The organism is Nocardioides sp. NPDC054178 (genome assembly GCF_055585005.1).
In genome coordinates, this window is sequence record NZ_JBVJKY010000001.1 from 1039365 (window position 1) to 1154707 (window position 115343).

Below are 115343 nucleotides of genomic sequence, written 5' to 3' on the forward strand. Positions count from 1 at the left end.
CCGGGGAACCTGCTGAGGTAGTTGCGGAGATCGAGGGTTGCAAGACTGATCTGCTCGACCGGGTGAGGTCCCGACCGGCCTTTGATGCGACAGAACTTGAGGCCGTACTCCTCGATCATGTCGAGCCCGACGCCCTTCACTTCTATCGTGAACAGCCCAACCGATGGCCAGTGAAGGATGGTGTCGATGTCCGCGACACCTTGCAGGTAGTCGACATTGCCCCAGACCGCGCTCCCTGACGTCCCCAGATCGACCAGGCGCTCGATGAACAGTCGTTCGGCGACATGGCCTTTCTCGTCCGGAAGGGTGGTGTGGAGTTCAGCAGGCATGGCAAAGGCTCCAATGCGAGGGCCGAGACGCCATCGCACACTAATTGACCCAGGCGTGCGCCTGCTGGCCATCCGCGCCCCAGGTTGCGCCCATACCTCAGATTGAGGATGGCTGGCCGTCGACGGTGTCGATTTCGTCCTGACTTGTCGGTGCAGACCGTTACAGTCGACGACTGTGACTGGGGTCGATATCGCGCTAACAATGACGGAGGGTGACAGCATCGTCACCGACGTCCCAGAGCTCGGGCAGATTGTGACGGTACGCGGCAGCAATTGGGCCGTGACGGACGTGAACCAGCAGGGGCTGGGCCGCAGCAGCGCCGACGACGCAGTGCAGCATCTACAACACGCCGTGACCCTCCAATCGGTCGACGAGGATCGCCTCGGCCACGAGTTGCGGGTGGTCTGGGAGCTGGAGCAGGGCCGCAGCGCGCGAGCCCACCGTGGTCTGCCGACTGACATCGACCCGACCCGGTTCGACGATCTGAACAAGCTCGCAGCGTTCATCGACGCGCTGCGATGGGGTGCGATCACCAGCGCCGATGACGGCACCGTGCAGGCGCCGTTCCGCAGCGGAGCAAACGTCGAGCCCTATCAGCTGGAGCCACTCAAACGAGCCCTCGCCAACCCGCGGGCCAACCTCCTGCTCGCGGATGATGTCGGCCTGGGCAAGACCATCGAGGCCGGCCTGGTGATCCAGGAGCTGTTCCTTCGCCACCGCGCGAGGACAGCGATCGTAGTCTGCCCAGCCGGCCTCGCCTTCAAGTGGCAGGACGAGATGGCGGAGAAGTTCGGCCTGGATTTCAAGGTCGTCAACTCCGAGACCATGCGCGAAGTCCGCCGCACTCACGGCATCCACGCCAACCCGTTCACTCTCTTCCCCCGCATCATCGTCAGCATGGCCTGGCTCCCCGGCCAACGAGCCCAGCGTCAGCTCCGAGACGCGTTCACGACGATCAAGGGCAGGTACGCCTTCGACATCCTCGTCGTCGACGAGGCCCATCATGTGGCACCGAGCAGCCCGGTCCGCACCGACAAGGTGGGCCGTGAACGGCGTGGTTACGCCATCGACTCCCAGCGAACCAGGGCGGTCCGCGAACTCGCCGAGAAAGCCGAGCACAGGCTCTTCCTCAGCGCGACTCCCCACAACGGCTACACCGAGTCGTTCACGGCGCTGCTGGAGATGATCGACCCCCAGCGCTTCGTACGCAGCAACAGAGTCGACGAGAAGGCCCTGAAAGAAGTCGCCGTACGCCGCCTCAAAGCCGACCTCACCGAGGCCAAGGGCTTCAAGCAGCGCAAGGTCGAACCACTCGAGTTCATCCCGTCCGACAGCGAGTCCGAGGCGTACGACCGGCTCCTGGAGTTCACCCGTCGACGCGATCGCGCTGTCGCGACCAGCGGCGACTCGAACTCGGCCAAAGACATGGCGACCTTGCTGCTCAAGAAGCGGTTCTTCTCATCGCCGGCGGCGTTCGCGCGCACGGTCGACGTCTACATGGACACCCGGTCCAGGGGTCTCGACGTCGACTTCGAGGCCGATTACGACCAGGTGCTCGGCCAAGATGCCGACGAGCTCGAAGAGGGAAGGGTCGATCAGCCCGAGTTGCAGACCCTTCAGCAGACGAAGAAGGCGTTGCCGAAGCTCTCCGAGGCCGACCTCGCCGATCTGAGCTGGCTCAGCAGTTGGGGTCACCGCTACGACTCGAGGGCAGATACCCGACTCGAGCGGCTCATCGATTACATCGAAGCCCAGCTCCGCATCAACGGCACGTGGAACAACGAGCGACTGGTCGTCTTCACGGAGTACGTCGACACCCTCACCTGGATTCGCGAACTGCTGCGCCAACGAGGCTACGAGGACGAGCGGATAGCGGTCATCGACGGCAGCACCGACGCCGAGACGCGCGAGATCACCCGTGCGAAGTTCAACGAGCCTCCGACGAAGACCGACGTCAGGATCCTCCTGGCCACTGATGCCGCCGGAGAGGGCATCGACCTCCAGCACCGCTGTCATCGGCTGGTGAACTTCGACATTCCGTTCAACCCCAACCGCCTCGAGCAGCGTATCGGTCGCATCGATCGCTACGGCCAGACCGAGACGCCTGAGGTCTTCCATTTCACACCCGTCGCCACTGGCGGCAGCGCGCTCGGCAAAGACGTCGAAGAGTTGGCCCGGATCGCCCGCAAGGTCGACCAGATCATGCGCGACCTCGGCTCGGCGAACGAGATCATCGCCCCCGACATCCAGCGCCAGTTCGGCGGCAGCAATGTCGAATCGAAGAAGACGAGAGCCGAGAAGGACCCGATCGCCGACACTTTGAGAGGCGAGCGAATCAAGGACACAGACCTCACCAGACTCGAGCAGGATCTCGCCAGCAGCCGCGAGCGCCTCCACCTCAGACCCGCGAACCTGCATCGAGTCGTCGGCACCGCCTTCGAGCTCGGGCACCTCCCGCCCCTCCAGGCAGTGGGGTCGGACCGAACCGACGTACCCCTCTTCAAGCTCCCCAACCTCGATGCCTCCTGGGAGCCGGTGACACGAGGCCTGGTCACCCGACTCGACCCGACGACACAGCGCGCGATTGCCTTCGACCCGCAGGTGCTCGTCGACGACCCGGACGTCGTCTACATGCACCTCGGCAGTCCGCTCCTGCAGCGCACGACCCGCACCTTGCGCTCCGCCCTCTGGGGTAGCGATCGCTCCCTGGAACGAGTGAGCGCCGTGGTCGTGCCCGACCTCGAGGAGTCGTACGCGGTCGCCGTCACCCGCCTCGTCCTGGTAGGCCGCGCCGGGTTGAGGCTCCACGAGGAGGTCTTCCTCGCCGGCACCCGCTTGGCCAGGCGACAGGTCGTCGGCGAGCACAAGGCAGAGGAGCTCCTCGAGAAGGCGCTCGATCGGATCGACCTGAAACCGGCCCCAAGCCAGGTCAGGCACGATCTGGCGGCCGCCTGGAACGACGAAGGCGAGTCCGGTCTCAGAGCCAGGGTCGAGCAGGCGGTCAAGGATCGATCCGAGCGCCGCCGCAAGGATGTGGAAGGGCAGCTCGAGCATCGCGAGCGAGCTGACCGCACGAGAGTCGACGAGATCTTCGACCGATTCCAGGACACCCTCGTGGAGGCGTTGAAGGAAGCCGAGGCGATCGACGGCGGCCAGCTCGCCCTTTTCGAGGACGAGAAGCGCCAGTCCGAGCGCGACCTCCGGGAAATCCGCAGGCGCATCGACCTGCTCGACGACGAGCGAGCCAGAGAACTGCAAGCGGTGCAGGAACGATATGACGACGTCCGCGCTTGGGAGTTCCCCGCCGCAGTCGTCTTCGCGCTCGCTCCCGCCGACATCGAGAAGGGACTCGACATCCGATGAGGCGATCCGCCAAGCAGACCGTCACCGCCCGTCACCAGGACTGGCTCACCCAGGTCGAGACCGACGGACCCTTCCTCGCGCTCCCGGTGATCAAGGACATCTGGCCCGAGGGCGTGGACCGCCTCAGCGACACCGACGACCGGGCCGTACGTTTCAAGCAGGCGTTCGCCGAATGGCAGCGCGAGCTCGACACCTACGAGCTCGCCGTGAAGACCGAAGAGGCCAAGCAGAGGTACGCCGAGGTCAACCGGGCCTGGATCGACACCGTCCTCGAGCTGGCCGGGTGGGACGCCGATCTGCGCATGGACGTCGAAGACGTCGAGATCCACTCACCCGGCGAGCAGGTGCGCATCCGCCCGACCGGTGCGCTGGAAGGTAGGGGATCAGAGCAGTACGCCGCCCTCCTGCTCGTCTCCGAGCCCACCACCAGTCTTCGCGCCCCCGGCCTGGACGGCTGGAGCGCCCACGAGATCGACCGCATGGCGATGCTCCTGCGCAAGGCCGGCGTCGAGTGCGGCATCGTCACCGACGGCCAGTGGTGGGCACTGGTCTGGGCCAAGGACGGCAAACCCACCGGCTCCGGGATGGTCAACGCCCTGACCTGGGCCGAGGAGCCGCTGCTGCGCGACGCCTTCCTGACCCTGATCGAACAGCGCCGCTTCCGCGCCAAGAACGAGCAGCTACGCCTCCCGCACCTGTTTGCCCGCAGCGAGCTCGAGGCCGAGGAGATCACCGAGGCCCTTGGCACCCAGGTGCGCCGCAGCGTCGAGCTCCTGGTGCAGGCCTTCTCCGAAGCCCGCCTCGAGGCCAAGCGCAACCACGACCCCGACCCGCTGACCGAGAACCCTGACCAGATCTACCAGGCCGCGGTCACGATCATGATGCGGGTGGTCTTCCTGCTCTTCGCCGAGGAGCGCGACATGCTCCCCACCGAGCAGCTCTACTGGGACTCCTACGCCCTACGCGATCTACTCTCCAGTCTTGAGGCTCAGGCGGCCGGCGGCGAAGAACACCTCGATGAGTCGTACGACGCCTGGCACCGCCTCCTCGCCGTCTCCCAGGCCCTCCACGGCGGCGTGAACTATGACGAGATGCGGATGCCCGCCTACGGCGGGTCCCTGCTGGACCCCTCACGCTTCCCCTGGCTCCACGCCACCGACGACCGGGGCCTGCGGCTGAAGGTTTCCGATCGAGTCATGCTGCACGTGCTGAAGTCGGTGCAGACGGTCGTGGTCAAGGGCGAGCGTCGCCACATCTCTTTCCGCGACATCGACGTGGAGCAGATCGGCTACATCTACGAGGGCCTGCTTGGCTACTCGTGTGCCGATGTCCGTGGCGATGTCGTGCTCGGCCTGATCGGGAAAGACGGCCAGGAGCCAGAGATCCCACTCGGCGTGCTGAACAACCTCTACGAGGACAGCGCCGACTCCAAGAAGTTCGCCGCCAAGCTGATCGACTGGGTCAAGAAGAACCAGTCCGCGGCAGCTCCGAAGAGCGCTTCGGTGATCGCCAAAGCGGTCGACAAGGGACCGAGCGAGGACGAGAAGGCAGAGCTCGTACGCCTTCTCACCCCCGTCTCCGCCGGCGCCCCCGATCTCCTGGATTCCCTCATCTTCTGGGGAACCCTGATTCGTCGCGACTTGCGTAACATCCCGATGGTCTTCCCGATCGGTGGCCTGATCGTCGTCGAGACTCCCAGCCGCAAGAACGCCGGCGCCCACTACACCCCGAGGTCCCTGGCTGAAGAGGTCGTACTCCACGCCCTCCAACCCCTCGTCTACGCCCCAGGCCCTCACCAGACCAACGACGAGTCCGAGTGGCGCCTCAGGTCGGCGACCGAGATCCTCGACCTCAAGGTCGCCGACATCGCGGCCGGCTCCGGCGCCTTCCTGGTAGCCGCCGCCCGTTACCTCGCCGACCGGGTCACCGAAGCATGGCAGGCCGAAGGCATGCACGCCACAGACGCCGAACCCGCTGACATTCGCTCCGACGCGTTGCGTGAGGTCATCGCACGCTGTCTCTACGGCGCCGACATCAACCATATGGCAGTCGAGATGTGCAAACTATCGCTGTGGTTGGTCTCCATGGACCGATCCAAGCCGTTCTCATTCGTCGACGACAAGATCTTCTGCGGCAACTCGTTGTTAGGCCTGACCTCGCAAGACCAGCTTGAGTACCTCCACGTCTACCCAGACCCGGTCCGCATGGACAAGCAGATCTTCGTCGACGTACGCCGCAAGCTCGATGAAGCAGTCCGCCTCCGTCGCGAGCTCGCCTCGCCCGTGGATGAGCACAACGCCATGCGCTCCACTCGCGGCAAGGAGCGTTTGCTGGACCAGTCTCGCAGCGTCACCAAGCAGCTCCGCCAGATGGCCGACGGAATCGTCGCCGCCGGTCTCCCGCTCGGAGGCAAGCCGGGCGCGAAGCTCAACGATGCCTACAAGTTCCTGGGCTGGGAGGTCCAGCAAGCCTTCCCGCCCGACGACTCGATCCTCGACGGAGCCGACCTGTACTGGCGTATCGAGGACGGCCTCAAGCCCACCGTCGAGACTGACTACGAGCGCTGGGAGCCGCTCCATTGGGTGGTAGAGCTCCCAGACGTGATGGTCGATCACGGCGGCTTCGACGCTGTGGTCGGCAATCCGCCGTTCTTGGGAGGCAAGAAGATCACGGGCTCCATGGGCGCTGATGTGCGCGAGTGGTTCATCCACGCCCTAGCGAGCGGGGCAAAGGGCAACGCTGACTTGGTCGGCTATTTCTTCTTGAGGGCACACTCGCTGCTCGGCCGTCGTGGGACGCTCGGCCTAATCGCGACCAACACCATTGCCCAGGGTGACACACGCGAGGTTGCTTTAGACCGAATGGATGCCAACGGGTTCACGATCACTCGTGCGATTCAATCACGACCCTGGCCAGCGGAGTCAGCCAACCTCGAATATGCAGCGGTGTGGGGAACTGTCGGACAGATGTCAGACTCTGTGCCCAGAATCGTCGACGACCTGCCGGCTTCAGCGATCTCGCCACTCCTTGAGCCTGCGGGCAGGGTCCGTGGCAACCCAGTCCGCTTGGACGAGAACAAGGAAATCGCGTTCGTTGGGTGCTATGTGCTTGGCATGGGCTTTGTGCTTGAATCAGCCGAAGCCGAACGATGGATCACGGCAGCACCAATGAACTCCGACGTGCTCTTTCCGTACCTTAATGGTGACGATGTGAACTCCCGTCCAGATAGTTCGGCGCTCCGATGGGTAATTGATTTCAACGATTGGACTGACGAGCGGGCGCAGAAGTACTCACTGCCTTGGGAACGGGTCGAATCTGATGTTAGGCCAGAACGGCAGCGCAAGAACCGGGATGGCAGTTACGTTCTCCGTAACCCGCTCCCTCAACGGTGGTGGCAGTACGCGGACAAAAGGCCTGCGATGCGCCGTGCCATATCAGGCCGCAACGAAGTGATCGTGATCGCGCAGGTCAGCAAGACACTGATGCCGGTGCGAGTCGTCAATCGGACGGTCTTCGACGCGAAGTTGATTGTGTTTGCTCTGGACACGCCCAGCGATCAAGCGGTCCTCTCGTGCAACCTGCATCAGGCCTGGGTCATCAAGTATGGAACGACCATGCGAACAGATCCCACATATGTACCAACGCGAGTCTTTGAAACCTTTCCGCGCCCCGAGTCAACGGAGCGTTTGGAGGCGATCGGAAAGACTCTGGACGAGGAGCGCCGCAAGATCATGGTGAGACGTAACCTCGGCCTGACCGCCCTGTACAACCTGGTCAACGATCCAGAGATCGAGAGCGACGAGGACGTAGACCGGATGCGCGAGATCCACGTCGAGGTGGACGAGGCGACGATGGCCGCGTACGGCTGGACCGACGTTCCCCTCGACCACGGCTTCCACACTTACCGCCAGATGGAGCGCTGGACCGTCTCCCCAGCCGCCCGCGTAGAGATCCTCGACCGTCTCCTCTGGCTCAACCACGAGCGCGCCCGCGCCGAAGGCCAAGGCGCCCCCACAACTAAGCGGTGGTGGTGACATGCGCCGCACTGGTCCTGAAGCTGCACGCGAACGGACAGCCATGATGAAAGACCAATTTATGGATGGAGATTCGGGGATATCCACAGACTTCTGAGTCAACCGAGACTGCACTCCGTCGCTTCGAACCGTTACGCCAGGCGTGGGTGGGGGCGGAAGAATCGGGATGGCGCCTGTTTGAAGGAGAGGAACGTCCTCGCAACTACGAGTGGCTATTCGAACCCAGCGGTTCGGGCCAAGTTCCGATCACCGGCGAGTTGTCAGTCTTGTCAGTCGATGATTTTCGTCGGATGTTGATCATCTCAGCGACCGGTGTTTGCCTGCGGCTATCGTCGAACTCGCGAGGACTTTGGGTTAAACGAAGGGTGATTCTGTGTCCTTGTCTATCGCCGACGCTTATACAGCTTCTTAAGCTGCCATGCCTTTCCGCCGCATGCGCAGTCGCCAAGTTTGAGCGGTTGGGTGAACTGTTGTGGCTGGGTGCAGTTGAGGCACACGTATCGCCCGGCCGGTGCAAATTGGCCGCTATCTGCCTTGGCAGCGACTTCTAGAAGCTGGTCGATATTTGGATCGTTGCTACCAAGCACCTGGGTTGTTGCTTGAAGCCCGATCAAGATGCGCTCTAGGTTGGACAGTCGGTTCTTTGTATGCATAAGCCATCGGGACGGCTCTGAGAAGGTCTGATCGCTTTGCATTATCACTTTCTCGTACCGCGCTCGGGCTTCCTCTCCGCTGTGTGCAATGCGGTTTCGAACAATATGTAGCTCTTGAAGATTGCGAATTGACTGCGGTCGAAAGGCCAGGCGGCTAAATGGTAGACCATTGAACAAGAACCTGTAGGCTCGTTCCTGTGTTTCACGGATCGGGAGCCAATCAACGAATCGTGAATCACCTGTCACGATTTCCGTGGCGCCTTCTCGTGATACACCGCGAAGGCGGCTATGCAGTCCGGGGATTCTTGAGGTACCGTCGACGCAGGATATAAATAGTTCCCGTATGAATCCCTCGAAAACGACGTGGGACGCAAGAGTCAAACCCTCAATCGACCTTTCAAGGTCTTTCCGTGTCACGTGCCCGTGGGCTTGCGCGGCAGAGACTCTCGTTACCGCGCCGCGAATATCGCTCAGCTCGGCGACTGTGTCGGACGCCAGGCTTCCTGCGTCAGTCATTCCTGCGAGTAGGCATCGAAGACGAAGGACGCACGGGCAATGCGCGACGCCTTATCTGAGGATGCTCCAGACACTGCCCGAACGAGCTCCGGGCTTCGCCCTTGTCGGTCACGGTATGCGTTGGACGCAGCAAGTGCCATTGATTCAGCGTCTCCAGGGCGATGGCCCCTTGAATCGTCTCGAACTGGTCTTCGAAGCCAGTCGGAGTCCAGATAGCCAGAGACGCGGAGATGAGTGGCGAAGAGTGCATAGAGCCACCCCTTCGTTCGGAATGTCTTTAACGGATCTGGGTCCGATGGATAGGCGAGCGCCTTATCCAGCGCGTTCATCGTACCTCGGAACGCGGACTCCATGAGTTCAAGTTCTTCGGGGGCGGCTTCGAACTTCTCGTAAGCGTTATCGAGCTCTCGTTTCCCGGTCTTATCTATGCCGTCGTGGATGAGGAGGAGAAGCTCTCCGGTAAATTCGACCTCGCTCATTCGAGCGATATCGGAGGGTTTGAAAATCTTCCAATCCGTCCATCTGGTCTGATTCTCGCGAGCGAGCCGATAGGACATTTCCGAAAATGTTCCCGTTCTCTGTGCCAAGCGTAATTCTTGTGGCTTCAGGGCGGCGCCGGTAGAGTTGAGGCGATCGTATAGCTCCAATACGATGTTGTCGTTTCGGTCGGAAGCGAGTGAGACCGTAGGAAGGACGGTTCTCAAAATCCTATTTCGCAGGTTATCGGATAGGTCGGTGTAGCTGAAGGAGACTCGCTTCCTGCGCAGCTCGGGCGGTGTATATCGAAAACGATCCTCGTCGGATGGATCAGGGAGAATGGTGCGGTCGACGAATGCGATCAGTGTACGAAGTCTCTGCTGTCCGTCGACGACGCGGCGAATAAGGCGTCCGTTCTCGTCCGTTTCGTCCTGAAGGACGATCAGCGGCAGTGGATAGCGTCGCACGACGCTGTCGATGAGAAAGCTGCGTTCTGCGGCCTTCCATACTAAGCCTCGTTGATAGTGCGGTCGAAGTTCTAAAGTCCCGTCCCGCATCCATCCCAGAAAGTCGCTCACGCGGTAGCTGTTTATCTCAATCGAGACGTCGAGCATTTCGGCATGCGTGATCCAGTCACGCCTGATGTCATCCGATCCCACAGAACCTGGAGCCTACTGGAGGACGGGTGGTTGTGCATGAATTGTCGTTGACGTCTTGTGTTGGAGCGCGTACGGGGTTGCGGTCGCGCCTCCAGCTACTGGAACATCCTCAAATTTCGGTATACCGCCGTAGAACCCGTGATCGGATTCTTGTGCGCTGGTGTTGGGTTGGGGTGAGCAGCCAGCGGGCCTCAGGAACCTACCCCTCGCGGTGGGCCGGTCATGCCATGCGTCGCGCGGCGGGTGGCGGCTCTTGTTGTGCATGAGCTGGAGTGATCGGGAGTGTGCGCCTCGACGATGTCGAACGGCAAAGGTGAGGCCCGCTGGCCGCTGATCTCGTGGAGATACTGGTCGGGCCCGCTGGACGACGAGACGCTGTCGGCGTACCTCGAGGGGATCGTCTCTGGGCAACGGATGGCGTACGCGCCGCTGCACATGGCGAAGCGAACTGGCGGGGTTCGGGTGCTCCACAGTCCAGAGCCGGAGTTGATGGCAGTCCAACGCCGGCTGCTCGATCGATTGCTGTCTCGTGGGGTGCCTCATCCGAATGCGTACGCCTACCGCACCGGGCTGTCGACAGTCGATTGCGCGGGTGTCCACCTCAAGGCTCATACCGTGATCAGGCTTGACATCGCCGACTTCTTCCCCTCGATCCGCGAGCGCGACGTCTTCGGGGCCCTCCTCCAGATCGACGGCCTCCACAGGCCGAGTCGGGTGGCAGCGTACGAGATGGCCCGCCTGCTGACGGTGTCGCCGCAGCCCGACGAGGATTCCGAGACCTGGATCAACCGCGGCACCGGGTTTCGGATGTCGAACACAGGGAAACTGATCGAGCGGCGTCACCACTACCGCCACCAGCGGGAGGGCTTCCTGCCGCAGGGCGCGCCCACGAGTGGGCTGCTGTCTAACCTCGTGATGCGCGATGCCGATCAGCTGATCTATGAGCTCGCCGCCGGCCTCGGACTGCGCTACAGCCGCTACTCCGACGACCTGTACTTCTCCTCGCGGCGGTCCGTGTGGCATCAGGAAGTGGACGCACTCATCAGGCGGGTGCGCGTGATCCTCGCTGACCGCGGCTTTCGCCTCAACGACCGGAAGACGTATGTCGCCCGTCCTGGTGCCCGGCGGAGCGTGCTCGGCATTCTGGTAGATGGCTCGACGCCACGGCTTCCGCGTGAGTACAAGCGGAAGGTGGATCTCCACCTTCGCGGGGTCGGGGCATTCGGGTTGGCTGAGCATGCTGACCACCGGGGCTTCGACGTTGTTGACGAGCTCGATGCGCAGGTGACCGGGTTGCTGTCGTACGCCAGGATGGTCGAGGCGACGTGGGCTGAGCCGCGGTGGGAGACCTGGCAGCGCTTGCGCAAGGTCCCGGAGGTCGCTTCGACCGCGCCGTCGGAGAGTGATTGGGGCGATCTCTTCTCCTCGGGTGGCGCTCTCCCGCCGGAGAAGACGACCGGTGCCGCCGTGGCGAAGGCATCGATCGACGCGCTCGTGCAGGGTGCGAACCGGTACAGACAGAGTGCGGACTACGTCAAGCTGCTCGAGTTCGTCGGCTCGTTCAAGCGCTACTCGCCGTTCAACGCGATGCTCGTCGATCTCCAACGGCCCGGAACGAGGTATGTGCTCACAGCGGCCCGATGGCGCGACGACTACCGCCGAGTGCTAAAGCCGGGGGCACAGTCGCTGCTCATCCTGCAGCCCGGTGGCCCGGTCATGGTCGTTTACGACGTCGGGGAGACCGAGGCGCTTCCGAGGGCACCTGCTCTGCCTCGGGAGTTCGTGGACCCGCTGGCGATCCGGGCGAAGGTTGGCGAGAAAGATCTGAACATCCTCTGGGAGCGTACGGTCAGGAATGCTGTGCGGGACGGGATCCGGGTCACCTTGGTTGACAACGCAAAGCACTCCGGCGGCATGACTTACTGGAGCAAGACCTCCGGCGAAGTGCTCACCCGCCCGGGTCCGCGAGGGAAAGGACCAGATGAGCGCTACCCGCTGAGGCATGAGATCGAGGTGAACAGGAACCTCGAGCTTCTCGATCGGTACACCACGCTGGTTCACGAGCTCGCGCATCAGTACTGCGGGCATCTCGGGACGCCCAACCGGGATTGGTGGCCAGACCGTCACCGAGCGGATGCCGAGGACCGGAACGAGATCGAGGCTGAGTCGATCGCCTACATGGTTCTCGCCCGACTCGACCCGTCGGTCGAGATGGGCGACTACATCCTGGGCCATCTGAAGTCCGGTGCAGAGATGCCCTCAGACATCGCTCTCGAGCTGATGTTCACGGTCGCGGGCGACATCATCGAGATGGGGCAGAAACGACTGCCTGCGCGGAAGGTCAAGTAATGAGCAAAGGGCACTATTGGGCGTCGAACAAATGTTCGATATCCTGAGATCGGCCGGCGTCCGCAGATGTGATGCCGCCTGACTCTAGGATGATGTGTATGACCCACCGTGATGAGGGCGCAGCGCTCCTGGCTCTGCTGAGGGAGAGCAAGGAGAGCTGGGGGAGAGTCGCGTCCCGGGTCGCGTTCGAGGGCACGGCGTCGGGCTTGCTCCGTGCACCGGACGATGATGTGCTCTTCGAGGTGCCGGGCGATGGGGCCGCGATCGACGCCGCTGCTGCGGAGGTCGCGGAATGGGAGGCGCGTGGGCTCCGGCTGACGACCGTCCTCGACTGCGACTATCCGCGTCGTCTGCTCGACATCCGTGAGACGCCGCCGTTCCTGTTCTATGAGGGCGACCTGCGTGCTGAAGACGACGGGATGTCGGTCGTCGGGACGCGTAAGCCATCGGAGTGGGCGCTGCGGTTCGCCAAAGAAGCTGCTGAGTTCCTGGTGGGCCAGGAACTCACCGTGATCAGCGGGCTGGCGGCTGGGACCGATACCGCTGCGCATCGTGCTGCGCTCGATGCCGGGGGGCGTACGGTCGCGTTCATCGGCACGGGGATCACTCAGCAGTACCCGTCGCAGAACGCCGAGCTCCAGGCAGAGATCGGAAATCGAGGGCTGGTCTTGTCGCAGTTCTTCCCGGACGCGCCACCGACGAAGAAGACGTTCCCGATGCGGAACGCGTCGATGTCGGGATACGGGTTGGCCACGATCGTGATCGAGGCGAGTGAGAACAGCGGCACCCGGAACCAGACGCGTCTCGCCGGGGGGCACGGCCGGCCCGTGATCCTCACCGAGCGGGTCGCAGCGGCCACGACGTGGGGCGGGAAGCTCCGCGGTGCACCCGGCGTCTACGTCGTCGGCGATCTGCAAGAGTTGGCAGAGGCTGTAGCTGCCATCCGCGAAGCGCCGCGTCGGGTGGATGACGCGCTAGCAGCCCTCGCCGCCCGGTGAGCCACCAGCTGCCGCCGACGGTGCGGCCGGTCGCGCTGTACCTTTCGTCGGTTCACGGCCGGTATCTCCAGAACGTGGCGCGCACCCAGGGTGTCACGTGCGAGGTGTGCACGACGCCCGTCGACGCCTCAGGCGACTTGATGTGTTGGCCATGCCGGAGTCTTCGCGAATCGGAGAAGCGCGCGGCCGACAGAGTCGGCGTCATGATCTATGCCGAGGAGTGGGAGAGCCAGGCGTACAAGGTCGTCGACACCTACAAGGGCGAGCAGCCCGGGGGTGAGCAGGTCCGTGTGATGAGGTCACTCGTGGCGCTTGGCCTGCGGGGACACGCGCATTGCGCCATGCGTCTGGCGGGCACTGAGACAGTCGGCTGGGCTGTGGTCCCGTCATCCAGGGGACGCACCCATCTGGTCGACATCGTGCGGCCGATGACTCTTCGGCCGGAGGCCGAGGTCGGCCTCACGGTGGCGGAGGGATTCGTGCGGAGACGGTTCCGGCCGGAAAACTTCGAAGTCGACGTGAGTGGCCGGCTTCCCGAGCACGTGATCGTGTTCGACGACTCATGGGTCACAGGGGCCAACGCTCAGTCGGTAGCTGGAGCGCTCAAGCGTGCTGGCGTGCAGCAGGTCTCGGTAATGGTGGTGGCCAGGGTGCTCAACCCCAAGTATCCCGCGACGAAGCAGTTCCTCGAATCCACCCCGAGGCGCGAGTTCGATCCCACGATCTGTCCGTGGACGGGGTTCGACTGCCCTCACTGACGGTGGTCGCTGTCGCGGAATGGCGCGTGCCGGAGATCGGCTTCTGCGAGACTGGCAGGGTGTCTCTCGAGAGCGCCGAAGCATATTCCGGACCCGTGTCGAGCATGGCGCATGGACCGGCGTGGTCCCCTCACGAAACCGGAAGGATCACCAGCAGGTATCCCCTGGCCGTAGAACGGCACATGCTGCGTCAGGTCGGACACCTGATGCCGGGGATCACGACGGTCACGGCGCACGCTCGCTATTACGTGCTGCACGGTCTCGTCGCGATCGCCGCACAGGAACGCGACCTCAGTGGCGCTGATGCGCGGATGGTGCTGCGTCGCGCTGAGGTTGTCATGGCCGGGGTCTCGCGGACCCACCGTGCAGACCACCCGGGATATGCCGCGCCACATGGTGGCGGCAAGATCGCCGGATCGATGGACAAGCACGCCGGTGCCCTCCACGTCGATGAACTCGCCGGCGACGGTGTGTATGCGAAGGCGGCGTGGGGCTTCTGGAATCCGTACCTGGCTCCAGAGGCGACACTTGATCTGGTGAAGTGGAGCAGGCGAGGGCCGGTCCCGGGCGGTCGGCTCGACGCCAGGGCTGTGGGTGACGCATTGGGGGACCTGCTCAGGCTCGCAGACAAAGACCTGCTCACGAGTACGGAGCTCGAGGCACACGAACATCTGTGCATGTGCGCGATCGCTGGCGCGCCCGACGGGGAGGTTCTGCGGCGGGCGCTCCTGCCTGATGCTGTCGATCCGATGAGTCCAGACGATCGACGTCGGCAGAGTCTTCGTCTCATTCTGAGACTCGCCGCTCTGGAGCAGGACCTCGACGGATCCCATGCGCAGGGCGACTTGCGCCGACTGCTGCTATTCGATCCTTCGGTCGAGGAGGACGAGGTGGTGCGGGGTCTCGATGCCTACCCGGCGTGGGTCGGCGTCGCGCTGCGGGGCCACTCGGTCGAGGCCTGGCGTGATCTCTGGGCATGGTTGGTGAAGCAGATCGATGGGTTCATGCCGATCGCCGCTCTCGGCGAGGTGCTGGCAGATCATCTGCCGGTCGGAACAGTTGGTGAGTACGTCAGCAGTCTGCCGCCGATCTCAGACGCGGGTCGCCTGCTTCCGGCCGAAATCGACGTACACGGCGGTGACCGCGAGTGGCCGGACGCGCTGCTGGCACAGATCGTGCTCGGCTCTCTCCGGATTGGGACGCTCGACGAACGGGCGGCGCCTTATTACGAAGGTCGCGACGAGGGGATGCAGGAACTGACCCCGTCGTGGGTGCGGGATCAGATCGAGGAATGGAATGACCGGCCACTTCGGGACTTCGGGATCCACCTCACCAGACGGCTGGTCGACCGCTCTCAGCGGCTGGCGCTGATGAAGTCGACCTTCGATATGGGCTCTGGCCGGTTCCGGGTCCCGACACGAGTCTTCGCCCGGGAGGGCCATGTCTATCGCGACTCGCCCGAGGCCGGCGGAGGAGTGTCACTGCGCTGGGGTTCTGCGCTCCGCATCATGGGAGCGCTCGGCCTCCTCGAATATGTCGACGGCATCTGGAACGTGACTGACCGGGGGCGAGCCGCACGGTGAATTACGAACCAAGCGAGACGCTCACGATCTTCGAGCACCTGGTCGCTGAAGCGCAGCACGGTGATCACCAAGCCACGGACGCGGTCTTCCTGACCTACAACGTCGACCTCGGCTATCTGGAGGCGCGGCTCCTGGGCGTGTGTCAAGCGACAGGTGCGCGGGTGACGGTGGTCGCGGATGCGCGTGTCTGGGATCCGGACACGCGTGCGGTGCGACACGCCGGTAGGGCGTATCACTGTGGCCTACTTGATGCTGAGGCCGCTTTCCACCCGAAGGTGATGGTGCTGGTCGGGCCGAAGCGGACAATCGCAGCTGTGGGATCCGGCAACCTCACGATGAGCGGATGGCAATACAACGCCGAGATCGCCAGCGTTTTCACCGGAGACCGCGACACCATGCAGAGCGTCTTCGCAGACGTGAGCAGGCTGCTCGGGTCACTCGTCGTCGAGGACCGACTCGACGGGCTCAGCGCACGCGCCGTGACCCAGGTCAAAACGCGGCTCGACGACCTGCTGGCGAACGCCACGCTCGTTGAGACAGGACATCGGGCAGCGGCCTCGTGGGACGGCCCGCTGATTGAAGCGTTGCCGCACGGTCCCGTCGAGGAACTGCTGCTTTCGGCTCCGTTCCATGACCCGGCGTGTCGGGGCGTGTCGGCGCTTCTTCAGCGACTGAAACCGCGCCGGGTCAAGGTCGCTGTCCAGCCAGGGTGGACCGCGGCCGACCCACGTGCTCTCGAAGCAGTGCTTGACGGCTACAGGAAAGTCTCCGGAGCGGACATCATGGTGATGCAGGACGTCGAGGGTACGGATACAAGCGGCCCCGTGCGGTATCGGCATGGCAAGCTCATCGAGTGGGTCGATCTGGACGGATCGCGTCACGCCATGACCGGAAGCCCCAACCTGTCCGTCGCTGCACTGCTGCGTGACGTCGCGAGCGGTGGCAACCACGAGGTCGCTCTCATCTCTCCGCTCGAGTCCTCGCTCTTCCCGGGCGGGCATCCCATCGACATCGCTCAGCTGCCGGAGCCCCCGCTGGCTGCAGAGGAAGGCATGCCCTCGACCGGACAGCCGGCTCCTGTGCTCTCTGCGGTGACCCGGATCTCGACGGGCCTTCGCCTGCACCTCGCCAGGGCTGCCGGGCATCAGGTGGACGTGCAGATCTCGCCCCGAAGCGACGCACCGGACGACTGGGTGGACGGAGGGTCCGTCCAAGCAGGCACCACAGACGTCGACCTCCGCATCGAGGTCGTGGGCGGAAGCCGCGTACGCCTTCGATGGACCGACGAAGCGGGCGTGGATGTCTTCGGGAAGCCCGTTTTCGTCAGCGACCCGGCCACCGTGGGCCGCCGGCGAGTGGCGACAAAGGCCCATTCCCGGACGCAGAGCGTCACGCAATCCGACATCTTCGGTGACAACACGGGGTGGCTCGACGGGCTGCTCGGCGACCTGGCCGAGTTCGCCCGGGACGTACGTGACAACAAGGCGCCGACGATGCCACGCACGGGCGGCGAGCGACACGGATCCGACGAGGACCGCCGGTCGAGTGCAGGAGTGGAACCTTGGCTCTGGCTTCAGGACTCTGCTGCCCGGCGGCATGGCAGGGAGCTTGCGGCGTACGCCCTCGCACTGCCGCGGCTGGCCTCCGAGGATTCCGGTGCCGTCGAGTGGGGCGACAAGATCGGCCCGGACACAAACGACCTGGACGAGGACACAGCCGAGGACGTGGATGCCACCTCCGAGGGCGATACTCCTGCCGTCGGGCCTGATGAGGTGTCCGACCCTGATCACTCGAGCGACCCAGAACGGCTGAGGAAGAGCCGACGGCGCTGGCTGAAGAAGGCGGTGCAGCTCGCCCCGGACATCAGCGTGACGTCGCGCCTGCTCATTCTGCGCCTTGCCCTCGGGATCTGGTCGGCAGGTAACTGGGCCGAAGGTGACGATGAGCCCGTGGAGATGATCGGAGAGTTGCTCCAGCACATCGAGCATGACGATCTTCCTGCGGATCTCGAAGTGCGGGTCGGGTCGCTTGTCGCGGTTGCTCTCACGATCATGCACGACCGTGTCGACCTCGGCGCAGGAGCAGCGGGGACGCTCTGCTATCGGCGCACGGTTCGGAAGGTGGCTCATCTGCTGCTCAGTGCCGATGATGATGTGATCGCAAAGTACTGCCAAGGACTTCGCAACGAATACGGAGGGCCACTCGGGGCTGACGCAGTTCGTGAGCTGACGGACGACATCACCAGCGATGACCCGCTGGCGGGTGTGGAAGAGCGCATGGAAGATTACGGATACGACGTCACCAGGCTCGGTCCACGGCGGCTCCTCATCGACGGAGACTTCACCAACGCCGTTCCCATCACCCTCCAAGCGATCGCGATGGCTGATGCCGCGGACAGCGTGGCGGTCTGGGCTCGTGGCCGGCGCGGCACATGGGCGCTGACCGTCTGGTCGAAGCCTGACCTGGTTACCGTCCACACCTACCGTGACGCTGTCAGGTGGCGTCATCGGCGACTCAACGGCCTCGGCACACCGGCAGTGGTCTACGAGAAGTACAGAGCGAACGGGGAACTCGGCACGCAGTGGGACCTGGTCACCAGGCCGAGGCACCGAGCGAGTGAAACATCGAGAGCCGTGCTCGAGGCTCTTGAGATCACGGATCCCGAACCGCCCAGGTAAACGACTAACACTCACCTGAACAGGCGTCTCAGCGCCTCAGTCGGTGGCTGAGCGTCATTCACGGAAAACTGTCGGAGCTTCTGACTAGAGTCACCGGGGTGAGCATCAGTCCGTCGACCGTCGTCCGTGGTGAGCTGGTTCAACTGCTCGAGCAGCATCTGCTCGGGCCGCGCGAAGGGGCGACAGAGGAGATCAAGGGGACGCCTCGAGCGGCGTACGCGATCGGCGCGCTTGCGCCGGTGACTGTTGATCCTGCTCGGGTGACTTTGGAAGGCGACGCCGATGTCGACGGGGCTGATCCGGAGGAGAACGGCGCAGCGATCAGTGATGCCGATGCTGCGACGGTCGGGCAGCAGGGTGTGCCGGTGGCGACTGATGCCGATCCCTCGGCTGCGGATGAGGACGAGGAGCGGGATGAGGGCCCCAAGGGGGCACTGACCTACCCGTCATCGATGGGGCTGCGCTTCCAGGTGCCGCGGGACTGCGGTGTGCTCGCCGTGACTGCTACTTGGGGGCGCTATCACTCGGAGCGCAGGGAGAACGAGGACGGGCGACGGTTCCAATGGTCGATCCGGACGCCCTTCGAGAAAACGGCAGAAATCGACGTACGTGGCCACTCGGCCCATGTCGTGCTCGACCCGATCACGCTCGACGACGATGTGACGCTTCGCGTCGAGCTCTTCCCGCGCCCTGACCGGACGATCGTCGAACTGGCGCTCTCCAACGATCGCGTGACCGGGTTGGATGCGCCGCCGGGAGACTGGCTCTTCCAGACCAAGCTGTCTGTCGAGGCCAACAGCGGTGAAGCAGTGTTCCTCCCCGCGCGCGAAGTGCTCGCTGACGGGTATGACGAGGACGACACGGAGCGACAGCGGCTGGATCTGCAGTATCGCCACCGGCTGGAGTACGCCGTCGGCCGGACCACTTCGGTGACCTGGACCGAGGCGTACGACGGTGACGAGACACTGCGACGGGCGTCGAGGGTCGAGACCTCGTGGCTGCCCACGGCGGATGTTCCTCAGACGACCGGTGACCCGCAGGGACCTGACGACCCGCTGGGAAGCTTCACGACCTCGATGAAGGTGCTCTCCACCATTTCGCACGACGAGGTGGAGCCGGCGCTCGCATCGCTGGTGACGGGCTACGAGGAATGGTTGGCTGTCCAGCGGCGTACGGCGGAGGATCTGCCGGCGCATCTGGCGGAGGTGGCTGCGGAGGCGATCGGGGAAGCGGAGATGATCGCTGCGCGGCTGCGCGCGGGCATCGCGCTGCTGGCCGACCCGGCACAATCACAGGCTCTCGAGGCATTCCGGTTCATGAACCGGGCCATGCGGGACCAGCGCCTCCACAGCCAGGTCGCGGGGATGCGAGCAGCCGACGAGAAGAAGTACTCGATGCGTGAGGCGCTGAAGAAGATCGAGGAGGAGAAGGGTGAGCGGGCAGCGTCATGGCGTCCGTTCCAGCTCGCCTTCGTGCTGCTGCAGCTGCCGGCGCTGACCGATCCGGCAGATCCTTACCGCAGCGGCGACGCCGCCAGCGTCGAGCTGCTCTTCTTCCCGACCGGTGGCGGTAAGACCGAGGCCTACCTCGGCCTCGCGGCGTACACGTTCGCAATCCGCCGACTTCAGGAACGGATCGAGACCGACAGCGGTCCGCTCGACGGCGGTGACGGGGTGGCAGTGCTGATGCGCTACACGCTGCGGCTGCTCACCTCCCAGCAGTTCCAACGAGCCGCCGCCCTCGTGTGCGCTGCAGAGCTGATCCGTCAGGAGAAGCCCGAGGTCTGGGGAGTGAAGCCGTTCAGCATCGGCTTGTGGGTCGGTTCAGCGGTCTCGCCGAAGCGGTTCGAGGAGGCACGCAGGCAGGTCGAGGCCGTCCGTGCCTCGGACAGCCAGAAGGCGTTCGGGCTGACAGTGCTGCAGCTCCAGCGTTGCCCGTGGTGCGGGACGAAGGTCGATCCCAAGCGGAACGTCCATGCGGTCACCGCGACCGAACGGATCGAGGTCCATTGCGGCGACCCGAAGGGGCTGTGCCCTTTCTCCGAAGACGGCGATGCGGATGGGGCACTTCCGATCACGACCGTCGACGACGAGATCTACCGCAACCCGCCGACCTTCCTGCTGGCCACGGTGGACAAGTTCGCTCGGCTGGCGCGGGAGGGCGAGGCAGCCAGCCTGTTCGGGTATGTGTCGGAATGGTGCCCGCGACATGGTTACCGCCATCCCGACTCGCGTGGGGGCTGCTCAGGTGCGTCGCACCTGCAGAAGAAGGAGGGGGGAACCACCTATCCGAAAGTCACCGTGCAGCCGGCTGGAAGGTTGCGACCGCCGGACCTGATCATCCAAGACGAGCTCCACCTCATCACCGGTGCGCTCGGCACTGCGGTCGGCGTCTTCGAGAACGTCGTCGATCTCCTGTCCACGTACAACCGTGACGGCCAGCCGATCCAACCACTGATCGTCGCCTCGACCGCGACCATGCGCAATGCCGAGAACCAGGTGCGAGCGCTTTATGGGCGTGGCGTGGACGTCTTTCCTCCGCAGGTGCTGGATGTGCGGGACACCTTCTTCTCCCGGGAGAAGAAGGTGTCCGAGGACGCTCCCGGGCGCAAGTACGTCGGGATCTGTGCCCACGGGATCAGACTGACTCTCGCCGAGATCCGGCTGGCGGAGGTCCTTCTGCTCGCCGGTCAGAAGCTGCTCGACGAACATGGCGAAGCGGCCGACCCGTACCTCACGACCGTCGGATACTTCTCCGCCACCCGTGAGCTCGCCGGTATGCGGCGATATCTCGACGATGACGTCACCACGCGTGTGGCCGGAAACACCGAGCCGTTCCCGCGGCGTACGAACGACTGGCAACGGCTCGAGATCGGTGAGCTGACCTCGCGCATCTCCGCCGAGGACATCTCCAAGACACTCGACAAACTGTCATTGCCGTTCACCGAACGGTGGAGCACGCGAGGAAAGGATGACTTCGCCAAGAGGCAGGCGGCTCTGCGTGAGGCTGGAAAACCCACTGAGCCTTGGGGAGTTCGTCCCTATGACGTGGTCCTGGCGACGTCGATGCTGCAGGTCGGTGTCGACGTCCCGCGCTTGGGCCTGATGCTGGTGGTGGGCCAGCCGAAGAACACCGCTGAGTACATCCAGGCGTCCTCTCGTGTCGGCCGTGATGCCTCCAAGCCGGGACTCGTGGTCTCGATGGCCAACTGGTCACGTCCGCGCGACATGTCTCACTTCGAGTCTTTCCAGCACTATCACGAGACCTTCTACGCCCAGGTCGAAGCGCTGAGCGTCACGCCCTACTCCGAGACGGCGATGGAGCGCGGGCTCATGGGTGTTCTCATCAGCGCGGCTCGCGTCGCGGACCTCGACCACGCAGCGACACTCTCGGCGGAGAACGGTGCCGGCCGGATCCTCGAGAAGAGAGCGATCGTGGAGGCGCTCGTCGAGCAGATCGCCAGCCGTGCCCTGAAGGCGGCTGACGACACGGCGCCCGCCGAGCGGATGCGCTCACTCCTAGTCCAGCGGCTCGATCGCTGGTATGACAAGGCACACGATGCCCAGGGGGCTCTCGTCTACGAGAGAGTGCCTAAGAACCAGGTGGCCTGGCCGTTGCTGATCAGTCCCGAAGACCAGGTGCCGTCCGTGGCCGACCGGGTGTTCGTCGTCGCGAACTCGATGCGCGAGGTGCAGCCGGAGATCAATCTGTTGGTGAGTCCGAGTGCTGATCGGCTCGCATTCAAGGAGCCGGCCGATGGGCCGGTCTGGCAGTTCCAGCCGGAGGAGGACCAGTGACCCAGACACCCTCGGCCGAGGCTGTGGTTAACGAGGTCGAGCCCGTTGCCGAAGGGCAGCTCGAGTTCAACCCGATCGCCGACATCGAGAACAACAAACCGCGCAGCTACGCCAGGGTGGGATCGCTGAGGCCATCGGCGATGCTCTACACCAACGGGATCGGCGCCACCGTCGACCTGCCTCACCTGTCGGTCATGCCGCATGGACTCGACGCATGGGAGGCCTACTATGCCCGCCGTCAGGGTCCGCCGGATGTGATCGCGGAGGAACGTCTCCTCGAACTCGTGCGTGCCCATCTCGGTGACCAGGTCAGCGAGCTACGTAAACCGCCGTGGGCGCCCGAGGAACGAGGCGCATCGGGTGGCGACGCCATCGACCTCGGTATCCCCGGGCGCATCTTCCCGCAATGGCTCCGCTGCACCGGATGCAACATGCTCTCCCCGGTCTCGCATCGTCAGTTCACCTACGTCAACAGCAATCGCTATCGCCCCGACCAGGCACAGTTTCTTCACGAGGGTTGTCGAGGCTGGAGCGCGGACGGCAAAGGGCGGGCGAAGAAGGCGTCGAAGCAGACCGCGGTACCGGCTCGATATCTGATCTCCTGCGTCAACGGGCACATCGACGAGTTCCCGTACGACGCGTGGGTGCACCGTGGTGGCAAGTGCCCGAACGCCCAGTTTCCTCATCTGAGAATGCGGGAGTGGAAGAGCAACATCGGTCCGGACGTCCAGATCATCTGTACGTCCTGCGACGCCCGCCGTGGGATGCTCGAGGCCACCGGCCCGAAGGCCGCAGACAAGCTGCCGCGGTGCCGTGGCCGGCATCCGCACCTCGACGCGTTCTATCGGTGCGACGAGACCGGAAAGCTGATGATGCTGGGGGCGGCCAACCAGTGGTTCTCCTCGACCCTGGGCCTCCTCGCCCTACCCCGTGAAGAAGTACGGACGGCGTCTGACGTGGTGCCGATGCTCCAGGCTCTCCCCAAGGAGGTCCTGGCCACGGCCACCAGTCGTGACGCCCTGCCGGCCTTCCGGATGATGGCGGGAATGATCGCCAAGACCGATGCATTCGGCGCCATCGAGGACAGCGTGCTCTGGTCGGCGATCGAGAGCGTGACCAGTGGTGTGCCGCCGACGACCGTCGATGAGTCCAAGCGGACCGACCCACTGACGATTCTGGGTCCGGAATGGATCGTGCTCACCGACGAGGCGAAATACACCCGCCACAGCGGTTCGGCTGACTTCCGGGCCGTGAGACGCGACGTGCCCCAGGTGCTCGAGCCGCACGTCACCGAGGTCGTCGCCGTTGAAAAACTGAAGAAGGTCAACGCGTTCATCGGCTTCACGCGCATCGATGCTTTGGACCGGATCGACGACGCAGCATCCAGGGTCGCACCATTGAACCGCAACGGGCGTCCGACCTGGGTCCCTGCCACCGAGGATCGAGGAGAAGGCTTCTTCCTACGGTTCGACGAGTCGCGTGTCGCCGCGTGGGAGGAGCAGATCCTCGGTACGGAGACGTGGGGGCGGTTCCGCCAGGCGCATCGCCTCAACTTCGAGCGCCGCACCAGCCGCACCGCCTCGAACATCGATCCTGACACCCGTTTCCAGCCACCCCGTTACTGGGCGATCCACACGCTGTCGCACCTGCTCATCCGTGAAGCAGCGATGTCCAGCGGTTACGGGTCGGCGAGCCTCGCCGAGCGGATCTACGCATGGACCGATCACGATGAGTACGGGCCCGCGGCCGGTCTGCTGCTCACGACCACAGCGTCCGACAGTGAGGGTACGCTCGGCGGCCTGGTCGAGCTCGCCCGACCGGACAAGCTCGCCAATCTGGTCCGCTCGGCCATCCGTCGAGGCACCCGCTGTTCCTCGGATCCGATCTGCTCCCACCGAGTGCCCCGTGGCAAGGAAGAGTTCCTCCATGGGGCCGCCTGCCACTTCTGCCTCTTTGTCAGCGAGACCAGCTGTGAGCGTACGAACCGGTTCCTCGACCGGCGTCTCCTTCTCGGCCTGGTCACCGATGCTGACATCGCCACCGCGGGGCTGATCGAGAGCCTGGTCGAGGTGAGATGAGTGTCGGCGGTCGCGCAGCTCGGTCAGCTCCTGAGTGCTGATGAAGCCGCCCGGATCGCGGCTGAACTGCGGTTGCGGGGTCTGCCCCACGTCGCCGCCAAGCGTGCCTTCCCTGCGAACGTCAGGTCGGTGAGGGCGCTGCTCAGCGAGCTCGCCTCGGCGCCTGGCGGTGTCGAACGTGCCGCTGCGATCCTCGACGGCATTGCGTCCGTGCCGCGCGCGATGAAGCCCGAGGCCGTGTGGACGACTCCCTCCGTGCCTGGCTTGACTGGACGTACGACGCTCGCGGCCGTCGAGTTGATCAACGGCGCCAGCTCAACGGTGTACGCGGCGACTTACTCGGCCTCATCATGGTCGACCTACGTGACGGCTTTAGCGAATGCGGTGGAACGCGGCGTGCAGGTCACAGTGATCCTCGACCGGCAGTTGCAGAAGGAGAACGACGATCAGCTTCAGAAGAGGTTGCCGAGTGCTCGTCTGTGGACGTACGCACTCACCGACGACTCGAAATGGCCACCCAGGCAGCACGCCAAGCTCGTGGTCGTCGACGATTCTTCTGCCCTGGTGACCAGCGCGAACTTCTCAGACGCCGCCGCGCTGCGGAACCTCGAGTGCGGGCTTCTCACGCAGGATCCAATGGTGGCTCGAGGACTGCGCGAGCAACTCGATGCCTTGTACGAGCACGACGTGCTCGTCGACTATTGAAGCGGTTCGGTCACATGTCGGACCCGGTCTCGAGTTCTGGAGGGCGATGCTCGAGGATGGTCCCCATGCGTGCGGTAGGGCTCTTCTCGGGAATCGGTGGCATGGAGCTCGGCCTGGCCCGAGCTGGCATCGAGACCGAGATGCTGTGTGAGTACTGGGAGCCCGCCCAAACTGTCCTGCGACGTCGGTTCGACGCAGAACTCGTCGGCGACATCCGCAACCTGGAGGCACTCCCTGATACAGACGTCGTCACCGCGGGATTCCCCTGCACCGACCTGAGTCAGGTCGGACGTACGGCTGGCATCGAGGGAGATGAGTCCGGGCTCGTCAGAGAAGTGTTCCGCCTCATCGAGTCCAACGCTCCGAGGTGGGTCGTGCTCGAGAACGTACCGAACATGCTCACGCTTCACGGTGGTGCCCCGATTCGCGCTGTGACCGAATGGTTCGATCAGCACGGCTGGAACTGGGCCTACCGCACCGTCGATTCACAGCACTTCGGAGTGCGGCAGCGCCGACGTCGGGTGTTCATCGTCGCTTCTCAGACAGATGACCCGCGCGCCGTACTCTTCGCCGATGAGTACGCCCGTCCGGACGTGGTCGACGAGCACCACGCGTACGGCTTCTACTGGACTGAGGGCAACCGCGGGATCGGTTGGGGTGAAGGCGTCACACCCACTCTCAAGGGAGGCTCGAAGCTCGGGATCCCATCTCCGCCTGCGATCTGGCGCAGGCTTGCCGATGTCGGCCAGGCGATCGTCCGCCCGTCGATCCAGACAGGTGAACGGCTGCAGGGTTTCGCGCCGGACTGGACGGCTGGTGTCGAAAAGGTCGGAGTCCGCTGGAAGATGGTCGGCAACGCGGTCACGGTTCCCGTCGCGGAATGGGTGGGGCATCGATTGGTAGAGCCGGGCGATCCGGTGGACGTCGACCGCAAGACTTTGGAGCCGGGGCGACGTTGGCCCGGGGCCGCTGCCTCGGTTGGCGGGCAGCGAGAGACATGGGAACTGAGCGAGCATCCGCTGGCGCTCGAGCCCGCGTCGACCCTGGAGCAGCACTTGAAAGATCATGCGCCCGATCCGCTGAGTCACAAGGCGACCGCGGGTTTCGCCAGCCGGTTCAAGCGGAGCTCGCTGAAGGCGCGGCCCGAGTTCGAAGCCGCCTTGAACGACCACATCGAGGCAATGGCGTCGGTCTGATGCCGGAGCCGCTCGATGAGGCAGTACTCCGCCGGATGAAGCGCCAGCGACGTCGGGACACGTCGCTCGAGTTGGAGATCCGTCGGCGACTTCATGCACTCGGCTTCCGATATCGGGTCGACTACCGACTCGAGCCACCGCTTCGTACGCGGGCTGACATCTGTTTCACCAAGCAGAAGGTTGCGGTCTTCGTTGACGGCTGCTTCTGGCACGGCTGTCCGCAGCACGCCACATCGCCGAAGAACAACGCGGAATGGTGGCGAGAGAAGCTCGACGCGAATATCGCTCGTGACCGACGTACTGAAGCCGAGCTTGTCGAACGGGGCTGGAGGGTCATCCGAATCTGGGAGCACGAAAGCGCCGATGCTGCAACAGAGCGTATTGCGGCATACCTGCGGACAATCAGCCTTGCGTAGGCGTCAGCTGGCGCTCTTGAATGCATCGAACCTGGCAGCGAGCCTTTCGCGGTCAGGGTGGTTGCTGCGTCTTGCTGGCAACGCGAGTCGCCGACGGTTCATCTCCTGGAGGCCGTGCTTCAGCATCGGCCCATCGACTTCGGCGAGGACATCCGGATTGATGTGCACGACGTAGTCCGGCGAGATGCCCAGGATCTTCTCGTCGTACGCAGCGTGGTGGATCTTGCACAGTGCCAGCCCGTTGGTCACTACAGGGACGCCGTGTTCGAAAGAGTCTTCGGTGATGTGCGCAGCGTCCAGCAGCGGGGCCTTCTTGAGAGTGCAGACGGCGCACTGCTGCTCGTATGCCTTGAGGATCCGGGCGCGGAAGACCGGTTGGTGAAGCCGTTGCCGCGTGGTCCGTTCGGCGTAACGACGTTCTTCCGGGCTCAGGATCGCCGGGTCCGTTAGGAACCTGAGACTCTCGTCGAGAGTGAGAAGGAACCGTTGGTTCTCGGGCTCGTCCTTGATGACGTACACCGGCATGATCGGCACGAACAGGCCCTTGTCGACCTTGCGCAACATGATGAGCGGAAGCCGTAGCCGCATCGCCTCGCGCAGTTTGGCGTTCGACCCGCCACCAGGGTTCTGGCCTGGTGGGCGCTTCTCGTATGAGTAGCGGTAGAGGAAGTCGCCATGGTCACCGTCGTCGTACTCGCTCTGAGGGTCGCTGACGATGGTCAGAGTCGCGGCGTAGGAGCTGGGGTTCCAGATGCCCCTGCTCGTATCGATGATCCGTTCGGTGCCGAAGCCGAAGTCGACCCTCGAGAGCCAATCGCGTTTCAGCACAGCTGACTGTGCGAACTCCTCCGCGACAGCCTTCATGAGAGCTTCACGTTTCGTCAGCTCTGAAGGCTTGATCTCCACGGCGACAGCTTGCCAGAGGAAGGGCGTCACGGGCGGCGAAATCTACCTAGCGGGCTTGGCGTCGACCAGCGAGCTGCGGAGTCGCTTGGCCCGCTGCGAGGTGGCGGGCTGTCGTTGCACAACACCGGCCGGTGCAGAGCTGATGCGGAGCGGCTCGGTCTACGCCCAACCCAGAAAGTTGGTTTAGAACCGCCGGTTCAGGGTATGAGGGTCTATGAGTACTCGTCCTCGATCCGGAAGCAGGCGAAACCGCACATGAACGGCAGCGATCGGACCGCCCGATGAGCCCGCCAGTAGCGATCCCCTTCCGCGGCCGCGCGAAGTGGGGTGAGGTTGCGGGCAACATCTTCCTGGCGGCGCTCGGTGCTCTGCTTGCTTGGGTTGCGTTCTCTCAGGTTCCGGCGGACGTTGTTCTGGTGCGCGCAGCCGCATGGTTCACGGTGTTGGCTGTCGGCATCACCATCGTCTTGGTCCTCGCGCTCATCGGAACGAGACAGCTGCCCACGGTTGAGCCGCATGTTCGCGATGGCGAGGACGGGTTCGAGGTTCACGCGTGGCGCGGGGACTGGTGGCATGTGATCGCGCTTGACTTCGGACTGGGCGCGGCGGGAGTTGTGATCTGTGTGTTGGGGTTCCGTGCTGGCAGCGACTGGTTTCTCGGAGCGTCGATAGTCGGAGCGATCGGCGCGTGGTTCTTGGTCCGGGTCGTTCTTGCCCTCACCGGTAGGCGTCGTAACGAGGCTTTCCTGCTCTTGGACGACTACATCGTTCACAGCAGTCCGGCTGGCTGGTCTGGCTGCCCTCGGAGCTCAGTTCAGGTGGTGCGAGGCAGGGGGAATGCCGTGGTTCTGATCTTGGAGTCACCCGCAGTCGTGACCGAATGCCCGGCCCTGTGGCGGGGACGCCGCAGGATCGCTGCGGACTCGATGGTTGTCCGGTGTTCGATGATGGGACACACGGCAGAAGCTCTTGCCGACTGGCTTCACGAGGCCTTGGGTCTGGATGCCAAAGGCGACCGGCTCCGGCCTCGTCGTGGGCGGTGACATGTAATGGAGTTCAAGTTCCCTATCGGGAGGGTGTGACTATGGTTGACAGTGAGCCCGCCGCAGAAGTGTCGGAGGAGCAGCGCGAGTTTCCGCCGCTCGTATACGTGCCCACGACGAGCGAGGACGACCCGGCAACGCGCAGAATCCTCATGCATAAGGTGGAGGACGGGCGCACGGCGCTCTACACGTACTCGGCCATCGACCGGCTCCATCGCTACTACCTGCCCAAGGCGTCGTGGGTGGTCTGTGATGTTCCAGCACTCCAGCGTGTGCATGATGAGACGCCGTACGACCTGTTGTTTCTCGACGTCGATCCAGGTCTCCGCGACGCTGAAGAGGATGGCGCCTCGTGAGCGTCGATGTGGAACTCGGCGTGCTCGACGATGTTGCCAGTGATCTGGACAACGGCGCGGAAGGGCTGGAGGGCCTGGCAAGTGGGGTTCCCAGCGGTATCGATGCGGGTCCGATGACCGCGGTGATCACCAGCATGTTGAGCCAGATCGTCGACAGTGCTGGCAACGTGTCCACGTCGATGTCTGGTGCGGCCGACGCTGTCCGGTTGTGCCGCCGCTACTACGAGCGTGCAGACGCCGACGCTGAGGCCGGTCTCAGCGACATCAAGAAGGCGATGGGCAAATGAGCGTCGACACCGAGATCCAAGGAAACCCCGCGCACGTGGAAAGTGCCGCGAACTGGGTCAAGGGCAAACTCGCTTCCAAGGTCGGAGACGCCGCCGACAAGCTCAATGACTCGCGACGAAACGCCGACGGGTCATGGAACTCTGACGCTGGTGATGAGTTCGTCGACATGATGTCTCGGGCACGCGACAAGACCGAGGACCTGGAGAAGGCCGCTGAGAAGATGGCTGGAGACCTTGAGGACTTCGCTGAGAAGTTGCGCCGATGCCAGGACCAGATGGAGGACGTACGGCGTGACGCGCGGGATGCACACCTTGTCGTGTCTGGCTTTCTCGTCCAGGACCCGGGGCCACCGCCGGTTGAGCCGCCGGGAAGCTTTACTGGGACACCGGAGCAGGTGGCGCAGTATGAGAAGGACGTGAAGGCGTACAACGATCACCTGGACAAGGTCATCGCGTATGGCGAGGCCAAGTCGGAGGCTGCTCGCATCGACCGGCAATACGCGACGGCCTGCAAGGCCCTTCAAGATGAATATGCGCTCAACCAACATGCGGCCTGGATCCTGAATGCTGCGGACGTTCTCGGTGCCGCCGCGGCCGGTGCGATTGGCGTGAACCTCGCCGCGAAGCAGTCGAAGCTCCACGGCCGGGCACAGGCGCTTGTTGATGAGACGAAGCAGGCCATCCGAGATCTCCAGGCCCATCCGGAGCGCTACATGAAGAGGAAGTGGCTCTTCTTCGAAACCCTCGATGAATCCAAGCTCAGGGCCGATCAGCTAACCCTCGAAGGGAAGCTCGACGAGGCGGAGAAGCTCCTCGACGACGCAGCGAAACTCGACGGCGGGAAGATCCCGAAGTTCCTTGGACGTGCTGGCAAGGTTCTTGGTCCTCTTGGGCTCGGCCTCGGTCTGTACAACGACTACCAAGAGGGCGAAACGGGGACGCAGATCGTCGTGTCGCAGGGGGTATCCGCAGGACTCGGTGTTGCCGCCGGTGCCGGTGCAACCATCGCCACCGGCGCTATGGTGGGGGCGACGGTCGGCTCGGTAGTTCCTGGCCTAGGTACTGCAGTTGGTGCAGTTGTCGGAACGGCTGTCGGCGCTGGCATGGCGATCTTTGCCGATGGGGCCATCGATTCGTTCTTCGAGAACGGGCCCGACGTGGGTAAAGCACTGGAAGAAGGCGGGAAGGCTTTGGCGGACACGGGTGAAGCCATCGGAGACGGAGTGTCCGGAGCTGTGAAAGCCGTTGGTGGGTGGTTCGACTGAGCCCGCACCAGACCCCGGGTCCGTTTGGTAGCGCGCTTGCCGCTTTCTCCGGATTGGCGTCGGTGGGCATAGGCGCTGTGGTCCTGAGGAACTACCACGATGAGCCGTTCACCATCGTATGGTCGTCACTCCCGGTCGTGCTTGGTCTGATCGTTCTGATCTCCTGCTTCGGCTTGATTCTCGCCACGCGTCCGAAGAAGCCGGCGTACCCTGCGCGTGACTTCGTCCTCGACAACGAAACCGCACGGTTCCTGCCTCGCAGGGCAAACCGAGGCAGTGTCGTTAGCAACGCCGTGCTCCTCCTGCTCGGCGGTTGGTTTCTGGTGATGGGCATCGTCGGCGCCGTCGAGGAGAACTGGCTCTGGCCGGTGCTGGCGGCCTTCCCGGCGGCGTACTTCTTGGGTTTCCCTGTCCTGCGTGCCGTCGGTCTTTTCCGGCCCGGCGGTGTGTGGTTCACGCCCACCAGGATTGTGAACGAGCAGTTCGGGTTGCGTAGTGAGATCGCGCTCAGCGATGTGGAAACAGCGATGCCTCGTGTCGATGACGTACGAGTGGTGCCTGTCGATCGCTCTGCTGTCCGCCACAGGCGACGGGTTCCGCGATTGTGGTGTGCTCGACTCGTTCAAGGCGAGATGCTCGTCTTGGACGGCGTCGAGGGAGGCATCGAGGGGTTGGCCGCAGAGATACGTGACCGTGCAGAGGCTGCGCGCGGAGGCGGCCAGTCCCGGCGGCGCCCGATGTGGGGTGGCCGGTGAGGGACGCCGGCCAAGTTGAGACGCGGAGCTCGATGACCCGTGCACGTACCACCATCGACGTGACTTCGCGCCGCCGACGAGCGTGGCTACCGCAACGATGTCCTCGAGTTCGTCCGGGAGTTGAGTCCGACCGTGGAGCGCTACCCGGGGGCAACTTCGTCGGGCGGCGACGTACGCCCGATCTCGAGGCTGCGCCTGGCCGGGTGGAGCTCGTGCCGCTTCGCGACGTCGGTCTCCAAGACGGCGGCGTGCGGCTGGACCTTCCACCGCTGTAGGTGGCGGTGTCGTGACGGACCGGGTCTGGGGCCATGCTCTTACCGGACGATGACAGTTCGTGAACGGGGCGGGCTCAACCGGTCGGTTCACAGGGTGTCATCGTCTAGTAAAAGCCCGATTGGCGGATGCCCTCGGGGTGTCGTGGAGGTTGACTTTGACCGTCAGTGAGAGCGGACTACTTCGGCTGGCGGATCAGCTGAGGGAGAAGGCGGGCGTTAGGTTCGTGCTCGGGATCGTCGGGCCGCCGGGGGCGGGGAAGTCGACGCTGGCCGAGCGGCTTCGAGACCAACTCAACGAGACCGGGAACGTCGCGGTCGTCGCGCCGATGGACGGGTTCCACCGGAGCAACGCGGAGCTGGACGCGATGGGGGCGCGGGGGCGGAAGGGGGAGCCGGACACCTTCGATGCCGACGGGTTCGTGGCGGCGCTGCGACAGGTTCGCGCGGGACGGCGGGTCGAGTGGCCGACGTTCAGTCGGGTCATCGACGAGCCCGTCCCGGGCGGGGTCGTGATCGAGGACGAGCTGGTCGTGATCACCGAAGGCAACTACCTGCTGCTGGAGGACGGGCCGTGGAAAGACGTACGCGGGCTGCTGGACGAGGCATGGTTCGTCGATGTCCCGGACGAGGTCCTCGTGCCCAGGTTGCTGGAGCGGTTCCTCGCCGGCGGGAGGTCGCGGGAGGAGGCGGAGGCGAAGATCGCCGACAGCGATCTGCGCAACGCCGCGCTTGTGCGGGCGACGCGGAATCGGGCGGATCTGGTGCTGTAGCCGTCAGCCCTCGGACGCGGCGCAGTCGACCAGGAACGCCATCAGCTCGGTGGCGTCGTCGGTCTCGAAGAGCGTGTCGAGGGCGTGGTCGAGCTCGAGGCGCCGGACGTGGGGGATGGTGACGGCGTCGAAGCCGTTCGAGATCAGGATGCCGGTCATCATCAGCAGGGCGGTGCGCAGGTTGCCGCCGGCGTAGAACCGGGTCCGGGCGGCGGAGCAGAAGTAGATCAGCGCCTGGAGCCGCGGGTCGTCGGTCTCGGCCAGGCGCTCGTGCAACGCCGCGAAGCGGGTGCGGAGCAGGTCGCTGCCGCTGCGGCGCAGGGTGCCTTCGCCGCGGAACCTTCCGGCGTCGGACGTCTCGTGGCGGGCGACGATGCGGTTGAGACGGTCGGACGTTGATTTGTCGATGTGGAACCTGCCGTAGCCGACCAGGTCGCGGAGCGCGCCGTACGCCTCGTTGAGCGCCAGCACCTCCAGCTCGTCCTCGGCGCTACGGCCACCGACGGTGATGCCCGCGAGGAGGGTGCGGACCTCGGGAAGGGTGAAGGCGTTGCCCTCGAGCCGCGCGGCGTGCCAGACCAGCTCGGGCAGGCTCGCCCGGAACCGCCTCCAGGCGACCTCGGCGTCGCTCGGGCGGAGGCGGTCGGTGTCGACCTCGGTCCACCACATGCCGGTGTCGCGCACCTGGGCGTCGCGGTTCGGGACCTCCCGATAGGTGTCGGACGTGGCTGCCTTGCGGGCGGCGTACGTCTCGGGGTCGGGTGCCCAGCGGGGCTGCTTCGTCACCATGTCCGGATCTCCTCGCGGGCGCGGGCCGCGGCGTCGCCGCCGACCGAGATGGCATCGATGACGATCTGGACCGGGGCCGCGTAGACGACCCGATCACGTTCGAAGGTGCCGAGGAACAGGTCGGGTTCGGCGGCGGCGACGACCACGGTGGACCGGTGCGGGGCGGATGCCGGTCGGAGCGTTCCGCCGGCCAGCAGCGGACGGAGAGCGCTCGGATCCTCGCACCACAGGACGGAGATCCGCGGGACGGCCTCGTCGAAGGACGGGAGGTCGAGGCCGGCCGCGCCGGAGAGCGCCCACCGCGCGCCCGAGGCGTCACCGGCGGAGGCGAGCCGGCCGACGGTGGCCTCACCGCTGAGCCGGATCGCGTCCGGCCGGTGGAGGACACCGGAGGCGCGCGCCGCCTCCTCGATGATCTGGATCGCGTCGCCGTCGGCCCAGGTGTCGAGCCGGTCGGCCCACCGGCCGATCTCGGGGTCCACCTCGGTCGGGTAGTGCTCGTCGAGGATGGCGCGCGCCGCCGCGGCGGCTGCCGAGGAGGCGAGCGGTGCGGCGCTCATCGTCAGGTCCAGGCCGGCGGCGGCGGTGATGTGGTGGAGCGTCGCGACCGACGGGCTGACCTGTCCGTTGAGGATCCGGTGGATCGTGGACGGGGCCACGCCTGCGCGCGCCGCCACCTGGCGCGCGTTGAGTCCCGAGTGCTCGATGCAGTCGGCGACCAGGCGGCCGACGTCCTGTTCCATATATGCAACCCTACGGCGGCTTGTCGCATATCTGGAACAGGCGCGGCGGCGTACCTTCTTCTAAGGTGAGCGCCATGACGCGACCGATCACGCTGCTTGTCGAGGGGGAGTCGGACAAGGCTCTGGTGGAGGCGCTGGCGCCGCGGTACGGGGTCGAGCTGACCGAGCTCGGGATCGAGGTCGTGTCGATGAACGGCGCCGGGAACGCCGGGCGGTTCATCAAGGAGACGACGGCGGCGGGACACCGGGTCGGCGGGCTCTACGACGAGGCCGAGGAGCGCTTCGTCGCCAACGCGCTCGGCCGCCAGGTCGGCGAGGACCTCTCCGGACAGGGGTTCTTCGCCTGCCGCCGCGACCTCGAGGACGAGATGATCCGGGCGATCGGGGCGGCGCGGATCGTCGAGATCCTCGAGGCCAACGGCGAGGGCGGCAAGTTCCGTACGCTGCAGAACCAGCCCGAGCACCGAGGCGAGGAGGTCGCCGACCAGCTGCACCGCTTCTTCGGCACCGCGTCCGGACGCAAGATCCGCTACGGCACGATCCTCGGCGAGGCCGTCGAGCTCGAGCACATCCCCGACCCGCTGGTCGGGCTGCTGACCTGGTGCTGGGGCTGACGCCCGAGCTCGGGAGCTAGGGCTCCATGTCGTCGTGGACGACGACGCGGGAGAGCTCGATGGTGCCGTCGGGGCACTTCCAGAAGTGCAGCCGGCGGGCGCTGGGGGTGTGGATCTGCATCGAGACCCGGAAGCAGACCGCGCCGTCGGGGCGGGACTGTGGCGCGGCATTGCCCCCGGCAGAGGTACGCAGCTGGTGCAGCTCGCGCCCGGTCGACTGCTCCGCGAGACCGGTGAGCACCTCCATGACCACGTCGGCGATCTTGTCGAGGGCGATGCCCTCGAGCGCGTCGACGCTGTCGAGGAACCGGTCGCCGATGGCGAACTCGGGCAGCGGCCGGGTGGCCTGCTCGCCGACCGGGATCCGGCGGGCCCAGGCGGCCTCGACGAGGTGACGGAAGCCGCGCTCGCGGTCGGCGAAGACGGGGAGGGCGACTTCGGGCGGCGCGGTGCGCTGCTTGGCGCGGCGCAGCTGGGAGCGCATCCGGGCCAGCTCGGCGTCGCGGGTCTCGACCTGACGGGCGGCCCGCGCCAGGTCCTTGGCGAACTGAACGCGCTCGTTGCGCAGCCCGGAGACTTGGTCGCGGAGCTCGGTCAGCTCGGCCTCGAGATGGGCCTTCTCGGCCTTGATCGCGGTGACCTGCAGCGACATCGACTGCACCGCCGCCTTCTTCGCCGGCGCCTGCTCCTTCTCCGGCACCGGCACGGGCGAGGGCGGAGGCGCCGGACGGACCGCGCGGACCGGCTCCCCCTTGCGCCGCGGCATCATCGCAGGGCTCGGGATCGCCGCCCTGGCCGGAACCTCGGGAGCCGGCTCGGCAGCGGGCTCGGACGCCGTCTCGACCGTCACGACCGGCTCGCCCACCTCAGCGACCTCGGCGGGCGCGGGATCGACGTGCTCGACGACCGCGGGCGGCGGAGCATCCGGGTCGAGCCAGGCCGGGCCACCCGCGTACAGGGAAAGGGCCTCGCGGGCCGTGTCGTGCTCGCGGACCTCGCGCAGCGACAGCCGCCACCTCGGTCCGGTGGCGACGACCCGCGCGAGCACGACCTCACCGGGGGTGAGGAGCGCCTGGAGGTCGTCGTCGGGGTCGTCGGTCACGTCCGAGCGGAAGAGCTCGACGGTGACGTCGGGGTGCAGCCGCAGGTCCGCGGAGCCGGCGAGGACGGAGCGGACCTCGGCGGGGACGACGTCCCCGGCGGCGTACGTCTTCAGCGCCTCTTCCGCGGTGGGACGGCTCTCCCGGATGTCGAGCCAGCGTGACTTCTTCTCCAGGACGCCGTCGACGTGCATGCCGGGGGCGAGGACCCGCTCGATCGGCACCCCGGCCTGGGCGAGCTGGGGCGGGACCGAGGCCATGTCGCCACCACCGAGGTCGACCAGCGCACGCTCGCTCATGATCGAGAGCACCGCGCCGGCTCGGCGCTCGCGGGTGGAGGCGGTGCGGGCGCTGTCGAAGAGGCCGGCGGCCGCGGCCATGTCGAGGGCGTCGTCGATGAGCTGCCCGGTGAGCTTCTTGCCCTCGGACCTGTTCCACGCGAACCGCAGCGGCGCCTGCTTCAGATCGATGTTCCAGCCCAGGCCGACCGGATAGACCCGGCCGGCACCGCCGTAGACCTGCGTGCCCGGCGTCATCTTGTTGGAGAAGGCCCAGGTGTGCCCGCCGGTGGTGACCAGATAGAGCTCGGCGAGGTCGCCGATCTCGGCCGCGATCCGCTCCACGTCGGCGTAGGGGTCGGTATGTCCGGACGCGACGGTCACCACCACCGTCGGCTTCGTGCGGGAGTCGCCGTTGAGCAACGCCGCCAGCGCCTCGGCCTCGGACGTGTTCGTCACGCGTTTGATGGCAGACATGCCCCTCCTTTCACAAAAACGTACAGCGAACGGAAAGCGCATCTACGTCAACGACCCGGCCTTTGACGGAGCATTCGGCTGACGCCGATACCGGGGGTGGGTGTCAATGACACGACCGTGTCATATTTGCCTCGCCAACTTGTCCAGAGGCTTGACGCTTTTACGACATTGGCAGGTATCTGCCGCGCTCCGGCACCTCGAATGACTGCGCCTGTAACAAATCTGGAGAACGGTTTCCCGTGGCAATAATCGATCCGTCCGCATTACCCGGGAAATGTGCACGATCTGTTCACGGGCTCTGCCGACGGTTTCCGCAAGGAGACCCACCTTGAGATATTCACGCCTCGGCCGATCGGCCGTAGCAGCCACAGGCATACTCGCCGCAGCGGCTGCGATGCTTGCCACCCCCGCATTCGCCGGCACCCCTACAGCCGACGACAAGGCCCCCGCGGCCAAGCTCACGTCCACCCTCGAGTCGAAGTTCGAGAAGTCGGACTCGACCGACTTCTGGCTCCGCTTCTCCGACAGGGCCAACCTCGGTCCCGCCTCCTCCATCAAGGACTGGACCGACCGCGGCCAGTACGTCGTCGATGCTCTGGAGAAGACGGCGAAGGCATCTCAGGCCGGCGCCGTCGCCGAGCTCGAAGCCGCCAAGGTCGACTACAAGACGTACGCGATCTCGAACGCGATCCTGGTGAAGGACGGCTCCGAGGACCTGGCGCTGAAGCTGGCCGCCGACCCGGAGATCAAGACCGTCCACGAGCGGGCCAAGCTCTCGCTCGTGGAGCCGGTCAAGGAGGAGGCCGCCACCAAGGCGCCGCAGGGCATCGAGTGGGGCATCGACTTCATCAACGCTCCTGAGGCCTGGTCACAGGGTGCCACCGGCGCCGGCATCGTCGTCTCCAGCGTCGACTCCGGCACCGACTACACCCACCCGGCCCTGGTGAACCACTACCGCGGCAACAACGGTGACGGCACCTTCACCCACGACTACAACTGGTTCGACGCCTACGGCGACTGCTCCAGCGGTCCCTGCGACCTCGACGGCCACGGCACCCACACCATGGGCACCATGGTCGGCGACGACGGCGCCGGCAACCAGATCGGTGTCGCGCCCGACGCCGAGTGGATCGAGACCAACGGCTGCTGCGGCACCGACGCCGGTCTCCTCGACTCGGGCTGGTGGCTCCTGGAGCCGACCGACTCCGACGGGGCGAACCCGGACGTCTCCAAGCGTCCGCACGTCATCAACAACTCCTGGGGCTGGAACGGCGTCGGCTACATCGACTCCTTCTTCGACGACGTGAACGCCGCCTGGAACGCAGCCGGACAGTTCTCCTCGTGGGCCTCCGGCAACCCGGGCTCGATGTGCCAGGGGACGTCCTCCCCGGGCGCGAACACGCTCACCTACTCGGTGGGTGCGGTCGACTCCTCCGGCGCCGTCGCCTCCTTCTCGGGCCGCGGTCCGGGTCAGGACGGTCTGACCAAGCCCAACATCGCGGCGCCGGGCGTGAACGTACGCTCGTCCGTCCCCGGTGGTGGCTACGCCAACTACAACGGCACCTCGATGGCCGCGCCGCACCTCGCGGGCGCCGTCGCCGCGCTGTGGAGCTACAACCCCACCCTGATCGGCAACGTCGAGGAGACCCGCCGCCTGCTCAACGAGGCGGCGACCGACGTCGACGACACCACCTGCGGTGGCACCGCCGAGAACAACAACGTGTACGGCGAGGGCTACCTCGACCTGGCGCGCCTGATCGCCCTGGCTCCGGCCGAGGGCGGCACGGTCGCCGGCACCGTCACCAGTGGCGGCGACCCGATCGAGGGCGCGACCGTCGAGCTCGACGGCGAGGCTCTCGACCGCACCCTCACGACCGACGCCGAGGGCCACTTCTCGGCCGACGTCTACGTCGGTGACTACGAGGTGACCACCTCCGCCTTCGGCTTCGTCACCGAGACCGGGACCGCGACGGTCACCGAGGACGCCACCACGACCGTCGACTTCGACCTCGCCGAGGCCACGAAGTACACGGTCAGCGGCGCGGTCACCAACGCCAGCACCAACGCCCCGATCGCGGGTGCCGAGGTCCAGCTGTCGCCGGGCAACCTGTCCGCGACCTCGGGTGCCGACGGGACCTACTCGTTCGCGGGTGTCCCGGAGGGGACGTACACGATCTTCACCGAGGGGTCCGGCTGCGCCGAGGCGACGAGCGCCGAGCTCGTCGTCGGGGGCAACAAGACCTACAACGTGAAGGTGGTCTTCTCCTACGACGACTACGGCTACTTCTGCTCGGAGGGTTCGAGCGGCGTACGCACCGGCACCACCGCGCTCGGGCTCGAGGGTGACGACGCGGCCGCCTCGGTCGACCTGCCGTTCAGCTTCCCGCTCTACGGCGGCAGCTACGCCAAGGCGTACGTGGCCTCCAACGGTCACGTGAACTTCCTCGCCTCCAGCACCGCCTACGGCAACGGGGCGATCCCGTCCACGGCCGTGCCGAACGCCGCGATCTATCCCTTCTGGGACGACCTCGACGCCCGAGGCGCGGCTGACGTGTTCACCGGGGCGACGACGGTCGGCGGTGAGGACGCGTTCGTCATCGAGTGGCGCGACGTCTACCCGCTGAACGGCTCGGACCAGCTGCTCGACTTCTCGGTCACCCTCTTCGAGGACGGCCGGGTCGAGCTCGGGTACGGCGACCTGCCCAGCACGGACCGGGGCCGCGGCAACTCGGCCACGATCGGTATCGAGAACGCTGCCGGCACGATCGCCACGCAGTTCTCCCTCAACACCGCGTCGCTGAGCGACAACAAGTCGATCACCTTCGACCTGGCCCCGATGGGCACGGTCTCCGGTGTCGTCAAGGACTACAACACCAAGGAGGGTATCGACGGCGCGGAGGTCACCCTGACCCCGACCGCCGGTGGGTCCGCCAAGACGATCGAGACCGGCGCCGACGGCTCCTACAGCGTCGACCTGGTGACCGGTAAGTACGGCGTGAGCTTCACCGCGCCCGACTACGAGGCCATCAGCCGCAACCTCACCGTCGCCGAGGACACCACGCTCACCTCCAACGCCCAGCTCAAGGCCGGCCGCCTCGCCGTCACCCAGACGGCGCTGAACGCCAGCCTCGCGATGGGTGGCTCGGTCTCGCGCAACCTGAAGATCACCAACAACGGGTCCGCGCCCGCCGAGGTCGATCTGGGTGCCACCGGCGAGGAGGTCGTCATCCTGGGTGACAAGACCGCCTCGGCCGGCGTCACCAAGAGCGTCACCAAGAAGGCCACGGCGGTCGAGACGAAGTCGGGCTCGGCGTCGAAGTCGAGCGGTCTGACCTCCTCGAAGCCGGGGAGCAAGCTCGGTACGTCGGGTCAGCCCTCGGTCACGGCGCTCGCGCCGACGCCTGCGGGTGAGACGACCCTGTCCCACTCGAGCTCGCACGAGGTCGTGCAGTCCAGCTCGGTCGCGTGCCCCTCGGGAACCACGACCATCCTGCGCACCTACTCGCCGGGTGACTTCGGGATCTCCGGTGGCTTCACGCCCACCAGCGTGAGCTTCGCGGTCCAGGAGACGGCCAACGGGAACACGCCGGTGACGGCGACGCTCTACACGTTGCCGGAGGGTGCTGCGTTCACCTTCGCCAACCTGACCCCGATCGGGTCGGGCACCACGACGGTGACCAGCGACTTCGGGTCGACCTACACGGTGCCGATCGCGGCCTCCGCGGAGATCGCTCCGGACGACATCCTGGTCGTCTCGGTCGCGGGTGGCGCGGTCTACTTCGGCGGCAACCCCGCCGCCGAGACGTCGCCGACCTACCTGGCCTCCGACGCCTGCGGTACGCCGGAGCCGACCGACGCCGCGGAGCTCGGGTTCCCCGACTCCAACATCATCCTCGATGTGACCGGTGAGGCCGGCGGCGGTGGTGGCGTCGCGTGGCTGGACGTCCAGCCGCCGTCGTTCACCCTGGCACCGGGCAAGTCGGTCACCGCGATCACCACGTTCGCCGCCACGGTCGACCAGCCGGGCACCTACACGGCCGACGTGGTCATCGGGAACAACACGCCCTACACCGTGGCGCCGGTCCCGGCGACCATGATCGTGAAGGCGCCCTCCGGCTGGGGCAAGGTCACGGGCACGGTGACGGGCTCGGGTGAGCCGCTCGAGGGTGCGGTCGTGGCCCTGGACGGCATCTCCTACGACGTGACGCTGAGGACGGACGCGGACGGCACCTACGGGTACTGGATGCAGAAGTCCAACGCGCCGCTCCAGGTGGTCGTCGCGGCCGACGGGTTCATCCCGGCGACCAAGAAGGCGCAGATCGTGGCTGGTCAGACGACCGTCTACGACTTCGACCTGAAGCCGCTCGACTAGCTCCACACCGGGGCCCCGGACACCGGTCGGTGTCCGGGGCCCTGTCGTGATTGTGTGCAACAGGCTCGCTGCGGAGCTCGATTGTCGGTGCTCCGGTGTACGATCGCCGCGCCTGCGAGAACAACCCCCTAATCAGCCCTTATGCCTCATTCCTCCATGCCGGCCGTCGCCGAGATCCTCCGAGTCCGGGCTCCGTTGAGCCTGCCGGTGCTCCGTGCTGCGCTGAAAGGCAAGCGCGTCCTGCTCACCGAGGCCGAGCTCCTCGAGGTCCTCGGCTCCGGCGGCTTCGTCGAAGGGCCGGCCGGGCAGTGGAGCCTGGCGCCGGCGGCGCCCGCCGCGCCTGCTGCGCCTGCTGCTGCGCCGGCCGCTCCGGTGAGGTTCAACCAGACGAGCCTGGCCACGCGCTTCGGTGTCGAGGGCGACGTACTCCTGAAGGTGCTGGACGCGCTGGTCACCGACCACCCCGAGGTCAACTGGGGTGCGCTGCGGGACCGACTGACGTCCGGCGCCGACGTCGCGGTCTCCGACCGCACGCTCGGCCTGCTCGAGGAGGGCGTACGCCGCTTCGAGGTCGCCCGGCTGCGGGCCGAGAAGCAGGCGGCCGAGGAGCGTGCCCGAGAGGCCGAGCGGCGCCGTGAGCTGCAGCAGCTGGCCGAGAGCGAGGTCGCGATGCTGCGCGCCGAGCTCGACGACGAGCGGCGACGGGCCCACGACGCCGCGCTCGAGCGGGACCGGCTGCGCCAGGAGGCCGAGAAGCTGGTCGCGCTGAAGGAGCAGGAGACCGCCGCCTGGGTGGCCACCCCCGCGGGCGGCTGGATGCTCGACCTCGGCGCGCCGGAGACCTTCGGCGAGGAGAAGCTGCGCCAGGCGCTCGGTCAGCTCGAGTCGGCGCTGGTGGTGCTCAACGTGCCGGTCTCCGGCCGCGAGATCGAGGCCGTCGTGGTGCACCCCGGCGGGATCGCCGTGGTGGAGCAGTACGACATCCCCTCGACCGCCGGGGTGGTCTCGGTGCCCGCCTCGGGGACGGCGTCCGTCGACGATCGTGCCCTCGAGGTCAGCGATCCGCGCGGCGAGGTGCTCGCTGCCGTACGCGTCCTGCAGAAGGCCGCCTCGCTCGACCTCGCCTACCTGCCGGTCGTCGCGTTCCAGGGGCCGGCCGACGCCGAGGGGGAGGACGTGCTCGTGTGCCTCACCGCCGAGGTCGACCTCGCGGTCGACGACATGCTCCACTCCCAGGCCTCCCGGGTCTCGGCCGAGGACGCGGTCGCGCTGCTCGCCAAGCTCGGGGTCCCCGAGCTTCCCGAGCCGCCGTCCGGTTTCTGACCCCCGGCGAGACGTCGGTTAGGTCGGCCGAGGCGTCGGTTAGGTCGGCCGAGGCGTCGGTTAGGTCGGCCGAAGCGTCACTTTCGTCGGCCGAGTTGGCACGCGCGTGCGCACTCGAACGACGGGAGTGACGCCTCGAACGACGGGGGTGACGCTTCGGCCGACGGGGGTGACGTCTCGGCCGGTTAGATCAGCCCGGCGGCGCGAGCGGCATCGGCGTACGCGGCGGCGAGGGTGGGCACGGTCTCGTGGGCGTTGAGGCCGGAGGGGTTGGGTACGACCCAGAGCTCGGCGCCGGCCAGCGGCTCGGGCTGGCGGCCCTGCTTGGCCTTCGGGCGGTTGAACGCGGTCCGGTAGGCGGTGATCCCGGCGATCGCGACGACGGCCGGTTTACGGCGCGCGACCAGGGAGAACAGCTCGGCCCCGCCCTCCTTGAGCTCGGCGTTGGTGAGCTCGGAGGCCTTCGCCGTGGCGCGCCGCACGATGTTGGTGAAGCCGATGCCCCGGTCCCGGAAGTAGTCGCGGTCCTCCGGTGTCATCCCGGCGGAGGCGTCGATCGGGCGGGTGGTGATCCCGGCACGGAAGATCGCCGGGTAGAACCGGTTGAGCGGGTGCGCGAAGTGCGTCTGGGTCGCTGCGGTCCACAGGCCGGGGTTGATGCCGACGAAGAGGAGGCGCAGCGGCTGGTCGTCTGCCGGAAGGAGGTCGGGGACCGAGGCGCCGTAGTAGGTCTGGAGCTCGGCCTGGGTGAAGCGGGCCACGGCGTGATCTTTCCATCTCGGTAACGACCGGGCCGTCGGGGGTGCAACAGCCGGGTGCCGTGGGGAGTATGTGGAATATGCACCCCACGCGTCATCTCCCACTCGCACTCGCTGCGACGGCGCTCCTGCTCACCGCCTGCGGCACCTCCGAGGAGGCGAGCGACCCGGACTCGAGCCCATCGCCTTCGGCCACCTCGACGCCGGCGTCGCCCTCGCCCTCGCCGTCCTCGTCCTCCCCGTCCGGGACCCCGAAGCCCAAGCCTCAGCCCGAGCCGTCCCGTCCGCCGAGCTCGGAGAAGCCCGTGCGGGGCCTGGTCTCCGCCGGTGGCGCGGCCGAGGGCGACCTGGAGAAGACCGCGACCCCGCTTCCGGACGAGGCTGCGGTCAAGGCGTACGCAGCCACCCTCGGCACCTCGCTCCAGGACCCCTTCACCACGAAGGCGACCACGCTGCTCGCCCACGTCCCGGCGGGCCAGCGGCTCTATGCCCAGACGGTCTACGACGGATGCGAGGCGCCGGACCCGGCGACCATCACCGCCGCGACGAGCGGTGCGGACGTGGTCCTGAACATCACCCCGCCGAAGAGCACCAAGATCCAGTGCCTGGTGGCCGAGCGATCGGTCGCGTTGCTGAGCACCGACCTGCCCGTCGGCTAACGTTCCCCGCGTGCGGGAGCCGTGGAACACCTTCGTCGAGGGCGACAACCTCGACGTTCTGCGGGCGCTCTCGGGAGCGGGGGAGAAGTTCGACCTGATCTACATCGACCCGCCCTACAACACCGGCAGCCTCTTCGCCTACCACGACGACCGGCGCGGTGAGGACGGCCGGCGCGCAGGCCGCCACGAGGCCTGGGTCGCGATGATGAGGCCCCGGCTGCAGGCGGCGCGCACCGTCATGTCGGAGCGCGCGGCGATCTACGTCTCCATCGACGACAACGAGGCCGCCCACCTCAAGGTGCTGATGGACGAGGTCTTCGAGGAGCGCAACCAGCTCGCGCAGATCGTGGTCAACCTCAACCCGAAGGGCCGCCAGCTCGGCAACGGGTTCGCGACGTCCCACGAATATCTGCTGGTCTACGCCAAGGACGCCCGCGCCTGCGCGCTGGAGTCGAGCATCCCGGAGGCCGTCAACGAGCAGGACTTCCCGCTCGTCACCGACGACGGCCGCCACTACCGTCGGCTGCCGCTGCGCAACACCAACAAGAAGTTCAACCCGGCGACCGCCCGGACGCTCCACTTCCCGGTGTGGGGCGACCCGGACTCCGGTCGCGTCGCGGTCGAGCCGTTCGACGGTGGCCAGGAGATCTGGCCGGTCTTCGGCGACGGTCGCCCGGCGGTGTGGCGGTGGAGCGCCCCGCTGATCGCGGCCCGCCCCGACGATCTGCTGTGCCGTCGCGTACGCGGCAAGCTGGGGGAGCGGGTCGACGTCTACCAGCGCGACTGGCTCTCCCGCGACGCCTCCGGCGAGGCGAGGCGCAAGAAGCTCACCACGATCTGGATGGCCGAGGAGATCGGCTCGACCGACTCCGCCGTCGCGGAGCTGAAGGCCCTGGTGGGGCCGTTGTTCGAGTCGCCGAAACCGACCGGCCTGATCCGCCGCATCCTGGCCACGATGCCGACCGACGCGCGGGTCCTCGACTTCTTCGCCGGGTCCGGCACCACCGGCCACGCGGTGGCGCTCGCCAACGTGGAGGACGGGGCGCGGCGTACCTGCTGGTCGGTGCAGATCGCCGAGACGACCCGGCCGGGCTCGAACGCGGCCAAGGCCGAGATGGCGTACGTCTCCGACGTCACCCGGGCTCGGCTGCGAGCCGTGGTCGAGGCCCACGGCAACGGCGGCGCGAAGGGGTTGGTCGAGCGCGAGCTGAGCGAGCTTCGCGCAGCATCCGGTGACGCTGTGACGCGGGGTGCGTAGAACGCGGGATGGCGAGGTGGTGGACACCCCATCACCGCGTGGAAGGCATGGCAGGATCCCGACCGTGGCCCTCAGCGTTCCCCGCCTCCGGATCGGCTCGACCGAGATCATCACCCTCGCCGACGGCGAGGGCCCGTTCTTCTCCCCGCGCGCCGATGCCTTTCCCGACGCCACGGCCGCTCAGTGGGCCGAGGCCGACCGTTACGACCCGGGCGCGGTCGACGCCGAGGGCCGCTGGCGGCTTCAGTTCCGTGCCTTTGCGATCCGCGGCGACAAGGGCATCACCGTCGTGGACGCCGGGATCGGTCCGGCGGACGGTCCGGCCGCGTCCTGGGCGCCAGTGCCCGGCGTGCTTCCTCGGTCGCTCGACGCCGCGGGCATCGACCCGGCCGAGGTCGACACCGTGGTGCTCACGCATCTGCACACCGACCACGTCGGCTGGGCGGTCGTGACCGAGGCCGCCGGTCGCCGCCCCTACTTCCCGAACGCCGACTACCTGCTCCAGCAGGCTGAGTACGACGCGCTCGACGCGCTCAACCCCCAGCTTCGCGAGACTCTCACCGACCCGCTCGCGGCGGCCGGTCGGCTCCGGCTCCTCGACGGCGACACGCCCCTGCGCGCCGGGCGGGCGGTCGCCACGCCGGGTCATACGCCGGGGCACCAGAGCGTGCTGGTCGCTGACGGGCGTGAGCTGGCGCTCGTCACCGGCGACCTCCTCGTACACGCGCTCCAGCTGCTCCATCCCGAGCTCGCCTACTCGCACGAGGTCGACCCCGAGGCGGCCAGGCGCTCGAGGGAGGGCATGCTCGGCCGCGAAGCCGGCACCACGCTGCACCTGGCGACGCCGCACCTGACGGAGCCGTTCATCTCGGCGTGATCGCACCGCTGGGTGAACTTCTCGATACATCTGGTAACCGCGTTACACGGGCCGCGTAAAAAGCGGCATCGTCTGGGGGCGACCGAACATCTCACCTCGGGAGACCCCCATGAAACTCCGTGGCCTGTTCATCCTCGCCTGCGGCGCCCTCGTGCCGCTCACGATCCCGGCGGCAGCGCACGCCGAGACCTACTCCCAGCCGCTCTCGACTGCCATCGGCGACCTCCCGGTCGCGGCGGAGAACCGCACCGGCTACAGCCGTGACCTCTTCCAGCACTGGATCGACGCCGACGGCGACGGCTGCAACACCCGCAACGAGGTGCTGATCGCGGAGGCCGAGGAGGCCCCCACAGTGGGCTCGGGCTGCTCGCTCTCGGGCGGCCGCTGGTACTCCTACTACGACGGCCTGTCCTGGACCGCCACCAGCGACATCGACATCGACCACATCGTCCCGCTCGCGGAGGCCTGGGACTCCGGGGCCCGCACCTGGACCTCGACCGAGCGCAAGAACTACGCCAACGACCTCGGCTACTACGGCTCCCTCGTCGGCGTCACCGACAACGAGAACCAGGAGAAGTCCGACGCCGACCCGGCCGGGTGGATGCCCGACCAGCAGAAGTGCCGCTACCTGAAGGAGTTCGTCTCGGTGAAGATCCGCTGGCGCCTCTCCGTCGACAGCACCGAGAAGTCGGCCCTCACCAGCCTCACCTCCGCCAACGGGTGTGGCAGCCAGTCGGTCTCGGTGACCCGCGCCCGATAGGCGGCTGTGTTGGTTTCGACACGCTCGGCCGTGGACCGCCGTGTCGAAACCAACACGGTCGCTCCTGGCTAGGATCAGCGCATGCGCTTTCCTGCTCCGCGGCTGACTCGCGAGCAGGTGGAGTCCGACGTACGTCGCCGGCTGGCGCGGCTGAAGTCGAAGCGGTGGCACGTGCTGCAGGCCGCCGGGGCAGCCGGGGCGGCGTGGTTCATCGCGGCCGAGCTGCTGGGCCACGTACAACCGGTCTTCGCGCCGATCGCGGCGGTGGTCAGCCTCGGCACCTCCTACGGGCAGCGCCTGCGGCGGGTGACCGAGGTGACCATCGGGGTCGCGCTCGGGGTGTTCCTGGGCGACATCGTGGTGCAGATCATCGGCGAGGGCGCCTGGCAGATGACCTTGGTGGTCGCGATGGCCATGGCGGTGGGGATCTTCATCTCCTCGGGTCAGGTCTTCCGCAACCAGGCCGCGGTGCAGTCGATCTTCGTGATGGGGCTGCTGCCGACGCCCGGCGCGGCGTTCACCCGCTGGACCGACGCGCTGATCGGCGGCGCGGTCGCGCTGGTGGCCGCCTCGATCGTCCCCGCCGCGCCGTTGCGGCGGCCCGGCGAGCAGGCGGCTGTGGTGGCGAAGAAGATCGCCTCGCTGCTGCGCGCCGCCGGCCAGGTGATGCTCGACGCCGACGCGGTCCACGGGCTCAAGGTGCTCGCCGACGCGCGGGCCACGGACCCGCTGATCCGCGAGCTGCAGGACGCCTCCGACGAGGGCATGTCGGTGCTGACCTCCTCGCCGTTCCGGTTCCGACATCGTAGCCACGTGCACCGGATGGCCGAGCTCGTCGAACCGCTCGACCGAGCGCTGCGCAGCACCCGGGTGCTGGTGCGGCGGGCCGCGGTGTCGGCCTACCGCGGCGACATCGTGCCCGAGAGCTACTACCAGCTGGCCTTCGGGCTCGCCGACGCCGTCGACGTCGTCGAGGCCGAGCTCGCCGCGGGCCGCGGCCCGGACGGGCTGGCCCAGGAGGCCAGGTCGGTGCTGCTCGCCGTCGGCGAGCAGTCGGCGGAGGTGGAGCGTACGGACTCGCTCAACGCCGAGGTCATCCTCGTCCAGATCAGGTCGATCATCGTCGACCTGCTCGGGGTCACCGGGATGGGGCAGTTCGAGGCGACCGACGCCCTGCCGCCGCTGCCGCCGCGCCGAACGGTCTAGAGCGACCCGCGCAGGTCGCGTACGACTGAGTCGACGACCGCGACCAGGTCGCCCTCGGTGGAGGCCGCGATGGCGCGTTGTCGCTGGTAGGAGGCGCCCTTGTGGATGATGTCGTGGACCCCGGCGAGCTCCTTCTCGCAGCCCAGGCGTGCGGCCACCGGCTCGAGGCGTACCAGCAGGTCGGCGAGGTCCTCGGTGACCAGCCGCTCCTCGGAGGCGTCGTTGAGGATCACGATCGCGTCCAGGCCGTAGCGGGCGGCGCGCCACTTGTTCTCCTGGACGTGCCACGGCGGCATGGTGGCGATGGGCTCGCCGGCCGCGACCCGGGCGTCCAGGTCGACGCAGAGACAGTGCGCCAGCGCGGCGATCGCGGCCAGCTCCTGGATCGTGGCGACCCCGTCGCAGATCCGGTTCTCGATGGTGCCGATCCGGGGCGAGGGCCGGATGTCCCAGCGGATCTCGCTGATGTCCTCGATCACGCCGGTGACCGTCTGGTCCGAGACGTACGCCTCGAACTCCTGCCACGTCGCGAACTGGAACGGCAGCCCGGCGGTCGGCAGCTGCTGGAACATCAGGGCCCGGTTGGAGGCGTAGCCGGTGTCCACGCCCGCCCAGATCGGGGAGGAGGCCGACAGCGCCTGGAAGTGGGGATAGTAGGTCAGCAGCCCGTTGAGGACCGGAAGCAGCCGGTCCCGCTCCGGCATCCCGACGTGCACATGGACGCCCCAGATCAGCATCTGCCGCCCCCACCACTGGGTGCGGTTGATCAGCTCCTCGTAGCGATGCCCCGCGGAGAGCTCCTGCGTGGTCCACGACGCGAACGGGTGCGTCCCGGCACCGAACAGATCCACACCGAGATCGTCCCCGGCACGGACGACCCCGGCGGTCGTCTCGCGGATCTGGTCCATGGCCTCCTCGACGGTCCCGCAGATCCCGGTGACGACCTCGACGGTGTTGCGCAGCAGCTCCTTGTGGATCCGCCCGGGGTGGGGAACCCGGGGCTTGGCCCGGGCGAAGAGATGGTCCGCGACGTTGACCAGATCCCGCGTTTCGCGGTCGACGAGCGCGAGCTCCCACTCGACGCCGAGCGTCGGCCGGGGGGAGGGGTGGAAGTCGATCCGCATGTATCGAGCGTTCCTTGAGCGGGCCCGTTTGTCGAGCACCGTGAATGCCTGTCGATCACCGGGCCGATGGCACCATTTGATCGATGGACGCGCGTGAGGTGAACCTGACTCTGGACTTCTGCCTCCGCGTCGGTGAGCTGCTGATCTCGACCGGCGCCGGGGCCGCTGACGTAACCGCGACGATGAGGTCGCTCGCCCAACATCTGGGCCTTCGCGAGGCCGAGGTCGACGTCACCTACACCAGCCTCTCGATGAGCTATCAGGCCGATCCCGAGGCGATCCCGATCCACACCACCCGCCAGGTCAAGAACCGCACCATCGACTACGACCACCTGACCGCCGTCGACCACCTGGTCCGCCAGGTCGTACGCGACGAGGTGGATCTCCAGGGCGCCCGGATCGCGCTCGGCCGCATCATCTCCGGCGGCCACCGCCGGCCGCGCTGGGCGGTGACGCTCGGGATGGCGGTGATGGCGGCGGCGTTCACCGTCTACGTCGGTGGTGAGCTCCGCGTGGTCGTCCTCGCCTTCATCTCGGGCGCCGCGATCGACCAGCTGCAGCACTTCCTCCACCGCCGCTGGCGACTGCCCCTCTTCTACCTGCAGGTCGCCGGTGCGGGCCTGGCCACGCTGCTCGCGGTCATCGCCGCGGCGCTGCCGCTGGACCTCGACGTCTCGACCTCGATCGCCGCCAACATCACCGTGATGCTGGCCGGGATCAGCTTCATGGGTGCCCTCCAGGACGCCCTGACCGGCTTCCACGTCACCGCCAGCGCCCGGATCATGGAGGCCCTGGTCTCCACGGCCGGGATCATCGCCGGGGTCACCGGCGGTCTGGTCTTCGCGGGCGCGGTCGGGGTCCCGATCCACGGCGCGGTGACGAGCAGCGTCACCTCGCTGCAGTCGATCACCCTCGCCACCGCCGGCGGTGCGGTCGGTGCCGCGGCCTTCGCCTACGCGGCGTACGCGCCCAAGCGGACGCTGGCCCCCATCGCGGTCATCGCCGGCATCGCCGTGATCCTCTCGATCGTCGTCCCCGGCGACGTCGGGCGTACGTGGCGGGTGGCCGTGGCCGCGCTGTTCATCGGTCTGGTCGCCTACTCGGTCGCCACCCGGCTAAAGGTGCCGCCGCTGGTCGTCGTGGTCTCCTCGGTCGTGCCGTTCCTGCCGGGCTACTCCATCTACCGCGGGCTCACGATGCTCGCCCAGGAGACGCCCGAGACCACCTCGGTCGGCCTGGTCGCCCTCTTCACCGCGGCCTCCGTCGCGCTCGCTCTCGCCTCCGGCGTCTACCTGGGCGAATACATCGCCCAGCCGCTCAGCCGCCGCTCGTGGCGGATCGAGACGCGGCTCTCCGGGCCGCGCCTGGTCGGGCCGCTGCGCAAGGACCGAGCCACCCCGGTGCCGGTCGCCGAGACCGACTCATAGGCCGCTCAGCACCTCGAACCAGCGCTCGGGGGTCGTGTCGTACGGCGCCCGGCTCTCCTTGACCGCGAGGAAGACCCGCTCGGCGGAGTCCTCGGTCATCGAGATGATCTCGGGCGGGTAGCCGTACTCGATCTGGTGGTGCTCGAACTCGTCCTGGTCGTCGATGTAGACCGAGCCGTCGAACTTCTTGACGACGTCGAGGTCCAGGTCGATGCAGGTGACCGTCGAGTCCTGCCACACCGGCGGAGTGCACATGTCGACATATATCTGCGAGCTGACCTGCTCGTTGGGCCGGTTGAACGCGGGGAAGTGGGCGGCGTCGCGGTGGGGGACCAGGCTGACCGACTCCCAGTCGGCGATCCAGCCCCGCCCCGGGCGGGCGAACTCGGTGCCGACCGGGTGACCGATCCACTCACCGTGCTCGTCCTCGCCGAGGTAGACGCCCGTGAAGGACCAGTGAGGCCGGCCACCCCACTTCGTGAACTCGACACGAACAGGATGACCGGCCTCGAAGCGCATGGCGCCAGTCTGCCTCAGCCCTGCTTCTTGGGCATCACGTACTTGGCGCCCAGGGCGATCAGGTCCTGATAGCGCGAGCCGGTGAACTTGCCGAAGTTGTGGATGACGTGGGCATCGAGGCCGACCAGCACCCGGGCCTGCTTCTTCTCGATGCCCTTGACGATGATCTCGGCGGCACGCGCCGGCTCCATCTTGGCGAGCTTCTCGTCGAAGAACTTCGCGGTCGCGGCCTGGTCGTCCTTGGCCGAGACACGGGCGCTGCGGGCGACCGCGGTCTTGATGCCACCGGGGTGGACCGAGGTGACGCCCACCTGGTGGCCGTCGATCAGCATCTCCTCGCGCAGGGCCTCGGTGAAGCCGCGCACGGCGTACTTCGCCGCGTTGTAGAAGGCCTGGTCGGGCATCGAGACGAGCCCGAACAGCGAGGAGATGTTCACGATGTGCGCGTCCCCGGACTCGATCAGGGCCGGGAGGAAGAACTTCGTGCCGTGCACGACGCCCCACCAGTCGATGCCGATGATCCAGTCGATGTCCTCCCAGTCGAGGTCGTTGACCCGACCCGACAACGCGACGCCGGCGTTGTTGACGACCACGTTGACCTGGCCGAAGTGGGCGATGACGCCCTCGGCGTACGTCCTGAAGGCCTCGCGGTCGGCGACGTCGAGCTTGTCTTCCTTGATCTCGCGGGCGCCGGCCTGCTTGGCGAGCTCGACGGTCTCGGCCAGGCCGGCCTCGTTGACGTCGGAGAGCGCCAGGCGGGCGCCGCGGCCGGCGAGGTTGACCGCGAGGGCGCGGCCGATGCCGGAGCCGGCTCCGGTGAGTACGACTACCTTGTCGTCGAAGGACTTCATGCGGGGACACTCTCCTCGGTCTTGTTTGCCTTGTCGGTCTCGTCGGCCGTGGTGGCGGCGGTGACGGCGTACTTGTCGACGTCGAACTTGCTGGTCAGATGGCGGAACAGGAACGTGAAGCTCGGCCACAGGGTCGTGTTGCGGCCGTGCTCGTCGAGATACCACGACGCGCAGCCGCCCTCCGACCAGACCGTCTTGTCCATCTTGCGCTGCAGGTCGTCGTTCCAGGCGGAGGTGGCGTCCTCGGTGGGTTCGACGGTGGCGTACGCGTTCGTACGCATCGTGCGGATGGCGTCGCGGATGTAGGCCACCTGCGACTCGATCATGTAGACCATCGAGGAGTGGCCCAGGCCGGTGTTGGGGCCGACCACGAAGAAGAGGTTGGGGAACTCCGGGACCGTGGTGCCCTTGTAGGCGCTCATCCCGGTCTCCGCGAACCGCTCGGCCATGGTGCGGCCCTTGCTGCCGGTGATCGCGTGGGCGATCGGGAGGTCGGTCGTGTAGAAGCCGGTCGCCACCACGAGGACGTCGATCTCGCGGGTGGTGCCGTCCTTGGCGATGATCGCGTTCTCGCTCACCCGGTCGATGCCGTCGGTGATCAGGTCGACGTTGTCGGCGGCCAGCGCCGGGTAGTAGGCGTTGGAGATCAGCGTGCGCTTGCAGCCGAGCGTGTAGTCGGGGGTGACCTTGCGGCGCAGCTCGGGGTCCTTGATGCCGCGGCGGATGTTGTTCTGCGCCATCAGCTGGTGGGCCAGGGTGAGCTTGGGCTGCACGGCGAGACCCAGGACGCGGACCTCGAGGCCCCAGTAGACCGCCGCACGGGCGAGGCGCTGGACCCCGGGGACGTGGCGGAAGGCGGCCTTCTCGAGCTTGGAGTAACGGTGCTCGTTGCGGGGGAGGACCCAGGGCGCGGTGCGCTGGTAGACGTCGAGGCGGGCGGCCTTCTTCTGGATCTCCGGGACGATCTGGATCGAGCTGGCGCCGGTGCCGATCACCGCGACGCGCTTGCCGGTGAGGTCGACGTCGTGGTTCCACTGCGCGGAGTGGAAGATCTCGCCCTGGAAGCCCTCGATGCCCGCGATGTCCGGGAGCTTGGGCTCGGAGAGCGCGCCCGGGCCGGCGATGACGGTGGTCGCTGCGTACGTCTTCCTGCCGTTCGTGCCCTCGGTCTCGACGAGCCAGCGCTGCCGGCTCTCGTCCCAGGTCGCGGCGGTCATCGCGGTGTCGAAGACGAAGCGGTCCAGGGTGCCGGAGCCTTCGGCGACCTTCTTGATGTACGCCTCGATCTCCGGCTGGGGCGAGAAGCTCATCGACCAGTCGGGGTTGAGCGCGAAGGAGTAGCTGTAGAGCTGGCTGGGGACGTCGCAGGCGGCACCGGGGTAGGTGTTGTCGCGCCAGGTGCCGCCGACGCCGGAGCCCTTCTCGATGACGACGAAGTCGCGCTCGCCGTCCTCCTCGAGCTTGATCGCCGCGCACAGGCCTCCGAAGCCGGCACCGACGATCAGGTGGTCGACAGGGGTGAGGTCAGCAGTGGTCATACTTCGAGTATGGCTTGCCTATTGAACAGATGTCAATAGAATGGTTGGCATGAGCCGACGGACGAGACTGACGCCCGAGCAGCGCCGCGAGCAGCTGCTCGACCTGGGCATTCGCCTCTTCGCGAACCACTCCCTCGATGAGATCTCCATCGACGTGGTCGCGCGTGAGGCCGGCATCTCGCGCGGGCTGCTCTACCACTACTTCGGCGACAAGATGGCCTTCCGTGAGGCGGTCGTACGCCGCGCCGCCGACGCCCTCGTCGCCCAGACCGCCCCGCCCTCGACAGGGGAGCCGGTCGAGCGCCTGCTGGCGTCGATGACCGCCTACGTGGACTTCGTCGACGCGAACTACGAGGGGTACGTCTCGATGGTCCGCGGCGCCGCCAGCGACCCGGTCCTGCGCCAGATCTACGACGACGCCTTCGGTGCTCTCGGCCTCCGGATCTTCGACGCCGGCGCCGACTTCGTCGAGGACACGCCTGCCGCGCGCCTGATGGTGCGTGGGTGGCAGGCCATGTCGGAGGAGCTGGTGCTCTCGTGGAAGGCCGATCCCGCCGGGCTCACCCGCGAGGATCTGCTCGGGGTGCTGGCAGGGTCGTTGCCGGTGCTGCTCGAGATGCTGGGGCCGGTGGCGCGCACCTAGGAAGCAGTCATCCGGACCCAACCGATCGACGACCGACTGCGTCAGTAGGGCGTCGGGGGTTGGAACCGGAGGAGGAGAGACGTTGAGCAGGGACGAGGAGTTCACCGCCTACGTCAGGGAGAGACGCGCACACCTGTATCGCGCGGCCTACCTGCTGTGCGGTGACGAGCATCGCGCCGAGGACATCGTGCAGCTGACGCTGTCGAAGGTGTACGCGGCGTGGCGGCGGGTACGGAAGGCCGACAGCGTCGATGCCTACGTACGTCGGGTGCTGGTCAACAGTCATCTCGACGAAGGCCGCCGTCCGTGGCGGCGCGAGCGAGCGGGCGAGGTCGCCGACCGGCCGGCGCCGACCGGCCTCGGTGCCGAGGACCTCGATGAGCTCTGGACTGCGCTGCGGGCCCTTCCCGCAGGACAGCGGCGGGTCGTCGTCCTCCGGCACTACTGGGGCCTGTCGGTCGAGGAGACCGCCGCCGACCTCGGTATCAGCAGCGGGACGGTCAAGAGCCAGACCTCGGTCGCTCTGGCCGGCCTGCGCCGCGCCCTCCGTCCCGGTGATGCTGCCCCCAACGGCGCTCTCGACGCTGCTCCCGATGCTGCTCCCGATGCTGCCCGAGGAGGCCGGCGATGAACACCTTCGACGACGACACCTTGCTGCGCGAGCGTCTCTACCGCATCGGCGCCGCCGCTCCGGTCCCACCTTCGGACTCTTCCGAGGACGTACGCCGCGGCCGCCGCCGTGTGCGCCGGGCCCGAATGCTCGCCACCGCCGGGACCGTCCTGGCGGTCGGGATCATCGGCATCGCCGGGGTCGCGCTGCGGCCTCTCGTTGCGGATCGGGCCACTGACCCGGCCGTTTCCCCGACCTCCACATCTTCCTCGTCGGTGCGCCGGGCCGAGTCGGTCGCGCAGGTGCTGCCCAGCACGTTCGACCTGGCGATCAAGCTGATCTTCGAGCGCGACGCCATCCTCGCGGACGTCCCTGACGTGGTGATGAAGCCGCTGCAGGAGGCGACCGACGAGGCCATCTCGACCTGGACCGCGAAGGCGGAGCAGATCGACGGCGGGGACCGGGAGCTCGCTGAGCTCGCCTCCGAGATCCGGCAGTCGTTGGCCGCCCTACCGGAGACGCGATCCATGGCCCGTACGAAGGAGACTCGGCTGCAGGGAGTGCTGGCCTTGTCGGTCATCTCCAACGACCTCCTCGCGATCCCGACGCTCGTGCCGTATGTCGGTGACGCCGAGATCGACGACGAGATCGAGGCGCTCGGTCACCTGGGCCCCGCCTTCCGGACGCTCGGCACGCAGCGGAACATCATGGTGACGGCACTCGCCAAGCGTGAGGTTATGCAGCATGCGGGCGCTGCGGGCGCGGATTCTCTCAGCAAGGAGGAGTTCGCCGAGCTTGCGCGGGCCGAGGCTGAGTGGCGCCTGTCGCTCTCGGCGCTCTACACGTCGAGCTCGGAACCTCAGCGCGACTCCCTCGACCAGATCACCATCAATACAGCCACCGATGGAGCCGTCGGGGTTCCCGCGCAACGGGCGGTCAACCAGGTCCTGAGCTCGGGCGACCTGAGCCGGGTCACGATGACGCCGGACCAACATACGGCGTCCTGTACCGAGCTTATCCGCGGGCTGCAGGAGCTGTCCGCCGCCGCGGCGAACGAGCTCATCGCCGACCTCGCCGCGCTCGACGGCTAGCGAACGAGTAACACGTCGTTCGACGTACTCTCCGGTCGTTCCATCAGGGCGACCAGTACGTCGAACGACGTGCTACATGGAGTCGGGGGCCTACTCGGAGACAGCGGCCTCGAGCTGGTCGAGGGCCCAGTGGAGGTCGTCCTCGGCGATCACCAGGGGCGGGGCGAGGCGGATGGTGGAGCCGTGGGTGTCCTTGGCGAGTACGCCGCGGGCCAGGAGGCGCTCGCAGATCTCGCGACCGGTGCCGACGGCCGGGTCGATGTCGACGCCGGCCCACAGGCCACGGGAGCGGAACCCGACGATGCCCTTGCCGACCATCGCCAGGAGCCGGTCGCGCAGGACCTGGCCGAGGGCCTCGGCGCGGGCCTGGAACTCGCCGGTCTCGAGCAGGTCGACGACGGTGGTGCCGACGGCGCAGGCGAGCGGGTTGCCACCGAAGGTGGAGCCGTGCTGGCCGGGGCCGATGACGCCGAGCACGTCGCGGTCGGCGACGACCGCCGAGACCGGGACGATGCCGCCACCGAGCGCCTTGCCGAGGATGTACATGTCCGGCTTCACGCCGGCGTGGTCGCAGGCGAAGGTGTAGCCGGTGCGGCCCAGGCCGGCCTGGATCTCGTCGGCGGCGAAGAGCACGTTCTCGCGGGTGCAGACCTCGCGCAGCCCGATCAGGAAGTCGTCGCCGGGGATGACGACGCCGGACTCGCCCTGGATCGGCTCGACCAGCACGGCCACCGTGTTGGGGGTGATCGCGGCCTCGATCGCGGCCAGGTCGGCGTAGGGGACCATCACGAAGCCGGGGGCGAACGGGCCGAAGCCGTCGCGGGCGTCGGCGTCGTCGGAGAAGCCGACGATGGTGGTGGTGCGACCGTGGAAGTTGCCGGCCATCACGATGATCTCGGCCTGGTCGGCGGGGACGCCCTTGACGTCGTAGCCCCACTTGCGGGCGACCTTGATCGCGGTCTCGACCGCCTCGGCGCCGGTGTTCATCGGCAGCACCATGTCCTTGCCGCACATCGCGGCCAGGCGGGCGGTGAACTCGGCGAACTGGTCGTGCACGAACGCGCGCGAGGTCAGCGTGACCTTGTCGAGCTGCTCACGGGCCGCGGACAGCAGCGCGGGGTGACCGTGACCGAAGTTCAGCGCGCTGTAGCCGGCCAGCATGTCGAGGCAGCGGCGGCCGTCGACGTCGGTCACCCAGGCGCCCTCGGCGTGGCTGATCACCACCTCGAGAGGGTGGTAGTTGTGCGCGGAGTGCGCCTCGGCTGCCGCGAAGGCGGCGGGGGTCAGGCTGGTCGCAACGGTGTCCTGAGCTTCGTTGAGCAGGGTCATGCGCACTCCTCCATCTCGTGGGGCGTTCTCGGCGATCTGAGCAAGGATCATCTGATTGTCAGACAATCCTACGATCAGGCTACGCCAGTTGTCCCATCGTTGTCGCCACGGCGGTCCTGTGCGGCGAATACCGGTGCCGAGGGTGTGCGCCGGGGGGTATAGATTCCGTCAGCCATCTCGGCCCGCCTCGCCTTCTCGGGCAGCGAAGCGACCCCACGACCATCTCGGGCAAGAGACTCGGAGGAACCACAGATGCGCGTCCGCGCACTGGTGGCGGCTGCTGCCGTCGCCCTGATCGTGCCGGCGGTGCCGGCTTTCGCGACGGAGACGCCGTCGCCCACCACGGATCCGACGTCGACGGCCACCGCCGATCCGACGACCACCCCGGACCCGACGGCCACCGCCGACCCGACCACGGACCCGACCACGGACCCGACCGTGACCGAGACCCCGACCACAGACCCGACCGTGACCGAGACCCCGACCACGACCGAGCCGGCACCGATCGTCAACGTGGGCGTCTTCCTCGATGATCCCGTGCGTCGTACCGGTGCCTCCGTGCCTTCGCGAGTCGTCGCCTATGACCGACCCTCGTCAGCGATCGAGGTCGTGTGGCAGTGGTGGGACGAGTCGACGTCGCTCGTCGTCGGGCAGCCGTCCCAGCCGGTGGCGCTGGTGACGAGCGCACAGTCCGAGGCGAACCTGACCGTTGTGGCTCCTTCGGGTGCTGACGGCCGCTACCGGCTCCGCGTCCAGGTGACCGCGACCGCCGACGGCGCGGTCGGGTCCGATATCTCGGCGGGCGCGCTCTCGCTCGACAACACCGCCCCGGTGTTCTCGTGGAGCCGCAACCTCACGACGTTCTACCCCGCCAAGGACGGCTACCGAGACCTCTTCAGCGTGACCATCAAGGGCGGCTGGGAGCAGTCGAGGTACAACGTGCAGGTGCTGAACAGCGCCGGCACCTCCGTCCGGACGATGGGCTCCGGCGAGCTGACCTGGAGCGGCTCCTCGGATCTCCTCCACTACGCGCAGCCGACGTGGAACGGTCTGGACAGGTCCGGCGCCCGGGTCCCCGCAGGGACCTACACCGTCACGGCGACCCTGACCGACGATGCCGGCAACAGGACCACGAAGACGACCACGGTCGTCGTCTCCTGGAAGAAGCTGGTCTGGAAGACCTACTACAAGAAGATCACCGCCAAGGATGCGCTGGATCAGAAGTACGTCGGCTCCTGCTCGACCCTCAAGGCGCCGGCGCGCAGCGACTGGGCGGGCTCCCGCGGCTACCGCTCCAACGTCAAGTGTCGAGGCGGCGACACCGCCAAGTCGCGGGTGATCACCGACAGCGTCACGTGCCTGCCCAGGTCGTTCGACGGGAACTACCGCAACCTCTCGCTGAAGCACTACGGCGGACGGCCGAAGGGCTACACCAAGAACGTCTACCTCGTGACCCACGTCTACAGGCCGCAGACGTCCGGCGACTGGACGCTGGCGCAGCGCCACCAGTTCGGCAACTCCGTGCAGTGGAAGACGATGGCATCGGTCTCCACGCCGAACGCGCTGATCGCCGATCGTCGGTCGACGCAGTACTGCCCGTCGCTGTGGTGGGTCTCGGGCCTCCAGTCGAGCTCGCGCTACGACGTGTGGAAGTACTCGGTCGGCATCCAGTACCGAGTGCTCGCGTGACCACGACCGAGAAGCCTGCCGACACGCCGGCCGAGACGCCGGTGGCTGCGCGGACGTACAGCCGGCGGGCCCTGATCATCGTCGCCGCCGGTGCTCTGCTGCTGGGCCTTCTTCTGGGCCTCCTGCTGGGCGGCGCGATCGGTGCGATCGGCTTCGGCGGTGACGAGGCCCCGGAGCAGAAGCCGACGACCGGCCAGCCCCCGGAGCCGGGCGAGGGCCCGGGCTCGGCCCAGCTCGACGAGGACGCGTTCGCCCCCGAGGGTGAGGTCGGCGTCGACCAGTAGCCGAGCAACGAGCAGAAGAACGACGTACGCCGCCGGGCAGGGCTCCGGCGGCGTACGTCGTCGTTTTTCACCGAAGTCAAAGGCCTGGCACAGCCTCGCCACAGGAACCGGGCGGACTCTGGAAACATGAGCGACAAGAGTACGGACGGCGAGGCTCCCGAGCCGGTGGAGCCGACGGCCGAGCAGCCCGCCGCTGAGCAGCCCGCGCCGGTGGCGTACGCGCCGCCGGCCTACGGTCCTCCGACCGCCGCACCTGCGGCCGCGCCGGCACCGAGGAAGAAGCTCTCCGAGCGGGTCTTCGGCTGGAAGAGCGTCGCTACCGCGGCGGCCGTCGGGCTCGTCCTCGGTGCTGGCGTCGCGGCAGGGGTCGCCGCGGCCGTCGTCGACGGTGGTTCCGATCAGGGGCCGCGCGAGCTGGGCCAGATGCGAGGCGACCGTCAGATGCCGTACGGCCAGCTGCCCGACGGCGGCCAGTTTCCTGAGGGGGACCGGCTCCCGGGCGACGGTGGGTTCCCCGACGGCGGCCAGCTGCCCGACTTCGGCCAGCAACAGGACCAGTCCGACGGACAGTCCTCCCTGGGTCAGTCGAGCTGACCCACCCAAGATCGCGTACGCCGCCCGGCTCCCCGACCGGCGGCGTACGTCTTGATTTGTCTCCGTCGTGCGGGGGCTCGTAACCTTGTTCGGTCGTGACTCCTGCCGCGTCCTGATCCCTGGTTCGATGAGAGCTGTCGCACGGTCAGGGGCGCAGATCCGGATGACTGCCGCTGGGATATCCCGGCGGCGGGGCAAGCCGGGCCGTGTTCGTCAGAAGCCACGCAGCACCATCCCGCCTCCTGCACCCGCTGGGCGGGCACTACGAACTAAGAAGGCACACGTGCGTACTTACGCTCCCAAGCCGGGCGACATCGAGCGCGCCTGGCTCGTGATCGACGCGACCGACGTCCGTCTCGGCCGCCTCGCTGTCCAGGTCGCCGAGCTCCTCCGCGGCAAGCACAAGGCGATCTTCGCGCCCAACGCGGACACCGGCGACTTCGTCATCGTCATCAACGCCGAGAAGGTCTCCCTCTCCGGCAACAAGAAGACCACCAAGATGGCCTACCGTCACTCGGGCTACCCGGGCGGTCTCACGGCCACGCCGATCGGTGAGGTCCTGGACAAGGACGCTCGCAAGGCGATCGAGAAGGCGGTGTGGGGCATGCTGCCGAAGAACAAGCTCGGCCGTCAGATGCTCAAGAAGCTGAAGGTCTACTCCGGCCCTGAGCACCCGCACGCCGCGCAGCAGGCCGTTCCGTTCGAGATCAAGCAGATCGCCCAGTGAGCCAGGACCAGGACATGACTGAGAACACCGTAGAGGTCGAGGAGACCTTCGAGACCGACGAGCAGGGCCTCGCGTACACCTCCGAGAGCGCCCCGTCCGCCGACACCCCCGAGCGCCCGGCGACCATCGCCCCGGCTGCCGCCACCGGCCGCCGCAAGGAGTCCGTCGCCCGCGTCCGGATCGTCCCGGGCACCGGCAACTGGACCATCAACGGTCGCACCATCGAGGACTACTTCCCCAACAAGCTGCACCAGCAGATCGCGAACGAGCCGTTCGCCGCGCTGCAGCTCGAGGGCCGCTTCGACGTGATCGCCCGCATCGACGGCGGCGGCATCGCCGGTCAGGCCGGCGCGCTGCGTCTCGGCGTGGCCCGTGCGCTGAACGACGTCGACGTCGAGGCCAACCGCCCGACCCTGAAGAAGGCCGGTCTGCTGACCCGCGACGCCCGCGTCGTGGAGCGGAAGAAGGCCGGTCTCAAGAAGGCCCGCAAGGCCTCGCAGTTCAGCAAGCGCTGATCGCCCAGGCGATCGCCTAGCATTGTTGGGGTGGCGCGGCTCGCCGAGGCACCCCAACTCATTTTTCGGGCGGGGGCCGACGTACGAAAGAAGGTCACACGGACGTGGCACGCCTTTTCGGCACTGACGGAGTTCGTGGTCTCGCGAACGGCGAGATCCTCACCGCCTCGCTCGCCCAGAACCTGGCGACCTCGGCGGCACTGGTCCTGACCGAGGAGCTGCGCGGCTCCGGCAGCGGACGCAAGCCGCTGGCGGTGGTCGGCAACGACTCGCGCGTCTCCGGGCAGTTCCTGCAGGCGACGGTGGCCGGCGGTCTGGCCTCGGCCGGCTGCGACGTGATCGACGTCGGCGTGCTGCCGACGCCGGGGGTCGCCTACCTCACCGCCGCCCTCCAGGCCGACCTCGGCGTGGTCATCTCGGCCTCGCACAACCCGATGCCCGACAACGGCATCAAGTTCCTCCAGCGCGGCGGGCACAAGCTCGACGACGTGCTCGAGGACCGGATCGAGGCACATCTCGACGAGCCCTGGGACCGCCCCACCGGCGCGTCGGTGGGCCGGATCTCGACCCACGAGAACCCCGTGGAGACGTACGCAGCCCATCTGGTCTCCACGCTGGAGCAGCGCCTCGACGGGCTGACCGTCGTCGTCGACTGCGCCAACGGCGCGGCCGCGGCCGCAGGCCCGCTGGCCCTGGACCAGGCCGGGGCGAAGGTGATCGCGATCAACGACGTCAACGACGGTCTCTCGATCAACGACGGGGTCGGTTCGACCCACCCGGAGATGCTCCAGAAGGCGGTCCTCGAGCACGGTGCCGACGTCGGGTTCGCCTGGGACGGCGACGCCGACCGCTGCCTGGCCGTCGACGGTGAGGGCAACCTGGTCGACGGCGACCAGCTCATCGCGATCCTCGCCCTCGGCCTCCACGACGCCGGCCGGCTCCCGGACGACACCGTGGTCGTCACCGTGATGAGCAACCTCGGCTTCGTCAAGGCGATGGACGCCGCGGGCGTCCACGTGAAGCAGACCGCCGTCGGTGACCGCTACGTGCTCGAGGAGATGCGCCGGGGCGGCTACGCCATCGGCGGCGAGCAGTCCGGCCACATCATCATGAGCGAGCACTCCACCACCGGCGACGGCATCCTCACCGCGCTGCACGTCCTGCAGCGGATGACCCTCACCGGGCGCACCCTCGCCGACCTCGCCTCCGTCGTCACCCGCCTCCCGCAGGTCCTGCTCAACGTCAAGGGCGTCGACAAGGCCCGCTGCAAGACCGACGACGGCCTCCTCGAGGCCGTCGCGACCGAGGAGAAGGCTCTCGCCGGCTCCGGCCGGATCCTGCTGCGCCCCTCCGGCACCGAGAACCTCGTACGCGTCATGGTCGAGGCTCCTACCCACCACGAGGCCGAGGCGTGTGCCGAGCGGCTCGCCGGGGTCGTACGGGCGCGGCTGGCGCTCTGAATGTTTGTCTAGGTATGCAGCCGAACCGTCACTTCCCGGGTGGAACTCCGCACGGGAAGTGACGGTTTCTCTGCATACCTAGACGAACCAACCGCCTAGATCTTCCGCAACCTCACATACCGCACCGAGTGGTCGCGGTCCTTGCGGAGCACAAGGGTGGCGCGGGAGCGGGTGGGGAGGACGTTCTCGCGGAGGTTGGGGCCGTTGATCTCGTTCCAGATCTCGGTGGCTCGGGTGACGGCCTCGTCGTGGCTGAGCGCCGCGTACTTGGTGAAGTAGGACGACGGGTCGCGGAAGGCGGTCTCGCGCAGCCGCAGGAAGCGCTCGACGTACCACTGCTTGATGTCGCGCGAGTCGGCGTCGACGAAGACGGAGAAGTCGAAGAAGTCGGAGAGGCCGAGCGAGATGGTGCCGTCGGCGCGGACCCGGGAGGGCTGCAGGACGTTGAGGCCCTCGAGGATGACGATGTCGGGCTTCTTGACCAGCACCGTCTGGTCGGTGACGTCGTAGGTCAGGTGGGAGTAGATCGGCGCGCGCACCTCGTCCTCGCCCGACTTGAGGTCGACGAGGAAGCGGAGCAGGGCCTTGCGGTCGTAGGACTCGGGGAAGCCCTTGCGCTCCATCAGGCCACGACGCTCGAGCTCGGCGTTGGGGTAGAGGAACCCGTCGGTGGTCACCAGGGCCACGTTGGGGTGCTCGGGCCAGTGGGCGAGCATCTGCTGGAGCACGCGCGCCGTGGTCGACTTGCCGACGGCGACGGATCCGGCGACACCGATGACGAACGGCGTACGTTCCGGCATCGTCTTGCCGAGGAACAGCTCCTGCTGGTCGTGGAGCCTGTCCGAGGCGCTCACGTAGAGGCTCAGCAGCCGGCTCAGCGGCAGATAGACCTCCTCGACCTCCTTGAGGTCGATCTGGTCGCCCAGGCCCCGCAGAGACTCGATCTCCGCCTCGGTCAGCGGACTCTCGGTCTCGGTCGCGAGCTCGGCCCACGCGCTTCGGTCGAGCTCGACGTAGGGCGAGGAGCCGCGGTCGTCGCCGTGTGGCCCGGGGTGTGACATGGCAACGATTGTTACGCACATGCGCCGCCACTTCCTGATGGGGTCCATGAGCGCCGTAGGATCATCCGCCATGTGCGGCATCGTTGGGTACGTCGGAGACCGGTCGGCGCAGAGCGTCGTGATCGATGGCCTGCGGCGGTTGGAGTACCGCGGCTACGACTCGGCAGGAATCGCCCTGATCGCTGACGCGAGGCTGGCGGTGGACAAGAAGGCCGGCAAGCTCGCCAACCTGGAGAAGGCGATCGCGGACAACCCGCTGCCGGCGTCGAGGACCGGGATCGGCCACACCCGCTGGGCGACCCACGGCGGCCCGACCGACGGCAACGCCCACCCGCACGTCGGCCGCACCGGCCGGGTCGCGGTCGTGCACAACGGGATCATCGAGAACTTCGCCGAGCTGCGGGCCTCGCTGGAGGCCGACGGGCACGAGTTCGGCTCGCAGACCGACACCGAGGTGGCCGCGCACCTGCTCGAGCGTGAGGTCGTCGGCGGGTCCGACCTGACCATCGCGATGCAGAAGGTCTGCTCGGTCCTCGAAGGTGCCTTCACCTTCGTCGCGATCGACTCGCTCGACCCTGACCGGGTCGTCGCCGCCCGGCGCAACAGCCCGCTCGTGGTCGGCCTCGGCGAGGGGGAGTCGTTCCTCGGCTCCGACGTCGCCGCCTTCATCGAGCACACCCGCGAGGCGATGGAGCTCGACCAGGACCAGGTCGTCACCATCACCCGCGAGGGCGCGACGGTCACCAACTTCGACGGCACTCCCGCCGAGGGCCGCCGGTTCCACGTCGACTGGGACCTGGCCGCCGCCGAGAAGGACGGCCACGACTGGTTCATGCGCAAGGAGATCCTCGAGCAGCCTCGTGCCGTGGCCGACTCGCTGCTGGGGCGGCGTACGCCTTCGGGGTCTCTCCACCTCGACGAGATGCGGCTCGACGACGACGAGCTGCGCGAGGTCACCAAGATCATCATCATCGCCGCGGGGACGTCGTTCTACGCCGGGATGGTCGCGAAGTACGCCATCGAGCACTGGTGCCGGATCTCGGTCGAGGTCGAGCTGGCCTCCGAGTTCCGCTACCGCGACCCGATCCTCGACAACTCCACCCTGGTGGTGGCGATCTCGCAGTCCGGCGAGACCGCCGACACGCTGCAGGCCATCCGGCACGCGCGCTCGCAGCGCTCGAAGGTGCTGGCGATCTGCAACACCAACGGCTCCACGATCCCGCGCGAGTCCGACGCGGTCATCTACACCCACGCCGGCCCGGAGATCGGGGTCGCCTCGACCAAGGGGTACGTCACCCAGCTGGTCGCCTGCTACCTGCTCGCGCTCTACCTGGCCCAGGTCAAGGGCACCATGTACGGCGACGAGATCGACGGCGTGATGACCCAGCTCGAGGCGATGCCCGACGCGGTCGCGAAGGTCCTCGAGACCGCTCCGCAGGTCTACGAGCTGGCCCGTGAGTACGCCGACCGCCGGGCGTTCCTGTTCCTGGGCCGCCACGCCGGCTATCCGGTGGCCCTGGAGGGCGCCCTCAAGCTCAAGGAGCTCGCCTACCTGCACGCCGAGGGGTTCGCCGCCGGCGAGCTCAAGCACGGCCCGATCGCGCTGGTCGAGGAGGGCCTGCCGATCTGGTGCATCGTGCCCCCTCGCGGCCGCGACTTCCTGCACGACAAGATGCGCTCGGGGATCATGGAGGTGCGCGCCCGCGGCGCGCGCACCATCGCGCTGGTCGAGGAGGGCGACGACTCGGTCGACTCGGTCTCCGACACGATCATCCGGCTGCCGAAGGTGCCGGTGCTCCTGCAGCCGCTCGTCGCGGTCGTGCCGATGCAGCTCTTCGCCTGCCAGCTCGCCACCGAGCTCGGCTACGACGTCGACCAGCCGCGCAACCTCGCCAAGTCCGTCACGGTCGAGTGAAGGCGCTGCGCTGATGGCCGTGGTCGGGGTCGGGATCGACGTGTGCGACCTGGGGCGCTTCGAGGAGTCGCTGCGACGTACGCCGCGGCTGCGCGAGCGTCTGTTCACACCCGCCGAGGCGGCGAAGCCGATCGCCTCGCTGGCCGCCAGGTTCGCCGCCAAGGAGGCGCTCGCCAAGGCGCTCGGCGCGCCGCAGGGGATGGAGTGGCACGACGCCGAGGTGATCTCGGAGTCGTCGGGGCAGCCCCGGTTCGAGCTCCGCGGCACCGTGCTGGCGCAGGCGACGAAGCTCGGCGTCGCCACCGTGCACCTCTCGCTCTCCCACGACGCCGGGATCGCCTCGGCGATGGTCGTCCTGGAGGACTGACAGCGCTGGCTGCGCCTTGTGGCCGGCCCAAGCGGTGTCCCCCACGCGTAGGCTGGGTGCATGCTGCGTGCGCACTCGGTGGAGCAGGTCAGAGCGGCGGAGAAGGCCCTGATGGCGAGGCTGCCAGAAGGTGCCCTGATGCAGCGTGCGGCGGCCGGGCTGGCCTACGCGGTCATCGGCCACCTTCGCGAGCGGGGTCTCGGCGGCGCGTACGGGAAACGTGTCGTCCTGCTCGTCGGGAGCGGGGACAACGGCGGAGACGCGTTGTACGCCGGTGCGCTGCTCGCGCGCCGAGGGGCTCGGGTCGAGGCGTGGCTGCTCTCGGAGCGGGCGCACGCGGGCGGGGTCGGTGCTCTGAAGGCGGCAGGAGGGATCGTCTCCTCGGGGGTGGTCACCTCGACCAGCTCGACCACCGCGGATGTCGTGATCGACGGGATCGTCGGGATCGGCGGGAAGCCCGGGCTGCGGCCGGAGGCCCGGGAGGCGCTGGCGATGCTCGCCGGGGTCCCGGTGGTCTCCGTGGACACCCCGAGCGGGGTCTGCGTCGACACCGGTGAGGTCGACGGGGCGCATGTGACCGCCGACCTGACGGTCTCCTTCGGCACCTACAAGCCGTGCCACCTGCTCGACCCGGCGGCCTCGGCGTGCGGAAAGGTCCAGCTGGTCGACATCGGGCTCGATCTGCCGGCTCCGGCCATCGAGAGCCTCGAGGCCGCCGACGTGGCCGCGCTGGTGCCGCGACCGGCACCGGACGGGCACAAGTACACCCGCGGCGTCGTCGGTCTCCGCGTCGGCAGCGCCACCTATCCCGGCGCCGCCCTGCTGGCCGTCTCCGGCGCCAACACCGGGCTCGCCGGGATGGTCCGCTACGTCGGCACCGCCTCGGAGTGGGTCAAGCGGCACAACCCGGAGGTCGTCGGCGACGGCCAGGCCCAGGCCTGGGTGGTCGGCTCCGGCAGTGCCGACGGCGCCAACAGCGCGCTCGCGTTCGCCCGGGCGAGCGGCGTACCTCTGGTCATCGACGCGGACAGCCTGCGCGCGCTGAACGGGCCGCTCGGGGTGCCCGCGATCCTGACTCCGCACGCGGGTGAGCTCGGTGCGCTGATCCGGGAGGATCGCGGCGACATCGAGGCTCGCCCGCTGCACTACGCACGGCTCGCGGCCAAGCGGTTCGACGCGGTGGTGCTGCTCAAGGGGCGGCGCACCACGATCGCCTCGCCGGATCCCGACACGCCCGTACGCGTCAACACGACGGGGACGTCCTGGCTCGCCACCGCCGGGTCGGGAGACGTGCTGGGCGGGCTGATCGGCTCGCTGCTCGCGGCCGGTCTCGCTCCGATCGACGCCGCCTCGGCCGGGGCCTGGCTGCACGGTGCGGCGGCCACCCTCGCGAGCGCGGGCGGTCCGGTCACCGCGAGCGGGGTCGCTGCCGCGATACCCGCCGTCATCCGATCCCTTCCTGCGGTCTCCCCCCTGCGCCATTGAGCACGGCGCGGCAACTATCCTTGACACCATGTCACCGAGCCCAGCGCCTCGGGCTCCGCTTCGGCGAGCCGAGATCGTCATCGACCTCGCCGCGATCCGACACAACGTCTCGCGGCTGCGGGAGCACCTGCGTACGCCGATCATGACGGTGGTCAAGGCCGACGGCTACGGGCACGGTCTGGTCGAGGCCGGACGGGCCGCCCGCGAGGGCGGCGCGGACTGGCTGGGCGTGGCGTCGGCCGACGAGGCGCTCGCGCTGCGCGCGGCCGGCGACACCGGCCGGCTGCTGGCCTGGCTGATCATGCCGAGCGAGCCCGTCGAGGAGCTCGTGGCCGCGGACATCGACATCACGGCCTACACCGTCGCCGACCTGGAGAAGTTCGCCGCCGCCGGCGACGCCCTGGGCCGTACGCCGCGGGTGCAGCTCAAGGTCGACACCGGACTCTCCCGGGGCGGCGCCACCTTCGGCGACTGGTCGACCGTGGTCGGGCTGGCGCGCATCCTGGAGGCGGAGGGAGCGATCCGGGTCACTGGGATCTGGTCACACTTCAGCGCCAGCGAGAACACCGCCGACCCGGCCAGCGCCCTCCAGGAGAAGGTCTTCGGCGAGGCGCTCGCGGTCGCCGAGGAGGCCGGTCTCCGGCCGGAGGTGCGTCACCTCGCCAACTCCGCGGGAGCGCTGCTGCGCCCGAGCGCTCGGCTCGACCTGGTGCGGGTCGGGATCGCGACGTACGGCATCGACCCGGCGCCCGGCGTCGAGGGATCGCCGTGGGCCGAGCTCGGCCTCGTCCCGGCGATGACGGTGCGGGCCGAGCTGGCGCTGGTGAAGCCGATCGAGGCCGGTGCGGGCGTCTCCTACAACCACACCTGGGTGGCCGAGCAGCCGACGACGGTGGGGCTGATCCCGGTCGGCTACGCCGAGGGCATCCAGCGTCGTGCCGGGAACCGTGCCGAGGTGTGGGTCGACGGAGCCCGCTACCCCGTGCGCGGCACCGTCTGCATGGACCAGCTCGTGGTCGATCTCGGGGACGCACCGGTCGAACGCGGTGCCGAGGTGGTGCTGTGGGGCACCGGCGCCGATGGTGAGCCGACCGCCCAGGACTGGGCCGAGGCGAGCGAGACCATCGCCTACGAGGTCGTCACCAGGATCGGAGGACGGATGAAGCGCCGTTATGTTGACACAGACGTCGACACCGAGCAGGGAGGCGACAGATGAGCAGCATCGCAGCACGGATCGGCCAGATCGCGGCAGGGACGCTGGGGGCGGCGGCGGTCGCGGCCGCGGCCCGCGGCGCGGTGGTGGTCAGGAAGCACCGCCGCGCGATCGAGGAGCGCCCCGAGGACCGGACCCCGCTCGGTACGCTGCGGTCCTGCCCGGTCACGGTGGTGACCTCCGACGGCGTACCTCTCCATGTCGAGGTCGACGAGGTCGACCCGGCTCACACGCACCCCGGCGGAGCGAACGGGGTGACGCTCGTCTTCGTGCACGGCTACTGCCTCAACCTCGACTGCTGGCACTTCCAGCGCGCCGCCTACCGAGGCCTGGTGCGGTCGGTCTTCTACGACCAGCGCAGCCACGGCCGCAGCGGCCGCTCCTCGCTCGGCAACGCCACGATCGACCAGCTCGGCGACGACCTGCTCCGGGTGCTGGACGCGGTCGTGCCGGAAGGGCCGGTGATCCTGGTCGGCCACTCGATGGGCGGGATGACGATCGCCGCGCTCGCCGAGGACCACCCCGAGCTGTTCGCCCCCTACGACGAGGGCGGCCGGATCATCGGCGCCGCCCTGATCTCGACGACCGCCGGTGGTCTCGACCCGAGCCGGCTGCTGATCCCGGTCCTTCCGGCCAAGCTGTCCGGCGGGATCGCCAACAGCACCATGCGGACGCTGGCGCGCGGGCACGGGATCGTCGACCGGTTCCGGGCCATGGGGGCCTCGGTGGCGACGGTCTTCACCGACGTGTTCGCCTTCGGGGACGAGGTGCCCGAGACGTACGTCGAGTTCGTCGACGGGCTGCTCTCGCAGACGCCGTTCGAGGTGGTCGCGGAGTTCTTCCCGAGCTTCCGCGCGCTGGACAAGTTCGCGTCGATCGCCACGCTCGGCCGGGTGCCGACCACGATCATCTGCGGCACCGCCGACCGGCTCACCTCGATCGGCCACAGCCGCAAACTGCACTCCTACATCCCCGGCTCGCGCCTGGTCGAGTGTGAGAAGGCCGGCCACATGGTCATCCTCGAGCGGCACGGACAGGTCAACGCCGAGCTCGACCAGCTGCTCGCCTCGGCCACGCGGGATGCGGCTTCGGCATGACGCTCGTCTTCGAGCGGGTCGGGCCGGAGGCCGCGGCCGAGGTGCTCGGCATCGTCCGGACGGCCTTCTCCGCCCGCCCGCCGCTGGACCCGCCCGCGGAAGCGCTCGGGGAGACCGAGGGATCGATGAAGGAGCGGCTCTCCGGCTTCGGCGGAGTGGTGGCGCGGCTGGACGGGCTCGGCGTCGGGACCGTCCTCATGGATCCCGCCGACTCGACGCTGTGGCTGCGGCGTTTCGCTGTTCTGCCTGATCAGCAGGGTCATGGGGTGGCGCACAAGATGGTGACGTACGCCGCCTCCCTCGCGGTCTCCGAGGGCTTCGGCGACCTGGCCGTGATCGCGCGCGAGGAGCTTCCGGAGACGTTGCGGTTCTGGGAGCGGCAAGGATTCCGAGAGGTGTCCCGGGAGTCCCCGGCGGTGCGGCTGCACCGTCCGCTCAACGAGTATGTCGTCGAAGCGCTCGACGCCGACGCCATGTTCGAGCTCGGTCGCCGGGTCGCCGGTCTGGTCTCCGCCGGTGACGTACTCGTCCTCTCCGGCGGCCTCGGCGCCGGCAAGACCACCTTCACCAAGGGCCTCGGAACGGGTCTCGGGGTACGCGGTGAGATCACCTCGCCGACCTTCGTGATCGCCCGGGTGCATCCCTCCACGGTCGGTGGTCCGGAGCTCGTCCATGTCGACGCCTATCGGCTCGGCGGGATCGAGGAGCTCGACGACCTCGACCTGGACACCGATCTCGACGACGCGGTGACCGTCGTGGAGTGGGGCGAGGGCCTGGCCGAGGGACTCTCCGAGTCGCGACTGGAGATCCGGATCGTACGCGCCGAGGCCGACGAGGCTCCGCTGGATCTGGTCGAGGCGCCCGACGGAGCGGATCCTCGGCGCGTGGAGATCGTGCCGGCCGGGGACCGCTGGCGCGGCGTGGACTTCAGCGCGCTCTAGGGTGTGAGTTGTGCTTCTCGCCTTTGACACCGCCACGCCCCAGGTGACCGTGGCGCTCCACGACGGCGACGACGTCGTCGCCGAGGTCGCCTCCGACCGCACCATGAAGCATGGTGAGCAGCTCGCGCCGCTGATCTCCGACGTCCTTGCGGAGGCCGGGATCGTACGCCAGGACCTGACCGCCATCGCGGTCGGCGCCGGCCCCGGTCCGTTCACCGGCCTGAGGGTCGGCCTGGTCACCGCCCGGACGCTCGGGTTCGCGCTGGAGATCCCGGTCTATGCGGCCTGCACGCTTGACGTGCTGGCGGTGGAGGCGCTTGCCTCCGGCGTGGTCTCGACAGGCTCGACCACCGGTGGGTTCTTCGTGGCGACGGACGCGCGGCGCAAGGAGGTCTACCTGGCCTCCTACGACTCCGACGGCGCACGCCTCGAGGGCCCGATCGTCGCCCGCCCGGCCGAGGTCGCCACCTCGCTGCCGGTGGTCGGGGAGGGGGCGCTGCTCTATCCCGAGGCGTTCCCGACGCCGCTCGGCCCGGTACGCCCGTCCGCCGGTTGGCTGGCGCGGGCGGTCGCCGAGGAGCACGTCGAGCTGATGGATCCCGAGCCGCTCTACCTGCGTCGGCCCGATGCTGTGGAGCAGGCCGCCCAGAAGAAGGTCCAGAAGAAGGTCTCCCCGTGACCGTACGCCCGGCCGGCCCGGGCGACGTCGACGCGATCGCCGACCTCGAGCTCGAGGCGTTCCCCGATGACGCCTGGACGCCCGAGTACCTGCAGGTGGCGATCGACGGGAAGATGCCGACGGTCCGGATCTTGGTCGCCGTCGATGATGCGGGGACGGTCATCGGCCACGCGTTGGTGAGCGTCGTCTACGAGATCGCCGAGCTCCAGCGGATCGCGACCGCTGCCGACCAGCGCCGCCGCGGGATCGGCCGCGGACTTCTCGAAGCCTGTGTCGAGCTGGCGCGTGAGGAGCAGGCCGAGCGGATTCTGCTCGAGGTACGTGAGGACAACACCGCCGCCATCCCGTTCTATGACCGAGCGGGGTTCGTCGAGATCGACCGTCGCGAGCGCTACTACCGTGATGGTGCCACCGGGATCGTGCTGGCCCTCGAGCTCTCCTGACGCGGTCCCTCGGGCTGGGACAGCTTGTGGATAACTTTCGACGGAGATTTCTGATCCGTGGTCTGCTGCCGTCATGGTTCAGTTCGCTACAGACCCGAACTCGCAGATCGCCGGCCTGGGATTGGCACGCGCCATCGCGTTGCACGGTATGCGTACCCCCGCGATGAAGGACATCGGCGAGGTGGTGGGTACCAGTGTCCCGACGGTTCATCGATGGCTCGGTGGTGGCCAACGGCTGCTCGGTCGGGTGGTGGGAGCACACTTGGGCGTCATCATCGACGTCATGCGTGACCGAACGGGTGCACGAGGCGCGGCAGGATTCATACCCGATCGTGACGCCGAAGTCTTTCCGATCAGGACCCTCCTGGCCTTCGAGGAACTCGGCCGTTCCGACGACTCCGTTGCGGAGGAGGTCGCCGAGGCGTGGCGGGAGCTGGGCGTGATTCTCGGCAACTCGATCAGAGAATCGAAGGCGATACGCGAGGTGGTGATCCTTCGGGGGCTGTGGGCGAGCATCTGCGATGGTCACGCTCCGATGCCCCTTGATGAAGCCGCTCGGATCTGGGCCGACGAGGTCATATCTCGACAGGGTGCTAGCGGCGCGTGAAAGAAACTTTTCTTTCACGCCGGGGAAGGAGTCGTTGGGTCGGGCTGGGTCACATCGGCCTGGGTCACATCCGCGAGGCCACATCCAAACCTGCCACCCCACGAGTGAAAGAAAAGTTTCTTTCACCTGGGGCGAAGAGTCCTTCGGCGCGGACCGGTTCACGGCCGACCGACGAGGACACGGCAGAATGCACCTATGGCCGATGAACCGCTGGTCCTCGGGATCGAGACGTCGTGCGACGAGACCGGAATCGGGGTCGTGCGCGGGCACACGCTGCTGGCCGATGCGGTGGCGAGCAGCGTCGAGGAGCACGCCCGGTTCGGTGGGGTCGTGCCGGAGGTCGCCAGCCGGGCCCACCTGGAGGCGATGGTCCCGACGATCGAGCGGGCGTGCGAGGAGCCGGCCATCAAGCTCCGCGACGTCGACGCGATCGCGGTCACCTCAGGACCCGGCCTCGCGGGGGCCCTGCTGGTCGGGGTGGCGGCAGCCAAGGCGCTCGCCCTCGGGCTCGACAAGCCGATCTACGGGGTCAATCACCTGGCTTCGCACGTCGCGGTCGACCAGCTGCAGCACGGTCCGCTTCCCGAGCCGTGCATCGCCATGCTCGTCTCCGGTGGCCACTCCAGCCTGCTCAAGGTCACCGACATCACCGAGGGCGTCGACCCGATGGGCGCGACCATCGACGACGCCGCGGGCGAGGCCTTCGACAAGGTCGCCCGTCTGCTCGGCCTCGGCTTCCCCGGCGGGCCGGTGATCGACCGGACCGCCACCTCGGGCAGCTCGATCGCGATCGACTTCCCCCGTGGGCTCACCGCCCGCCGCGACCTGGAGCGTCACCGCTTCGACTTCTCCTTCTCCGGCCTCAAGACCGCGGTCGCCCGTTGGATCGAGGCCAAGGAGCGCAGCGGCGAACCGGTCCCGGTCGCCGATGTGGCCGCCAGCTTCCAGGAGGCGGTGGTCGACGTCCTGGTGCGCAAGGCTCTCGACGCAGCCTCCTCCGAAGGCATCGAGGACATCATCATCGGCGGTGGCGTCGCCGCCAACAGCCGGCTCCGGGTGCTCGCCGAGGAGCGCGCCACCAAGCTCGGCATCCGCGTCCGGGTCCCGCGCCCGGGTCTGTGCACCGACAACGGCGCCATGGTGGCTGCGCTGGGGGCGGAGATGGTGGCGAGGGGACGTACTCCTTCGGCGCTGGACCTCCCGGCCGACTCCTCCCAGCCGATCACGACCGTCCTGGTCTGACCCTCAGAAGGGCCGCACCAGCAGACAGGTGCCTTCGCCGGCGACCCTGGTGAGCACGATCGTGGCCTCCTCGGTGCCGGAGAGCGAGAGTCGCTTGCGAAGCTGCTCGGGCACGACCTGTACGCCGCGCTTCTTGATCGTCAGCTTCCCGATCCCGCGCTCGCGCAGCGCCGCCTTGAGCTGCTTCTCCCGGTAGGGGAGCTCCTCGAGCACCTGATACCCACGGGCGAACGGTGTCTCGAAGGAGGCGGAGGAGGTGACGTACGCGATGTGCTCATCGACCAGATGACCCTGCACCCCGGCGGCGACCGCGGTGACCAGCCCGGCACGGATCACCGCCCCGTCGGGCTCGTAGAGGAACTCGGCGACCGCACCGACCTCGGCGCCGGGATCGTCCTCGGAGGTGAGCGTCGCCAGGCCACGTTCGCCGATCACGGTGGCCCGCCGGTGCGTGCTCGCCAGCGAGCCCGACCACAGCGCGGCCTCCTTGACCTCGCCGCGGTCGCTGACCCATTCGGCCTCGACCTTGTCGGGTACGAGGTCGTGCGGGATCCCGGGGGCGACCTTCACGCACGCATCGCGCGCGAACAGCGTCTCCACCCACGACCACGGCGGCGTCCACCCCTCCGCGGAGAAGACCCGGCCCTGGGCGCCGCGACGTGCCGGATCGGCGTAGGCGACGTCGAAGGGGGAATGGTCGACACCGGTTGCATCGGCGACGGTGACGGCACCGGGCAGCTCGAGGGCGTCGAGGTTGGCCTGGGCGACGGCGACCCGCTCCGGATCGTGGTCCACGCCGGCGGCGGTGAGCCCGGCGCGCGAGGAGGCGATCAGGTCACCGCCGATCCCGCAGCCCAGGTCGATGACGCTCGCCGCGTCGAAGGCCCGCAGTCGCGCCGCCCGGTGGTGGGCGACGGTGAGGCGGGTGGCCTGCTCGAGGCCGTCGGGGGTGAAGTACATCCTCGGCGCGAGGTCGCCGAACTTGGCGGCGGCCTTCCGGCGCAGGTCGACCTGGGTCATCGCCGCCGCGACACGCTCGGCCGACTCGTCCTTGCGCAGCGTCGTCTGCACCGCCAGGGCAGAGTCCTCACCCGCGGCAGTCATCTCGGTGGCCCGCGCCAGCAGCCGTTGCCCGTCATCGGTCAGCAACCAGGCGAAGGCGTCGAGGTCCATGCTCCGATCCTCTCAAGCGGCGTTCGGGACCCGAAGTTCCCATTACCCTCCGGGGTGTCACTGATCTAGGATTCCGTCCCGTGTGCTTTCCCTCACGTCGAATCCTGGAGAGCCTCGGGGCACTCGCAGCAGTGATGACACTGCTCTCAATGACACTGCTGTCGGTGCTGTTCGCCGCACCTGCTTCCGCGGACACGGTGACCCCGGTCCGCGACTGCTCGCGCGGCAACGGTTACCACGACCTGGACGGTGAGTACTCGGCCACGGCGTCGGCGCCCCCCGGCTATCTGATCGCCTCCTACTGCGTGGAAAGCGGTGGTCGCCGGGGCGGCTCGGAGGTGCACACCCTGGAGCCGCCGCAGCGCACCACGACCGTCTGGCACAGCGAGGGGCGTCCGCTGAGGGGCTACTCGGTGACGTACGTCAGGGCCTCGGAGTCTGGTCAACCGGAGCCGGACCCCGAACCGGAGCCGGATGAGAGCTCCGGGTCCGACGACGACCAGGACGGGTCGGACGCGCCCTCAGCCACACGGGATGCCGAGGAGGAGCAGGGCGCCACCGACGGCGACGACAGAACGGCCGCGCCGGGCTCCGCCGAGCAGAGCCGGCCGAACGAGCCGAACGAGAGTACGTCGTCGGCAGCCCCCGAACCGAAGCCGAGCCGCAAGCCCTCTTCTGGTGGGCCCGTGACGTCGGAGAGCCCGTCTCAGATGACCGCGTTGAGCGATGGCGAAGAGCTCAAGGTCACCTCGCTCGCCGAGAAGAACACCGACGACGACGAGACCCTGCGGGAGCTCGTGGTCGCCGGCAGCATCATCATCGTCGGTCTCCTGGCCGGCATGATCGCACTCGTGGTGAGGCTCCCCGGGCAGCGATAGACGAGCCTTGCTGGCACTCATTGCGGCCGAGTGCTAACGTCTGCACTGGCACTCTCCCCCTGAGTGTGCCAGCGCTTGCGAGTCGGGTGCGACCCCCGCGACGGCGCACCTGGCAGATCGCAAGCACAGACGTAGCAACACCCACCGAAGTCTGACTCCGTAGAAAAGAAATGGGGAGGTCGACACAGTGTCGGTCAACATCAAGCCTCTTGAGGACCGGATCGTCGTCAAGGCCGTCGAGGCCGAGCAGACCACCGCCTCCGGTCTGGTCATCCCGGACACCGCCAAGGAGAAGCCCCAGGAGGGCGAGGTCCTGGCGCTCGGCCCGGGTCGTATCGACGACAAGGGCAACCGCGTCCCGCTCGACGTCGCCGTGGGCGACAAGGTCATCTACAGCAAGTACGGCGGCACCGAGGTGAAGTACGCCGGCGAGGAGTACCTCATCCTCTCGGCTCGCGACATCCTCGCGGTCATCGCCTGACGTCATCCGTCTCGCATCAGCGCGGCCGGGCCGACGGGGTTCATCACGTCCTAGGCCCCGGCCGCGTTCTGCGTACTAGGGAGTAAATGCATATGCCTAAGATCCTGGAGTTCGACGAGAACGCCCGCCGCGCCCTCGAGCGTGGCGTCGACGCCCTCGCCAACGCCGTCAAGGTGACGCTGGGCCCCAAGGGCCGCTACGTCGTCCTCGACAAGAAGTGGGGCGCTCCGACCATCACCAACGACGGTGTCACCGTCGCCCGTGAGGTCGAGCTCGACGACCCGTTCGAGAACCTTGGTGCTCAGCTCACCAAGGAGGTCGCGACCAAGACCAACGACATCGCCGGTGACGGTACGACCACCGCGACCGTCCTCGCCCAGGCGATGGTCCACGAGGGTCTGCGCGCGGTTGCCGCCGGTGCGAACCCGATGAGCCTCAAGCGCGGTATGGACGCCGCCGCGGCCGCCGTCGGCGACGCGCTGCGTGCCGCTGCCCGTGAGGTCGTCGACGAGTCCGACATGGCCTCGGTCGCCACCATCTCCTCCCGCGACGCGAAGATCGGCGAGATCCTCGCCGAGGCCTTCGCCAAGGTGGGCAAGGACGGTGTCATCACCGTCGAGGAGTCCAACACCACCGGCACCGAGCTCGAGTTCACCGAGGGCATGCAGTTCGACAAGGGCTACATCTCTCAGTACTTCGTGACCGACCAGGAGCGGATGGAGGCCGTCATCGACGACCCGCTGATCCTGCTCGTCCAGGGCAAGATCAGCTCCATCCAGGAGCTCCTGCCGCTGCTGGAGAAGGTCATCGCCGCCGGCAAGCCGCTGTTCATCATCGCCGAGGACGTCGAGGGCGAAGCCCTCTCGACCCTGGTCGTGAACAAGATCAAGGGCACCTTCAACGCGACCGCCGTCAAGGCGCCCGCGTTCGGTGACCGCCGCAAGGCCATGCTGCAGGACATCGCGATCCTCACCGGCGCGCAGGTCGTCGCCGAGGAGGTCGGCCTCAAGCTCGACCAGGTCGGCCTCGAGGTGCTCGGTACCGCTCGCCGGATCACGGTCTCGAAGGACAACACCACGATCGTCGAAGGCGGCGGCGACGCTGCCGCGGTCGATGGTCGCGTCAACGAGATCAAGTCCGAGATCGAGCGCACCGACTCCGACTGGGACCGCGAGAAGCTCCAGGAGCGCCTCGCCAAGCTCGCCGGTGGCGTCTGCGTGATCAAGGTCGGCGCGCACACCGAGGTGGAGCTCAAGGAGAAGAAGCACCGCATCGAGGACGCTGTCTCCGCGACCCGCGCCGCCATCGAGGAGGGCATCGTCCCCGGCGGTGGCTCCGCGCTGATCCACGCCGTCTCCGTCCTGGAGAAGGACCTCGGCCTCGAGGGCGACGAGGCGGTCGGCGTACGCGTCGTCCGCAAGGCCGCCGACGAGCCGCTGCGCTGGATCGCCGAGAACGGTGGCGACAATGGCTACGTCATCACCACCAAGGTCCGCGACCTCGGTGTCGGCCAGGGCTACAACGCCGCGACCGGTGAGTACGGCGACCTGGTTGCCCAGGGCGTCATCGACCCGGTCAAGGTCACCCGCTCCGCGCTCATCAACGCCACCTCGATCGCGGGCATGCTGCTCACGACCGAGACCCTGGTCGTCGACAAGCCGGAAGAGGAAGAGGCGCCCGCGGCCGGTCACGGCCACGGTCACGGCCACTGACACATAGCCGAGTCGGCGCATCTGACCCCGTGCTTCGCGAAGCGAAGCGAGCGAAGGGGTCCGATGCGCCGACTCGGCGATTTCAGCGAACGATCAGCGATTCGAGCGAGACGTCGTCCGAGAGCACATTCATGTCCACGTACGCCTCGTCCTCACTCCCCACACCATCGATCCGGTCGCGGTTGGAGTACTGCCAGATGGTCCAGTCGCGTCCGTCCGGAACCCGGGGTGTCCAGGCGACGGAGCGGAACCAGATCGGGTTGTCGGGGTAGGCGTCGACCAGATAGGCGCGGTAGGCCGACCGGGTGGTGTAGATGACCGGCGCGATGCCGTAGTGGTCCTCGAGGGCGTCCAGCAGGGGGTCCAGGATGGCGCGGACCTCGGCCGCCGGCGGCAGGTTCCCCTTGAACGATCCGTACGGTTCGAGGTCGACGACCGGCGCGAGCGTGCCGGCCACGCGGGGCACCGTGGCGATCATGTTGTGCGCCTGGTCGGCGCCCGGGCTCTCGAAGCTCATGAAGTGGTAGGCGCCGGTCGCGATCCCGGCTCGCCGGGCCTCGGCCCAGTTGGCGGCGAAGCGCGAATCCACGTGCGCGGAGCCCTCGGTCGCCTTGAGCCAGGCGAAGTCGATGTCCTGCTCGGCGACCCGCGGCCAGTCGACGGTGCCGTTGTGGTGGGAGACGTCGATGCCGCGTACGTCGTACCGGTCCGCGAACAGCCGGGTCGGCATCACGACGCCGGTGTAGACCAGCGCGGTCGTGACCAGGGCGAGGCAGGCGACGACGGCGGAGCCGATCAGCACGCGTCGACGACGAGCGGGGGCGAGGGGCACCCGCCGAAACGTACCGGTTCTCACAGCTGGGCGAGGAGCTTCTCCATGATGTCGATCTCGACCGACTGAGTGGCCTCGACGTCCATCGCCATCTCGATCGCCAGCGCGTCGCTGCCCTGGGAGGCCATCGGCTCGGCCATCTCCAGGGCGCCCTGGTGGTGCTGGATCATCCCGGTCAGGAAGAGCCGGTCGAACTCCTCGCCACGGGCCTTGCCGAGCTCGCTCAGCTGAGCCGGGGTGAGCATGCCGGCCATGGTGTGCGCGGGGTCCGAGGCACGCGGCACCCGCAGCCCGCGGGTGTCGAGCCAGCCGCTCATCGCCACGATCTCGGGGCCTTGGGCGGACTCGATGCGCTTGGCCAACGACACGACCTCGGGGTGGACGGCGTGCTCGCGCGCCAGCCGGGTCATCTCCAGCGCCTGGGCGTGGTGCGGGATCATCATCGTCACGAAGTCGGCATCGGTCTGGGACCACGGGTCGGTGGCCGCGGCCGAGGGCGAGATCGTCGCCGCCGCCTCACCGGGCGCTCCGCCCTGGACCACCGGTGCCGACTGGGTGGCCGCCTCCGGGCTGGGCGAGTGCTCGCCGTGCGTGCCGTGCTCGCCGTGCGCGTCGTCCGAGGAACCTCCGCACCCGCCGAGCGAGATCGCCGCGATCACGACCCCCGAGATGATGACGCCCCACCGCCTACCGGGCATGTGTCTCCTTCCGAGATCCCGCAGAGGTGAACAATTTATTCATATTCCACGCCTCCCGTGTACGACTTTTACTAAAGTTGAGTGGTCCTGCCCGTGCCACCCCACGGCGGCCGACTCGGAAGGCTTGCGAACATGAGGCTTAGACGACCCACCCACTACCTGGCCCCCATCGCGGTGGTCATGGTTGTCGCAGGAGGGCTGGCCGTCGCCGCCCCGTCCTCCGCAGACGAGTCCCACACCCACGGCACCGAGACCACCGAGGCTCCCGAGGCCCAGACGAGCTGCACCGTCGAGGAGAAGCAGGCGGTCACCAAGCTCGGTGACAACTTCGCCTCCGCGTGCGTCGCCGGCAACGACCTCGCCAACCTCGACGCCAACAACCCGGTCGTGCCCGCCGGCGAGTCCGACGGCACCCCCAACATGCATCTGGTCGCCAACATCCCCAAGTCGGGCGCCTTCACACCCGCCAACGCGCTCAACAGCGATCTCGCCTTCCAGGGGCACTACGCCTTCGCGGGCAACTACAACGGGTTCAACGTCATCGACATCAAGAACCCGAAGAAGCCGCGACTGGTGAAGCAGTACGTCTGCCCCGGGTCCCAGAACGACATCTCCGTCTATGGCGACCTGCTGGTCCTCTCCGTCGACTCCAGCCGCAGCAACAACACCTGCGACAACGTGGCGCAGTCGGCCGAGATCAAGGAGTCGTGGGAAGGCCTCCGGGTCTTCGACATCAGCAACCCGCGAGACCCCCAGTACGTCGCCGCGGTCGAGACCAAGTGCGGCTCCCACACCCACTCGCTGGCACCGAGCAAGGACCGCCGAGCGGTCTATGCGTACGTCTCCTCCTACGGGCCCCGCGATACCTACCCCGACTGCCAGCCTCCGCACGACAAGATCAGCATCGTGAAGATCCCCACGCGGGCGCCCGAGCGGGCCGCGGTGGTCGCTGAGCCGGTGCTGTTCCCCGACGGCGGCTACACCAACACCGCCGGCTGCCATGACATCACCACCTACCCGTCCAAGGACATCGCGGCCGGCGCCTGCATGGGCGACGGCATCCTGATGGACATCTCCGACCGTGAGGACCCGGTGGTGACCGAGCGGGTCACCGACACCACGAACTTCGCGTTCTGGCACTCGGCGACCTTCAACAACACCGGCACCAAGGTCGTCTTCACCGACGAGCTCGGCGGTGGCGGTGCGCCGACCTGCAACCCGGAGACCGGGATGGAGAAGGGCGCCAACGGCATCTATGACATCGAGGGCGGCCAGCTCGTCTTCAAGTCCTACTACAAGATCCCGCGCACCCAGTCGAACACCGAGAACTGCGTCGCCCACAACGGCTCGCTGATCCCGGTCAAGGGCAAGGACATCATGGTCCAGGCCTGGTACCAGGGCGGTGTGTCGGTCTACGACTTCACCGACTCGGCCAACCCGAAGGAGATCGCCTGGTTCGACCGCGGTCCGTTCGAGGACACCTCGACGGTCGCCGGGCCCTGGTCCACCTACTACTACAACGGCTACATCTACTCCAACGAGATCCAGCGCGGCTTCGACGTCTTCGACCTGCGCGACCCGCGGGTCGCCTCGGCGAAGCGGGTCAGGTTCGACGAGCTGAACGTCCAGGCTCAGCCCTCCTACTGAGCAGAGCCGAACGGAGCCGAGTCGGCGCATCTTGCCCCGTATCTTGCGAAGCGAAGCGAGCAGGAGGGGCGGGATGCGCCGACTCGGCGATTTCAGCGAATGACCAGCTCATAGAAACCTCCTGGTCACCGAGCCACGCCAGGGTTCACGGCGATGAGCAAGACGGCTGCGGACGACGACTGTGTTGGTCTCGACACGCTCGCTGACGCTCGCGGCTCGACCGACGGAACCGCTGGTCGAGCCGTCGGAGCCGCTAGGCGAAGGCGTGTCGAGACCAACACGGTCGAATGGGTGATCGCTGCCGTCCTCGCCCTTCTTCTCCTCAGGTTCCTGGTGAGCCTGGTGCGGAACGAGAACCTGCTCCCGGGCGAGGTGATCGGGTATCTGCTCCACCCGGACGTCCTCGCCGGGGTCTGGCTCACGATCCGGCTGACCGTGCTGGTCTTCGCGGCCGCCTGGGCGATCGGGCTCGTGGTGACCTCGATGGAGAGGTCGGGCAACCCGGTGCTGGGCGGGATCGCGGCGGCGTACGTCTGGGTCTTCGGCAGCATCCCGGTGCTCGTCCAGCTGCTGCTGTGGAGCAACATCGCGCTGATCTTTCCCGACATCACCTTCGGGATCCCGGGCGTGCACCTCGACGCGGTCCGGTTGGTCACGCCGGTCCACGCGGCGATCGCGGGGCTGGCGCCGGCGATGGGCGCCCAGGCGGCGCGGGCTCTACCGAGCAGTGACCGGCTCACCGCGCTGGGCGACCTGCTGGTAACGACGCTGCAGGTGACGAGCCTGGTCTCGGTGCTCGCCATCACCGACCTGCTCGGCGTCGTCCAGGCGCTCGAGGAGCGCAATCATCTGATCGTCCCGCTGCTCGTGGTGGCCGCGATCTGGTACCTCGTCTTGGTCACCTCGGCACGTGTCGCGATCCGTCTGGTCAGGCTCGCTCGCGCGACGGAATAGGTGCACCGACGGTAAACCCGAGGGTAAAAGTCGGCGACCATTGCAACACCTGGCAACGCAAGTCTTTGTAGAGTGCAGCGCGTGACTTTCGAGCAGGCCTGGCAACGGTGGCGCGATGAGCGGGAAGCCGGGCTGAGAAGTCCCGAGGGTTTCCTGGCGATCACCGGCCTGCACTGGCTGGGCCCCAGGCCGGTGAGGTTCCCCGGAATCCCGGGTGTCTGGTCGAACGGTCCGGAGGGCGCTGTCGTCGAGCTCGGCGAGGGTGAGTGGCTCGAGCTCGGCGGCGCCAAGCTCGCCGGGCGGTACGTCTTCGGGCACGTCGATCCCGTCGGCGTGATCGCGTCCTTCGATGCCGGGACGGTCGAGGTCGCCGACCGCTTCGGCACCCCGGTGCTGCGGCCGCGGCAGCCCGACGGGCCGTTCCTGCGCGACTACACCGGCACCCCGACGTACGCTCCGGACCCGGCGTGGCGGATCACCGCCGCCTTCACCGCGTACGAGACGAGCCGCCCGATCTCGGTCGGCTCCGTGGTGGAGGGTCGTTCGAGCGTGATCGACGCCGTGGGGGAGGTCGCGTTCGAGGTCGGTGGTCGCCCGCAGCGGCTGATCGCCTTCGACGGGGGCGACGGCGAGCTGTGGCTGCTGTTCACCGACGAGACCAGCGGCGTGACGACGTACGCCGCCTGCCGTCAGCTGGCCGTCGACCCGCCGGTCGACGGCACCGTCGTCCTCGACTTCAACCGCGCCGCCAACATGCCCTGCGCCTACACGATCCACGCCACCTGCCCGCTCCCGCCCGCGAGCAACCACATCGACGTGCTTGTCGAAGCGGGCGAGCAGACCCCGCCTCGACCACCCGCGGACTGAAGGTTTAACCGTGGGTAACGGACCAGAAACAGGGAAACAGGCAGACTAGGGCTCATGGCGGGGACGATGTTGTGGAGAGTGCGTACGACGCTGCCGGACCGACCGGGCACGCTGGCGGTGCTGGCGCAGCGCTGCGGTGAGGCCGGGGTCAACATCCTGGGGATGCAGATCTTCCCCGGGCTGGCCCAGGTCACCGACGAGTTCGTGCTGCGTACCCCTGAGGGCTGGGGCGAGAAGGAGATCTGCGACCTGATCTCCTCCGCGGGTGGCGACGGGATCGTCATCCAGACCGCCACCGAGGCGGCTCTGGCCGACCAGCCGACGCGCTATGTGCAGGCGGCCCGGCACGTCCTGGAGCGGCCGATGTCGTTCCCGGAGGTGGTCGCCCAGCTCTTCGACGCCGAGGCCGAGGCCCCGCCCGGGGTCGTCCACGACACGATGGAGCTGCGGGTCGCCGACGTCGACGTCCAGCTGCACCGCACGGCCCCCTTCACCGCCACCGAGCACGCCCGCGGCTCCGCGATGGCCGACCTGGTCAACGATGTCCTCGACCGCAGCCGCGAGTCGGCGGCGATCGGCACCACCCCGCCCGTACGCCGCCTGGGCACCGGGAGCACCCCCGACCTCGTCGTCACCGGGGAGACCGTCACCGCCCTGATCGACGGCGTCGCCGTCGGCATCGGCGAGGTCCTGGCCCCGACCGAGGAGGACGAGAACGTACGCGTCGTCAACCTGCGCGTCGACCCGGCCTGGCAGCGCCGCGGCATCGGCACCAGGCTGCTGGTCGACACCGCCAAGCTCGCACACATGCTCGGCGCCGACGAGATCCTGCTCACCACCCAGTCCGACAACCAGGCCGTGCTGCCGATGGTTCTCGCCGCCGGGATGCGCGGCCGGATCCGGATGGCCGGCGACCTGCTGACCGTCAAGGTGCCGGTGCGCGACCTCAAGCCGTTGCGGACCTAGATTCATCGGGACGACTCCTGGCGTTTTCGGCCCCGCGGGAGCCTGACCGTAGAATCTCTTCATGGAGATCCCGGAGAAGTTCGCGACGCTCGGCCTCACCTACGACGACGTACTCCTGATGCCTGGATACTCGGATCTGGCGCCGTCCGACATCGATACGACCTCCCGGCTGACCCGCGAGATCAACCTGCGGGTGCCGCTGATCTCCGCGGCGATGGACACCGTGACCGAGTCGCGGATGGCGATCGCGATGGCCCGCCAGGGCGGCATCGGCGTGCTCCACCGCAACCTGTCGATCGAGGATCAGGCCTACCAGGTCGACCTGGTCAAGCGCACCCAGACCGGGATCATCTCCAACCCGGTCACCATCGGCCCCGACGCGACGCTGGAGCAGCTCGACAAGCTCGCCGGTGAATACCGGATCTCCGGGTTCCCCGTCGTCGACGTCGACCAGAAGCTGATCGGCATCATCACCAACCGCGACCTCCGGTTCACCCCGGTCGCGGAGTGGGCGACCACGAAGGTCAACGAGGTGATGACCTCCAAGGACCTGATCACCGGCCCCGCCGAGATCTCGCGCGAGGAGGCCACCAAGCTGCTGCGCCAGCACAAGCTCGAGCGGCTTCCCCTGGTCGACACCGACGGCCGCATCACCGGGCTGATCACGGTCAAGGACTTCGTGAAGTCCGAGCAGTTCCCCGACGCCTCCAAGGACGCCCAGGGCCGTCTGCTCGTCGGTGCGGCGATCGGCTACTTCGGTGACGCCTGGGAGCGGGCCACCACGCTCATCGAGGCCGGTGTCGACGTGCTCGTCGCGGACACGGCCCACGGCAACGTACGCATGCTGATCGACATGGTCCGTCGCCTCAAGACCGACCCGGCCACCAAGCACGTCCAGGTCATCGGCGGCAACGTCGCGACCAAGGAGGGCGCCCAGAGCTTCGTCGACGCGGGCGCCGACGCCGTCAAGGTCGGTGTCGGGCCGGGCTCGATCTGCACCACCCGCGTCGTCACCGGCGTCGGCGTGCCGCAGATCTCCGCCGTCTACGAGGCGAGCCTGGCCTGCAAGCCGGCCGGCGTGCCCGTGATCGCCGACGGCGGCCTGCGCTACTCCGGCGAGATCGGCAAGGCCATCGTCGCCGGTGCCGACACCGTGATGCTCGGCTCGATGCTCGCGGGCACCGAGGAGACCCCCGGTGACACGGTCCTGATCAACGGCAAGCAGTTCAAGGCCTACCGCGGCATGGGCTCCATGGGCGCGATGTCGTCGCGCGGCAAGAAGTCCTTCTCCAAGGACCGCTACTTCCAGGCAGAGGTCACCGACGACGACATGATCGTGCCCGAGGGTGTCGAGGGCCAGGTCGCCTACAAGGGCTCGCTGGCCACCGTCGCCCACCAGCTCACCGGCGGCCTGCACCAGACCATGTTCTACGTCGGCGCGCGCACGATCCCCGAGCTGCAGAGCCAGGGCCGCTTCATGCGGATCACCTCGGCCTCGCTCAAGGAGAGCCACCCCCACGACATCCAGGTCACCGCCGAGGCTCCGAACTACCACCTCTGAGCCTCGAGCGCGTCGAGCCCCGAACCCCGTTGGGTTCGGGGCTCGTCCCATTTCCCGGATGCTGCATCCAGCGAGACCTCCCGCGGATAGAATGTTGAGCAAGTTACTCGACATTTGGAGGTGGTCGCGCGTGAACGAGCGTCAGCGAGTGAACCAAGGGCTCCACACGCCGCCGCCTCCGTACGATTGCGCTTGCGCTACGGAGGCGGCGGCGTGAGTGTGGATGAGGCCGTTCGTCGCCCCCTGTTCGCCCGCGACGGCGACGAGGAGCTCCTCGGTGCCAGGCTCCTCGCGCGCCGCAAACCGGGCCAGTGGATCTCGGCGGCGCTGGCGCTGCTGGTCGTCGCCGAGATCGTGAAGAGCCTGGTGACGAACCCGCGCTACCACTGGGACGTGGTCGGTGCGTTCTTCCTGCGGCCGTCCATCCTCGACGGGCTCGTGCTGACCCTGTGGCTGACCGCGGCGGTGCTGGTGAGCTCCTACCTGCTGGGCATCGTGCTCGCGGTGATGAGGCTCTCCACGAACCCGGTGCTGAGCTCGGTGAGCGCGGTCTACATCTGGTTCTTCCGGAGCGTCCCGCCGCTGCTGCAGCTGCTCTTCTGGTTCCAGATGGCCTCGCTGTATCCGCAGATCAGCCTGGGCATCCCGTTCCTGAAGCCGTTCGTCACGATCGAGACGGCCCACCTGTTCAGCGGCCTGCTCGCGGCCTTCGTCGGGCTGACCTTCGACATCGCCGCGTTCGCCGCCGAGATCATCCGCGGTGGCCTGGTCTCGGTCGAGGCGGGGCAGACCGAGGCGGCCAAGGCGCTCGGCCTGTCGAAGGCCCGGATCTTCTGGCGGATCGTGCTGCCCCAGGCGATGCCGGCGATCATCCCGGCCTCCGGGAACCTGCTGATCGGGCTGCTCAAGGGCACCTCGATCGTCTCGGTGATCGCGGTGCAGGACCTGCTCTACTCGGTGCAGCTGATCTACGCACAGAACTACCTGGTCATCCCGCTGCTGCTGGTCGCCACGATCTGGTATCTGATCCTGGTCACGATCCTGTCGACGATCCAGTTCTTCGTGGAGCGCTACTACGCCCGCGGCAAGGGTGCGCGCACCGGGTTCTGGCGGCTGTGGCGTGGCCAGCTGCCGCTCGTGCCGCGCTCACGCCCGCGTCGCGACCTGGAGGTGGTGTGATGAGCGAGCCCCTCGTGCGGGTCCGAGGCCTGACCAAGCGGTTCGGCCACCACACGGTCCTCGACGACATCGACCTCGACGTCGCCCGGGGCTCGGTGGCGGTCGTCCTGGGACCGTCGGGGTCGGGCAAGTCGACGTTGCTGCGTACGGTCAACCACCTGGAGAAGCCCGATGCCGGCTTCGTCGAGGTGAACGGCGAGATCATCGGCTACCGGCGTGAGGACACTGGCCGAGGCGGAGCTCGAGGCGATGGACAGAGCCTGAGGGAGCTCTCCGACCGGGCGATCACCCGCCAGCGCAGCCGGATCGGGATGGTGTTCCAGCAGTTCAACCTCTTCCCGCACAAGACCGCGCTGCAGAACGTCCTGGAGGGGCAGCTGGCCGCAGGCGTACGCCGCCGGGCGGCCGAGGCGCGCGGACGGGATCTGCTCGACCGGGTCGGTCTGGCCGACAAGGAGCGCTCCTACCCGCGGCAGCTGTCGGGCGGCCAGCAGCAGCGGGTGGCGATCGCCCGTGCGCTCGCGGTCGAGCCCGAGCTGATGCTCTTCGACGAGCCGACCTCCGCGCTCGACCCCGAGATGGTCGGCGAGGTGCTCGGCGTGATGAAGGACCTCGCCCGGACCGGGATGACGATGATCGTGGTCACCCACGAGATCGGTTTCGCCCGCGAGGTCGCCGACCAGGTCGTCTTCCTCGACGAGGGCCGGCTGGTCGAGGCCGGGGCACCCGGCGACGTACTCGTCTCTCCCACCCATGAGCGCGCTCGGGCGTTCCTCTCCGCTGTGTTGTGACCCCCAGACGTTGTGACCCCCAGACAAGGAACCGACAGATGAAGCTCAAGCTCGCCCTGGTCGCCCTCGCGGCCCTCGCCCTCGCCGGCTGCGGCAACGCCTCCGACACGCTCAGTGACGCCGAGCGCGGCATCGGGGCGGACGGGTCCTCCTCGGCCGAGCCGGCCGCGATCCCGACCCAGGACGTCGTCTCGGACGTCCAGGCCGACCCGGCGCTGACGAAGCGGCTGCCCGCCGACGTACAGAAGTCCAAGACGCTCGTCCTCGGCACCACCGAGGCGACCGGGGAGCAGAACCTCCCGCACGGTGGGTCGGACCAGTCCGGCGAGCAGATCGGCCTCGACATCGACCTGCGCAACGCGCTCGCGGCGAAGCTCGGGGTGACCTGGAAGACCGAGTTCGGCAGCTTCGAGACGATCGTCCCGGGAGCCCAGAGCGGGAAGTACGACGTCGGCCAGGCCAACTTCGCGGTCACCTCCGAGCGGCTGCAGGTGGTCGACTACGCCACGTATCTGCTCGACGGGCAGTCGTTCGTCTCCCGCGAGGACGGCGACCTCGACCAGGTCAAGACGCTGACCGACATCTGCGGCCACACCGTCGCGACCTCGCCGGGGTCCAGCTTCCAGCAGATCCTCGAGGACGGCGCCGCGGAGTGCGAGAAGGCCGGCAAGAAGGCGTACAAGGTGGAGTACTTCAAGGACAACGCCGCGATCCTGCTCGGCCTGCAGAACGGCAAGACCGACCTCTACTTCGGGCCGACTCTGTCGCTGAAGTACCTGGTCTCCCACCAGCCCGGCCTGAAGTACCTCGGCGAGCTCAGCCTCACCGACGTCGGCTTCGTCGTCGCCAAGAAGTCGCCGCTCGCGCCGGTGCTCGTCGATGCCCTCAACGCCCTCATCGCCGACGGGACTTACAACAAGATCTTCACGAAATGGGACGTTTCGGACATAAAGCTCGACAAGTCGGAGTTCAATCCGAAGCCGGCATTCTGAACCTTCCGGGAGGACTCATGACCGTCACCGACACCTTCGCCCAGGACTGGGCGACATGGCACGAGGAGCACGAGCGGCGCCGCGCCGACAAGCACGGCTTCCTCGCGATCACCTCGATCCGCTGGCTCGCCGAGGAGCCGGAGACGTACGACGACGTGCCCGGCGCCTGGTCGAGCGGCCCCGAGGGCATCGTGGTCTCGCTGGCACCGGGTGAGTCGCTGCTCGTCGACGGCGTCGAGGTCACCGGCCGGCACTCGTTCGGCGTGATCGACGAGCGTGGCGGGGTCACCGCCGCCTTCGGCGACGCGGTCGTCGAGATCGCCAAGCGCGGCGGCAACGACATCATCCGCCCCCGCCACCCCGACAACCCCGTCCTGGTCGGCTATCGCGGCACCGAAACCTATGCGCCCGACCCGCGGTGGGCTGTGCCCGGCCGTTTCGTCGCCTATGACACGCCGGTGCCGACCACCGTCGGGTCGGTCGTCGACGGCCTCGAGCACGTCTACGAGGCGGTCGGCGAGATCGAGTTCGAGGTGGGCGACGCGGTGCACAGCCTGATCGCGTTCCCGGGCTTCGCGGCCGGCTCCCTGCACGTGCTGTTCGTCGACCAGACCTCGGGGAGGACGACGTACGCCGCCAACCGGTCGCTCTCGGTCGACGCCCCCGACCTGGACGGCAACGTGATCGTGGACTTCAACCGCGCCACCAACCTGCCGTGCGCCTACACCGACCACGCCACCTGCCCGCTCCCGCCGGCCGGCAACCGACTGCCGGTCGCGGTCGAGGCGGGGGAGAAGCTGCCGTAGGGCGGATCGGCTGAATGTTCACCGAGGTAACTCGGTCAGCATCTGGCCCTAGTGACCGCGGCGGGTCCACTCCTCGGCGATCAGCTCGTAGGAGCGGACCCGGTCGGCGTGGTCGTGGGTGATGGTGGTGATGACGAGCTCGTCGGCCCCGACGGCCCGCTGGAGAATCTCGAGCTGGTCGGCGACCTGCGCGGCGGTGCCGACGAACTGGGTGTCGAGGCGGTCCTGGACCAGGGCCCGGTCCTCCTCGGTCCACTCCCACTCGCGGGCCTCGTCGGGGGTCGGGAACGGGATGGCGCCCTCGGCGGTGCGGATGGAGCGGACCCAGAGGCCGTAGCCGGTGGCGAGCTCGCGTGCCTCCTCCTCGGTCTCGGCGACCACCACGTCGGCGGAGACGGCGACGTGGGGCGCGGCGAGGGTGTCGGAGGGCGCGAACGCGGTGCGGTAGGAGTGGGCCGCCTCCAGGACGCCGGAGGGGTTGACGTGGTAGTTGGTCGCGAACCGGAGCCCCCGCTTGCCGGCCGCCTCGGCGCTCTCGCCGCCGCTGCTGCCGAGCACCCACAGCTCGAGCTCGGCGCCCTCGCCGGGGACGACCCGCGCCGCGGTGCCGGCGGCGTCGTGGTAGGTGCCGTCGATGAAGGCCAGGATCGTGTCGATCTGCTCGCCGTAGTCGGCGAAGGTCGCGCCGGGTAGCTGCAGGAGCTCCTTCTGGAGCTGGAACCGGGGCGACCCGAGCAGCCCGCGAGGGTCGAACTTCGGCGGGACGAGGAGGCCCTCCGGGGTGCGTCCGTCGACCAGCTCGACCGGGAGGTCCAGTGGCCCCGACGCACCGGGCCTGCCGCCGGAGCGCCCCAGGCCGAGGTCGATCCGCCCCGGGAACGCGGCGTCGAGCAGCCCGAACTCCTCGATCGTCGACAGCGCCGTCCGGTGACCCATCAGCACCGCGCCGGACCCGATCCGGATGGTCGAGGTGGCGCTGCCCAGCAGCGCCAGCACGACCGCCGGCGAGGTGCCCGCGACGCCGGGGTTGAGATGGTGCTCGGCGACCCAGTAGCGGTGGTAGCCGAACGACTCGGTCGCCTGCGCGAGCGCGACGGCGTTGCGCAGCGCATCGGCGCCGGACGCCCTGGAGGAGACGGGTACGAGATCCAGGACTGAGAGGGGTGTGCGGCTCATGCGTCCGGCCTTTCGTCGGCAGAGTCTTGGGTGGGGGAGCCCCAGCCCCAGGGCGGGTCGGGGAGGGCGGTACGCAGCGGAGCGGCCACCTCGGTCGCGAAGAGCTCCAGACTGTCTCGGTGCTGCTGCTCGGACAGACCGCTCGCATCGGCCTGGACGTGGACGACCTGGTGCCCGAAGCGGTCGTGGTAGCGGTGGATCTTCTCGATCACCTGCTGCGGCGACCCGACCAGCGCCGAGGACCGCTCGACGAAGTCCTCCAGGGTCGGGAAGACCGGCTCGAGCCCGAGGCTCGCCTGGAAGGCGAGCTGGCCCTCGAAGACCGGGCGATAGGCGGCGTACGCCTCCTGGCTGGTCGGCGCCACGTACAGCCCTGCCGTCCCGGCGCCGATCGCGATGTCGGCGGGGTCGTGGCCGTAGGCCGCCCAGCGCTCGCGGTAGTGGTCGACGAGCTCGCCGTAGGGCTCGATCGGGTTGGTGACGTTGGCCGAGAACAGCGGGTCGCCGTAGCGGGCGGCCAGGTCGACCGACTCCTGCGAGGTGGCGCTGCCGTGCCAGACCCGCACCGGCTGCTGCAGCGGCCGCGGCCAGACCTCGGCCTCGACCAGCTCCGGCCGGAACCTCGGGGTCGCCGTGACCCGGTCCTGCCGCCACAGTTTCCGGAAGATCTCGTAGGACTCGGCGTTCCGGTCCCACTGGTCCTCCGGCGTCACCTGGAACAGGTCGCGCTGCGCGGACCCGTTGCCCTTGCCGATGATCAGCTCGAGGCGGCCGTCGGAGAGGTGGTCGAGGGTGGCGTAGTCCTCGTAGGCCCGCACCGGGTCCAGCAGCGCCAGCGTCGTCACCGCGGTGAAGAGCCGGATCCGCTGCGTACGGGCGGCGAGGTGCGAGAGGACCACCGTCGGGGAGGAGGAGATGAACGGGCGCTCGTGCCGCTCACCGACCCCGAACCCGTCGAACCCGAGCTCCTCGGCGAGGACGGCGTTCGCGACGACCTCCTGGAACCGCTCGTACGTCGGCTTCTGCTGCCCCGTCACCGGATCGGGCCGGTGGACGATGAGCGTGATCGCCAGGAACCTCATCTGGTCGGCTCCCGGAGGCCGAGGTTCTCGCGGAGGGTGGTGCCCTCGTAGGAGGTGCGGAAGACGCCGCGCTCCTGGAGCAGCGGCACCACGTGGTCGACGAAGGGCGCCAGCCCGCCGGGGGTGATGTGGGAGACCAGGATGTAGCCGTCGGCCGCGTCGGCCTGGACGTAGTCGTCGATGGTGGACGCGATCGTCTCCGCCGAGCCGATGAAGCTCTGCCGGCCGGTGACCTCGACGATCGTCTCGCGGGTGCTCAGCCCCTTCTCCTGCGAGATCGCCCGCCAGCGTTCGGCCTGCTCGAGCCGGTCGCCGTGGGAGCGGGCGCTGGCGCGGCCCTTGGCGATCAGGTCGTCGTTCTCCGAGGGGTCGACGGCCGGGAGCGGGCCGTCGGGGTCGTGGTCGGAGAGGTCGCGGTTCCACAGCTGCTCGAGCAGCTTGATCGCGGTCGCGGGAGAGACCTGCTGCAAGCGGATCTCCCGGGCCAGCTCGACGGCCTCGGCGTCGGTGTCGGCGAGCACGAAGGTGGCTGCGGGCAGGATCAGCAGGTCCTCGTGACGGCGCCCGTGCTTCTCCAGGCGGCCCTTCACGTCGGTGTAGAACCGCTGGCCGTCCTCGAGATGGCTGTGCCGGGAGAAGATCGCGTCGGCCTTGGCGGCGGCGAACTCGCGGCCCTCCTCGGAGTCGCCGGCCTGGAAGATCACCGGGCGGCCCTGCGGGCTGCGCGGGACGTTGAACCGGCCGCTGATGTCGAACTGGGAGTCGTGGTGCGCGAACGCGCCCGCTGCCGGCGTCGACAGGAAGGCACCGGACGCCTTGTCGGCGAGGATCTCGTCGCCCTTCCAGGTGTCCCACAGGTGGGTCGCGGCGTCGAGGAAGGTCTTCGCGCGCTCGTAGCGCTCGCCCTGCGGCAGGTAGCCGCGGCGCCGGAAGTTCTCCCCGGTGAACGCGTCCCACGAGGTGACCACGTTCCAGGCGGCCCGGCCCTCGGAGAGGTGGTCGAGGCTCGCGAACTGGCGGGCGACCTCGTAGGGCTCGTTGAAGGTCGAGTTGATCGTGCCGGTCAGGCCGAGGTGGTCGGTGACCGCGGCGAGCGCGGCCAGGATCGTGAACGTGTCCGGCCGCCCGACCACGTCGAGGTCGTAGATCTCCCCGGCCTGCTCGCGCAGCCGCAGCCCCTCGGCGAGGAACATGAAGTCGAGCAGACCGCGCTCGGCGATCTGGGCGAACTCGACGAACGAGTCGAACTCGATGTGGCTGCCCGACGCCGGGTCGCTCCACACGGTCGTGTTGTTGACCCCGGGGAAGTGGGCGGCGAGGTGGATCTGCTTCTTCGGCTTGCTCATGCGGGGGTCCCCTCGGCGTTGGCGTAGCGGTTGACGGGGCGCGGCAGACCGAGCGCGCCCCGCAGGGTCGTCTCGTCGTACGCGTCGTGGAAGAGCCCGCGCCGCTGCAGCTCGGGCACGAGCTTCTGGGTGATCTGACGCAGGTCGTCGGGGAGCACCGCTGGCCGCAGCCGGAACCCGGAGAGCCCGGCGGCGTGCCAGGTCGCGAGGAGGTCGGCGAGACCGCTCGGGGTGCCGGTGAAGATCAGCGCGTCGGACTCGTACGCAGACCCGGCCGCCTCCTCGAGGCGGGCCAGCCGCTCCCGGGCGGCCTCCTCGGACTCGTCGAGGACGACGACGATGTCGCCGAAGACGTGGACGGTCTCGTCGTCGCGCCCGGCGGCGGTCTGGGCGGCCCGGATCTCGGCGGTGATCGAGGCGATGTCGGCGGCCGTCCGCGGGGTGACGAACCCGACGTCGGCCGAGGTGCCGACCAGCTCGAAGGGCCGGTCCCGGTGGGCGAGGGCCGCCACGACCGGCTGCCCCTGCGGTGGCCGCGGGGTGATCGACGGGCCTTTGACGTCGAAGTGGCGACCCTCGAAGTCGATGTAGTGGATCTTGTCGCGGTCGACGAACCGGCCGGTCGCGACGTCGCGGATCTCCGCGTCGTCCTCCCACGAGTCCCACAGCCGCCGCAGCACCTCGACGTAGTCGGCCGCCTCGTCGAACGCCTCCCGGATCAGCTCCGCGCCGGCGGGCGAGCTCAGGTCGGCGTAGGAGATCTCCGGGAACTCGCGCCGCCCGAGCAGGGCCGCATCGCGCGGTCGCGGCGCCACCTGAACCCGTACGCCGGCCCGGCCCCGGCTCACGTAGTCCAGCGTCGCGATCGCCTTGCTGAGATGGAACGGCTCCGTGTGGGTCACGACCACGGTCGGCACGATGCCGATGTGCCTGGTCAGAGGTGCGATCCGGGACGCGATCAGCACGGCGTCGAGGCGCCCGCGCACCCGGTCGGTGCGCTCGTCGTCCTCGGTGCCGAAGGGTGCGTCGGTCTGGATCGAGAGCGAGTCCTCGATCGTGACGAAGTCCAGCAGGCCGATCTCGGCCTCCCGGACGAGATCGGCCCAGTAGCCGGGTTTCAGGAGATCCCCGGGCCGGGCGTCCGGCTCCCGCCAGGCGGCCGGGTGCCACCCGGCGCCGTCGAGAGCCACGGCGAGTCGAAGACGAGGTGTGGGCGTGCTCATGGGTAAAAGTCTACTGACTTCATAAACTTAGTGAAGTGAGTTTCGGAGGGTGGACCGGCGGTCGGGCAGCCCGGCGGCGACCACGACGGCGGCGAGGAGGACCAGGACCGCGTTGACCGCGATGGCGACGTGCAGAGCCTCGAGCGAGGCGACACCGCCCGCGGCGGTGGCGACGGTGGACATGATCGGGATGCCGAGAGCGATCGCGACCTGCTGGGTCATCATCGCCAGACCGGTCGCCAGCCCCTGCTCGTGGTCGGGGAGCCCGGAGGTCGCCGCGACCATGAACCCGACGATCGCGGAGACGTGCCCGATGGCGCCGAGGAAGTTCATCAGGCCGAGGAACCACAACCAGCCGACCGAGGGTCCGATCAGGACGAGCGCGCCGGTGGTGACCGCCTGGATCGCGAGTCCGCCCGCCACGGTGTTGCGTACGCCGAAGGCCCCGATCACCCGCGAACCGACCGAGCCACCGATGATCGCCCCCAGCCCCATCGCGACGAGCATCAGCCCGGTCCGGAGCGCGTCGAGGCCGAGGACGTGCTGGAGGTACATCGTCAGCACGAAGACCAGCGACGACTCGAAGGCGAAGGTCGCGAAGCCGGCGATGTTGCCGAACCCGATCGTGCGCCGGGTGAGGATCCGGAGCGGGACCAGCGGGTGCGGGTGGACGGACTCGGCCCGCCAGAAGGCGAGCAGCAGGACCACCGCGACACCGATCGCCGCCAGGCCCCGCACGTCGGCGATGCCCGCCTCGCCCAGACGTGTCGCGCCGTAGACGAGCGCCAGCAGGCCGCCGGTCACCAGGACTGCACCCGGCAGGTCGAGCCGCGACCGCTCCCGGTCGGCCGAGTCACGCAGCACGAACGGCGCGACGGCGACCACCAGCAACGCGATCGGTACGTTGACCAGGAACGCCCAGCGCCACGACAGCAGATCGGTGAGCACGCCACCGAGCACGGCGCCCGCGGTGAACCCGGTCGACATCACCACGCTGTTCAGCCCCAGGGCACGCTGGCGCAGCGGTCCTTCGGGGAAGGAGACGGTCAGCAACGAGAGCGCCGCCGGGGTCACCGCGGCGGTGGCCAGGCCCTGGGCGACGCGCGCGGTGAGGAGCAGCTCGGGTGAGCGGGCGACCCCGCCGAGGAGCGAGGCCGCGCCCAGCGCGACCATGCCGATCAGGAAGACCCGCCGCCGGCCGACGTAGTCGCCGATCCGTCCGAAGAGCAGCGTGAACCCGGCCGCGCACAGCGCGAACGCGGTCGCGATCCACTGCACGTGGGCCTCGGCGAAACCGAGGTCCTCGCCGACGGTCGGCAGCGCCACGTTGAGGATCGAGAAGTCAACGGTGAGAGTGAATTGAGAGGCGAGCAGCAGCAGGAGCACCAGCAGCTGGCCGCGGGTCATGGCGGCGTCGCGTACGGGCTCGGCCTGGGTGGTCGTGGTCATGACACCAACGCTCGTGCGGCGCACGGGCATCAGCCAGACACCTGTCCTGCCATCCACCCGCGTGCCTGGCACTGACAGGGTCAGGAAGAAAAGGACGCGCGGACGCACTATAGGAACCATGACGACCGAGCTCGGAGAGTTCCTGCGCAGCCGCCGGGCGGCGATCAGTCCCGAGGAGGCCGGGCTGGTGTCCTACGGCGCCCGCCGCGTGCCCGGCCTCCGCCGTGAGGAGCTGGCGATGCTGGCCGGCGTCTCGCCGACCTACTACACCCGCCTGGAGCAGGCCGACCATCACAACGCCTCCGACGCCGTGATCGACTCGCTCGCCCGGGCGCTGCGGCTGAGCGCCGAGGAGCACGATCACCTGCGCAGGCTGGCCCGACCGATCCTCTCCGCCTCGGCGAGCGGCCGTAGCGAGGAGCCGCGTCCGAGCGCGGTGGCGATGCTGATGGACTATCCCGGGCCGGCGCTCATCATCGACCACGCCAACTACGTGCTCGCCTGGAACGATCTCGGTCACCGTCTCTTCGGTCACGGTCTGGACTTCGACGCCCCGTACGCCGGCCGTCCGGTGCGCCCCAACCTGGTCCGCCGGTTCTTCCTCGAGCCCGGCGGGCCCGAGCTCTTCGTCGACCCCGAGGCGACCGGGCTGCAGATGGTCGGCTTCCTGCGCTATTCCTCGGGTCTGCACCCCGACGACCACATCCTCAGCTGCCTGGTCGGCGAGCTCGTCCAGCGCAGCGACCTGTTCGCCGAGCTGTGGGCCGAGCATCCGGTCATGGACTGCGGCTACGGGATCAAGCGGCTGCGGCATCCGGTGGCCGGCCGGATGGACCTGGCGTACGAGGCGATGGTGCTCCCCGAGACCAGCCAGCGGATCGTGCTCTACCGCGCCGAGCCCGGCTCACCCTCTGCGGGCGCGCTGGAACGGCTCGCTCGCGGGTGACGTCCGGGGTAGTCCGGTAGCGAACTGTCTATTACTGGCGGGTATATGGACAGTTCGCTCCCGGACTACCCCGACAGCTCGCGGCTAGAGGTCCTTCGCGTACGTCGCCGGGGGAGCGCCGACGACGTCTCGGAACGTACGCACCAGGTGGGCCTGGTCGCTGAAGTCCAGCTCCGCGGCCACCGCGGCCCAGTCGACGTCGCCGGAATGGGCGCGGGCGGCGACCTCCAGCACGCGGAACCGCTGCACGACCCACTTCGGCCCGATCCCGACGTACTCGCTGAACAGGCGCTGCAGCGACCGCAGGCTCAGGCCGGCGTGGTCGGCGAGCTGCTCGGCCCGGGTGATCGAGCGGTCGTGCTCGGCGAGGGCCACCCAGCGGCGTACGTCGTCGGCCACCGGGTCCGTCGGGAGGCCCACCGCGAGGATGTAGGCCTCCATCGCCTCGGCCATCTCCTTCGGGTCCTCGGCAGCGAGGATGAGGTCGGCGGTCGGCCGGTCGTCGACGCCGAGGAGCTCCCCGGCCGCGACGACCTCGTCGGCGATCGTGCTGACCGGACGGCCGAGCACCGGGCGGAAGAGGCCGGGCAGGAACGAGACGCCGAGCGTGTGGCCGCGGCCGGTGAGATGCCGGACGAACGGGCGCCGGCCGATCCCGTGGACGAGCAGGCGACCGTCCTCGGCGGCGACGTGGATCCGTGGCTGCGGGATGACCTGCTGGTCGTGCGGCTGCTCGAGGTCCCAGCCGACGTACCAGTGGTAGTCCACGTGCGCCGCGATCTCGGGGGAGGGCGCGAACCGCTCGGTCGTGATCGTCCTGGCGGCCGTCACCGGCCGCACGATCGCGTCGGGATAGCCCCTGCCCTCCGTCTGGCCAGCCATGCCCCCACGATATGGCGCGTTCCTTCAATCCTGCGCCCCTGTTCCGCGAGCAGGCTGGACCCATGACGACCTACAGCAACACCTACAGCAACAAGGCAAGCACCACGATGACCGTCGCGCGCTGGCACGAGGCGGCCTACGTCGACATCGACGGCGAAGGCACCACGATGGGCGACGACGTCTACATCCCCCACCGCGGCCTGACCACCGCCGAGACCGACTACACCTATGCCGGCGAGATCCAGGGCACGGGCGTCGCACGGATGATCGGCGCCTATGGCAACCCCGCCGGCGGTGCGGTCTTCGAGGCGTACGAGCAGTTCACCGGCTCCATCGCCGGCCAGGAGGGGTCGTGCGTGTGGCGGATCAGCGGGACGTACGCCGACAAGACCGTCCGCTCCCACCTCACCGTCATCCCCGGCCTCGGCACCGGCGGCCTCGAAGGGCTCGTGGGTGAGGCCGACATGGTCCTCTCCGAGGAGGGCGGTGGGGAGGCGTACGGCTTCGTCCTCTCCTACGACTGGAGCTGAACGCGGGGGCGGGGGATGTGGGCGGAGGTGGACTGGCCGACCCAGGCGGGGAGGGCGCGGCGTACGTCCTCGGCGGCGGCGATGGTGACCATCTCGGCGCGAAGCGCCATCGGCCAGGCGAGGTCGCCGCGCCAGATCTCGGTGAGCGTACGCAGGCTGCAGGTGACCCGGGCGTCGACCTCGAACCCGGGGTCGAAGTCGCAGACCTCGGCCTGGTCGGCGGAGACCACGAGCCACCAGCGGGCGGCCTTCGGGTCGACGTCGGTGAGGCGGAACTCGACCACGGTGCGTTGCCGCGGCCACACCTCGATCGGGATCGTGCGGCGCATGTCCCAGAAGAGCAGGTGGGGGTCGAGGTCGGCCTGGCCGAGCTCGCCGACCCAGCGGATGCCCCACTCGTTGAGCGCGGTGACGACGGTGGCGAGCTCCTGGCCGCTGTCGGTCAGGTGGTAGGACGTACGTTGCCCCTCGCCGCGGCGCTGGATGATGCCCGCGCGCTCCAGGGTGCGCAGCCGCTTGGAGAGCAGGGCGGGCGACATCTTCGGTACGCCTCGGCGAAGCTCGTTGAAGTGGGTGCTGCCGAGCAGCAGCTCGCGCACGACGAGCAGCGTCCACCGCTCGTCGAGCACCTCCATGGCCTTCGCCACCGGACAGAACTGGCCGTATCCCGCCATCGGACCGCCTTCCTCGCAGCCCGAGATCCCTGCTCTCAGTAGACCGCTGACGGGGACGGCTGGCAAGTACAGATCCTGAACCGGCGGCGGTTCAGATCCGGCACTATCCGCCGACGGCCGGGCCGGGTGACGCTGAAGCCTCCAGATCACATCTCGGGTCCACGTCTTTGGAGGAAGACATGACCGCAACACCTGTTTCACCCGACCTGAAGGCCCGCCACCGCGTCATGTGGGGCCTGGGAAACTATGCCCGGGTCGCCGACGAGCTCATCCCCGAGCTCGGCCAGGTGATCGTCGAGGCCTGCCGGATCGGGCCTGGCGACCGGGTACTCGACATCGCCGCCGGCACCGGGAACGCCGCGATCCCCGCCGCGCTCGCCGGAGCAGAGGTGACCGCGAGCGACCTGACGCCGGACCTGCTCGAGATCGGGCGATCGCACGCGGCCGAGGCCGATGCGGACACGATCGAGTGGAAGGTCGCCGACGCTGAGGCGCTGCCGTTCGACGATGCCGAGTTCGACGTCGCCATGTCCACCGTCGGGATCATGTTCGCGCCGTTCCACGAGAAGGCCGCCGCCGAGCTGGTCCGGGTGGTGCGGCCGGGCGGCCGGATCGGGCTGATCAGCTGGACGCCGGAGGGCTTCATCGGCCAGATGTTCGCGGCGATGAAGCCCTTCGTGGCGCCGCCGCCCGAGGGTGCGCAGCCGCCTCCGCGGTGGGGCGACGAGACCCACGTACGCGGCCTCCTGGGTGACGCGGTGAGCGACGTCCGGGCCGAGAAGCGGACGGTCGGGATCGACGCGTTCACGACCGGTGCGGAGTTCCGTGACTTCTTCAAGGCCTGCTACGGCCCGACGATCGTCGCCTATCGCGGGATCGCCGACGACGAGTCCCGGACCGCTGCCCTCGACGCCGCGCTCGCCGAGCTGGGGGACCGCTATGTCACGGACGGAGTGATGCAGTGGGAGTACCTGCTGCTGACCGCGGTGCGTAGCTAGCCCCCGTCGGTGCGTGTGGCCTTTCCGATCTCGATCCGGTCCCGTGGAACAATCCGTCCTGTGACTGAGATCGAGATCGGCCGGGCCAAGCGAGCACGACGGGCGTACGCCTTCGACGACGTGGCGATCGTGCCGTCGCGGCGCACCCGCGACACCACCGAGGTGAGCACCGACTGGCAGATCGACGCCTACCGCTTCGACATCCCGCTGATCGCGGCGCCGATGGACTCGGTGATGTCGCCCTCGACCGCGATCGCGATGGGCAAGCTCGGCGGCCTCGGGGTGCTCAACCTCGAGGGTGTGTGGACCCGGTACGACGACCCGCAGCCGCTGCTCGACGAGCTGGCCGAGCTGAGCGGTGTCGACGCGACCCGGCGCCTGCAGGAGATCTACGAGGCCCCGATCCGGGCCGAGCTGATCACCGAGCGGCTGCGTGAGGTGCGCGCCTCGGGCGTGACCGTTGCCGGGGCGCTGTCCCCGCAGCGTACGAAGGAGTTCGCCAAGGCCGTCGTCGACGCCGGCGTCGACCTCTTCGTCATCCGCGGCACCACGGTCTCGGCCGAGCACGTCTCCTCGCAGGCCGAGCCGCTCAACCTCAAGGAGTTCATCTACGAGCTCGACGTGCCGGTGATCGTGGGCGGGTGCGCGACCTACCAGGCCGCTCTGCACCTGATGCGCACCGGCGCGGCCGGCGTCCTGGTCGGCTTCGGCGGCGGTGCGGCCCACACGACCCGGACGGTGCTGGGTGTCGCGGTGCCGATGGCCTCGGCCGTCGCGGACGTGGCCGCTGCGCGTCGTGACTACCTCGACGAGTCCGGCGGCCGCTACGTCCACGTCATCGCCGACGGCGCCGTCGGCCGCTCCGGCGACATCGCCAAGGCGATCGCCTGCGGTGCCGACGCGGTCATGGTCGGTAGCCCGTTCGCGCGGGCGACGGACGCCCCCGGCAAGGGATTCCACTGGGGCAACGAGGCCCACCACGCCGACCTGCCCCGCGGCGAGCGCGTCGCCTTCGAGCCCGTCGGCACCTTCGAGGAGGTCCTCTTCGGTCCTTCGCACGTCGCCAACGGCACCATGAACCTCGTCGGCGCCCTCAAGCGCGCCATGGCCACCACCGGCTACACCGACCTCAAGGAGTTCCAGCGGATCGAGGTTGTCGTCGGCTAGCAGGTCCCGAGCGAAGCGAGGGAGCTGCGCCGGCGACAAGATCGAGCAAGCGCGCGGCGGGCAAGCGAAGCGCGCCCGGCGCGACCGGGCGTCGAGATCTACGCGTCGGCTGACCCGCCGTAGCCGAGAAGTCGCTCCCGCAGGCCGAGAGGTCGCTCCCGCAGGCCGAGACGTCACCCTGGTGACGTCTCGGCCTGTTTGTGTGACGCCTCGACAACGACCTGGGGGCTTTCCCGCCATCGCGGGAATCTGATCCCGGTCGAACCCTGCCGAGGCGTCACGTACGTCGGTCGAGATGTCAGGCCGGTCGGTCGAGACGTCACGTACGTCGGTCGAGACGTCACGCCAGTCGGCCGAGGCGTCGCGTACGTCGGCCGAGGCGTCACCCCCGCCGGTCGAGACGTCACACTGGTCGGCCGAAGCGTCACGCCGGTCGGCCGAAGCGTCAAGTACGTCGGTCGAGACGTCAGGAGATGACGCATGGGCCGACGGGGGTGACGCTTCGGCCGACGGCAGTGACGCTTGGGTCAACCGGGGTGACGCCTCGACCGGCGGCAGTGACGCCTCGACCGACCCGGGTGACGCCTCGACCGACGGGCGTGACGCCTCGACCGACGGGCGTGACGCTTCGGCCGACCGGGGTGACGCCTCGACCAACGGCAGTGACGCCTCGACCAACGGTGGTGACGCCTCGACCAACGGTGGTGACGCTTGGGCCGACGGGGGTGACGCTTCGACCGACCGGGGTGACGTTTCGCCCGACGGGGGTGACGCTTCGACCGACCGGGGTGACGTTTCGCCCGACCGGGGTGCCGCCTCGACCGACCGGGGTGCCGCCTCGCCCGACCGGGGTGACGCCTCGACCGACCGGGCCGACTTCTCGGCATTGCTTGGACAGTGACCTTCCATGTTCTTGGACGACCCCGTAGAGTGACCGCTGTCACCACCTAAGCAAGCGCTTAGATTAGCCGAGCACACGAGGGATTGAGCATGTCGAGGTTCGAGGGACGTACGGCGATCATCACCGGGGCCAGCCGGGGCATCGGTCTGGGCATCGCCCAGCGGCTGGTGGATGAGGGGGCGAAGGTCGTCATCACGGCGCGCAAGCCCGAGGCGCTCGAGGAGGCGGTCGAGGGGCTCGGTGGCAAGGCCGTCGCCCTCGGCATCGCCGGCAAGGCCGACGACCCGGCTCACCAGGAGGAGGTCGTCACGACCGCGATCGAGACGTTCGGTAGCGCCGACCTGCTGGTCAACAACGCCGGTATCAACCCGAAGGCGGGCGGTCTGATCGACATGGACCGCGAGTCGGCCCGCAAGACCGTCGAGGTCAACTGCCTCTCGCCGATCGGCTGGACCCAGCAGGTCTGGCGGCAGTGGATGTCCGAGCACGGCGGCGCGATCGTCAACATCTCCTCGGTGGCCGGCCTGGCCCCGACGCCCCTCATCGCCACCTACGGCGCGAGCAAGGCGATGCTCAGCTACATCACCCAGGAGCTCTCGGTCGAGCTCGGCCCGAAGGTACGTGTCAACGCGATCCTCCCGGCCGTGGTGAAGACCAAGTTCGCCGAGCTCCTCTACGAGGGCCGCGAGCAGGAGGTCTCGGCGGCCTACCCGCTCAAGCGTCTCGGCACCCCCGAGGACATCGCCGGCGTCGCCTCCTTCCTCCTCTCCGAGGACGCCGGCTGGATGACCGGCCAGCTCGTCACCGTCGACGGCGGCCTCACCCTCGCCGGCGGACGCGTCTGATGCCCATCGCACCCGACAGCACCGCCGTCGTCACCGGCGCCGCGGGCGGGATCGGCCGCGCCCTGGCCGCCCGCCTCGTCGCCGAGGGCGTCCGCGTCGTGGTCAACGACATCGACGCCGTACGCCTCGAAGAGACCGCCAAGGAGATCGGCGCCCATCCGGTGGCCGGTGACGCGGCCTCCGTCGAGGGCGTGACGACCCTGGTCGAACGAGCGAAGGACCACCTCGGCCAGATCGACGCGTGGTACGGAAATGCAGGCATCGACCGCGGCATCGGCCTGGACTGTCCCGAGGAGGACTGGCAGGCGTCGTACGAGGTCAATGTCATGGCCCATGTCCGGGCAGCGCGGCTCCTCGTCCCCGAATGGGTCGAGCGCAAGGCCGGTCGCTACGTGGTGACCGCGAGCGCGGCGGGGCTGCTGATGATGGTCGGTACGCCGACCTACTCGGTCACCAAGCACGGCGCGGTCGCCTTCGCGGAGTGGCTCTCGGCGACCTACCGCCATCACGGGATCGTCGTCCAGGCGATCTGCCCGCAGGGCGTGCAGACCGGGATGCTCGAGCGCTCGGGGCCGATGGCGGGCCTGCTCAGCCGCGACGGAGCGCTGACGCCCGAGCAGGTCGCGGACGCCGCCTGGGAGGCGACGACCGACGACCGCTTCCTGGTGCTCCCGCACCCGGAGGTGGGCGACTACTACGCCGCGCGGGCGACACAGACCGACAAGTGGCTCGGCGGGATGAACCGACTCTGGCAGCACGTGGAGGGACAGGTATGAAGGCGTGGCGGATCAACGAGCTCGGTGAGCCGAAGGACGTGATGAGGCTCGAGGAGGTGTCCGACCCGACCCCCGGGGCCGGACAGCTCGTCGTGAAGGTGCTGGCCAGTCCGGCCAACTTCCCCGACGTCCTGATGGCCCGAGGTCTCTACCAGGTCAAGCCTGAGCTGCCGTTCACCGCCGGTGTCGAGCTGTGCGGTGAGGTGGTGACCCTCGGTGAGGGCGTCGAAGGATTCCAGGTCGGCGACCGCGTGATCGGCGGCGGCTCCCTGCCGTACGGCGGCTTCGGCGAGTTCGCCCTGATGGACGCCGCGACCACCTTCGCGGCTCCCGAGGCGCTCACCGACGCCGAGGCGTCGAGCCTCTACATCGGCTACCAGACCGGCTGGTTCGCGCTGCACCGCCGCGCCCACATCCAGCCCGGCGAGACGCTGCTCGTGCACGCCGCGGCGGGTGGCGTCGGCAGCGCCGCGATCCAGCTCGGCAAGGCCGCCGGCGCGACGGTGATCGGTGTCGTCGGCGGGCCCGAGAAGGCGGCGGTGGCGAAGCAGCTCGGTGCCGACGTCGTGATCGACCGCCACACCGAGGACTTCGTGAAGGTGGTCAAGGAGGTCACCGGTGGCAAGGGCGCCGACGTGATCTACGACCCCGTCGGCGGCGACACCTACGACCGCTCCACCAAGTGCATCGCCTTCGAGGGCCGGATCCTGATCATCGGCTTCGCCGGCGGCCGCATCCAGGAGGCGGCGCTCAACCACGCCCTGATCAAGAACTACTCGATCGTCGGGCTCCACTGGGGCCTCTACAACATGCTCGGCCCCGAGCTCGTCAAGCAGTGCCACGCCGAGCTCACCCGGATGGCGGCCGAGGGCTCGATCAAGCCTCTGGTCAGTGAGGAGCTGTCGCTGGAGGAGGTGGCCGACGGCGTCCAGCGTCTTGCCGACGGCACCACGGTCGGACGGGTCGTGTACGTCGCATGAAGGCGGTCATCTTCGACTACGGCGGGGTGCTGACCACGCCGATCGGCGACTCGATCCGGGCCTGGCTGAAGGCCGACGGCATCAAGCCGGAGAGCTTCACGACGGTGCTCAAGGAGTGGCTGGGTCGCTACGCCGACGCCGGCACCCCGATCCACCGCCTCGAGCTCGGTGAGCTCTCGGTCAAGGAGTTCGACAGGCTCCTGGCCGCCCGCCTGGAGACGTACGACGGTAGCCCGGTCGATCCCGAAGGCATCCTGTCCCGGCTCTTCGCCGGGATGCGACCCGACCCGCAGATGTTCGCGCTGGCCGAGGAGCTCCGTGACGCCGGCATCCGGCTCGCCCTGCTCTCCAACAGCTGGGGCAACTTCTACCCTCGCAAGCAGGTCGACGCGCTGTTCGAGGTGGTGGTGATCTCCGAGGAGGTCGCCATGCGCAAGCCGGAGGCGCCGATCTTCGACCGCACCCTGAGCAGGCTCGGTCTCCCGGCCGAGGAGTGCCTCTTCATCGACGACGCGGAGCCCAACGTCCTCGGGGCCCGGGCGGTCGGTCTCGACGCCCTGCTCCATACCGACCCGGCGAGCACCCGAGCAGCGCTCGCCCGCATGATTCCTGCACTCGGAGGTGCCGCGTGACGACCGAATCCCTGCCCGGCCTCGATCTCGACAGGCTCGGCCCCTGGTTCGCCGAGAACGTCGTCGGCGCGGGCAGCGCCCTGAGCGCGACCCACATCTCCGGGGGCAAGTCCAACCTGACGTACGCCGTCTCCGACGGCACCCACGAGTGGATCGTCCGGCGCCCGCCCCTGGGGCACGTGCTCGCCACCGCGCACGACATGAAGCGTGAGCACACGGTGATCACCGCGCTGCGCGAGACCGACGTGCCGGTGCCGCACACCTTCGCGTTCTGCGACGACGAGGACGTGCTCGGGGCGCCGTTCTATGTGATGGAGAAGGTCGACGGCCGGCCCTACCGCTACGCCCGCGAGCTCGAGCCGCTGGGCGCCGAGCGGACCCGGGCGATCTCGGAGCAGCTCATCGACGTGATGGCCGCGCTGCACGCGGTCGACCCGGCCGCGGTAGGGCTGAGCGAGTTCGGCCGCCCGGAGGGGTTCCTGAGCAGGCAGGTCCGCCGCTGGAAGAAGCAGCTCGAGGCGTCGTACTCCCGCGATCTTCCGGCCGCCGACGAGCTCCACGCGCTGCTCGAAGCGCGGGTGGGCGCCGCCGAGGCCGCCTCGACCGGGCCGGGGATCGTGCACGGCGACTACCGGCTCGACAACGTCCTCACCGACGAGGCCGACCAGATCAAGGCGGTCGTCGACTGGGAGATGGCCACGCTCGGCGACCCGGTCACCGACCTGGCGATCCTGCTCACCTACCAGCGGATGGCCACGGTCTCCGGCGACGGCACCGTGACCGACGTCAGCAACGCACCCGGCTGGCTCTCCGAGGACGAGATCATCGCTCGCTACGACGCGGCCAGCCCGCGCGACCTGAGCGAGTTCGGCTTCTACCTCGGCCTGGCCGCCTACAAGCTCGCCGCGATCCTCGAGGGGATCCACTACCGCTACCTCAAGGGCCAGACCGTCGGGCCCGGTTTCGACAAGATCGGGGACGGGATCCACCCGCTCCTGGACATGGGCATCACCGCGATGAAGGGACAGTAAGCGTGGACTTCGCACCCGGCGCCAGGACCGAGGAGCTCGTCGCCTCGGTATGGGACTTCCAGAAGACGTACGTCGAGCCGAACGAGGCCGTCTTCGACGAGCAGCTCGCGGCCCAGGAGGACAAGTGGGCCTGGGACAGCGTGCCGGTCCTCGGCGAGATCCGTGCCGAGGCCCGCAAGCGCGGCCTGTGGAACCTCTTCCTGCCCGGTGAGGGCGGGGCGGGGCTGACCAACCTGCAGTACGCCCCGCTGGCCGAGATCACCGGCCGCAGCCACCTCGCGCCGGCGGCGTTCAACTGTGCCGCGCCCGACACCGGAAACATGGAGGTGCTCCACGACTTCGGCAACGAGGCGCAGAAGAAGGAGTGGCTCTCGCCGCTGCTGGAGGGAGAGATCCGCAGCGCCTTCGCGATGACCGAGCCGGCCGTCGCCTCCTCCGACGCGACCAACATCGAGACCTCGATCGCGCTCGACGGCGACGAGTACGTCATCAACGGCCGCAAGTGGTGGATCACCGGCGCGATGAACCCGAACTGCAAGATCTTCATCGTGATGGGCAAGACCGACCCGTCCGCCGAGCGCCACCAGCAGCAGTCGATGATCCTGGTGCCGCGCGACACCCCGGGCCTCACGATCAAGCGCGGCATGGAGGTCTTCGGCTACGACGACCACGACCACGGCGGCCACGCGGAGCTGGTCTTCTCCGACGTACGCGTGCCGGTGGGCAACCTGATCGGCACCGAGGGCATGGGGTTCGCGATCGCGCAGGCGCGCCTGGGCCCCGGTCGCATCCACCACTGCATGCGCTCCATCGGCCTGGCCGAGCGGGCGATCGAGCTGATGTGCGCGCGGGTCGAGGAGCGGGTCGCCTTCGGCAAGCCGCTCTCCGAGCAGGGCGTGATCCGCGACTGGATCGCCGAGTCGCGGGTACGCATCGAGCAGCTGCGCCTCCTCGTCCTCAAGACCGCCTGGTTGATGGACACGGTCGGCAACAAGGGTGCCCACACCGAGATCCAGGCGATCAAGATCGCCACCCCGGCGACCGTCCAGTGGATCCTCGACAAGGCGATCCAGGCCCACGGCGCCGGTGGCCTCTCCCAGGACTTCCCGCTGGCCAAGTCCTACGCCGGCATCCGTACGCTGCGGTTCGCCGACGGCCCCGACGAGGTGCACAAGAACGCCCTGGCCAAGGCCGAGCTGCGCAAGCAGGCAGCCCGTCGAGAGGGCCGGCAGTGACTCCCGAGGAGATCGAGGGCCGGGTGACGGAGTTCCTGGCCGAGCACCCGGTCGCGACGACGGAGCCGAGCGAGTTCCTGCACGCCCGCTACCGGGCCGGGCTCGCGTGGGTCGCGTTCCCCGAGGGCGAGGGTGGCCTCGGTGCCTCCCGGGCCCTGCAGCCGCTGGTGAACGACCTCTTCGAGGCCGCCGGCGCCCCCGACAACAACCCGCGCCGCAACGGGATCGGGCTCGGCATGGCCGCGCCGACGATCCTCGCCTACGGCACCCCGGAGCAGAGGTCGCGCTTCCTGGAGCCGCTGTGGTGCGGCGACGAGATCTGGTGCCAGCTCTTCTCCGAGCCCGGCGCCGGCTCCGACCTCGCCGGGCTGGCGACGCGGGCGGTCCTCGACGGCGACGAGTGGGTCGTCAACGGGCAGAAGGTGTGGACCTCGGGCGCCCACAACGCGGACTTCGCGATCCTGGTCGCCCGCACCGACCCGGACGTCCCCAAGCACCGCGGTCTGACCTACTTCTTGTGCGATATGCACGATCCGGGCGTCGAGGTGCGGCCGCTGCGCCAGATCACCGGCGAGGCGGAGTTCAACGAGGTCTTCCTGACCGATGTCCGCATCCCCGACGCCCACCGCCTCGGCGCGGTCGGGCAGGGCTGGGAGGTCGCCAACGCCACCCTCAACAACGAGCGCGTCGCCATCGGCGGGGCCGCCATGCCCCGCGAGGGCGGGATGCTCGGCGTGGTCGCCGAGTCGTGGCGGGAACATCCGGAGAACCACACCCCGGAGCTGCGCGACCGGCTCCTGCGGCTCTGGGTCGAGTCGGAGGTGGCCCGCCTGACCGGGGCACGGCTCCGGCAGAAGCTGGCCGTCGGCCAGCCCGGCCCCGAGGGGTCGGCGATGAAGCTGTCCTTCGCCACCATCAACCAGCGGCTCACCGGGCTCGACCTCGAGCTGCGGGGTGAGGAAGGTCTTCGCTACGAGGACGGCGACGGCTGGGCGATGGTCCGCCCCGAGCACGTCGACTTCGGCGGCCGCGACGCCGTCTACCGCTACCTGCGCGCCAAGGGCAACTCGATCGAGGGCGGCACCTCGGAGATCCTGCGCAACATCGTGGCCGAGCGCGTCCTCGGCCTCCCCGGGGAGCACCGGGTCGACAAGGACGTGGCCTGGAAGGAGATCCCGCGATGAGCGTCTCTGAAGTCGGACTGCTCGACAACGAGCTCGATGCCGACCTGCGTACCACGGTCAGGTCGTTCCTGTCCGAGCGCTGCGAACCCGCCGAGGTCGTCAAGGCCTACGACGGGGACAGCTCGCTCACGCCGGTCCTGTGGAAGGGGATCGCCGGCGACCTCGGGCTCGCGGGCCTGCTGATCCCGGAGTCGTACGGCGGCGCCGGGGCATCGGCCCGTGAGGCAGCCGTGGTCCTGGAGGAGCTGGGGCGCTCGGTCGCCCCTGTGCCTTTCCTGACCAGCGCGGTCGTCGCGACCTCGGTCCTGCTGGCCGGGCCGACCGAGGCCGGTGCGGCGCTGCTGGGTGGACTGGCGGCGGGGGAGCGCACCGCGGCCCTGGTCGCGCCCCTCCCGGCGGCCACCGTCCAGCCGCTGGGGCCCGTCGAGACCGAGATCCGATCGGTGGCCGGCGCTCTGGAGGCCGACACCCTCCTGGTGCCGGTGACGACGCCCGACGGCGTCGAGATCCGGGCCGTCGCCGCGGACCGGGCGACGATCACCCCGGTGAGCTCGCTCGACATGACCCGCCGGCTCGCCGACGTACGCCTGGACCCGGCCGCCGGCGAGGTGGTCGTGGTCGCGGAGCACGGTGCCGACGCCGTACGTGCGGGTCTGCTGGCCGGGGCCGCGCTGATGGCCTCGGAGCAGGTCGGGGTGGCGCAGTGGTGCCTGACCACGACGGTGGACTACCTCAAGGTCCGGCGGCAGTTCGGCCGGATCGTGGGTGGCTATCAGGCGCTCAAGCACCGGCTCGCGGACCTCTACACCAACGTCGAGGGGGCCGGCGCGGCCGCGCGCTACGCCGCCGGGGCGCTGGCGCTCGGGGACGCCGAGGAGACCGCGATCGCGACCCATGTCGCCGCCGCGTACTGCGGCGACCTCGCCGTCACCGCGGCCGAGGAGGCGGTGCAGCTGCACGGCGGCATCGGCATGACCTGGGAGCACCCCGCCCACCTCTACCTGAAGCGGGCCAAGGCCGATCAGATCGCGTACGGCCTCCCCGGCCTCCACCGCGACCGCCTCGGCTCCCTGGTCGACATCTAGCCTGCTGGTCGAGCCGTCGTTCGTCCCTCACGACGACGGCTCGACCAGCGTGGCTATTTCTCCAGGGCCATCAGAGCGAGCGCCAGGAGCAGGCGGTCGCCGGGATCGGAGATGCTCCGGTCGGTGAGGTCCTGGATCTGCTTGATGCGGTAGATCACCGTGTTGCGGTGGCAGATCAGGTCCTCGGCGGCGTGGGTGGGGGAGCCGCCGTGCGCGATGAGCGCGCGCAGCGTCGCCAGCAGCACGTCGGACTGGTGCGTCGGCTGCGCCAGGATCGGGCCGAGGGTGCGGCGGACGAGCAGCGAGGAGACCGCGGGCGAGGCGGTCAGCAGCACCTGCGGCAGGCGGTCGTCGACGACCGCGATGTCCGTACGCCCCCGGGGCACCGTCTCCACCGTGTGCGTGGCGAGCTGGAACGCGGTGCCGAAGCCGCTGAGGTCGTCGGCGGTGGCGATCCCGACCCGGCCCGAGTTGCAGCAGGCGAGCTGCTCGACGAGCTCGGCGACGGCCTCGGCGACCGGGCGCGACCCCAACGGGACGAGCCCGAAGTGGTGGTCCCCGCGGACGTGCCAGAACGACACCAGCCCGGCCTTCTCCAGCCGGTCGTCGGGGTTGCGCAGCGGTGAGTCGCGGTTGCCGTCGAAGGCGGCGATCACGCAGGCCATCTGCGCGTCGGCGGCGACCCCGAGGATCTCCTGCACCTCGGCGGCGAACGCGGGGTCGCCACCGCGGCCCTCCGCGAGCCCGTCGAGGAGCCTGCCCTGGAGCTGCAGGTCGCGACGCTGCAGCAGCGCCGCCTCCTTCCGGTAGGCGGCCGACATCACCGAGTTCTGCACGTCCAGGTCGGTCCACACCTGGCGCCCGGCAAGCACCATCACCCGGTCGTCGATGCCCAGCGCCGCCTGCTGGTGGACCATCGCCTCCCACAGCATCCTGGTGCCGACCGTGTAGGCGTTGAGGCAGTACTCCAGAGGTACGCCCTGCCGCGCCCGCCGCCGGCCGGTCTCGCGCCACAGGTCGACGGGATTGGCTCCCGGGGTGAGCCCGGCCATGGCCCGAATGCCGCGGCGTACGTGCTCCCGGGTGCTCGAGCGCAGGTCGGCTCGCACCGACGGCTCGGCGTTCTGGTGCCACTCCGGCTGGATCGCGATCAGGGTCAGCGTGATGTCGTCGGCGATCGCGTCCGCCTGGCTCACCAGCGAGGCCCAGGCACGCTCCACCAGCGGACGGAGCTCCGCGTCGGGAGCTGTGTCGCTCATCACACCCATGTGCGGAGCGTCCCATGCCGACTGCCCCATCCGCCACCGAACCAGGGAATCCCAGACGCAGCGCCCGAAGGATTTTGGGCGCAGTGCCCATATCCCCCGTTGTGCGGAGAGTCCAAAGTGAAACCCGTCACATCAGGTGAAGGGAGCACGATGCAGAAGTCCGGCGAAGACCCACCGCTGTTCGCGGTCGAGGGCGTCTCGGTCCGGTTCGGGGGCGTACGCGCCCTCGAGGACGTCTCCTTGGCGGTCGCGCCCCATGAGGTGCTCGGCGTCATCGGCCCCAACGGCGCCGGCAAGACCACCCTGTTCAACGTCGTGTGCGGGTTCGTCACCCCCGCCGAGGGCGAGCTCCGCCTGCGCGGCGAGACGATCCACGGCCTCCGCCCGCACCAGCTCGCCGGCCACGGCATCGCCCGGACACTGCAGGGACTCGGGCTCTTCGAGCGGATGACGGTGCTCGACAACGTGATGGTCGGAGCCGACCGTCTCGCCCGCGCCGGCTTCGTGCGTGGGCTGCTCGGGATCGGCCACCGCGACGACGCCCGGCTGGCCGCCAAGGCGCGAGAGGTCCTGGGCGAGCTCGGCATCGAGTCGTACGCCGCCCGCTACCCCGGCAGCCTGCCCTACCCGATCCGGAAGAAGGTCGCGCTCGCGCGGGCCCTGGTCGCCGAGCCGGAGCTGTTGCTCCTCGACGAGCCCGCCAGTGGGCTGAGCGCCGAGGAGATGACCGAGCTCGGCGAGATCATCACCGGCCTGACCGAGCGCACCGCGGTGATGCTCGTCGAGCACCACATGGACCTGGTGATGTCGGTCTGCCACCGCATCACGGTCCTCGACTTCGGCCGCGTCATCGCCGCCGGCTCACCCGACGAGATCCGCAACGACCCGGCCGTCCTCGCCGCCTACCTGGGCGACCAGGTCGAGCACGACGACGACGCCGAGGTCCACGCACTCACCGCCGAGGAGGCCTGATGTTCGCCGTCGAGGACCTGAGCGCTGCGTACGGACCCGTCAAGGCGCTCAACGGCGTCACTTTCACCGCGTCGAGAGGCCAGGTCACCGCGGTCCTGGGCGCCAACGGCGCCGGCAAGACCACGCTGCTGCGCACGGTGTCCGGCCTGGTGAGGTCCACCCGGGGCACCGTGAAGCTGGACGGCAAGGACATCACGCGCACCGCGACCGAGAAGCTGACCTCGTACGGCCTCTGCCACGTCCCGGAGGGGCGCGGTGTGATCGCCGAGCTGACTGTCATCGAGAACCTCCGGCTCGGCGGGCTGCACCGTGCGACCGGCTCCGAGCCGATGCCGGTCGAGCGGGTCTTCGAGCTCTTCCCGCGGCTGGGCGAGCGCCGCGACGCGACCGCCCATCAACTGTCCGGCGGCGAGCGGCAGATGCTCGTCATCGGCCGCGCGCTGATGGCGCGTCCGACCGTGCTCCTGCTCGACGAGCCCTCCCTGGGGCTCGCGCCCCGGGTGGTGGCCCAGATCTTCGACCTGCTCCGCGGGCTGGTGCAGACCGAGGAGCTCACCGTCGTCCTGGTCGAGCAGAACGCCCGCAGTGCCCTGTCCATCGCTGACCACGGCGTCGTGCTCAACCTCGGCAAGGTCGTCGCCTCGGCGCCGGCCGCCGAGCTGGCCGCCGACGAGCAGCTCCGCCACGCCTACCTCGGGTTCTAGGGAGACCACACGATGCAACAGTTCCTCGACACCACCCTCGGTGGCCTGGTCCTGGGCGCGGTCTACGCCGCGTTCGCGCTGGCCCTGTGCCTGATCTGGCGCTCGACCCGGATCGTCAACTTCGCCCAGGCGGCGATGGCGATGGTGACCACCTACATCGCGCTCTCGCTGATCAACGCCGACGTGCCCTACTGGGTCGCCTTCCTGGCCGCGATCGCCGCCGGGTTCGGGCTCGGCGCCGTGATCGAGCGGGTGATCATCCGCCCGGTCGAGGGCAAGGCCGAGCTCAACGCGGTCATCCTCACCCTGGGTCTGTTCATGGTGCTCCACGGCCTGACCGCGATCACCTTCGGTGTCCAGCACCGCGGCTTCCCGGCCCCGGTCAGCACCAACGCGATCTCGGTGGGGGACACCTCGATCGGCATCACCCCGTTCGGCATCCTGACGATCGTCGTGGTCGCCCTCGTGATGGCCGGGCTCGTGGTCCTCTTCCGCTTCACCGACCTGGGGCTGCGGATGCGGGCGGCCGCGTTCAACGGCGAGGTCTCCCGACTCCTGGGCGTACGCGTCGGCCGCATGCTGACCCTCGGCTGGGCGCTCGCGGCTGCCGTGGGTGCGGTGGCCGGGATGCTCATCGCCGGCGGCGACCTGGTGAACCCGGCGTTCATGGACCCGTTCGTGATCTACGGCTTCATCGCCGCCGTGCTGGGTGGCCTCGACTCACCGCTCGGGTCGGTGATCGGCGGCCTGATCCTCGGGCTCTCGCTCTCCTACGTCACCGGCTACGTCGGTGAGCACCTGGCGCCGCTGGTCGCGCTCGGGATCTTGATGGTGGTGCTGCTGGTGCGTCCCAGCGGCCTCTTCGCGGCGGCCGCGGCCAGGAGGGTCTGACCCATGGAACGACTGCGCTCCCTCTTCGGTCCGCTCGTCCGTCCGGTGACGTCGGTGCCCCTGGCACGCCACCTGGTGGTGGCCCTGGTCGCCCTGGTGGTGGCGATGGCGGTCATCGGCAGCTCCAGCCAGTACCTGCAGACCCGCTACGCCGAGATGGCCTACTTCGCCATCGCCGCCGGCGGTCTCACCCTCCTGACCGGCCTCTCCGGCCAGCTCTCCCTGGGCCACGGCGCGCTCATGGCCGTCGGGGCGTACGCCGCCACCCTGGTGCTCGAGCGCACCGGCGGCGAGACCCTGGCCGACGTCTTCCTCGCCCTGCTCGTCGCGATCGCGGTCTGTGCCGCGGTCGGGGTGGTGGTCGGGGTGCCGGCGGCGCGGCTGCACGGGCCCTACATCGCCGGCGCGACCCTGACGCTGGCGGTCGCGGTGCCCCGGCTGGCCAACCAGTGGGACGTCCTCGGCGGGGAGCAGGGGCTGCAGGTGTCCGTGCCCCGCGCGGCCGAGCTCCCGGCGTGGATCCAGGATCTGGTCTGGTTCTTCACCGCCGTCGAGATCGACCAGTACTCCTTCCTCGCCTACCTCGGCTGGCTGCTCCTCGCGATCACCTTCGTGGCGCTCGCCAACCTGAGCCGCTCGCGGGTCGGTCGTCGCTGGCGGGCGGTGCGGGACGACGACGTCTCCGCCGAGCTGGCGGGCATCCACCTGGGCCGCGCCCGCGTGGTCGCCTTCACCGTCAGCGCCATGGCTGCCGGGCTCGCCGGCGGCCTGATGGCCATGAACGTACGTCTCACGGCGCCGGGCGCGTTCACGATCACGCTCTCGCTGACGCTGCTGGCCGCGGTCGTCCTGGGTGGGCTCGGCAGCCTGACCGGAGCGCTCATCGGGGCCGGCGTGCTCGCCTTCCTTCCTCACTTCGCGACCGATCTCGGGGAGTCGGCCGGGCTCAGCGCCACCCAGGCCGCGGAGGTCACGCCGGTGGTCTACGGCCTGGTGCTGATGCTCGTCATCCTCCTCGCTCCGGCGGGGATCGTCGGCAGCCTGCGCGCGTTCCTGGCGCGTACGTCCCTCACCTCATCTCTCACCTCATCTCTCGGGCAAACCAAGGAGAAGACAACATGAGAAACACTGCACGCAGAGCCGTCCAGGTCGTCTGTGTCCTCACCACTGCCTCGCTCCTCGCTGCCTGCGGCGCGGGGAAGGAGCGGCCCTCCGAGGACGGCACGGCGGTCGGCGTCACCGACACCACGATCAAGGTCGGGGCGCACTTCCCGCTGACCGGCCCCGCCGCGCCCGGCTACTCGGAGATCCCGTCCGGCCATCAGGCCTTCTATGAGTACGTCAACGACAACGGTGGCGTCCACGGCCGCGAGATCGAGATGGTCGTCAAGGACGACGCCTACAACCCGACCAACACCAGCGCCGTCACCAACGACATGATCCTGCAGGACGAGATCTTCGCGATGGTCTCGGGTCTCGGCACCCCCACGCACCGCGCGGTCGTGCAGCGGCTCAACGACGACGGCATCCCGGACCTGTTCGTCTCCAGCGGCTCGCTGCAGTGGGGCGACGACCCCCAGAAGAGCCCGATGACCTTCGGCTGGCAGACGGACTACGAGATCGAGGGCAAGGTCATCGGCCAGTACGTCAAGGAGAACATGCCCGACGCCAAGGTCGGCCTCTTCCTGCAGGACGACGACTTCGGCGAGGACGGCGAGAAGGGCGCGCGGCAGTTCCTCGACACCCAGATCGTCGACGTGCAGAAGTACACGCCGGGCGGCTCGACCGACTTCTCCCCGCAGATGTCCTCGTTCAAGTCCAAGGGCGTCGACCTGGTGATCGGCTTCAACACCCCCTCCTACACCGCGCTGAGCCAGATCGCCGCGCAGGGCGTCGGCTTCAAGTCGAAGTGGTTCTACTCGAACGTGGGCTCGGACCCGGCGCTCGTCGGCGGGCTGCTGGCCTCGATGACCAAGGGCAAGATCCCCGCCGAGCAGGGCGTGAAGCTGATGGACGGGATGATGACGACCGAGTACCTCAGCGGCGTCGACGCTCCTGACGACGAGTGGGTCAAGCTGTGGCAGAAGGTCTGGGACGACTACTCCAAGAAGGGCTCGGAGAAGCTGACCAACTACCGGATCTACGGCATGGCGCAGGCCTACACCCTCGTCCAGGCGCTGCAGGCCAACGGCAAGGACCTGACCCGGGAGTCGATCGTGGAGACGATCGAGAAGGAGGGCTCCTCCTTCGAAGGGCCCGGGCTGGCTCCGTTCCGGTTCTCCGAGGACTCCCACATGGGCATCTCCGGGATGAGCGTGGTCGAGATCAAGAACGGTGCCTCCGAGCCGCTCACGCCGGTCCTCGTCACCGACATCGGCGATGCTCCCATCGAGGAGGACGACAGCGCCGCCTCGGACGCCCCGCCCTCGTCCGGGCTGCCTGAGTGAGTGTCGGGCGGCGTGATCGGTACTGATCAGTAGGTTGCCGCACGTTCACGGACCGGCCTCGGTTACAGTGGTTGACCCTCACTAACGCCACTGGAGGTGGTCGGTCCGTGAACGTACTCGCACCCGGGAGCGGGGTGGTTGTGACCGGAGCAGCCCGAGGGATCGGGAAGGCTCTGGCCACTCGGTTCGCGGCGGAAGGGTGTCGCGTCGTCGTGGCCGACATCGACGATGCCGAGCTCTGCTCGGTGGCCGACTCGATCGGCGCCCTCGCGGTTCCCGGCGACGCCGCCTCGGCCGCCGGCACCGCGGCGCTCGTGGACGCCGCCCGGGAGGAGCTCGGCAAGATCGACGCCTGGTACGGCAACGCGGGAGTCGAGCGCGGCCGCGGGCTCGAGGCCTCCGACCACGCCTGGTTGACCTCGTACGAGGTCAACGTCCTCGCCCACGTACGCGCCGCGCGGCTGCTGCTG

Annotated in this window: 101 protein-coding genes (2 of these 101 cut by a window edge); 77 read left to right on the forward strand and 24 right to left on the reverse strand. The window is 68.4% G+C overall.

The features are described from left to right. Positions 1-329, reverse strand: partial view of a DEAD/DEAH box helicase gene (locus ACZ6WN_RS05055; protein ID WP_465863095.1) — the start only. The gene continues 1483 nt to the left of window position 1, outside the view; 329 of the gene's 1812 nt are visible here — the first part of the coding sequence; it begins with the start codon at positions 327-329; its stop codon lies off the left edge, out of view. Between the two features lie 202 nt (positions 330-531). Here ACZ6WN_RS05055 and drmD point away from each other — a divergent pair, with 202 nt between their 5' ends. Further along, the gene (gene drmD, locus ACZ6WN_RS05060; protein WP_465863096.1) at positions 532-3693 is read left to right on the forward strand and encodes a DISARM system SNF2-like helicase DrmD; all 3162 of its coding nucleotides are present in this window, start codon (positions 532-534) and stop codon (positions 3691-3693) included. Beyond that, a complete protein-coding gene (locus ACZ6WN_RS05065) occupies positions 3690-7727 on the forward strand; it encodes an Eco57I restriction-modification methylase domain-containing protein (protein WP_465863097.1) in 4038 nt (1345 codons plus the stop codon). Before drmD ends, ACZ6WN_RS05065 begins: the two co-directional genes overlap by 4 nt. 1165 nt (positions 7728-8892) lie before the next feature. Here ACZ6WN_RS05065 and ACZ6WN_RS05070 read toward each other — a convergent pair. After that, positions 8893-10032, reverse strand: a complete 1140-nt coding sequence (locus ACZ6WN_RS05070; RefSeq protein WP_465863098.1) for a GmrSD restriction endonuclease domain-containing protein — start codon at positions 10030-10032, stop codon at positions 8893-8895. Positions 10033-10329: 297 nt separating this feature from the next. On the opposite strand from ACZ6WN_RS05070, the gene ACZ6WN_RS05075 reads away from it, so the two are divergent. From ACZ6WN_RS05075 to ACZ6WN_RS05120, 10 genes are all read left to right on the forward strand, one after another. Then, entirely contained in the window at positions 10330-12381 is a 2052-nt protein-coding gene (locus tag ACZ6WN_RS05075; RefSeq protein ID WP_465863099.1) for an RNA-directed DNA polymerase, read from the forward strand. A 98-nt stretch (positions 12382-12479) separates the two neighbouring features. Then, on the forward strand, positions 12480-13379 hold the full coding sequence (locus tag ACZ6WN_RS05080) for a DNA-processing protein DprA (protein WP_465863100.1): 900 nt from the start codon (positions 12480-12482) through the stop codon (positions 13377-13379). Positions 13380-13582: 203 nt separating this feature from the next. Next, positions 13583-14137 (forward strand): hypothetical protein, encoded by a 555-nt coding sequence (locus tag ACZ6WN_RS05085; protein WP_465863101.1) that lies wholly within the window; start codon positions 13583-13585, stop codon positions 14135-14137. 182 nt (positions 14138-14319) lie between these two features. Continuing rightward, the gene (locus ACZ6WN_RS05090) at positions 14320-15720 is read left to right on the forward strand and encodes a hypothetical protein (RefSeq protein WP_465863102.1); all 1401 of its coding nucleotides are present in this window, start codon (positions 14320-14322) and stop codon (positions 15718-15720) included. Further along, a complete protein-coding gene (locus ACZ6WN_RS05095) occupies positions 15717-18398 on the forward strand; it encodes a hypothetical protein (RefSeq protein WP_465863103.1) in 2682 nt (893 codons plus the stop codon). The genes ACZ6WN_RS05090 and ACZ6WN_RS05095 overlap by 4 nt, the downstream gene beginning before the upstream one ends. Before the next feature lie 98 nt (positions 18399-18496). Further along, a complete protein-coding gene (gene drmA, locus ACZ6WN_RS05100; RefSeq protein WP_465863104.1) occupies positions 18497-22195 on the forward strand; it encodes a DISARM system helicase DrmA in 3699 nt (1232 codons plus the stop codon). Beyond that, positions 22192-24273 carry a DrmB family protein gene (drmB, locus tag ACZ6WN_RS05105; protein WP_465863106.1) on the forward strand — a complete coding sequence of 694 codons (2082 nt, stop codon included), beginning with the start codon at positions 22192-22194 and terminating at the stop codon, positions 24271-24273. Before drmA ends, drmB begins: the two co-directional genes overlap by 4 nt. Further along, positions 24274-24978 carry a DISARM system phospholipase D-like protein DrmC gene (gene drmC / locus ACZ6WN_RS05110; protein WP_465863107.1) on the forward strand — a complete coding sequence of 235 codons (705 nt, stop codon included), beginning with the start codon at positions 24274-24276 and terminating at the stop codon, positions 24976-24978. Positions 24979-25043: 65 nt separating this feature from the next. Beyond that, the gene (locus tag ACZ6WN_RS05115) at positions 25044-26174 is read left to right on the forward strand and encodes a DNA cytosine methyltransferase (RefSeq protein ID WP_465863108.1); all 1131 of its coding nucleotides are present in this window, start codon (positions 25044-25046) and stop codon (positions 26172-26174) included. Further along, positions 26174-26590 carry a very short patch repair endonuclease gene (locus ACZ6WN_RS05120; RefSeq protein WP_465863109.1) on the forward strand — a complete coding sequence of 139 codons (417 nt, stop codon included), beginning with the start codon at positions 26174-26176 and terminating at the stop codon, positions 26588-26590. The genes ACZ6WN_RS05115 and ACZ6WN_RS05120 overlap by 1 nt, the downstream gene beginning before the upstream one ends. A gap of 3 nt (positions 26591-26593) precedes the next feature. On the opposite strand, the gene ACZ6WN_RS05125 is transcribed toward ACZ6WN_RS05120, so the two are convergent. After that, complete coding sequence (locus ACZ6WN_RS05125; protein WP_465863110.1) at positions 26594-27526, reverse strand: HNH endonuclease; 933 nt, start codon at positions 27524-27526, stop codon at positions 26594-26596. 251 nt (positions 27527-27777) lie between these two features. Here ACZ6WN_RS05125 and ACZ6WN_RS05130 point away from each other — a divergent pair, with 251 nt between their 5' ends. From ACZ6WN_RS05130 to ACZ6WN_RS05155, 6 genes are all read left to right on the forward strand, one after another. Continuing rightward, entirely contained in the window at positions 27778-28539 is a 762-nt protein-coding gene (locus tag ACZ6WN_RS05130; RefSeq protein WP_465863112.1) for a hypothetical protein, read from the forward strand. A 41-nt stretch (positions 28540-28580) separates the two neighbouring features. Beyond that, the gene (locus tag ACZ6WN_RS05135; RefSeq protein ID WP_465863114.1) at positions 28581-28895 is read left to right on the forward strand and encodes an SAV_915 family protein; all 315 of its coding nucleotides are present in this window, start codon (positions 28581-28583) and stop codon (positions 28893-28895) included. Beyond that, the gene (locus ACZ6WN_RS05140; protein WP_465863115.1) at positions 28892-29182 is read left to right on the forward strand and encodes a hypothetical protein; all 291 of its coding nucleotides are present in this window, start codon (positions 28892-28894) and stop codon (positions 29180-29182) included. The genes ACZ6WN_RS05135 and ACZ6WN_RS05140 overlap by 4 nt, the downstream gene beginning before the upstream one ends. Next, positions 29179-30447 (forward strand): WXG100 family type VII secretion target, encoded by a 1269-nt coding sequence (locus tag ACZ6WN_RS05145; protein ID WP_465863116.1) that lies wholly within the window; start codon positions 29179-29181, stop codon positions 30445-30447. The genes ACZ6WN_RS05140 and ACZ6WN_RS05145 overlap by 4 nt, the downstream gene beginning before the upstream one ends. Positions 30448-30524: 77 nt before the next feature. After that, a complete protein-coding gene (locus tag ACZ6WN_RS05150; protein WP_465863118.1) occupies positions 30525-31202 on the forward strand; it encodes a hypothetical protein in 678 nt (225 codons plus the stop codon). 430 nt (positions 31203-31632) lie between these two features. Next, entirely contained in the window at positions 31633-32247 is a 615-nt protein-coding gene (locus ACZ6WN_RS05155; protein WP_465863120.1) for a nucleoside/nucleotide kinase family protein, read from the forward strand. A gap of 3 nt (positions 32248-32250) precedes the next feature. On the opposite strand, the gene ACZ6WN_RS05160 is transcribed toward ACZ6WN_RS05155, so the two are convergent. Together ACZ6WN_RS05160 and ACZ6WN_RS05165 are read right to left on the reverse strand one after the other, a co-directional pair. After that, on the reverse strand, positions 32251-33036 hold the full coding sequence (locus ACZ6WN_RS05160; protein ID WP_465863121.1) for a Fic family protein: 786 nt from the start codon (positions 33034-33036) through the stop codon (positions 32251-32253). Then, entirely contained in the window at positions 33030-33779 is a 750-nt protein-coding gene (locus ACZ6WN_RS05165; RefSeq protein ID WP_465863122.1) for a helix-turn-helix domain-containing protein, read from the reverse strand. The genes ACZ6WN_RS05160 and ACZ6WN_RS05165 overlap by 7 nt, the downstream gene beginning before the upstream one ends. Positions 33780-33853: 74 nt before the next feature. On the opposite strand from ACZ6WN_RS05165, the gene ACZ6WN_RS05170 reads away from it, so the two are divergent. After that, positions 33854-34393 carry a TOPRIM nucleotidyl transferase/hydrolase domain-containing protein gene (locus ACZ6WN_RS05170; protein ID WP_465863124.1) on the forward strand — a complete coding sequence of 180 codons (540 nt, stop codon included), beginning with the start codon at positions 33854-33856 and terminating at the stop codon, positions 34391-34393. Between the two features lie 16 nt (positions 34394-34409). Here the strand turns inward: ACZ6WN_RS05170 and ACZ6WN_RS05175 are convergent, their stop codons facing one another. Next, entirely contained in the window at positions 34410-36230 is a 1821-nt protein-coding gene (locus tag ACZ6WN_RS05175; RefSeq protein ID WP_465863125.1) for a hypothetical protein, read from the reverse strand. Between the two features lie 412 nt (positions 36231-36642). Here ACZ6WN_RS05175 and ACZ6WN_RS05180 point away from each other — a divergent pair, with 412 nt between their 5' ends. Both ACZ6WN_RS05180 and ACZ6WN_RS05185 read left to right on the forward strand, forming a co-directional pair. Next, positions 36643-40620: a carboxypeptidase regulatory-like domain-containing protein gene (locus ACZ6WN_RS05180; RefSeq protein ID WP_465863127.1), complete on the forward strand. Its 3978-nt coding sequence runs from the start codon at positions 36643-36645 to the stop codon at positions 40618-40620. Between the two features lie 141 nt (positions 40621-40761). Further along, positions 40762-41943, forward strand: a complete 1182-nt coding sequence (locus ACZ6WN_RS05185) for a hypothetical protein (RefSeq protein ID WP_465863128.1) — start codon at positions 40762-40764, stop codon at positions 41941-41943. 185 nt (positions 41944-42128) lie between these two features. Here the strand turns inward: ACZ6WN_RS05185 and ACZ6WN_RS05190 are convergent, their stop codons facing one another. Next, a complete protein-coding gene (locus tag ACZ6WN_RS05190; protein ID WP_465863129.1) occupies positions 42129-42704 on the reverse strand; it encodes a mismatch-specific DNA-glycosylase in 576 nt (191 codons plus the stop codon). 77 nt (positions 42705-42781) lie between these two features. Between ACZ6WN_RS05190 and ACZ6WN_RS05195 the strand changes: the two genes are divergently transcribed. The 5 genes from ACZ6WN_RS05195 (at position 42782) to ACZ6WN_RS05215 (ending at position 47461) form a co-directional block, all read left to right on the forward strand. Next, on the forward strand, positions 42782-43360 hold the full coding sequence (locus tag ACZ6WN_RS05195; RefSeq protein WP_465863131.1) for a hypothetical protein: 579 nt from the start codon (positions 42782-42784) through the stop codon (positions 43358-43360). Positions 43361-43370: 10 nt separating this feature from the next. Then, on the forward strand, positions 43371-44618 hold the full coding sequence (locus ACZ6WN_RS05200) for a site-specific DNA-methyltransferase (RefSeq protein WP_465863132.1): 1248 nt from the start codon (positions 43371-43373) through the stop codon (positions 44616-44618). A gap of 64 nt (positions 44619-44682) precedes the next feature. Next, positions 44683-45495 carry an MBL fold metallo-hydrolase gene (locus ACZ6WN_RS05205; RefSeq protein ID WP_465863133.1) on the forward strand — a complete coding sequence of 271 codons (813 nt, stop codon included), beginning with the start codon at positions 44683-44685 and terminating at the stop codon, positions 45493-45495. A gap of 109 nt (positions 45496-45604) precedes the next feature. Then, on the forward strand, positions 45605-46255 hold the full coding sequence (locus ACZ6WN_RS05210) for an HNH endonuclease family protein (protein ID WP_465863135.1): 651 nt from the start codon (positions 45605-45607) through the stop codon (positions 46253-46255). Positions 46256-46336: 81 nt separating this feature from the next. After that, on the forward strand, positions 46337-47461 hold the full coding sequence (locus ACZ6WN_RS05215; RefSeq protein WP_465863136.1) for an FUSC family protein: 1125 nt from the start codon (positions 46337-46339) through the stop codon (positions 47459-47461). On the opposite strand, the gene ACZ6WN_RS05220 is transcribed toward ACZ6WN_RS05215, so the two are convergent. Beyond that, positions 47458-48585 carry a glutamate--cysteine ligase gene (locus tag ACZ6WN_RS05220; protein WP_465863137.1) on the reverse strand — a complete coding sequence of 376 codons (1128 nt, stop codon included), beginning with the start codon at positions 48583-48585 and terminating at the stop codon, positions 47458-47460. The genes ACZ6WN_RS05215 and ACZ6WN_RS05220 overlap by 4 nt on opposite strands. Before the next feature lie 83 nt (positions 48586-48668). Between ACZ6WN_RS05220 and ACZ6WN_RS05225 the strand changes: the two genes are divergently transcribed. Next, entirely contained in the window at positions 48669-50012 is a 1344-nt protein-coding gene (locus ACZ6WN_RS05225; RefSeq protein ID WP_465863139.1) for a threonine/serine exporter family protein, read from the forward strand. Here the strand turns inward: ACZ6WN_RS05225 and ACZ6WN_RS05230 are convergent. Genes ACZ6WN_RS05230 through ACZ6WN_RS05240 form a run of 3 tightly spaced genes read right to left on the reverse strand, consistent with a single transcriptional unit; the run spans position 50007 to position 52920 of the window. Next, positions 50007-50531, reverse strand: a complete 525-nt coding sequence (locus ACZ6WN_RS05230) for a DUF402 domain-containing protein (protein ID WP_465863140.1) — start codon at positions 50529-50531, stop codon at positions 50007-50009. The genes ACZ6WN_RS05225 and ACZ6WN_RS05230 overlap by 6 nt on opposite strands. Before the next feature lie 14 nt (positions 50532-50545). Beyond that, the gene (locus ACZ6WN_RS05235; protein ID WP_465863142.1) at positions 50546-51382 is read right to left on the reverse strand and encodes an SDR family NAD(P)-dependent oxidoreductase; all 837 of its coding nucleotides are present in this window, start codon (positions 51380-51382) and stop codon (positions 50546-50548) included. Then, positions 51379-52920, reverse strand: a complete 1542-nt coding sequence (locus tag ACZ6WN_RS05240; protein ID WP_465863144.1) for a flavin-containing monooxygenase — start codon at positions 52918-52920, stop codon at positions 51379-51381. Before ACZ6WN_RS05240 ends, ACZ6WN_RS05235 begins: the two co-directional genes overlap by 4 nt. Before the next feature lie 49 nt (positions 52921-52969). On the opposite strand from ACZ6WN_RS05240, the gene ACZ6WN_RS05245 reads away from it, so the two are divergent. From ACZ6WN_RS05245 to ACZ6WN_RS05255, 3 genes are all read left to right on the forward strand, one after another. Next, entirely contained in the window at positions 52970-53563 is a 594-nt protein-coding gene (locus ACZ6WN_RS05245) for a TetR/AcrR family transcriptional regulator (RefSeq protein WP_465863146.1), read from the forward strand. An 82-nt stretch (positions 53564-53645) separates the two neighbouring features. After that, positions 53646-54194 carry a SigE family RNA polymerase sigma factor gene (locus ACZ6WN_RS05250; RefSeq protein WP_465863147.1) on the forward strand — a complete coding sequence of 183 codons (549 nt, stop codon included), beginning with the start codon at positions 53646-53648 and terminating at the stop codon, positions 54192-54194. Beyond that, entirely contained in the window at positions 54191-55264 is a 1074-nt protein-coding gene (locus ACZ6WN_RS05255; RefSeq protein ID WP_465863149.1) for a nitrate- and nitrite sensing domain-containing protein, read from the forward strand. The genes ACZ6WN_RS05250 and ACZ6WN_RS05255 overlap by 4 nt, the downstream gene beginning before the upstream one ends. A 90-nt stretch (positions 55265-55354) precedes the next feature. Here ACZ6WN_RS05255 and rocD read toward each other — a convergent pair whose 3' ends face one another. Next, positions 55355-56593 (reverse strand): ornithine--oxo-acid transaminase, encoded by a 1239-nt coding sequence (rocD, locus tag ACZ6WN_RS05260; protein ID WP_465863150.1) that lies wholly within the window; start codon positions 56591-56593, stop codon positions 55355-55357. Positions 56594-56845: 252 nt separating this feature from the next. On the opposite strand from rocD, the gene ACZ6WN_RS05265 reads away from it, so the two are divergent. The 6 genes from ACZ6WN_RS05265 (at position 56846) to glmM (ending at position 61862) form a co-directional block, all read left to right on the forward strand. Then, on the forward strand, positions 56846-58282 hold the full coding sequence (locus ACZ6WN_RS05265) for a FlgD immunoglobulin-like domain containing protein (RefSeq protein ID WP_465863151.1): 1437 nt from the start codon (positions 56846-56848) through the stop codon (positions 58280-58282). Next, a complete protein-coding gene (locus tag ACZ6WN_RS05270; RefSeq protein ID WP_465863152.1) occupies positions 58279-58566 on the forward strand; it encodes a hypothetical protein in 288 nt (95 codons plus the stop codon). Before ACZ6WN_RS05265 ends, ACZ6WN_RS05270 begins: the two co-directional genes overlap by 4 nt. A gap of 126 nt (positions 58567-58692) precedes the next feature. Continuing rightward, on the forward strand, positions 58693-59160 hold the full coding sequence (locus ACZ6WN_RS05275; protein ID WP_465863153.1) for a hypothetical protein: 468 nt from the start codon (positions 58693-58695) through the stop codon (positions 59158-59160). A gap of 283 nt (positions 59161-59443) precedes the next feature. Next, on the forward strand, positions 59444-59887 hold the full coding sequence (gene rplM / locus ACZ6WN_RS05280; RefSeq protein ID WP_357337689.1) for a 50S ribosomal protein L13: 444 nt from the start codon (positions 59444-59446) through the stop codon (positions 59885-59887). A 14-nt stretch (positions 59888-59901) separates the two neighbouring features. Next, the gene (gene rpsI, locus ACZ6WN_RS05285) at positions 59902-60402 is read left to right on the forward strand and encodes a 30S ribosomal protein S9 (protein ID WP_141791782.1); all 501 of its coding nucleotides are present in this window, start codon (positions 59902-59904) and stop codon (positions 60400-60402) included. 104 nt (positions 60403-60506) lie between these two features. Then, entirely contained in the window at positions 60507-61862 is a 1356-nt protein-coding gene (gene glmM, locus ACZ6WN_RS05290; protein WP_465863156.1) for a phosphoglucosamine mutase, read from the forward strand. A 95-nt stretch (positions 61863-61957) separates the two neighbouring features. Here the strand turns inward: glmM and coaA are convergent, their stop codons facing one another. Continuing rightward, complete coding sequence (coaA, locus tag ACZ6WN_RS05295; RefSeq protein WP_465863157.1) at positions 61958-62923, reverse strand: type I pantothenate kinase; 966 nt, start codon at positions 62921-62923, stop codon at positions 61958-61960. A 70-nt stretch (positions 62924-62993) separates the two neighbouring features. Between coaA and glmS the strand changes: the two genes are divergently transcribed. From glmS to tsaD, 10 genes are all read left to right on the forward strand, one after another. After that, on the forward strand, positions 62994-64838 hold the full coding sequence (glmS, locus tag ACZ6WN_RS05300; protein WP_465863158.1) for a glutamine--fructose-6-phosphate transaminase (isomerizing): 1845 nt from the start codon (positions 62994-62996) through the stop codon (positions 64836-64838). 13 nt (positions 64839-64851) lie between these two features. After that, positions 64852-65205 (forward strand): holo-ACP synthase, encoded by a 354-nt coding sequence (locus ACZ6WN_RS05305; RefSeq protein WP_465863159.1) that lies wholly within the window; start codon positions 64852-64854, stop codon positions 65203-65205. A gap of 60 nt (positions 65206-65265) precedes the next feature. Beyond that, on the forward strand, positions 65266-66690 hold the full coding sequence (locus ACZ6WN_RS05310; RefSeq protein WP_465863160.1) for an NAD(P)H-hydrate epimerase: 1425 nt from the start codon (positions 65266-65268) through the stop codon (positions 66688-66690). A gap of 28 nt (positions 66691-66718) precedes the next feature. Continuing rightward, the gene (gene alr / locus ACZ6WN_RS05315) at positions 66719-67906 is read left to right on the forward strand and encodes an alanine racemase (protein ID WP_465863162.1); all 1188 of its coding nucleotides are present in this window, start codon (positions 66719-66721) and stop codon (positions 67904-67906) included. Then, positions 67903-69000: an alpha/beta fold hydrolase gene (locus ACZ6WN_RS05320; protein ID WP_465863164.1), complete on the forward strand. Its 1098-nt coding sequence runs from the start codon at positions 67903-67905 to the stop codon at positions 68998-69000. The genes alr and ACZ6WN_RS05320 overlap by 4 nt, the downstream gene beginning before the upstream one ends. Next, positions 68997-69941, forward strand: a complete 945-nt coding sequence (gene tsaE, locus ACZ6WN_RS05325; protein WP_465863165.1) for a tRNA (adenosine(37)-N6)-threonylcarbamoyltransferase complex ATPase subunit type 1 TsaE — start codon at positions 68997-68999, stop codon at positions 69939-69941. The genes ACZ6WN_RS05320 and tsaE overlap by 4 nt, the downstream gene beginning before the upstream one ends. Positions 69942-69951: 10 nt before the next feature. Next, a complete protein-coding gene (gene tsaB / locus ACZ6WN_RS05330) occupies positions 69952-70620 on the forward strand; it encodes a tRNA (adenosine(37)-N6)-threonylcarbamoyltransferase complex dimerization subunit type 1 TsaB (protein ID WP_465863166.1) in 669 nt (222 codons plus the stop codon). Beyond that, on the forward strand, positions 70617-71063 hold the full coding sequence (gene rimI, locus ACZ6WN_RS05335) for a ribosomal protein S18-alanine N-acetyltransferase (RefSeq protein WP_465863167.1): 447 nt from the start codon (positions 70617-70619) through the stop codon (positions 71061-71063). The genes tsaB and rimI overlap by 4 nt, the downstream gene beginning before the upstream one ends. A gap of 73 nt (positions 71064-71136) precedes the next feature. Then, positions 71137-71670: a hypothetical protein gene (locus ACZ6WN_RS05340; RefSeq protein ID WP_465863169.1), complete on the forward strand. Its 534-nt coding sequence runs from the start codon at positions 71137-71139 to the stop codon at positions 71668-71670. Positions 71671-71865: 195 nt separating this feature from the next. Continuing rightward, positions 71866-72912 (forward strand): tRNA (adenosine(37)-N6)-threonylcarbamoyltransferase complex transferase subunit TsaD, encoded by a 1047-nt coding sequence (gene tsaD / locus ACZ6WN_RS05345; RefSeq protein ID WP_465863170.1) that lies wholly within the window; start codon positions 71866-71868, stop codon positions 72910-72912. A 3-nt stretch (positions 72913-72915) separates the two neighbouring features. On the opposite strand, the gene ACZ6WN_RS05350 is transcribed toward tsaD, so the two are convergent. Then, entirely contained in the window at positions 72916-74085 is a 1170-nt protein-coding gene (locus ACZ6WN_RS05350; protein WP_465863172.1) for a class I SAM-dependent methyltransferase, read from the reverse strand. A 149-nt stretch (positions 74086-74234) separates the two neighbouring features. Between ACZ6WN_RS05350 and ACZ6WN_RS05355 the strand changes: the two genes are divergently transcribed. The 3 genes from ACZ6WN_RS05355 to groL all read left to right on the forward strand — a co-directional run bounded on the left by ACZ6WN_RS05355 (position 74235) and on the right by groL (position 77156). After that, positions 74235-74963 (forward strand): hypothetical protein, encoded by a 729-nt coding sequence (locus ACZ6WN_RS05355; RefSeq protein WP_465863174.1) that lies wholly within the window; start codon positions 74235-74237, stop codon positions 74961-74963. Positions 74964-75150: 187 nt separating this feature from the next. Next, the gene (gene groES, locus ACZ6WN_RS05360; RefSeq protein ID WP_008362423.1) at positions 75151-75444 is read left to right on the forward strand and encodes a co-chaperone GroES; all 294 of its coding nucleotides are present in this window, start codon (positions 75151-75153) and stop codon (positions 75442-75444) included. 92 nt (positions 75445-75536) lie between these two features. Then, positions 75537-77156 (forward strand): chaperonin GroEL, encoded by a 1620-nt coding sequence (groL, locus tag ACZ6WN_RS05365; protein WP_465863175.1) that lies wholly within the window; start codon positions 75537-75539, stop codon positions 77154-77156. 82 nt (positions 77157-77238) lie between these two features. On the opposite strand, the gene ACZ6WN_RS05370 is transcribed toward groL, so the two are convergent. Together ACZ6WN_RS05370 and ACZ6WN_RS05375 are read right to left on the reverse strand one after the other, a co-directional pair. Then, positions 77239-77988: a glycoside hydrolase family 25 protein gene (locus ACZ6WN_RS05370; protein ID WP_465863177.1), complete on the reverse strand. Its 750-nt coding sequence runs from the start codon at positions 77986-77988 to the stop codon at positions 77239-77241. A gap of 20 nt (positions 77989-78008) precedes the next feature. After that, positions 78009-78686, reverse strand: a complete 678-nt coding sequence (locus ACZ6WN_RS05375; protein ID WP_465863178.1) for a DUF305 domain-containing protein — start codon at positions 78684-78686, stop codon at positions 78009-78011. 132 nt (positions 78687-78818) lie between these two features. On the opposite strand from ACZ6WN_RS05375, the gene ACZ6WN_RS05380 reads away from it, so the two are divergent. From ACZ6WN_RS05380 to ACZ6WN_RS05420, 9 genes are all read left to right on the forward strand, one after another. Next, the gene (locus tag ACZ6WN_RS05380; protein ID WP_465863180.1) at positions 78819-80333 is read left to right on the forward strand and encodes an LVIVD repeat-containing protein; all 1515 of its coding nucleotides are present in this window, start codon (positions 78819-78821) and stop codon (positions 80331-80333) included. Positions 80334-80624: 291 nt separating this feature from the next. Continuing rightward, on the forward strand, positions 80625-81287 hold the full coding sequence (locus ACZ6WN_RS05385) for a hypothetical protein (protein ID WP_465863181.1): 663 nt from the start codon (positions 80625-80627) through the stop codon (positions 81285-81287). An 81-nt stretch (positions 81288-81368) separates the two neighbouring features. Next, entirely contained in the window at positions 81369-82154 is a 786-nt protein-coding gene (locus tag ACZ6WN_RS05390) for a DUF1684 domain-containing protein (RefSeq protein WP_465863183.1), read from the forward strand. 54 nt (positions 82155-82208) lie between these two features. Next, positions 82209-83120: a GNAT family N-acetyltransferase gene (locus ACZ6WN_RS05395; protein ID WP_465863185.1), complete on the forward strand. Its 912-nt coding sequence runs from the start codon at positions 82209-82211 to the stop codon at positions 83118-83120. Between the two features lie 61 nt (positions 83121-83181). Next, entirely contained in the window at positions 83182-84681 is a 1500-nt protein-coding gene (gene guaB / locus ACZ6WN_RS05400; RefSeq protein ID WP_378835047.1) for an IMP dehydrogenase, read from the forward strand. Between the two features lie 213 nt (positions 84682-84894). Continuing rightward, complete coding sequence (locus ACZ6WN_RS05405; RefSeq protein ID WP_465863187.1) at positions 84895-85860, forward strand: amino acid ABC transporter permease; 966 nt, start codon at positions 84895-84897, stop codon at positions 85858-85860. Beyond that, positions 85860-86651, forward strand: coding sequence for an amino acid ABC transporter ATP-binding protein (locus tag ACZ6WN_RS05410; protein ID WP_465863188.1), 792 nt, complete (start codon positions 85860-85862; stop codon positions 86649-86651). The genes ACZ6WN_RS05405 and ACZ6WN_RS05410 overlap by 1 nt, the downstream gene beginning before the upstream one ends. Before the next feature lie 38 nt (positions 86652-86689). Continuing rightward, the gene (locus tag ACZ6WN_RS05415; RefSeq protein ID WP_465863190.1) at positions 86690-87643 is read left to right on the forward strand and encodes a transporter substrate-binding domain-containing protein; all 954 of its coding nucleotides are present in this window, start codon (positions 86690-86692) and stop codon (positions 87641-87643) included. Positions 87644-87660: 17 nt separating this feature from the next. After that, on the forward strand, positions 87661-88449 hold the full coding sequence (locus tag ACZ6WN_RS05420) for a DUF1684 domain-containing protein (RefSeq protein WP_465863192.1): 789 nt from the start codon (positions 87661-87663) through the stop codon (positions 88447-88449). A gap of 48 nt (positions 88450-88497) precedes the next feature. On the opposite strand, the gene ACZ6WN_RS05425 is transcribed toward ACZ6WN_RS05420, so the two are convergent. The 5 genes from ACZ6WN_RS05425 to ACZ6WN_RS05445 are packed head-to-tail and all read right to left on the reverse strand — an operon-like array spanning position 88498 to position 94725. Continuing rightward, a complete protein-coding gene (locus ACZ6WN_RS05425; protein WP_465863194.1) occupies positions 88498-89625 on the reverse strand; it encodes an LLM class flavin-dependent oxidoreductase in 1128 nt (375 codons plus the stop codon). Beyond that, positions 89622-90707, reverse strand: coding sequence for an LLM class flavin-dependent oxidoreductase (locus ACZ6WN_RS05430; protein WP_465863196.1), 1086 nt, complete (start codon positions 90705-90707; stop codon positions 89622-89624). The genes ACZ6WN_RS05425 and ACZ6WN_RS05430 overlap by 4 nt, the downstream gene beginning before the upstream one ends. Then, positions 90704-92053 (reverse strand): NtaA/DmoA family FMN-dependent monooxygenase, encoded by a 1350-nt coding sequence (locus ACZ6WN_RS05435; RefSeq protein WP_465863197.1) that lies wholly within the window; start codon positions 92051-92053, stop codon positions 90704-90706. The genes ACZ6WN_RS05430 and ACZ6WN_RS05435 overlap by 4 nt, the downstream gene beginning before the upstream one ends. Next, complete coding sequence (locus ACZ6WN_RS05440) at positions 92050-93276, reverse strand: LLM class flavin-dependent oxidoreductase (protein WP_465863199.1); 1227 nt, start codon at positions 93274-93276, stop codon at positions 92050-92052. Before ACZ6WN_RS05440 ends, ACZ6WN_RS05435 begins: the two co-directional genes overlap by 4 nt. Positions 93277-93303: 27 nt before the next feature. After that, positions 93304-94725: an MFS transporter gene (locus tag ACZ6WN_RS05445; protein ID WP_465863200.1), complete on the reverse strand. Its 1422-nt coding sequence runs from the start codon at positions 94723-94725 to the stop codon at positions 93304-93306. A 118-nt stretch (positions 94726-94843) separates the two neighbouring features. Here ACZ6WN_RS05445 and ACZ6WN_RS05450 point away from each other — a divergent pair, with 118 nt between their 5' ends. Then, positions 94844-95671 (forward strand): helix-turn-helix transcriptional regulator, encoded by an 828-nt coding sequence (locus ACZ6WN_RS05450; protein WP_465863201.1) that lies wholly within the window; start codon positions 94844-94846, stop codon positions 95669-95671. 84 nt (positions 95672-95755) lie between these two features. On the opposite strand, the gene ACZ6WN_RS05455 is transcribed toward ACZ6WN_RS05450, so the two are convergent. Next, on the reverse strand, positions 95756-96553 hold the full coding sequence (locus ACZ6WN_RS05455; protein ID WP_465863203.1) for a DUF6597 domain-containing transcriptional factor: 798 nt from the start codon (positions 96551-96553) through the stop codon (positions 95756-95758). Between the two features lie 62 nt (positions 96554-96615). Between ACZ6WN_RS05455 and ACZ6WN_RS05460 the strand changes: the two genes are divergently transcribed. Beyond that, complete coding sequence (locus tag ACZ6WN_RS05460; protein WP_465863204.1) at positions 96616-97083, forward strand: DUF3224 domain-containing protein; 468 nt, start codon at positions 96616-96618, stop codon at positions 97081-97083. Here ACZ6WN_RS05460 and ACZ6WN_RS05465 read toward each other — a convergent pair. Continuing rightward, positions 97068-97757: a winged helix-turn-helix transcriptional regulator gene (locus ACZ6WN_RS05465; RefSeq protein WP_465863205.1), complete on the reverse strand. Its 690-nt coding sequence runs from the start codon at positions 97755-97757 to the stop codon at positions 97068-97070. The genes ACZ6WN_RS05460 and ACZ6WN_RS05465 overlap by 16 nt on opposite strands. Before the next feature lie 179 nt (positions 97758-97936). On the opposite strand from ACZ6WN_RS05465, the gene ACZ6WN_RS05470 reads away from it, so the two are divergent. The 11 genes from ACZ6WN_RS05470 to ACZ6WN_RS05520 all read left to right on the forward strand — a co-directional run bounded on the left by ACZ6WN_RS05470 (position 97937) and on the right by ACZ6WN_RS05520 (position 108591). After that, a complete protein-coding gene (locus tag ACZ6WN_RS05470; RefSeq protein ID WP_465863207.1) occupies positions 97937-98755 on the forward strand; it encodes a class I SAM-dependent methyltransferase in 819 nt (272 codons plus the stop codon). Positions 98756-98815: 60 nt separating this feature from the next. Then, positions 98816-99922 carry a GuaB3 family IMP dehydrogenase-related protein gene (locus tag ACZ6WN_RS05475; protein WP_091051839.1) on the forward strand — a complete coding sequence of 369 codons (1107 nt, stop codon included), beginning with the start codon at positions 98816-98818 and terminating at the stop codon, positions 99920-99922. A gap of 295 nt (positions 99923-100217) precedes the next feature. Continuing rightward, entirely contained in the window at positions 100218-100823 is a 606-nt protein-coding gene (locus tag ACZ6WN_RS05480; RefSeq protein ID WP_465863209.1) for a hypothetical protein, read from the forward strand. An 89-nt stretch (positions 100824-100912) separates the two neighbouring features. Then, entirely contained in the window at positions 100913-101668 is a 756-nt protein-coding gene (locus tag ACZ6WN_RS05485) for an SDR family oxidoreductase (protein WP_465863211.1), read from the forward strand. Further along, positions 101668-102444 (forward strand): SDR family oxidoreductase, encoded by a 777-nt coding sequence (locus ACZ6WN_RS05490; protein ID WP_465863212.1) that lies wholly within the window; start codon positions 101668-101670, stop codon positions 102442-102444. Before ACZ6WN_RS05485 ends, ACZ6WN_RS05490 begins: the two co-directional genes overlap by 1 nt. Next, positions 102441-103424, forward strand: coding sequence for an NADPH:quinone oxidoreductase family protein (locus tag ACZ6WN_RS05495; protein WP_465863214.1), 984 nt, complete (start codon positions 102441-102443; stop codon positions 103422-103424). Before ACZ6WN_RS05490 ends, ACZ6WN_RS05495 begins: the two co-directional genes overlap by 4 nt. Beyond that, on the forward strand, positions 103421-104056 hold the full coding sequence (locus tag ACZ6WN_RS05500; RefSeq protein ID WP_465863215.1) for an HAD family hydrolase: 636 nt from the start codon (positions 103421-103423) through the stop codon (positions 104054-104056). Before ACZ6WN_RS05495 ends, ACZ6WN_RS05500 begins: the two co-directional genes overlap by 4 nt. Further along, positions 104053-105087 (forward strand): phosphotransferase family protein, encoded by a 1035-nt coding sequence (locus ACZ6WN_RS05505; RefSeq protein ID WP_465863217.1) that lies wholly within the window; start codon positions 104053-104055, stop codon positions 105085-105087. The genes ACZ6WN_RS05500 and ACZ6WN_RS05505 overlap by 4 nt, the downstream gene beginning before the upstream one ends. Before the next feature lie 2 nt (positions 105088-105089). Beyond that, positions 105090-106322: an acyl-CoA dehydrogenase family protein gene (locus ACZ6WN_RS05510; RefSeq protein WP_465863218.1), complete on the forward strand. Its 1233-nt coding sequence runs from the start codon at positions 105090-105092 to the stop codon at positions 106320-106322. After that, complete coding sequence (locus ACZ6WN_RS05515) at positions 106319-107506, forward strand: acyl-CoA dehydrogenase family protein (RefSeq protein WP_465863220.1); 1188 nt, start codon at positions 106319-106321, stop codon at positions 107504-107506. Before ACZ6WN_RS05510 ends, ACZ6WN_RS05515 begins: the two co-directional genes overlap by 4 nt. Beyond that, positions 107503-108591, forward strand: coding sequence for an acyl-CoA dehydrogenase family protein (locus ACZ6WN_RS05520; RefSeq protein ID WP_465863221.1), 1089 nt, complete (start codon positions 107503-107505; stop codon positions 108589-108591). The genes ACZ6WN_RS05515 and ACZ6WN_RS05520 overlap by 4 nt, the downstream gene beginning before the upstream one ends. A gap of 53 nt (positions 108592-108644) precedes the next feature. On the opposite strand, the gene ACZ6WN_RS05525 is transcribed toward ACZ6WN_RS05520, so the two are convergent. Continuing rightward, complete coding sequence (locus ACZ6WN_RS05525) at positions 108645-109850, reverse strand: PucR family transcriptional regulator (protein ID WP_465863222.1); 1206 nt, start codon at positions 109848-109850, stop codon at positions 108645-108647. A 159-nt stretch (positions 109851-110009) separates the two neighbouring features. On the opposite strand from ACZ6WN_RS05525, the gene ACZ6WN_RS05530 reads away from it, so the two are divergent. The 6 genes from ACZ6WN_RS05530 to ACZ6WN_RS05555 all read left to right on the forward strand — a co-directional run. After that, positions 110010-110831 (forward strand): ABC transporter ATP-binding protein, encoded by an 822-nt coding sequence (locus tag ACZ6WN_RS05530; protein ID WP_465863224.1) that lies wholly within the window; start codon positions 110010-110012, stop codon positions 110829-110831. Then, a complete protein-coding gene (locus ACZ6WN_RS05535) occupies positions 110831-111535 on the forward strand; it encodes an ABC transporter ATP-binding protein (protein ID WP_465863225.1) in 705 nt (234 codons plus the stop codon). Before ACZ6WN_RS05530 ends, ACZ6WN_RS05535 begins: the two co-directional genes overlap by 1 nt. A 12-nt stretch (positions 111536-111547) precedes the next feature. Further along, positions 111548-112426: a branched-chain amino acid ABC transporter permease gene (locus ACZ6WN_RS05540; protein ID WP_465863226.1), complete on the forward strand. Its 879-nt coding sequence runs from the start codon at positions 111548-111550 to the stop codon at positions 112424-112426. A 3-nt stretch (positions 112427-112429) separates the two neighbouring features. After that, entirely contained in the window at positions 112430-113548 is a 1119-nt protein-coding gene (locus ACZ6WN_RS05545; protein ID WP_465863227.1) for a branched-chain amino acid ABC transporter permease, read from the forward strand. Continuing rightward, the gene (locus tag ACZ6WN_RS05550) at positions 113545-114873 is read left to right on the forward strand and encodes an ABC transporter substrate-binding protein (protein ID WP_465863228.1); all 1329 of its coding nucleotides are present in this window, start codon (positions 113545-113547) and stop codon (positions 114871-114873) included. Before ACZ6WN_RS05545 ends, ACZ6WN_RS05550 begins: the two co-directional genes overlap by 4 nt. A gap of 140 nt (positions 114874-115013) precedes the next feature. Further along, positions 115014-115343: the 5' end (the start) of an SDR family oxidoreductase gene (locus ACZ6WN_RS05555; protein ID WP_465863513.1), read on the forward strand. 417 nt of this gene lie beyond the right edge of the window; only the first 330 of its 747 coding nucleotides appear in the window; the start codon lies at positions 115014-115016; its stop codon lies beyond the right edge, outside the window.

Bases quoted from the DNA above. Each gene is read 5' to 3' on its own strand.
- ACZ6WN_RS05135 (WP_465863114.1), top strand. From the start codon at position 28,581: ATGGTTGACAGTGAGCCCGCCGCAGAAGTGTCGGAGGAGCAGCGCGAG.
- ACZ6WN_RS05395 (WP_465863185.1), top strand. From the start codon at position 82,209: ATGGCGGGGACGATGTTGTGGAGAGTGCGTACGACGCTGCCGGACCGA.
- ACZ6WN_RS05245 (WP_465863146.1), top strand. From the start codon at position 52,970: ATGAGCCGACGGACGAGACTGACGCCCGAGCAGCGCCGCGAGCAGCTG.
- ACZ6WN_RS05485 (WP_465863211.1), top strand. From the start codon at position 100,913: ATGTCGAGGTTCGAGGGACGTACGGCGATCATCACCGGGGCCAGCCGG.
- groL (WP_465863175.1), top strand. From the start codon at position 75,537: ATGCCTAAGATCCTGGAGTTCGACGAGAACGCCCGCCGCGCCCTCGAG.
- ACZ6WN_RS05115 (WP_465863108.1), top strand. From the start codon at position 25,044: ATGCGTGCGGTAGGGCTCTTCTCGGGAATCGGTGGCATGGAGCTCGGC.
- ACZ6WN_RS05215 (WP_465863136.1), top strand. From the start codon at position 46,337: ATGCGCTTTCCTGCTCCGCGGCTGACTCGCGAGCAGGTGGAGTCCGAC.
- ACZ6WN_RS05545 (WP_465863227.1), top strand. From the start codon at position 112,430: ATGGAACGACTGCGCTCCCTCTTCGGTCCGCTCGTCCGTCCGGTGACG.
- ACZ6WN_RS05220 (WP_465863137.1), bottom strand. From the start codon at position 48,585: ATGCGGATCGACTTCCACCCCTCCCCCCGGCCGACGCTCGGCGTCGAG.
- tsaD (WP_465863170.1), top strand. From the start codon at position 71,866: ATGGCCGATGAACCGCTGGTCCTCGGGATCGAGACGTCGTGCGACGAG.
- ACZ6WN_RS05410 (WP_465863188.1), top strand. From the start codon at position 85,860: ATGAGCGAGCCCCTCGTGCGGGTCCGAGGCCTGACCAAGCGGTTCGGC.
- ACZ6WN_RS05185 (WP_465863128.1), top strand. From the start codon at position 40,762: ATGCCTCATTCCTCCATGCCGGCCGTCGCCGAGATCCTCCGAGTCCGG.
- alr (WP_465863162.1), top strand. From the start codon at position 66,719: ATGTCACCGAGCCCAGCGCCTCGGGCTCCGCTTCGGCGAGCCGAGATC.
- ACZ6WN_RS05470 (WP_465863207.1), top strand. From the start codon at position 97,937: ATGACCGCAACACCTGTTTCACCCGACCTGAAGGCCCGCCACCGCGTC.
- ACZ6WN_RS05550 (WP_465863228.1), top strand. From the start codon at position 113,545: ATGAGAAACACTGCACGCAGAGCCGTCCAGGTCGTCTGTGTCCTCACC.
- ACZ6WN_RS05540 (WP_465863226.1), top strand. From the start codon at position 111,548: ATGCAACAGTTCCTCGACACCACCCTCGGTGGCCTGGTCCTGGGCGCG.
- ACZ6WN_RS05085 (WP_465863101.1), top strand. From the start codon at position 13,583: ATGATCTATGCCGAGGAGTGGGAGAGCCAGGCGTACAAGGTCGTCGAC.
- ACZ6WN_RS05275 (WP_465863153.1), top strand. From the start codon at position 58,693: ATGAGCGACAAGAGTACGGACGGCGAGGCTCCCGAGCCGGTGGAGCCG.
- ACZ6WN_RS05535 (WP_465863225.1), top strand. From the start codon at position 110,831: ATGTTCGCCGTCGAGGACCTGAGCGCTGCGTACGGACCCGTCAAGGCG.
- ACZ6WN_RS05525 (WP_465863222.1), bottom strand. From the start codon at position 109,850: ATGAGCGACACAGCTCCCGACGCGGAGCTCCGTCCGCTGGTGGAGCGT.
- ACZ6WN_RS05240 (WP_465863144.1), bottom strand. From the start codon at position 52,920: ATGACCACTGCTGACCTCACCCCTGTCGACCACCTGATCGTCGGTGCC.
- ACZ6WN_RS05165 (WP_465863122.1), bottom strand. From the start codon at position 33,779: ATGGAACAGGACGTCGGCCGCCTGGTCGCCGACTGCATCGAGCACTCG.
- tsaE (WP_465863165.1), top strand. From the start codon at position 68,997: ATGACGCTCGTCTTCGAGCGGGTCGGGCCGGAGGCCGCGGCCGAGGTG.
- ACZ6WN_RS05530 (WP_465863224.1), top strand. From the start codon at position 110,010: ATGCAGAAGTCCGGCGAAGACCCACCGCTGTTCGCGGTCGAGGGCGTC.
- ACZ6WN_RS05450 (WP_465863201.1), top strand. From the start codon at position 94,844: ATGACGACCGAGCTCGGAGAGTTCCTGCGCAGCCGCCGGGCGGCGATC.
- glmS (WP_465863158.1), top strand. From the start codon at position 62,994: ATGTGCGGCATCGTTGGGTACGTCGGAGACCGGTCGGCGCAGAGCGTC.
- ACZ6WN_RS05210 (WP_465863135.1), top strand. From the start codon at position 45,605: ATGAAACTCCGTGGCCTGTTCATCCTCGCCTGCGGCGCCCTCGTGCCG.
- ACZ6WN_RS05305 (WP_465863159.1), top strand. From the start codon at position 64,852: ATGGCCGTGGTCGGGGTCGGGATCGACGTGTGCGACCTGGGGCGCTTC.
- ACZ6WN_RS05180 (WP_465863127.1), top strand. From the start codon at position 36,643: ATGCTTGCCACCCCCGCATTCGCCGGCACCCCTACAGCCGACGACAAG.
- ACZ6WN_RS05465 (WP_465863205.1), bottom strand. From the start codon at position 97,757: ATGGCGGGATACGGCCAGTTCTGTCCGGTGGCGAAGGCCATGGAGGTG.
- ACZ6WN_RS05480 (WP_465863209.1), top strand. From the start codon at position 100,218: ATGTCAGGCCGGTCGGTCGAGACGTCACGTACGTCGGTCGAGACGTCA.
- ACZ6WN_RS05230 (WP_465863140.1), bottom strand. From the start codon at position 50,531: ATGCGCTTCGAGGCCGGTCATCCTGTTCGTGTCGAGTTCACGAAGTGG.
- ACZ6WN_RS05120 (WP_465863109.1), top strand. From the start codon at position 26,174: ATGCCGGAGCCGCTCGATGAGGCAGTACTCCGCCGGATGAAGCGCCAG.
- ACZ6WN_RS05145 (WP_465863116.1), top strand. From the start codon at position 29,179: ATGAGCGTCGACACCGAGATCCAAGGAAACCCCGCGCACGTGGAAAGT.
- ACZ6WN_RS05425 (WP_465863194.1), bottom strand. From the start codon at position 89,625: ATGAGCCGCACACCCCTCTCAGTCCTGGATCTCGTACCCGTCTCCTCC.
- ACZ6WN_RS05430 (WP_465863196.1), bottom strand. From the start codon at position 90,707: ATGAGGTTCCTGGCGATCACGCTCATCGTCCACCGGCCCGATCCGGTG.
- ACZ6WN_RS05490 (WP_465863212.1), top strand. From the start codon at position 101,668: ATGCCCATCGCACCCGACAGCACCGCCGTCGTCACCGGCGCCGCGGGC.
- ACZ6WN_RS05380 (WP_465863180.1), top strand. From the start codon at position 78,819: ATGAGGCTTAGACGACCCACCCACTACCTGGCCCCCATCGCGGTGGTC.
- ACZ6WN_RS05415 (WP_465863190.1), top strand. From the start codon at position 86,690: ATGAAGCTCAAGCTCGCCCTGGTCGCCCTCGCGGCCCTCGCCCTCGCC.
- ACZ6WN_RS05090 (WP_465863102.1), top strand. From the start codon at position 14,320: ATGCTGCGTCAGGTCGGACACCTGATGCCGGGGATCACGACGGTCACG.
- ACZ6WN_RS05495 (WP_465863214.1), top strand. From the start codon at position 102,441: ATGAAGGCGTGGCGGATCAACGAGCTCGGTGAGCCGAAGGACGTGATG.
- ACZ6WN_RS05160 (WP_465863121.1), bottom strand. From the start codon at position 33,036: ATGGTGACGAAGCAGCCCCGCTGGGCACCCGACCCCGAGACGTACGCC.
- ACZ6WN_RS05130 (WP_465863112.1), top strand. From the start codon at position 27,778: ATGAGCCCGCCAGTAGCGATCCCCTTCCGCGGCCGCGCGAAGTGGGGT.
- coaA (WP_465863157.1), bottom strand. From the start codon at position 62,923: ATGTCACACCCCGGGCCACACGGCGACGACCGCGGCTCCTCGCCCTAC.
- ACZ6WN_RS05350 (WP_465863172.1), bottom strand. From the start codon at position 74,085: ATGGACCTCGACGCCTTCGCCTGGTTGCTGACCGATGACGGGCAACGG.
- ACZ6WN_RS05445 (WP_465863200.1), bottom strand. From the start codon at position 94,725: ATGACCACGACCACCCAGGCCGAGCCCGTACGCGACGCCGCCATGACC.
- ACZ6WN_RS05355 (WP_465863174.1), top strand. From the start codon at position 74,235: ATGACACTGCTGTCGGTGCTGTTCGCCGCACCTGCTTCCGCGGACACG.
- ACZ6WN_RS05520 (WP_465863221.1), top strand. From the start codon at position 107,503: ATGAGCGTCTCTGAAGTCGGACTGCTCGACAACGAGCTCGATGCCGAC.
- ACZ6WN_RS05065 (WP_465863097.1), top strand. From the start codon at position 3,690: ATGAGGCGATCCGCCAAGCAGACCGTCACCGCCCGTCACCAGGACTGG.
- ACZ6WN_RS05170 (WP_465863124.1), top strand. From the start codon at position 33,854: ATGACGCGACCGATCACGCTGCTTGTCGAGGGGGAGTCGGACAAGGCT.
- guaB (WP_378835047.1), top strand. From the start codon at position 83,182: ATGGAGATCCCGGAGAAGTTCGCGACGCTCGGCCTCACCTACGACGAC.
- ACZ6WN_RS05080 (WP_465863100.1), top strand. From the start codon at position 12,480: ATGACCCACCGTGATGAGGGCGCAGCGCTCCTGGCTCTGCTGAGGGAG.
- ACZ6WN_RS05440 (WP_465863199.1), bottom strand. From the start codon at position 93,276: ATGAGCACGCCCACACCTCGTCTTCGACTCGCCGTGGCTCTCGACGGC.
- ACZ6WN_RS05460 (WP_465863204.1), top strand. From the start codon at position 96,616: ATGACGACCTACAGCAACACCTACAGCAACAAGGCAAGCACCACGATG.
- rpsI (WP_141791782.1), top strand. From the start codon at position 59,902: ATGACTGAGAACACCGTAGAGGTCGAGGAGACCTTCGAGACCGACGAG.
- ACZ6WN_RS05420 (WP_465863192.1), top strand. From the start codon at position 87,661: ATGACCGTCACCGACACCTTCGCCCAGGACTGGGCGACATGGCACGAG.
- ACZ6WN_RS05255 (WP_465863149.1), top strand. From the start codon at position 54,191: ATGAACACCTTCGACGACGACACCTTGCTGCGCGAGCGTCTCTACCGC.
- ACZ6WN_RS05320 (WP_465863164.1), top strand. From the start codon at position 67,903: ATGAGCAGCATCGCAGCACGGATCGGCCAGATCGCGGCAGGGACGCTG.
- drmD (WP_465863096.1), top strand. From the start codon at position 532: ATGACGGAGGGTGACAGCATCGTCACCGACGTCCCAGAGCTCGGGCAG.
- ACZ6WN_RS05225 (WP_465863139.1), top strand. From the start codon at position 48,669: ATGGACGCGCGTGAGGTGAACCTGACTCTGGACTTCTGCCTCCGCGTC.
- ACZ6WN_RS05435 (WP_465863197.1), bottom strand. From the start codon at position 92,053: ATGAGCAAGCCGAAGAAGCAGATCCACCTCGCCGCCCACTTCCCCGGG.
- ACZ6WN_RS05310 (WP_465863160.1), top strand. From the start codon at position 65,266: ATGCTGCGTGCGCACTCGGTGGAGCAGGTCAGAGCGGCGGAGAAGGCC.
- ACZ6WN_RS05375 (WP_465863178.1), bottom strand. From the start codon at position 78,686: ATGCCCGGTAGGCGGTGGGGCGTCATCATCTCGGGGGTCGTGATCGCG.
- ACZ6WN_RS05235 (WP_465863142.1), bottom strand. From the start codon at position 51,382: ATGAAGTCCTTCGACGACAAGGTAGTCGTACTCACCGGAGCCGGCTCC.
- rocD (WP_465863150.1), bottom strand. From the start codon at position 56,593: ATGACCCTGCTCAACGAAGCTCAGGACACCGTTGCGACCAGCCTGACC.
- ACZ6WN_RS05265 (WP_465863151.1), top strand. From the start codon at position 56,846: ATGCGCGTCCGCGCACTGGTGGCGGCTGCTGCCGTCGCCCTGATCGTG.
- ACZ6WN_RS05500 (WP_465863215.1), top strand. From the start codon at position 103,421: ATGAAGGCGGTCATCTTCGACTACGGCGGGGTGCTGACCACGCCGATC.
- ACZ6WN_RS05455 (WP_465863203.1), bottom strand. From the start codon at position 96,553: ATGGCTGGCCAGACGGAGGGCAGGGGCTATCCCGACGCGATCGTGCGG.
- ACZ6WN_RS05340 (WP_465863169.1), top strand. From the start codon at position 71,137: ATGGTTCAGTTCGCTACAGACCCGAACTCGCAGATCGCCGGCCTGGGA.
- ACZ6WN_RS05075 (WP_465863099.1), top strand. From the start codon at position 10,330: ATGTCGAACGGCAAAGGTGAGGCCCGCTGGCCGCTGATCTCGTGGAGA.
- ACZ6WN_RS05195 (WP_465863131.1), top strand. From the start codon at position 42,782: ATGCACCCCACGCGTCATCTCCCACTCGCACTCGCTGCGACGGCGCTC.